The 115,343-nt window shown below is 64.0% G+C and carries 103 protein-coding genes and 1 other RNA gene (1 of these 104 running past the window's edge); 42 read left to right on the forward strand and 62 right to left on the reverse strand.

Translation table 11 applies throughout. From position 1 onward, the window contains the following. Positions 1 to 47: 47 nt before the first annotated feature. From NGM28_RS19060 to secA, 4 genes are all read right to left on the reverse strand, one after another. The gene (locus NGM28_RS19060; protein ID WP_240065912.1) at positions 48 to 992 is read right to left on the reverse strand and encodes a Nudix family hydrolase; all 945 of its coding nucleotides are present in this window, start codon (positions 990 to 992) and stop codon (positions 48 to 50) included. Then, the gene (locus NGM28_RS19065; RefSeq protein ID WP_240065911.1) at positions 989 to 1,621 is read right to left on the reverse strand and encodes a glutathione S-transferase family protein; all 633 of its coding nucleotides are present in this window, start codon (positions 1,619 to 1,621) and stop codon (positions 989 to 991) included. The genes NGM28_RS19060 and NGM28_RS19065 overlap by 4 nt, the downstream gene beginning before the upstream one ends. 139 nt (positions 1,622 to 1,760) lie before the next feature. Next, positions 1,761 to 2,978: a bifunctional glutamate N-acetyltransferase/amino-acid acetyltransferase ArgJ gene (gene argJ, locus NGM28_RS19070; protein ID WP_252091118.1), complete on the reverse strand. Its 1,218-nt coding sequence runs from the start codon at positions 2,976 to 2,978 to the stop codon at positions 1,761 to 1,763. 167 nt (positions 2,979 to 3,145) lie between these two features. Continuing rightward, positions 3,146 to 5,884 (reverse strand): preprotein translocase subunit SecA, encoded by a 2,739-nt coding sequence (gene secA, locus NGM28_RS19075; protein ID WP_252091119.1) that lies wholly within the window; start codon positions 5,882 to 5,884, stop codon positions 3,146 to 3,148. Positions 5,885 to 6,256: 372 nt separating this feature from the next. On the opposite strand from secA, the gene NGM28_RS19080 reads away from it, so the two are divergent. From NGM28_RS19080 to NGM28_RS19120, 9 genes are all read left to right on the forward strand, one after another. After that, positions 6,257 to 6,721: a DUF721 domain-containing protein gene (locus NGM28_RS19080; RefSeq protein ID WP_252091120.1), complete on the forward strand. Its 465-nt coding sequence runs from the start codon at positions 6,257 to 6,259 to the stop codon at positions 6,719 to 6,721. 746 nt (positions 6,722 to 7,467) lie between these two features. Continuing rightward, on the forward strand, positions 7,468 to 8,214 hold the full coding sequence (locus NGM28_RS19085; RefSeq protein WP_240065907.1) for a methyltransferase domain-containing protein: 747 nt from the start codon (positions 7,468 to 7,470) through the stop codon (positions 8,212 to 8,214). 13 nt (positions 8,215 to 8,227) lie between these two features. Continuing rightward, positions 8,228 to 9,145, forward strand: coding sequence for a class I SAM-dependent methyltransferase (locus NGM28_RS19090; protein WP_252091121.1), 918 nt, complete (start codon positions 8,228 to 8,230; stop codon positions 9,143 to 9,145). Continuing rightward, positions 9,142 to 10,281, forward strand: coding sequence for a M50 family metallopeptidase (locus NGM28_RS19095; RefSeq protein ID WP_252091122.1), 1,140 nt, complete (start codon positions 9,142 to 9,144; stop codon positions 10,279 to 10,281). The genes NGM28_RS19090 and NGM28_RS19095 overlap by 4 nt, the downstream gene beginning before the upstream one ends. A 10-nt stretch (positions 10,282 to 10,291) precedes the next feature. Next, on the forward strand, positions 10,292 to 10,447 hold the full coding sequence (tglA, locus tag NGM28_RS19100) for a 3-thiaglutamate biosynthesis pearlin carrier peptide TglA (RefSeq protein ID WP_252091123.1): 156 nt from the start codon (positions 10,292 to 10,294) through the stop codon (positions 10,445 to 10,447). Between the two features lie 58 nt (positions 10,448 to 10,505). Next, positions 10,506 to 11,420 carry a peptidyl (S)-2-mercaptoglycine synthase subunit TglH gene (gene tglH / locus NGM28_RS19105; protein ID WP_252091124.1) on the forward strand — a complete coding sequence of 305 codons (915 nt, stop codon included), beginning with the start codon at positions 10,506 to 10,508 and terminating at the stop codon, positions 11,418 to 11,420. Further along, complete coding sequence (locus NGM28_RS19110; protein ID WP_240065902.1) at positions 11,410 to 12,216, forward strand: hypothetical protein; 807 nt, start codon at positions 11,410 to 11,412, stop codon at positions 12,214 to 12,216. Before tglH ends, NGM28_RS19110 begins: the two co-directional genes overlap by 11 nt. Before the next feature lie 3 nt (positions 12,217 to 12,219). Beyond that, complete coding sequence (locus tag NGM28_RS19115) at positions 12,220 to 14,664, forward strand: lantibiotic dehydratase (protein WP_252091125.1); 2,445 nt, start codon at positions 12,220 to 12,222, stop codon at positions 14,662 to 14,664. After that, positions 14,661 to 15,941, forward strand: coding sequence for an MFS transporter (locus NGM28_RS19120; RefSeq protein ID WP_252091126.1), 1,281 nt, complete (start codon positions 14,661 to 14,663; stop codon positions 15,939 to 15,941). The genes NGM28_RS19115 and NGM28_RS19120 overlap by 4 nt, the downstream gene beginning before the upstream one ends. Positions 15,942 to 16,072: 131 nt before the next feature. Here NGM28_RS19120 and lpxC read toward each other — a convergent pair whose 3' ends face one another. The 18 genes from lpxC to rsmI all read right to left on the reverse strand — a co-directional run bounded on the left by lpxC (position 16,073) and on the right by rsmI (position 35,430). Further along, a complete protein-coding gene (gene lpxC / locus NGM28_RS19125) occupies positions 16,073 to 16,984 on the reverse strand; it encodes a UDP-3-O-acyl-N-acetylglucosamine deacetylase (RefSeq protein WP_011535531.1) in 912 nt (303 codons plus the stop codon). Between the two features lie 112 nt (positions 16,985 to 17,096). Further along, positions 17,097 to 18,293, reverse strand: coding sequence for a cell division protein FtsZ (gene ftsZ / locus NGM28_RS19130; RefSeq protein ID WP_011535532.1), 1,197 nt, complete (start codon positions 18,291 to 18,293; stop codon positions 17,097 to 17,099). Between the two features lie 55 nt (positions 18,294 to 18,348). Continuing rightward, on the reverse strand, positions 18,349 to 19,611 hold the full coding sequence (gene ftsA / locus NGM28_RS19135) for a cell division protein FtsA (protein WP_011535533.1): 1,263 nt from the start codon (positions 19,609 to 19,611) through the stop codon (positions 18,349 to 18,351). Between the two features lie 14 nt (positions 19,612 to 19,625). Then, positions 19,626 to 20,495, reverse strand: a complete 870-nt coding sequence (locus NGM28_RS19140; protein ID WP_011535534.1) for a cell division protein FtsQ/DivIB — start codon at positions 20,493 to 20,495, stop codon at positions 19,626 to 19,628. A gap of 5 nt (positions 20,496 to 20,500) precedes the next feature. Next, positions 20,501 to 21,457, reverse strand: coding sequence for a D-alanine--D-alanine ligase (locus NGM28_RS19145; RefSeq protein ID WP_252091127.1), 957 nt, complete (start codon positions 21,455 to 21,457; stop codon positions 20,501 to 20,503). Continuing rightward, positions 21,454 to 22,902 carry a UDP-N-acetylmuramate--L-alanine ligase gene (gene murC / locus NGM28_RS19150; protein ID WP_011535536.1) on the reverse strand — a complete coding sequence of 483 codons (1,449 nt, stop codon included), beginning with the start codon at positions 22,900 to 22,902 and terminating at the stop codon, positions 21,454 to 21,456. The genes NGM28_RS19145 and murC overlap by 4 nt, the downstream gene beginning before the upstream one ends. Then, entirely contained in the window at positions 22,895 to 23,974 is a 1,080-nt protein-coding gene (murG, locus tag NGM28_RS19155) for an undecaprenyldiphospho-muramoylpentapeptide beta-N-acetylglucosaminyltransferase (protein WP_240065898.1), read from the reverse strand. The genes murC and murG overlap by 8 nt, the downstream gene beginning before the upstream one ends. Beyond that, on the reverse strand, positions 23,964 to 25,178 hold the full coding sequence (gene ftsW, locus NGM28_RS19160) for a putative lipid II flippase FtsW (RefSeq protein ID WP_011535538.1): 1,215 nt from the start codon (positions 25,176 to 25,178) through the stop codon (positions 23,964 to 23,966). The genes murG and ftsW overlap by 11 nt, the downstream gene beginning before the upstream one ends. Then, the gene (murD, locus tag NGM28_RS19165; RefSeq protein WP_252091128.1) at positions 25,175 to 26,521 is read right to left on the reverse strand and encodes a UDP-N-acetylmuramoyl-L-alanine--D-glutamate ligase; all 1,347 of its coding nucleotides are present in this window, start codon (positions 26,519 to 26,521) and stop codon (positions 25,175 to 25,177) included. The genes ftsW and murD overlap by 4 nt, the downstream gene beginning before the upstream one ends. Before the next feature lie 6 nt (positions 26,522 to 26,527). Further along, positions 26,528 to 27,610 carry a phospho-N-acetylmuramoyl-pentapeptide-transferase gene (gene mraY, locus NGM28_RS19170; protein WP_011535540.1) on the reverse strand — a complete coding sequence of 361 codons (1,083 nt, stop codon included), beginning with the start codon at positions 27,608 to 27,610 and terminating at the stop codon, positions 26,528 to 26,530. Beyond that, positions 27,610 to 28,977 (reverse strand): UDP-N-acetylmuramoyl-tripeptide--D-alanyl-D-alanine ligase, encoded by a 1,368-nt coding sequence (locus NGM28_RS19175; RefSeq protein WP_252091129.1) that lies wholly within the window; start codon positions 28,975 to 28,977, stop codon positions 27,610 to 27,612. The genes mraY and NGM28_RS19175 overlap by 1 nt, the downstream gene beginning before the upstream one ends. Beyond that, the gene (locus NGM28_RS19180) at positions 28,970 to 30,433 is read right to left on the reverse strand and encodes a UDP-N-acetylmuramoyl-L-alanyl-D-glutamate--2,6-diaminopimelate ligase (protein WP_252091130.1); all 1,464 of its coding nucleotides are present in this window, start codon (positions 30,431 to 30,433) and stop codon (positions 28,970 to 28,972) included. Before NGM28_RS19180 ends, NGM28_RS19175 begins: the two co-directional genes overlap by 8 nt. Next, positions 30,433 to 32,163 (reverse strand): peptidoglycan D,D-transpeptidase FtsI family protein, encoded by a 1,731-nt coding sequence (locus tag NGM28_RS19185; protein ID WP_240065920.1) that lies wholly within the window; start codon positions 32,161 to 32,163, stop codon positions 30,433 to 30,435. The genes NGM28_RS19180 and NGM28_RS19185 overlap by 1 nt, the downstream gene beginning before the upstream one ends. Beyond that, positions 32,163 to 32,456, reverse strand: a complete 294-nt coding sequence (ftsL, locus tag NGM28_RS19190; RefSeq protein ID WP_213658223.1) for a cell division protein FtsL — start codon at positions 32,454 to 32,456, stop codon at positions 32,163 to 32,165. The genes NGM28_RS19185 and ftsL overlap by 1 nt, the downstream gene beginning before the upstream one ends. Next, a complete protein-coding gene (gene rsmH, locus NGM28_RS19195) occupies positions 32,453 to 33,400 on the reverse strand; it encodes a 16S rRNA (cytosine(1402)-N(4))-methyltransferase RsmH (protein ID WP_430624216.1) in 948 nt (315 codons plus the stop codon). The genes ftsL and rsmH overlap by 4 nt, the downstream gene beginning before the upstream one ends. Further along, positions 33,397 to 33,852: a division/cell wall cluster transcriptional repressor MraZ gene (mraZ, locus tag NGM28_RS19200; protein WP_011535546.1), complete on the reverse strand. Its 456-nt coding sequence runs from the start codon at positions 33,850 to 33,852 to the stop codon at positions 33,397 to 33,399. Before mraZ ends, rsmH begins: the two co-directional genes overlap by 4 nt. Positions 33,853 to 34,160: 308 nt before the next feature. Beyond that, positions 34,161 to 34,520, reverse strand: an RNA gene (rnpB, locus tag NGM28_RS19205) — RNase P RNA component class A. 67 nt (positions 34,521 to 34,587) lie between these two features. Then, positions 34,588 to 35,430, reverse strand: a complete 843-nt coding sequence (gene rsmI, locus NGM28_RS19210; RefSeq protein ID WP_240065918.1) for a 16S rRNA (cytidine(1402)-2'-O)-methyltransferase — start codon at positions 35,428 to 35,430, stop codon at positions 34,588 to 34,590. Between the two features lie 220 nt (positions 35,431 to 35,650). On the opposite strand from rsmI, the gene NGM28_RS19215 reads away from it, so the two are divergent. From NGM28_RS19215 to NGM28_RS19235, 5 genes are all read left to right on the forward strand, one after another. Then, positions 35,651 to 37,468 carry a penicillin-binding protein activator gene (locus tag NGM28_RS19215; protein ID WP_240065894.1) on the forward strand — a complete coding sequence of 606 codons (1,818 nt, stop codon included), beginning with the start codon at positions 35,651 to 35,653 and terminating at the stop codon, positions 37,466 to 37,468. Further along, a complete protein-coding gene (locus NGM28_RS19220) occupies positions 37,468 to 37,839 on the forward strand; it encodes a YraN family protein (protein ID WP_240065893.1) in 372 nt (123 codons plus the stop codon). Before NGM28_RS19215 ends, NGM28_RS19220 begins: the two co-directional genes overlap by 1 nt. Before the next feature lie 87 nt (positions 37,840 to 37,926). Further along, the gene (locus tag NGM28_RS19225; RefSeq protein WP_011535550.1) at positions 37,927 to 38,520 is read left to right on the forward strand and encodes a phosphoheptose isomerase; all 594 of its coding nucleotides are present in this window, start codon (positions 37,927 to 37,929) and stop codon (positions 38,518 to 38,520) included. Then, positions 38,517 to 39,095, forward strand: a complete 579-nt coding sequence (locus NGM28_RS19230; protein WP_240065892.1) for a BON domain-containing protein — start codon at positions 38,517 to 38,519, stop codon at positions 39,093 to 39,095. The genes NGM28_RS19225 and NGM28_RS19230 overlap by 4 nt, the downstream gene beginning before the upstream one ends. An 84-nt stretch (positions 39,096 to 39,179) precedes the next feature. Then, positions 39,180 to 39,398, forward strand: coding sequence for a YgdI/YgdR family lipoprotein (locus tag NGM28_RS19235; RefSeq protein WP_011535552.1), 219 nt, complete (start codon positions 39,180 to 39,182; stop codon positions 39,396 to 39,398). Positions 39,399 to 39,446: 48 nt separating this feature from the next. Here the strand turns inward: NGM28_RS19235 and NGM28_RS19240 are convergent, their stop codons facing one another. The 7 genes from NGM28_RS19240 to rplM form a co-directional block, all read right to left on the reverse strand. After that, complete coding sequence (locus NGM28_RS19240; RefSeq protein ID WP_240065891.1) at positions 39,447 to 39,881, reverse strand: ClpXP protease specificity-enhancing factor; 435 nt, start codon at positions 39,879 to 39,881, stop codon at positions 39,447 to 39,449. A gap of 14 nt (positions 39,882 to 39,895) precedes the next feature. Further along, a complete protein-coding gene (locus NGM28_RS19245) occupies positions 39,896 to 40,519 on the reverse strand; it encodes a glutathione S-transferase N-terminal domain-containing protein (RefSeq protein ID WP_240065890.1) in 624 nt (207 codons plus the stop codon). A 117-nt stretch (positions 40,520 to 40,636) separates the two neighbouring features. After that, on the reverse strand, positions 40,637 to 41,416 hold the full coding sequence (locus tag NGM28_RS19250) for a cytochrome c1 (protein ID WP_011535555.1): 780 nt from the start codon (positions 41,414 to 41,416) through the stop codon (positions 40,637 to 40,639). After that, positions 41,416 to 42,627 (reverse strand): cytochrome b, encoded by a 1,212-nt coding sequence (locus tag NGM28_RS19255; RefSeq protein ID WP_240065889.1) that lies wholly within the window; start codon positions 42,625 to 42,627, stop codon positions 41,416 to 41,418. Before NGM28_RS19255 ends, NGM28_RS19250 begins: the two co-directional genes overlap by 1 nt. After that, a complete protein-coding gene (petA, locus tag NGM28_RS19260; protein ID WP_011535557.1) occupies positions 42,627 to 43,220 on the reverse strand; it encodes a ubiquinol-cytochrome c reductase iron-sulfur subunit in 594 nt (197 codons plus the stop codon). The genes NGM28_RS19255 and petA overlap by 1 nt, the downstream gene beginning before the upstream one ends. Before the next feature lie 262 nt (positions 43,221 to 43,482). Then, entirely contained in the window at positions 43,483 to 43,875 is a 393-nt protein-coding gene (gene rpsI, locus NGM28_RS19265; protein WP_003260797.1) for a 30S ribosomal protein S9, read from the reverse strand. Between the two features lie 14 nt (positions 43,876 to 43,889). Continuing rightward, on the reverse strand, positions 43,890 to 44,318 hold the full coding sequence (gene rplM, locus NGM28_RS19270; RefSeq protein ID WP_003260798.1) for a 50S ribosomal protein L13: 429 nt from the start codon (positions 44,316 to 44,318) through the stop codon (positions 43,890 to 43,892). Between the two features lie 257 nt (positions 44,319 to 44,575). Between rplM and NGM28_RS19275 the strand changes: the two genes are divergently transcribed. Both NGM28_RS19275 and NGM28_RS19280 read left to right on the forward strand, forming a co-directional pair. Next, complete coding sequence (locus NGM28_RS19275; RefSeq protein ID WP_252091131.1) at positions 44,576 to 45,616, forward strand: NADP(H)-dependent aldo-keto reductase; 1,041 nt, start codon at positions 44,576 to 44,578, stop codon at positions 45,614 to 45,616. Positions 45,617 to 45,858: 242 nt separating this feature from the next. Then, positions 45,859 to 46,779: a GlxA family transcriptional regulator gene (locus tag NGM28_RS19280; RefSeq protein WP_213661241.1), complete on the forward strand. Its 921-nt coding sequence runs from the start codon at positions 45,859 to 45,861 to the stop codon at positions 46,777 to 46,779. 131 nt (positions 46,780 to 46,910) lie between these two features. Here NGM28_RS19280 and zapE read toward each other — a convergent pair whose 3' ends face one another. The 3 genes from zapE to NGM28_RS19295 all read right to left on the reverse strand — a co-directional run bounded on the left by zapE (position 46,911) and on the right by NGM28_RS19295 (position 50,238). Then, on the reverse strand, positions 46,911 to 48,005 hold the full coding sequence (gene zapE, locus NGM28_RS19285) for a cell division protein ZapE (protein ID WP_011535560.1): 1,095 nt from the start codon (positions 48,003 to 48,005) through the stop codon (positions 46,911 to 46,913). 222 nt (positions 48,006 to 48,227) lie between these two features. Continuing rightward, positions 48,228 to 49,577: a tryptophan--tRNA ligase gene (locus NGM28_RS19290; protein WP_240065887.1), complete on the reverse strand. Its 1,350-nt coding sequence runs from the start codon at positions 49,575 to 49,577 to the stop codon at positions 48,228 to 48,230. 25 nt (positions 49,578 to 49,602) lie between these two features. Next, complete coding sequence (locus NGM28_RS19295) at positions 49,603 to 50,238, reverse strand: alpha/beta hydrolase (RefSeq protein ID WP_252091132.1); 636 nt, start codon at positions 50,236 to 50,238, stop codon at positions 49,603 to 49,605. Between the two features lie 135 nt (positions 50,239 to 50,373). Between NGM28_RS19295 and NGM28_RS19300 the strand changes: the two genes are divergently transcribed. Beyond that, positions 50,374 to 50,811: a Z-ring associated ZapG family protein gene (locus NGM28_RS19300; RefSeq protein ID WP_011535563.1), complete on the forward strand. Its 438-nt coding sequence runs from the start codon at positions 50,374 to 50,376 to the stop codon at positions 50,809 to 50,811. A 294-nt stretch (positions 50,812 to 51,105) separates the two neighbouring features. Here NGM28_RS19300 and mdeB read toward each other — a convergent pair whose 3' ends face one another. After that, complete coding sequence (mdeB, locus tag NGM28_RS19305) at positions 51,106 to 53,796, reverse strand: alpha-ketoglutarate dehydrogenase (protein ID WP_252091133.1); 2,691 nt, start codon at positions 53,794 to 53,796, stop codon at positions 51,106 to 51,108. Positions 53,797 to 53,820: 24 nt separating this feature from the next. Further along, positions 53,821 to 55,017 (reverse strand): methionine gamma-lyase, encoded by a 1,197-nt coding sequence (locus NGM28_RS19310; RefSeq protein WP_252091134.1) that lies wholly within the window; start codon positions 55,015 to 55,017, stop codon positions 53,821 to 53,823. 127 nt (positions 55,018 to 55,144) lie between these two features. Between NGM28_RS19310 and NGM28_RS19315 the strand changes: the two genes are divergently transcribed. Further along, positions 55,145 to 55,624, forward strand: coding sequence for an Lrp/AsnC family transcriptional regulator (locus tag NGM28_RS19315; RefSeq protein ID WP_213658235.1), 480 nt, complete (start codon positions 55,145 to 55,147; stop codon positions 55,622 to 55,624). Between the two features lie 192 nt (positions 55,625 to 55,816). Here NGM28_RS19315 and cysN read toward each other — a convergent pair whose 3' ends face one another. The 4 genes from cysN to NGM28_RS19335 all read right to left on the reverse strand — a co-directional run bounded on the left by cysN (position 55,817) and on the right by NGM28_RS19335 (position 60,116). Next, positions 55,817 to 57,718, reverse strand: a complete 1,902-nt coding sequence (gene cysN / locus NGM28_RS19320) for a sulfate adenylyltransferase subunit CysN (RefSeq protein ID WP_240065883.1) — start codon at positions 57,716 to 57,718, stop codon at positions 55,817 to 55,819. A 53-nt stretch (positions 57,719 to 57,771) separates the two neighbouring features. Beyond that, complete coding sequence (locus NGM28_RS19325; RefSeq protein WP_252091135.1) at positions 57,772 to 58,113, reverse strand: four helix bundle protein; 342 nt, start codon at positions 58,111 to 58,113, stop codon at positions 57,772 to 57,774. Positions 58,114 to 58,216: 103 nt separating this feature from the next. Beyond that, positions 58,217 to 59,134: a sulfate adenylyltransferase subunit CysD gene (gene cysD / locus NGM28_RS19330; RefSeq protein WP_011535568.1), complete on the reverse strand. Its 918-nt coding sequence runs from the start codon at positions 59,132 to 59,134 to the stop codon at positions 58,217 to 58,219. A 223-nt stretch (positions 59,135 to 59,357) separates the two neighbouring features. Further along, positions 59,358 to 60,116 (reverse strand): Nif3-like dinuclear metal center hexameric protein, encoded by a 759-nt coding sequence (locus tag NGM28_RS19335; RefSeq protein ID WP_011535569.1) that lies wholly within the window; start codon positions 60,114 to 60,116, stop codon positions 59,358 to 59,360. Between the two features lie 232 nt (positions 60,117 to 60,348). On the opposite strand from NGM28_RS19335, the gene algW reads away from it, so the two are divergent. Next, a complete protein-coding gene (gene algW, locus NGM28_RS19340; protein WP_240065882.1) occupies positions 60,349 to 61,509 on the forward strand; it encodes a Do family serine endopeptidase AlgW in 1,161 nt (386 codons plus the stop codon). Positions 61,510 to 61,580: 71 nt separating this feature from the next. Here the strand turns inward: algW and NGM28_RS19345 are convergent, their stop codons facing one another. The 4 genes from NGM28_RS19345 to NGM28_RS19360 form a co-directional block, all read right to left on the reverse strand. Continuing rightward, on the reverse strand, positions 61,581 to 62,345 hold the full coding sequence (locus tag NGM28_RS19345) for an amino acid ABC transporter ATP-binding protein (protein WP_011535571.1): 765 nt from the start codon (positions 62,343 to 62,345) through the stop codon (positions 61,581 to 61,583). Positions 62,346 to 62,355: 10 nt separating this feature from the next. After that, complete coding sequence (locus NGM28_RS19350) at positions 62,356 to 63,453, reverse strand: amino acid ABC transporter permease (RefSeq protein ID WP_252091136.1); 1,098 nt, start codon at positions 63,451 to 63,453, stop codon at positions 62,356 to 62,358. 10 nt (positions 63,454 to 63,463) lie between these two features. Next, positions 63,464 to 64,642, reverse strand: a complete 1,179-nt coding sequence (locus NGM28_RS19355; protein WP_240065880.1) for an amino acid ABC transporter permease — start codon at positions 64,640 to 64,642, stop codon at positions 63,464 to 63,466. Positions 64,643 to 64,709: 67 nt separating this feature from the next. Then, entirely contained in the window at positions 64,710 to 65,738 is a 1,029-nt protein-coding gene (locus tag NGM28_RS19360) for an amino acid ABC transporter substrate-binding protein (protein ID WP_240065879.1), read from the reverse strand. A gap of 337 nt (positions 65,739 to 66,075) precedes the next feature. Between NGM28_RS19360 and NGM28_RS19365 the strand changes: the two genes are divergently transcribed. Together NGM28_RS19365 and rhlB are read left to right on the forward strand one after the other, a co-directional pair. Then, a complete protein-coding gene (locus NGM28_RS19365) occupies positions 66,076 to 66,732 on the forward strand; it encodes an alpha/beta hydrolase (RefSeq protein WP_240065878.1) in 657 nt (218 codons plus the stop codon). 92 nt (positions 66,733 to 66,824) lie between these two features. Further along, the gene (gene rhlB / locus NGM28_RS19370; protein WP_240065877.1) at positions 66,825 to 68,288 is read left to right on the forward strand and encodes an ATP-dependent RNA helicase RhlB; all 1,464 of its coding nucleotides are present in this window, start codon (positions 66,825 to 66,827) and stop codon (positions 68,286 to 68,288) included. A gap of 111 nt (positions 68,289 to 68,399) precedes the next feature. On the opposite strand, the gene moaE is transcribed toward rhlB, so the two are convergent. From moaE to NGM28_RS19395, 5 genes are all read right to left on the reverse strand, one after another. Then, positions 68,400 to 68,846, reverse strand: a complete 447-nt coding sequence (gene moaE, locus NGM28_RS19375; protein ID WP_240065876.1) for a molybdopterin synthase catalytic subunit MoaE — start codon at positions 68,844 to 68,846, stop codon at positions 68,400 to 68,402. Between the two features lie 2 nt (positions 68,847 to 68,848). Then, positions 68,849 to 69,094, reverse strand: coding sequence for a MoaD family protein (locus NGM28_RS19380; RefSeq protein ID WP_213658244.1), 246 nt, complete (start codon positions 69,092 to 69,094; stop codon positions 68,849 to 68,851). Next, positions 69,094 to 69,564 carry a cyclic pyranopterin monophosphate synthase MoaC gene (gene moaC, locus NGM28_RS19385; protein ID WP_213658245.1) on the reverse strand — a complete coding sequence of 157 codons (471 nt, stop codon included), beginning with the start codon at positions 69,562 to 69,564 and terminating at the stop codon, positions 69,094 to 69,096. Before moaC ends, NGM28_RS19380 begins: the two co-directional genes overlap by 1 nt. A gap of 130 nt (positions 69,565 to 69,694) precedes the next feature. Then, entirely contained in the window at positions 69,695 to 71,089 is a 1,395-nt protein-coding gene (locus NGM28_RS19390) for a PhoH family protein (protein ID WP_011535580.1), read from the reverse strand. 491 nt (positions 71,090 to 71,580) lie between these two features. Further along, complete coding sequence (locus NGM28_RS19395; protein ID WP_252091137.1) at positions 71,581 to 72,699, reverse strand: polysaccharide deacetylase family protein; 1,119 nt, start codon at positions 72,697 to 72,699, stop codon at positions 71,581 to 71,583. A 136-nt stretch (positions 72,700 to 72,835) separates the two neighbouring features. Here NGM28_RS19395 and yaaA point away from each other — a divergent pair, with 136 nt between their 5' ends. The 15 genes from yaaA to NGM28_RS19470 all read left to right on the forward strand — a co-directional run bounded on the left by yaaA (position 72,836) and on the right by NGM28_RS19470 (position 92,195). Then, complete coding sequence (gene yaaA / locus NGM28_RS19400; RefSeq protein WP_252091138.1) at positions 72,836 to 73,612, forward strand: peroxide stress protein YaaA; 777 nt, start codon at positions 72,836 to 72,838, stop codon at positions 73,610 to 73,612. 808 nt (positions 73,613 to 74,420) lie between these two features. After that, positions 74,421 to 75,737 (forward strand): nucleotide sugar dehydrogenase, encoded by a 1,317-nt coding sequence (locus NGM28_RS19405; RefSeq protein WP_252091139.1) that lies wholly within the window; start codon positions 74,421 to 74,423, stop codon positions 75,735 to 75,737. Between the two features lie 70 nt (positions 75,738 to 75,807). Next, positions 75,808 to 77,289, forward strand: coding sequence for a glycosyltransferase family 2 protein (locus NGM28_RS19410; RefSeq protein WP_162042931.1), 1,482 nt, complete (start codon positions 75,808 to 75,810; stop codon positions 77,287 to 77,289). A gap of 36 nt (positions 77,290 to 77,325) precedes the next feature. Continuing rightward, entirely contained in the window at positions 77,326 to 78,492 is a 1,167-nt protein-coding gene (locus NGM28_RS19415; RefSeq protein WP_240065872.1) for an alginate biosynthesis protein Alg44, read from the forward strand. 12 nt (positions 78,493 to 78,504) lie between these two features. Continuing rightward, positions 78,505 to 80,076 carry an alginate biosynthesis TPR repeat lipoprotein AlgK gene (gene algK, locus NGM28_RS19420; RefSeq protein WP_252091140.1) on the forward strand — a complete coding sequence of 524 codons (1,572 nt, stop codon included), beginning with the start codon at positions 78,505 to 78,507 and terminating at the stop codon, positions 80,074 to 80,076. Continuing rightward, positions 80,073 to 81,551 (forward strand): alginate export family protein, encoded by a 1,479-nt coding sequence (locus tag NGM28_RS19425; RefSeq protein WP_240065870.1) that lies wholly within the window; start codon positions 80,073 to 80,075, stop codon positions 81,549 to 81,551. The genes algK and NGM28_RS19425 overlap by 4 nt, the downstream gene beginning before the upstream one ends. A gap of 17 nt (positions 81,552 to 81,568) precedes the next feature. Then, positions 81,569 to 83,125, forward strand: a complete 1,557-nt coding sequence (gene algG, locus NGM28_RS19430) for a mannuronan 5-epimerase AlgG (protein WP_240065869.1) — start codon at positions 81,569 to 81,571, stop codon at positions 83,123 to 83,125. Between the two features lie 13 nt (positions 83,126 to 83,138). Then, a complete protein-coding gene (locus NGM28_RS19435; protein WP_252091141.1) occupies positions 83,139 to 84,584 on the forward strand; it encodes an alginate O-acetyltransferase in 1,446 nt (481 codons plus the stop codon). A 7-nt stretch (positions 84,585 to 84,591) separates the two neighbouring features. Next, positions 84,592 to 85,686 carry a mannuronate-specific alginate lyase gene (locus NGM28_RS19440; protein ID WP_252091142.1) on the forward strand — a complete coding sequence of 365 codons (1,095 nt, stop codon included), beginning with the start codon at positions 84,592 to 84,594 and terminating at the stop codon, positions 85,684 to 85,686. Positions 85,687 to 85,878: 192 nt separating this feature from the next. Next, a complete protein-coding gene (locus NGM28_RS19445) occupies positions 85,879 to 87,336 on the forward strand; it encodes an MBOAT family O-acyltransferase (protein ID WP_252091143.1) in 1,458 nt (485 codons plus the stop codon). A 10-nt stretch (positions 87,337 to 87,346) separates the two neighbouring features. After that, entirely contained in the window at positions 87,347 to 88,504 is a 1,158-nt protein-coding gene (locus NGM28_RS19450; RefSeq protein WP_252091144.1) for an alginate O-acetyltransferase, read from the forward strand. A 20-nt stretch (positions 88,505 to 88,524) separates the two neighbouring features. Beyond that, the gene (locus NGM28_RS19455; RefSeq protein ID WP_240065864.1) at positions 88,525 to 89,172 is read left to right on the forward strand and encodes an alginate O-acetyltransferase AlgF; all 648 of its coding nucleotides are present in this window, start codon (positions 88,525 to 88,527) and stop codon (positions 89,170 to 89,172) included. Positions 89,173 to 89,206: 34 nt separating this feature from the next. Next, on the forward strand, positions 89,207 to 90,661 hold the full coding sequence (locus tag NGM28_RS19460) for a mannose-1-phosphate guanylyltransferase/mannose-6-phosphate isomerase (RefSeq protein WP_240065863.1): 1,455 nt from the start codon (positions 89,207 to 89,209) through the stop codon (positions 90,659 to 90,661). A 137-nt stretch (positions 90,662 to 90,798) separates the two neighbouring features. After that, complete coding sequence (locus NGM28_RS19465; RefSeq protein WP_252091145.1) at positions 90,799 to 91,263, forward strand: multidrug transporter; 465 nt, start codon at positions 90,799 to 90,801, stop codon at positions 91,261 to 91,263. 119 nt (positions 91,264 to 91,382) lie between these two features. Next, the gene (locus tag NGM28_RS19470) at positions 91,383 to 92,195 is read left to right on the forward strand and encodes an SDR family oxidoreductase (protein WP_252091146.1); all 813 of its coding nucleotides are present in this window, start codon (positions 91,383 to 91,385) and stop codon (positions 92,193 to 92,195) included. Between the two features lie 133 nt (positions 92,196 to 92,328). Here the strand turns inward: NGM28_RS19470 and NGM28_RS19475 are convergent, their stop codons facing one another. The 4 genes from NGM28_RS19475 to NGM28_RS19490 form a co-directional block, all read right to left on the reverse strand. Further along, on the reverse strand, positions 92,329 to 93,738 hold the full coding sequence (locus NGM28_RS19475; protein WP_252091147.1) for an efflux transporter outer membrane subunit: 1,410 nt from the start codon (positions 93,736 to 93,738) through the stop codon (positions 92,329 to 92,331). Between the two features lie 152 nt (positions 93,739 to 93,890). After that, entirely contained in the window at positions 93,891 to 94,952 is a 1,062-nt protein-coding gene (locus tag NGM28_RS19480; protein WP_252091148.1) for an HlyD family secretion protein, read from the reverse strand. A gap of 28 nt (positions 94,953 to 94,980) precedes the next feature. Further along, positions 94,981 to 96,522 (reverse strand): MFS transporter, encoded by a 1,542-nt coding sequence (locus NGM28_RS19485; protein WP_252091149.1) that lies wholly within the window; start codon positions 96,520 to 96,522, stop codon positions 94,981 to 94,983. Positions 96,523 to 96,786: 264 nt separating this feature from the next. Beyond that, a complete protein-coding gene (locus NGM28_RS19490) occupies positions 96,787 to 97,692 on the reverse strand; it encodes a LysR family transcriptional regulator (RefSeq protein WP_213658262.1) in 906 nt (301 codons plus the stop codon). A 177-nt stretch (positions 97,693 to 97,869) separates the two neighbouring features. Here NGM28_RS19490 and NGM28_RS19495 point away from each other — a divergent pair, with 177 nt between their 5' ends. Beyond that, the gene (locus NGM28_RS19495) at positions 97,870 to 98,340 is read left to right on the forward strand and encodes a universal stress protein (RefSeq protein WP_252091150.1); all 471 of its coding nucleotides are present in this window, start codon (positions 97,870 to 97,872) and stop codon (positions 98,338 to 98,340) included. On the opposite strand, the gene NGM28_RS19500 is transcribed toward NGM28_RS19495, so the two are convergent. From NGM28_RS19500 to NGM28_RS19515, 4 genes are read right to left on the reverse strand one after another with little or no spacing between them, the layout of a single operon-like run. Beyond that, entirely contained in the window at positions 98,321 to 99,181 is an 861-nt protein-coding gene (locus NGM28_RS19500; RefSeq protein ID WP_252091151.1) for an efflux RND transporter periplasmic adaptor subunit, read from the reverse strand. The genes NGM28_RS19495 and NGM28_RS19500 overlap by 20 nt on opposite strands. A 10-nt stretch (positions 99,182 to 99,191) precedes the next feature. Continuing rightward, entirely contained in the window at positions 99,192 to 99,392 is a 201-nt protein-coding gene (locus NGM28_RS19505) for a DUF1656 domain-containing protein (RefSeq protein ID WP_008097766.1), read from the reverse strand. 4 nt (positions 99,393 to 99,396) lie between these two features. After that, entirely contained in the window at positions 99,397 to 101,574 is a 2,178-nt protein-coding gene (locus NGM28_RS19510; RefSeq protein ID WP_252091152.1) for an FUSC family protein, read from the reverse strand. Next, on the reverse strand, positions 101,571 to 103,097 hold the full coding sequence (locus tag NGM28_RS19515; protein WP_213658266.1) for an efflux transporter outer membrane subunit: 1,527 nt from the start codon (positions 103,095 to 103,097) through the stop codon (positions 101,571 to 101,573). The genes NGM28_RS19510 and NGM28_RS19515 overlap by 4 nt, the downstream gene beginning before the upstream one ends. 180 nt (positions 103,098 to 103,277) lie before the next feature. Between NGM28_RS19515 and NGM28_RS19520 the strand changes: the two genes are divergently transcribed. After that, on the forward strand, positions 103,278 to 104,225 hold the full coding sequence (locus NGM28_RS19520; RefSeq protein WP_011535608.1) for a LysR family transcriptional regulator: 948 nt from the start codon (positions 103,278 to 103,280) through the stop codon (positions 104,223 to 104,225). Between the two features lie 222 nt (positions 104,226 to 104,447). Then, complete coding sequence (locus NGM28_RS19525; RefSeq protein ID WP_252091153.1) at positions 104,448 to 105,422, forward strand: 2-hydroxyacid dehydrogenase; 975 nt, start codon at positions 104,448 to 104,450, stop codon at positions 105,420 to 105,422. Positions 105,423 to 105,603: 181 nt separating this feature from the next. Here the strand turns inward: NGM28_RS19525 and NGM28_RS19530 are convergent, their stop codons facing one another. After that, a complete protein-coding gene (locus tag NGM28_RS19530; RefSeq protein ID WP_252091154.1) occupies positions 105,604 to 106,503 on the reverse strand; it encodes a DMT family transporter in 900 nt (299 codons plus the stop codon). Positions 106,504 to 106,732: 229 nt separating this feature from the next. Here NGM28_RS19530 and NGM28_RS19535 point away from each other — a divergent pair, with 229 nt between their 5' ends. Then, positions 106,733 to 107,608 carry a helix-turn-helix domain-containing protein gene (locus NGM28_RS19535; protein WP_252091155.1) on the forward strand — a complete coding sequence of 292 codons (876 nt, stop codon included), beginning with the start codon at positions 106,733 to 106,735 and terminating at the stop codon, positions 107,606 to 107,608. Between the two features lie 114 nt (positions 107,609 to 107,722). Here the strand turns inward: NGM28_RS19535 and NGM28_RS19540 are convergent, their stop codons facing one another. The 6 genes from NGM28_RS19540 to NGM28_RS19565 form a co-directional block, all read right to left on the reverse strand. Further along, positions 107,723 to 110,116: a TonB-dependent siderophore receptor gene (locus tag NGM28_RS19540; RefSeq protein WP_252091156.1), complete on the reverse strand. Its 2,394-nt coding sequence runs from the start codon at positions 110,114 to 110,116 to the stop codon at positions 107,723 to 107,725. A gap of 267 nt (positions 110,117 to 110,383) precedes the next feature. Then, positions 110,384 to 111,355, reverse strand: coding sequence for a FecR family protein (locus NGM28_RS19545; protein ID WP_252091157.1), 972 nt, complete (start codon positions 111,353 to 111,355; stop codon positions 110,384 to 110,386). Further along, positions 111,352 to 111,924, reverse strand: coding sequence for an RNA polymerase sigma factor (locus NGM28_RS19550; RefSeq protein ID WP_252091158.1), 573 nt, complete (start codon positions 111,922 to 111,924; stop codon positions 111,352 to 111,354). The genes NGM28_RS19545 and NGM28_RS19550 overlap by 4 nt, the downstream gene beginning before the upstream one ends. 4 nt (positions 111,925 to 111,928) lie before the next feature. Next, a complete protein-coding gene (locus NGM28_RS19555; RefSeq protein WP_252091159.1) occupies positions 111,929 to 112,255 on the reverse strand; it encodes a DUF3325 domain-containing protein in 327 nt (108 codons plus the stop codon). Further along, positions 112,255 to 113,817, reverse strand: coding sequence for a PepSY-associated TM helix domain-containing protein (locus tag NGM28_RS19560; protein WP_252091160.1), 1,563 nt, complete (start codon positions 113,815 to 113,817; stop codon positions 112,255 to 112,257). Before NGM28_RS19560 ends, NGM28_RS19555 begins: the two co-directional genes overlap by 1 nt. Beyond that, the gene (locus tag NGM28_RS19565) at positions 113,814 to 114,119 is read right to left on the reverse strand and encodes a DUF3649 domain-containing protein (protein ID WP_240067017.1); all 306 of its coding nucleotides are present in this window, start codon (positions 114,117 to 114,119) and stop codon (positions 113,814 to 113,816) included. The genes NGM28_RS19560 and NGM28_RS19565 overlap by 4 nt, the downstream gene beginning before the upstream one ends. A 265-nt stretch (positions 114,120 to 114,384) precedes the next feature. Here NGM28_RS19565 and NGM28_RS19570 point away from each other — a divergent pair, with 265 nt between their 5' ends. Together NGM28_RS19570 and NGM28_RS19575 are read left to right on the forward strand one after the other, a co-directional pair. Further along, entirely contained in the window at positions 114,385 to 114,879 is a 495-nt protein-coding gene (locus NGM28_RS19570; protein ID WP_240067016.1) for a sigma-70 family RNA polymerase sigma factor, read from the forward strand. Further along, positions 114,876 to 115,343 carry the 5' portion of a FecR domain-containing protein gene (locus NGM28_RS19575; RefSeq protein ID WP_252091161.1) on the forward strand. 462 nt of this gene lie beyond the right edge of the window, so 468 of the gene's 930 nt are visible here — the first part of the coding sequence; its start codon is at positions 114,876 to 114,878; its stop codon lies beyond the right edge, outside the window. The genes NGM28_RS19570 and NGM28_RS19575 overlap by 4 nt, the downstream gene beginning before the upstream one ends.

Consider the following 115,343-nt stretch of genomic DNA (forward strand, 5'->3'; position numbering starts at 1 on the left):
GGGATTGCACACGCCCGTAGGAGCCGGCTTGCCGGCGAACAGCCCATTCAAGCCTCGGGCCAGAAAGCCCGGATCCCCGCGACACCTTGCGCCCCGGCTTCCCAGGCCCGCTCGCGCGCCCCTGGCCCGACCCCACCCAGCAAGAACACCGGATGGCTGATCCCGGCAATCAACCGCTGCGCCTCATCCCACCCCAGCGGCGTGGCATCCGGATGGGTCTGGGTCGCCTGCACCGGCGACAGGGTGACGAAATCCACCCCCATCTGCTCGGCCAGCGCCAGCTCCTCGGCGTTGTGGCAGGACGCCGCCAGCCAGCGTTCTTTCGGGAACGGCCGGCCCTTCGCGGCATACTTGCGCAGCTGCGCGGCGGTCAGGTGCCAGCCCGCCGACGGGAAGTCGCCCAGCCACTCCAAAGGCCCCTTGAGCATCAGCTGCGCCTTGCCCGCACACAGCCCGACCGCGTCCACCGCGACATCGCGGTACTTGGGGTCGTACATGTCGGGGGCGCGCAGTTGGATCAGCCTGATCCCGCTGGCCACCGCCTTCTGGATACCCTTGAGCAGCTCCGGCACCTCCAGGCCATCCGGCGTGATCAGGTACTGATCAGGCAGGCGCGCCGCGGCGACGATGGGCTTGTTGGCCTCGGGAAACTCGTACTGGCCCAGATCGCGCGGCGCCACCCAGGCCAACGGCTGGCCCTCGGCGCCGTGAGGCTCTCCGGTGAAGGCGTCGACTTCACGCACGTCCAGCAGCACCTGCTTGTCCGGATAGTCGTGGCTGACCTTGATCAATGGCCGAGAACGCGTGACCTCGATACCCAGCTCTTCGCGCAGCTCGCGGGCCAGCGCTGCCTCGACACCCTCGCCGTCCTCGACCTTGCCACCCGGGAACTCCCACAGGCCGCCCTGATGCTGCGTGTCGGCACGACGGGCGATCAGGATACGGCCGTCAGTACCACGAATGACCGCGGCAACCACATGAATCCGTTTCACCCTTCACGCTCCGCCAGGCCAGCCTTCTGCCAAGCCTGGAATGCAGGCCACTGGTAAATGGTTTCGATGTAGGCGGCCGCCGCGGCCGGCACTGCGACGCGGTAGGTGCGCAGGCGCACGGCCACCGGGGCGAAGAAAGCGTCGGCCAGGGTCGGCCGGCCGAACAGGAACGGGCCGCTGTCCTTGGCCACCAGGCGGCATTCGTTCCACAAGGCGACGATGCGGTCGATATCGACCTGCACGTCCAGTGGCAGCTCATCCGGCGCCTGGTCGCGGGACAGGTCGAAAGGCATTGCCCCGCGCAAGGCGAAGAAGCCGCTGTGCATCTGCGCGCAAGCCGAACGGGCCTGGGCACGGGCGGCAGTGTCCTCGGGCCAGAGCTTGGCCTCGGGGTGTTGCTCATTGAGGTATTCGGCGATGGCCAGGGAGTCGGCGATCACGCCATGCTCGGTCTTGAGCAAAGGCACCTTGCCAGTGGCCGAGAACGCGAGGAGGCGCTGGCGGGTGTCTGGCTGGTTGAGCTTGACCAGGGTTTCTTCGTAGGGGGCGCCGGCCAGTTCGAGGGCCAGGGCGCCGCGTAGCGACCAGGAGGAATACAACTTGTCGCCGATGATCAGGTGATAGCTCACGGTTGGGCTCCAGCGGATTCGGGATGTTGGGGCTGCCTTGCAGCCCTTTCGCGGCACAAGGCCGCTCCTACAGGAGATCGGACGCTCTTGTAGGAGCGGCCTTGTGCCGCGAAAGGGCCGCGAAGCGGCCCCAATTACATCAGGTACGGTACTCGGCGTTGATCTTCACGTACTCGTGGGACAGGTCGGTGGTCCAGATGGTTTCGCTGCACTGGCCACGGCCCAGCTCGATACGAATGGTGATCTCTTCCTGGGCCATTACCGCCGAACCCTGCTCCTCGGTGTAGCTCGGGCTGCGGCCACCCTGGCTGGCGATGCAGACGTTGTCCAGGTACACGTCGATCAGGCTGACATCCAGCGCCGGTACGCCCGCACGGCCCACTGCGGCCAGAATGCGGCCCCAGTTGGGGTCGGAGGCGAACAGCGCGGTCTTGATCAGCGGCGAGTGTGCCACGGCGTAGCCTACGTCCAGGCATTCCTGGTGATTGCCACCGCCGTTGACCTGCACGGTGACGAACTTGGTCGCGCCCTCACCGTCACGGACGATGGCCTGGGCCACTTCCATGCACACCTCGAACACCGCCTTCTTCAGCGCCTCGAACAGCGCGCCGCTGGCCTCGGTGACCTCAGGTACATCGGCCTTGCCGGTGGCGATCAGCATGCAGCAGTCGTTGGTCGAGGTATCGCCATCGATGGTGATGCGGTTGAACGACTTGTTGGCGCCGTCCAGCATCAGGTCTTTCAGCACAGCCGGTGCGACCTTGGCGTCGGTGGCGATGTAGCCCAGCATGGTGGCCATGTTCGGGCGAATCATGCCCGCGCCCTTGCTGATGCCGGTGACGGTGATGGTCTTGCCGCCGAACTGGAACTGACGGCTGGCACCCTTGGGCAGGGTGTCGGTGGTCATGATGCCGGTGGCGGCCTCGGCCCAGTGGTTCTCGGACAGGTTGTCCAGGGCGGCCTGCAGCGCGCCTTCGATCTTCTCGACCGGCAGCGGCTCGCCGATCACACCGGTGGAGAATGGCAGAACGGACTCAGCGGGTACGCCCGCCAGCTCGGCCAGCTTCGCGCAGGTACGCTCGGCCGCGGCCAGGCCTGGTGCGCCGGTGCCGGCGTTGGCGTTGCCGGTATTGGTCAGCAGGTAGCGCACGGTGCCCTGCACGCGCTGCTTGGAGAGGATCACCGGGGCGGCGCAGAAGGCATTCAGGGTGAACACGCCAGCCACGCTGGAGCCTTCGGCACAGCGCATCACCACCACATCCTTGCGCCCGGGGCGCTTGATGCCCGCCGAGGCGATACCGAGTTCGAAACCGGGAACCGGGTGCAGGGTGGGCAGGGGACCAAGACCAACAGCCATTAGAGCGCTCCTAGAAATTTCGCGGGGAATTTATGCGGGCCGCGTGGCGGCCCTTTCGCGGCACAAGGCCGCTCCTACAGAGCCTGGTGCAGAACCTGTAGGAGCGGCCTTGTGCCGCGATGGGCTGCAAAGCAGCCCAGGGATTTCAAGCTAACAGTGCAGTCAGATCATTCGATCTGACCATGGCAATGCTTGAACTTCTTGCCCGAACCGCACCAGCACGGCTCGTTGCGGCCCAGCTTCTGGTCATTGCGCACAGGCGCCGCGGCGACGGCGACTTCGGCGCCCTCCTCGCTGGCCTGCAGGTCGCTCTCCAGGCCAGGAGCGGCAGCGTGCTGGAACTGCATGCGGCTGGCCAGTTCCTCGGCTTCGCGGCGCAGGCGGGCTTCTTCTTCCGCCGGGTCCTCGCGGCGTACCTGGACATGCGACAGCACGCGGATGGTATCGCGCTTGATCGACTCCAGCAGCTCCTGGAACAGGGTGAACGACTCGCGCTTGTACTCCTGCTTCGGGTTCTTCTGCGCATAGCCGCGCAGGTGGATACCGTGGCGCAGGTGGTCCATGGTCGACAGGTGGTCTTTCCACAGGTCGTCCAGCACGCGCAGCAGGATCTGCTTCTCGAAGGTACGCAGCGCGTCCTCGCCAGCCTGGTCTTCCTTCTCGTTGTAGGCGTCGGTGATTTCCTTGATCAGCCGCTCGCGCAGGGTCTCCTCGTAGAGATGATCGTCCTCGTCGAGCCACTGCTGGATCGGCAACTTCATGGCGAAGTCGCTGGCCAGCGAGGCCTCCAGGCCGGCCACGTCCCACTGTTCGGGCAGCGATTGCGGCGGGATGTGCTGGCTGATGGTGGCGTCGAGCACTTCCTGGCGGAATTCGCCGATGGTGTCGCCGATGTTCTCGGCCGCCAGCAGGCTGTTGCGCATGTGGTAGATCACCTTGCGCTGTTCGTTGGCCACGTCATCGTATTCGAGCAGCTGCTTACGAATGTCGAAGTTGCGGCCTTCGACCTTGCGCTGCGCCTTTTCGATGGCGTTGGTCACCATGCGGTGCTCGATCGCCTCGCCGGACTGCATGCCCAGCGCCTTCATGAAGTTCTTCACCCGGTCGGAGGCGAAGATACGCATCAGGCTGTCTTCCAGCGACAGGTAGAAGCGGCTGGAACCGGCATCGCCCTGACGGCCGGCACGGCCACGCAGCTGGTTGTCGATACGGCGGGACTCGTGGCGCTCGGAAGCGATCACGTGCAGGCCACCGGCCTCCAGCACCTGCTGGTGACGCTTCTGCCAGTCGGCCTTGATCTGGGCGATCTGCTCGGGGGTCGGGTTGTCCAGGGCGGCTACTTCAGCTTCCCAGTTACCGCCCAGCAGGATGTCGGTACCACGACCGGCCATGTTGGTGGCGATGGTCAGCGCGCCCGGAGCACCGGCCTGGGCGATGATCTCGGCTTCCTTCTCGTGGTACTTGGCGTTCAGAACCTTGTGGTCGATCCCTTCCTTCTTGAGCAGGTTGGACATGTGCTCGGAAGTTTCGATGGTCGCGGTACCGACCAGCACTGGGCGGCCCAGCGCCATGCTTTCCTTGATGTCGGCGATGATCGCCGCGTACTTCTCGTCGGCGGTCAGGTACACCAGGTCGTTGAAGTCCTTGCGGGCCAACGGCTTGTTCGGTGGAATGACCATCACGTTGAGGTTGTAGATCTGGGCGAACTCGAACGCCTCGGTGTCGGCGGTACCGGTCATGCCCGACAGTTTTGTATAGAGACGGAAGTAGTTCTGGAAGGTGGTCGACGCCAGGGTCTGGCTTTCGGCCTGGATATTCAGGTTTTCCTTCGCCTCGATGGCCTGGTGCAGGCCTTCGGACAGGCGGCGGCCCGGCATGGTGCGGCCGGTGTGCTCGTCGATCAGGAGGATCTGGCCGTCCTGGACGATGTACTCGACGTTGCGGTGGAACAGCTTGTGCGCGCGCAGGCCGGCGTAGACGTGAGTCAGCAGGCCCAGGTTGTGCGCCGAGTACAGGCTCTCGCCTTCGGCCAGCAGGCCCGACTGCGTCAGCATGTCCTCGATGAACTGGTGGCCGGCCTCGTTCAGTTCGACCTGGCGGCTCTTCTCGTCAATGCTGTAGTGACCCTCTTGAGTCACCTGGCCTTCGACTTCCTCAATGTGCTGGGTGAGGCGCGGGATCAAGCGGTTGATCTCGATGTACAGCTTGGAGCTGTCCTCGGCCTGGCCGGAAATGATCAGCGGGGTACGCGCTTCGTCGATGAGGATGGAGTCGACTTCGTCGATCACCGAGAAGTTGAGCTCGCGCTGGAACTTCTCGTCCTGGCTGAACGCCATGTTGTCGCGCAGGTAGTCGAAACCGAATTCGTTGTTGGTGCCGTAGGTGATGTCGGCGGCGTAGGCGGCGCGCTTCTCTTCAGGCGGCTGGAAGGCCGAGACGATGCCCACGGTCAGGCCGAGGAACTCGTAGAGCGGGCGCATCCAGTTGGCGTCGCGGCGGGCCAGGTAGTCGTTCACCGTGACCACGTGCACGCCCTTGCCGGACAGTGCGTTCAGATAAACGGCCAGTGTACCGACCAAGGTCTTGCCTTCACCGGTGCGCATTTCTGCGATCATGCCTTCGTGCAAGGTCATGCCGCCGATCAGCTGGACATCGAAATGGCGCATGCCCATCACGCGCTTGCCGGCCTCACGGGCCACGGCGAAGGCTTCAGGCAACAGCTGGTCGAGGGTTTCGCCTTTGGCCAGGCGCTCCTTGAACTCTGCGGTCTTGCCCCGCAGCTGCTCGTCGGAGAGGGCCACCATCTTCTCTTCGAGAGCATTGACGGCGCTCACCGTCTTGAGCATGCGTTTGATTTCACGCTCGTTCTTGCTTCCAAAAAGTTTTTTTAACAAAGGCGCAAACATATCGGCAGGATCTTCCACACGTAGGGATGGAGGGCGGCCCCATGAGTCGCCCGTGCAGCCCTGAGGCCGCATGCGAACGAGCATTCTACCCGGAAACGATGGTGAGGAAAGTGGTGGATTTCCACGATGCTGGCACAGCGCTTTCTAGGGGGGCCTGACTAACATAGGGGCATTTTTCGCAAGTTCAAGGTACGCGAAGATGAAACGTATCGCGAATGACTTGCATCAAGATCCCGCAACCGATCTCGGGACAAGCCCTCTCCCCGCCCCGACCAGCGCCTGCGTGGGAACGGCGGTTCGCCGCGGCGACTTGCCCTGTAATGAATGCCCACCTGTTAGACTGTCGATCTTGTAACCCGTTGCGTCCTTCCCATGGCCTACAAACCTACCCCTGCCCGCCTCCCCGCCGACCTGCTGCGCAAGGCCCGGCCGCTGCGCCTGCTGCTCAATCAGGCCGAGCGCCTGGAACACCTGCAGCGCCTCCTGGAAAGCCAGTTGCAGCCGGCTGCCCGTGAGCACTGCCACGTGGCGTCATGGAAGGAAGGCACCTTGTTGCTGGTGGTGACCGATGGCCATTGGGCCACCCGTTTGCGCTACCAGCAAAAGCGCCTGCAACGTCAGTTACAGGCCATGGAGGCCTTCGCCAACCTGAGCCGCATCCTGTTCAAGGTGCAGCCACCACTGGTTTCGGCAATACATACGGGCCAAGGCATCGAACTGTCGAGCCGTGCCGCCAGCAACATTCGCGATTCAGCCGAAGGCATCAGCGATCCGAAGTTGCGTGCGGCACTGGAGCGCCTGGCCAGCCACGCGCAAGGCAAAGACCCTCACAGCTGATCGGCAACAGCCACTCAGAAAGCCACACCTGCGTTGCACCGACGCCACGCGCAGGGGACGAACGCCGGCGATCCGCCCCCTTCACCGATGGCTCGCCACGAACGAAACAGGCATGACCGTGCAGGCACCCTATTGAAGGTCGCTCAGCAGATGACGTGTGCTGCACCCGCTTGTTACCCCGACGATCAAAATGGCTGAAAATCGACTGCGATGCTTACCTAAATATCAATAAAATCAACAAGCTAAACTCAAGCCTTCGACTTCCGAGCAAAGAGCCCGCCATAGCGGCTCAGGTTTTGGCGCACGCCTTATTGCAGCCTGCCAACCTTTGACCCTATACTCGAGCGAATGTAAGTTCAGAGCGTTATAAGCGCTCTCGACGAGACCGTACAAATGGATCATTTGATAAGGACTTCACATGAGCACCGTTTTACTACCTTCTGAATCGCGCTCACTCAGCGCAGACACTTCCTACACTCTTTCGAGAAATCATCTTATTTGCGCCAGGGCCTGAATTTATTTTCGCCCTACTTCGGTGCGCCACCGCATATCAAGGCGGCATTCAGCACCCAATGTGCCCACCAAGTGGCAAGCGAAGACTAATTCCCTGGCACCCTTACTGATATTTCTATCATAGCCATCTCGGCGACACATGGCATTTGTGTGTCCTGCGCCGCGCATTGATGTGCCCAAAGTTCACATTGCAATCAAAACGACGCTCTATCATTACGCAAGGACGTGATCATATGCCTAGTTCTACCCAGTCAGCCGTTAACGTGCAGGATACCGTTGGCGATGGTGTGACGGCGGGGAACGCCGCCTGGACGTTTGGCGGTACGACCCCCTTGCATTTCGACTCGCATGTTTCCAAGTCTGTCCCCCGCTACAAGGACGGCCACGAGATCATCTTGTCGCTCAGCGACTTCTTCGTAAAACCGGACAGTGTCTGTTACGAACTGGGCAGCTCGACCGGGGCATTGACCCGGCAACTTGCGCAACGCCATTGCCCTTCAACGCAATGGATAGGCATCGACGTTGAAGATGCGATGACGCGCCAAGCCAAGGCATTGCTAGAGACTTCGCCACAGCAGAATTTGCACTTCGTCACCGACGACATCCTGACTTACGATTACGAAAAAAGTGATCTGATCATCGCTTACTACACGATCCAGTTTGTCCATCCTCGTGTTCGCCAGGCGCTGTTCGACCGCATCTATGAATCCTTGAACTGGGGCGGCGCTTTCATCATGTTCGAGAAAGTGCGCGGCCCGGACGCTCGCTTCCAGGATATTCTCAGCAGCCTGTATGTCGACTACAAACGCGACCAGGGTTATACCGCCGAAGAGATCCTGGCAAAAACCAGAAGCTTGAAAGGCGTGCTCGAGCCGTTCTCCACCGCGGGGAATATCGACATGCTTTCGCGGGCTGGCTTCACCGACATTACCAGCATATTCAAACATATCTGTTTCGAAGGTTTTTTCTGCATCAAGTAAGCTAGAGGCCGTCATGGACGACACTATAAGAATAAACTATCTTCAGCGCCTGAAGATGCCTGAACACTATCGTGCACAATCAATGGACTGCGAACTGTGCGGCGCTCAAGCACAGTGGGAATTGCTCAGCGAAATCCAAGGTCCCTGCGACACCTCGGTGCCCCTGCCGGTACTGGGATGCCAGGCGTGCGGACATATTTATCAGAAATACCGTTTCGAACCCGCGTTCTACCAGGCTTACTACGACAAGTTTTATCGACTGAGCCTGTTCGGCGACTCTGAACCCGAGCGTGCTTTCTTTCTGGACCAGGTGCGTCGTGGCGAACACCTGCGTCGCTATCTGGCAGACCTGCTGCCGGACAAGGGCAAGTTGCTGGATGTCGGCTGCTCGGCAGGCGGGCTGATGCTTCCCTTCGCCAAGCATGGCTGGACCGTGAAAGGTAATGATCCAGACCATGCCTACGTGGAGTATGGCAAGAAAATAGGCTTGCCCATCGACCGGGTCGACGCGGAGAACATGAACACCTCCGGCGACTACGACCTGATCATCATCAACGGGTCGCTCGAACATGTGCACGATGTCAATGTGGTGCTGCAAAAGTGCCGCCAGGCCTGCGCCGAGAACGGGTTGCTACTGATCGAAGGCCGGGCGCTCGGCCATGGTCTGCTTCAAGGTTTCTTGACCCATAACCACCGGCGCTACCTGAGCGCAAGCAGCATCGAGTACTTGATGCGTGCGCATGGCTGGGAACCCATCCGCACCACCGAGCAACCCGTTTGTGGCCCTACCCGCCCAGGCGCGGTGTTCGTATTGGGCCGTGCCTGTGCACCCGCGGATGACGCTTCGCTCGCGCAAACCATGGCGGCAGGTCGAAAGGCGCTGTTGGAGCGTTTCAGGCCAGGCCTTCAAGCGCTGCAGGCAAGCGCATGAGCAGCTCTGTCTACAGTGACGTCGCAACGCAGGTCACGGGCTATTCCCGCTTCAGGGAAGACCTCGTGATTACACGTGCAGACGAAGGAAACTCGACATCGCGTTACTGTGTGCACGACCCCGTCTCCGACATCAGCTTTGAGTTAGGCAAGGCGGAGTACCGCCTGGCCATGCTCTTCGATGGCAAGCGCAGCCTGCACGAAGTCGCCAGTACGGCGCTCGATCAACTGCGGATGAAAGTCAGCGAGGACAAGCTCGCTCAGTTCGAACGCAGGCTGTTGCATCTCAAGCTGCTCAGCCAAGGAGATGGCACGCACAAGAAAGACCTGCAGGATCCCGCCACGGGGATTACTTATGGTCCGCTCAAGACGTATCTGCTGGTCAATCTGATCAAGATGAACCCGCAACCGTTGCTGGACAGCCTGTACCGACTTGCCCCCTGGTGTTGCAGCCGTGGGTTCGTGGCGCCTTTGTTATTACTGGCCCTGTGCAGCTTCGGCTACCTGGGCATGCACATGGATGCGTTCATCGACGATGCCGTGGTGGTCTATGCCCAAAGTTATCGCTGGTTGCTTTGGCACTTCCCGGTCATCTTGACCTCCATCGCCCTGCACGAACTGGGTCATGCCATGGCGTGCCGACACTACCGGGTCAACGTTACCGACTTCGGCATCGGCATCTATCTCTTGCTCGCCACCGGCTGGGTTCGGCCAGAGCAACGCACCTGGACGAAACTCCCGCTTGGGCAGCGTGTGACCACGATCCTGGCCGGCCCATTCGTCAGCTTGCTCTACGCGGGCGTGGGTATTGCCTTATGGGCAGCATGGGGTGGTTCGGGCCCCTTCGGCGCGCTATTTGTCGTCATGATCGTGGCATCGTTCATCTCCCTGGTGCCGACATTGCTCCCCATCTTCAATGGCGACACCTACCTGGCGATTACCGAATGGCTGGGGCAACCCCGCCTACGCCAACGCGCCTTCAATTACGTAAAGGGGCGCCATCGCGCGACCGCACAACCTGTTTCCCCCGCCATGCATCGACTCTACTGGGGCACGGTGCTGCTGACCGGCCTGGGCTGGATCGCAGCCTGGGGCTTCACCGCAAATACACTGATCCACCTGTTCAACCACCCGTGAGGAGACTGTCATGACCCACAATCCCGCCGTACAACCTTTGCCGGAAACTGCGCAAACGCAAACCGATACCCCAACGCAAGCGCTTCCTGAAGTCGATGAAGGTGCACTGTTCGAAGAGTTCGAACTCGACGATATCGAAATCATCGAGAGCAAAGTGTTCGCTTGATCACCCAGTAATACCCCGGCCCAGACCGGGGTTCTCCAACACTCATATGGATAAACGCATGGCCCGGTTCTCCAAGCCTGAGCCTATAGGCGTGGGCATTCAGTACAACCCTGAAATTCTCGACTGGTTTCCTTTCGAGGCTATCGAAGTCGATATTCTGGAAGTGCTCCTGGACAACATCATGGCTCCGATCGACGGACCGCAGATCATCAAGCCTGGGGCCCGTGAGGTGATGGAGCGGCTGTCGAAAAACTTCACCTTGTTGGCCCACTCCAACTACGGTTGCGACTTCGGCTTCAGCCCATTGGAAGAGACCGCTGCCGTGCAGCGCCATGTGCCACTGGCGAAGATGTTGAACAGCCCCTGGGTCGCCAATCATTGTTTCTACGGTGACAACTCCTGGTTGGATATCTGGAGCAGCCCACTTCAGTTCTCCAAGGCCGAAGTGCTCCGCTGCGCGAAACGGGCCAAGTCATTGCAGTCCAGCTACGGCATGCCGCTGGCACACGAAAACGCCGCCTACTACCTGCCATGCCCTGGCGCCGAGATGCGTGAAGCAGAGTTCCTCGCCAGGCTCGTGGACGCGTCCGGAACATTCTTGCATCTGGATCTGCACAATATTTATACCAACCACCTGAACCTCAAGCAGTTCGACCTGCGTGACTACCTCGACACCCTGCCTCTGGAGAAGGTGATCTCGGTACATTTGGCGGGCGGTAGCTGGCATGACGGTCTCTACCACGACTGGCACGATTCTGCCGTACCTGAACCCGTCTGGGATCTCTATCAAGAGCTGCTGTCCCGGGCACGTCCTGCCGCAGTGATACTCGAGTATCAGGGGCAAGCTCACCACGCGATGACCCGGGTGATGAATGCCGATGACGAGCACATGATCGTCAGCGACGTTCGCCGCGCGCAACAGATCTGGAATCATTACATAACGCCGCCACAGGAACGCGCTCATGGACGCTGAACAGGTATGGAAACTATGGCGACGCCTGCTGCGTGATGAGGCATTGCAAGAAAGGCTGTTCCAGGCGCGCGGCGCAAGCGAGTGGTTAGCGGGCTTTGCGGAAAACGAACGGGCGATCCTGCAGGCATATGGGGATCAATTCGAGCGCGTGAAATGGTTTGTCGAAAACTATCAGTTTCGCTTGGTCAATTCGTTCATCAATGCCCTTGAGACGGGTGCGCCACTGACCTTGCGCGCCTTGCTCAACCTGGGGTTTGACCTCCCGGTCTTGTCCAGGACGTTCCTGCGGGAAAAAGAATGGTTCGATTACGGGCCGAAGGTTTATAGCTACTGCGATGCCGCCCTCGAGTTTCTGCTCGGTCGCGCGGAGTTGCAGGAGCACCCATGCTTGCGTGATTTGATCGGCCTGGAACGCGAATGTGTCGCGCTCTACAGGGGCTTGCTTGCCCCGCAAACGACCACGCCGGATCACTATCAACGGACCTGTAGCGCACGTCTCTACACAAGCACCTACGCCCTGTCCACCTGGCTGCGCGACAAAGGCCAGTTGGGATTGAGCCAGCTGGCAGCTCAACCCGAGCATATCCTGGTGTATCTACCCACACCTCAGGCGCGGCATAAGTTCACCTTGATCAGCAAGCGCACTGCGCATCTCTATCAGTTCCTCGAGGAGCCGCTACAGACGCCGGCCCTCGCCCGGCTGTTGAACGCGAACGATGACGACCAACCTTGCGCCGCAGACATGGCCTTGCTGAGCAAACTCAAGCAACTCAACGCGATCAGGATTCCCTGCTAGAGAATGGAAAGCTCACACTATTTTTGGCTACGCTCCACCGGTTTTCCGATCCACCACCTGACGGCCCTGGGAGGGCTTTCGGAGCTCCCAGGCTGCGCAGCCTTTGAACGAACCTATCGTGCGCTTGAAAACATGCGTGTCGTTTTGCTGGCCCACGCCAACGACCACCCCACGCCGCAAGCGTGCCGCAAGTTGGTTCGCAAGCTCAATGAGCGCACCGCGTTGCAACCGGCTGACCTGCCAGAAGACTTGCGCCTCCCACTGGCACAGGCATTGGCGGAACGCAATCGACTATTGACCGAACTGCAAGCGCGGGAGGCGGCGGATGAACAATATGCTGCGTACCTGGAGCGTGCCAGACAGGGACTGATTGACGCGCTCGATGACGACGCGATCGCCGAGGCGCTGTTCATCTCCAATCCTGCGGCACGTGCACGTATCGATGAACTGATCCGTGACCGCCACAGCAGTAACGACAGCCGTAAAAAACAGAAGCTGCGCCTGGGTTGGGCCTACCTGCAGCGATTTTGCGCGAAAAACGATACGGCCAGCTTCTTTGGCCCACTGGCCTGGGGGCAGTTCGATCGGCAACTCGAGGCCAATGTCCACTGCCGGCGAAGCGAAGGACCGTGGCTCAGACAACGCCATACATGCTTCGAAAACTGGGTGGTGCAGCGTCTGGTCGCACAGCTTAACCAGCATTGCCCAAACACCGACGCCCTGCCGTTGAGGCTGAACGAAGGCTGCTATCTGCACGGGCACACCTTGCACCTGCCAATCGACAAGCGTCGCCAGGTGGATGCGCAAACCGCTCGGATCCTGGAGCACATCGCTAGCCAGCAACACGCGTTACCGACGCTTTGCGAACTCCTCCACGCGAGCCCCTTGGACACGCATGGCAACATCAGGGCGCTGCTTGAACACCTTGTTCGCCAACGCGTGGTGCGTCGAGGCTGGCGGGTTTCACCGCGCGAACGCGACCCGATGGCACGGTTGCGAGCCTGCGTAAATTCGCCCGGCATCGATGAAACCTTCAGCCAAGGGTGGCAGGCACGCTTTGATGCCCTGGAAGCCGCAAGGGCGCAATACGCTGACGGCAACCTGCAACAACGGGAACACGCGCTGCTGCACATGAATACGTTATTGGCAGAGGCTGGCATCGACTTGAGTAGAGAGACCGGCGCAATGTACGTCGGCCGCTACCCCGTGTATGAAGACTGCTCCAGAAACCTTGAAATCAGCTTCGGCCAACACCTGTTTACCGAGGTGAAGGCACAATTGGCGCCTTTGCTGAACATTCATCGATGGATGATAAAAGCGATCGGCTATCGCCTTCATGAGGCGTACCTCCAGGCCTGGGAGCAATGCGCACAAGTGGACAGCGATGGCGTACCGCTCCTGGCACTCCTCGATAAGCTGGCGCCATTGCTCCCCACGATAGAGTCGGATATTGCCAGCGACCTCGAACAGCGCTTGGGCGCGGCCTGGGATGGCGTGTTGCAAGGTTTCGTCGGGCAGCACGAAGTGCATCTAGGCAACGACCAGGTTGAAGCATTGCTCGAAACCCTGGATACCGATCTTCGGGTCAATGACTTCCAGGTGTTCGGCAGTGATTTCCACTCTCCGGACTTCATGCTGTCCAGTGCCTCGGTCGAGGCCCTCAATCAAGGCGACTACCAGATCGTCGTTGGAGAAGTGCATCCGGCGGTGCATACGCTCAGTCAGCCGGTCGCGGCCCCGTTCAGCCCATTCAATACGCAGATCAACGAGCAAGTGGCGCAGCTCTTTGAACGCCCACGCCTGATCCTGGCGGACTCACCCGACAGTTATCAGCGCTCGCATATCGATTGGCCTTTGCAACCGCGTTACTTGCAGTTGGTGTTGCCATCCGGCGGCGGCTGCGTACCGCCCCAGCAGCAGTTCGCGGCGGGCCGAGCGCACGTACGACTCGTGAATGGGCGCTTGCAGGTGGTGGATGTGTTCGGGCAGTTCGAAGAGGACTTGCTGTGCGTATTCTCCACCCCCATGCACCGGCTGGGTTTCGCCTTGGCCGGGGCCGCCATCGCCAAGCACGACAACCGTCGTGTCTGGCTAGGCCGCACATTGTACAAAAGGGCCTCATGGTTATTCGCCGTCGACGAACTGCCTCAACCGAAGGGCTCCATCGATGCACTGGACTATCCCATCGCATGGCGTGCCTGGGCCAGCCAACAGGGCCTGCCACGCTATGTCTTCGTGAAGATCGACACGGAGCCCAAACCTCAGTTCATCGACTTCGAAAACCCGTTATCCCTCGATGGCATCATCAACGCGCTGAAAGACGCCAGGCAAGTGAAGTTTTCAGAAATGCGTCCAGACCCCGAACAACTTTGGCTCGAAGAGGCGCGCGGGCGCTTCTGCTGCGAAATTCGCACGACCTTTTCCTGTAATGAGGACACTACCCAATGAGCAGTGAACAACCCACTTCGCTACTCAAGGCCGATCAGGAAGTAAAGCGCTCATTCCTGTATTTGTTCCTGACGATCTTCGTGCCATTCGGCCTCGGACATTTCGTGTCCTATCTGTTCCGCACCGTGAACGCCTTGATCTATGGTGACCTGACTCAAGAGTTGCACTTGCCTGCCAGTAGCCTGGGGCTGCTGACGGGGGTGTATTTCCTGACGTTTGCGGCCGCACAGCTTCCCCTCGGCGTGCTACTCGATCGCTACGGCCCACGCAGCGTACAGGTGCCCATGCTGATCTTTGCCGTAGTGGGCTCGTTGATCTTCAGCTCGGCACACTCCCAATGGGGGCTGATCATTGGACGTGGCCTGATTGGCCTCGGCGTTGCAGGCTCGTTGATGAGTGCGATCAAGGCCTGCTCGATCTGGCTCCCCCCCGAACGCCTGCCATTGAGTACCGCCTGCCTGTTATCGGTTGGAGGCTTGGGCGCCATGGCATCAACCACGCCATTGCATGAATTGCTCAAGTGGATCAGCTGGCGGGAAGCCTTCTTGATTTTGGCGGTTCTCACACTGTGTGTCTGCACCATTATTCACCTCAGCGTGCCCCGTGCTTATACAGCCAAGAACACCACGCTCGCGCAGATGGCCACAGCGGTCGCGACCCTCTACCGCTCCTGGACGTTCTGGCGCCTGGTGCTGTACTCCGTGTTTGCCCATGCGATCTACATGTCGGTGCTGTCGCTCTGGATGGGGCCATGGTTAAGGGACGTGGCGCAACTGAGCGAAGCGAGCATGGCCAATACGCTGCTATGGGGAACGGTGGCGATGGTGGCGGGTTCGCTGACATTTGGCTCGATTACCGATTACCTGCGACGCTTTGGCGTCCAGCCCATCATGGTGTGCGGGACGGGAGTCGCGGTGTTCATCGGTTTCCAGGTGCTGATGATCAGTGGGCTTGCGATCCCACCGCTGCTCATCGCCATGGGTTTCAGCTTCTTCGGCACCGCGACCACCATGAACTATGCCATCGTCGCCCAATCCGTACCGGTAGAACTCGCCGGACGAGTGAGTTCGTCATTCAACCTGGTGGTGTTCGTACTGGCCTTCATTCTGCAATGGCTTATGGGAGCACTGCTGAATCTGTGGCCTGCCACATCCTCAGGGCATCCCATGATTGCCTACCAGTGGTCGCTGGGGACGATGATTGCGCTGCAGATACCAGGCATATTGCTCTGGCTGACGTTCCGCCCCTGGAAGCGTGAGCGCCCAGCCTCCTGCTGAGTGGGCCTTGTTGCCGACGCGCCAGAACCTGGACGTCGGCCACTGCTGGCCGCAGGGGCGCCACTGCTTGCAATGCGCCATAAAAAAGGCCACCCGAAGGTGGCCTCAATCACTAGAGAGAGTGTTCGAACTTACACGGCCGCAACAGGGCGCATGTACGAGATCGGTGCCGTGCTGGCATCTTCGAAAAACACCACTTCCCAGGCATCTGTTTCTGCGATCAACTTGCGCAGCAACTGGTTGTTCAACGAGTGGCCGGACTTGTAGCCCTTGAACTCGCCGATCAGGCTGTTGCCCAGCAGGTAGAGGTCACCAATGGCATCGAGGATCTTGTGCTTGACGAATTCGTCTTCGGAGCGAAGGCCGTCTTCGTTGAGCACGCCAGTCTCATCGACAACAATGGCGTTCTCGACGCTGCCGCCGAGCGCAAGGTTGTGCTTGCGCAGGTACTCGATGTCACGCATGAACCCGAAGGTCCGCGCGCGGCTGACTTCTTTCACGAACGAGGTGCTGGAGAAGTCTACAGACGCGCTCTGGGTCTGGCCCTTGAGGACCGGGTGATCGAAGTCGATCTCGAAGCTCACCTTGAACCCGTCGAACGGCAGGAAAGTGGCGCGCTTGTCGCCGTCTTCCACTGTCACTTCGCGCAGGATGCGGATGAACTTCTTCGGTGCGTCCTGTTCTTCCAGGCCGGCCGATTGGATCAGGAATACGAAGGGTCCGGCGCTGCCATCCATGATCGGCACTTCCGAGGCGGAGAGCTCGACGTAGGCGTTATCGATGCCCAGGCCCGCCATGGCGGAGAGCAGGTGCTCGACCGTATCGACCTTGACGTCACCGTTGACCAGCGTGGTGGACATGGTGGTCTCACCGACGTTGGCCGCGCGCGCCGGGATCTCCACGACGGGAGAAAGGTCGGCGCGACGGAAGACGATGCCGGTGTCGACAGGCGCAGGCTTGAGGGTCAGGTAGACCTTCTCCCCGGAGTGCAGGCCGACGCCCGTGGCACGGATGGTATTCTTCAGGGTGCGTTGTCTAATCATGGCATTGGCCGCTTCAGCGCAAATTGCGAACAGGTATCAACAAAGGCTGGGGATGATAACAGACCCGGCCTTTGCTGAACACCAATCACCCTAATACCCCTGATAAATTCCATCAATCGGCCTGACGACGCAGGAACGCCGGGATATCCAGGTAGTCCAGATCATCCTGAGGGTTGAGTTTAGCTGCCGCTGCGGCACCTGCGTGCGCCTGGTTGCGCATCACGGTCGGACGCTCCAGGTCACGGTAGTTCACCGCCGACTGCTCCTGGCGAACCGGGGCCGGGTTGGAAGCCTCGTACACCTGCTGAGCGGTCTGCAGGGTGTTGTCGACGACTTTGACCGGCTTCTCGATGCGCGCGCCCAGGCCAGTGGCCACAACGGTCACGTGCAGCTCGTCGCGCATGTCCGGATCGATCACGGTGCCGACCTTGACCATCGCGTGGTCGGAGGCGAAGGCCTCGATGATGCTACCCACGTCGGAGTACTCACCCAGCGACAGGTCCGGGCCTGCGGTGATGTTCACCAGGATGCCGCGGGCGCCCTGCAGGTTGACATCTTCGAGCAGCGGGTTGCGGATCGCCGCCTCGGTGGCCTCGCGGGCACGGTTCGGACCGCTGGCGCAGCCGGTACCCATCATCGCCATGCCCATCTCGCCCATCACGGTGCGCACGTCGGCGAAGTCGACGTTGATCATGCCCGGGCGCTTGATGATGTCGGAGATGCCGCGCACGGCACCGGCCAGTACATCGTCAGCCTTGGCGAAGGCGGACAGCAGGCTTGCATCCTTGCCCAGGATGGTCAGCAGCTTCTCGTTGGGGATGGTGATCAGCGAGTCGACGCTCTCGGCCAGCATGCGGATGCCTTCGTCGGCGATCTGCATGCGCTTGCGGCCCTCGAACGGGAACGGACGGGTCACCACCGCAACGGTGAGGATGCCCATTTCCTTCGCCACTTCGGCGATGATCGGCGCCGCACCGGTACCGGTACCGCCACCCATGCCGGTGGTGATGAACACCATGTTGGTGCCCTGCAGCACTTCGGCGATGCGCTCACGGTCTTCCAGCGCGGCCTGGCGGCCGACTTCCGGATTGGCGCCAGCGCCCAGGCCCTTGGTCACACCGGTACCCAGTTGCAGGATGGTGCGCGCACCAATGTTTTTCAGCGCCTGGGCATCAGTGTTGGCGCAGATGAACTCCACACCTTCAATGTTGCTCTTGACCATGTGGTTGACTGCGTTGCCGCCGCCACCACCGACGCCGATCACCTTGATGACCGGACTTTGCGGGACGTTGTCTACGAGCTCGAACATTTTCCCTCTCCTTACAGTTCTCTAGTTGTTGCGCCTACCACTACTGCTTTGAAACTTAGAAGTTGCCCTGGACCCAACGCTTGAGTCGTTCAAGCACCGGGGCCTTCGGTTCATCGCCATAGCTGTTGTTGCTGCTGTTGCTGATACCGGTCAGGGACGGGTCCTCGGACTGCTTCTGCAGGCCGTAGGTGAGCAGGCCCACACCGGTGGAATAGATCGGGTTGCGCACCACGTCGCTCAGCCCCCGAACGCTGTGCGGCACGCCCAGGCGTACCGGCATGTGGAAGATCTCTTCGGCCAGTTCCACGGCACCTTCCATCTTCGCGGTGCCACCGGTGAGGACGATGCCGGCCGGCACCAGGTCCTCGAAGCCGCTGCGACGCAGCTCGGCCTGGATCAGGGTGAACAGCTCGTCGTAACGCGGCTCCACCACTTCGGCCAGAGCCTGGCGCGACAGCTCGCGCGGCGGACGGTCGCCGACGCTCGGTACCTTGATCGTTTCGCCGGCGCCGGCCAGCTTGGCCAGGGCGCAGGCGTAGCGGATCTTGATTTCCTCGGCGTACTGCGTGGGGGTGCGCAGGGCCATGGCGATGTCGTTGGTGACCTGGTCGCCGGCGATCGGAATCACCGCGGTGTGGCGGATCGCGCCTTCGGTGAAGATGGCGATGTCGGTGGTGCCGCCACCGATGTCCACCAGGCACACGCCCAGCTCTTTTTCGTCGTCGGTCAGCACCGAGTAGGCCGAGGCCAGCTGCTCGAGGATGATGTCGTCGATTTCCAGGCCGCAGCGGCGCACGCACTTCTCGATGTTCTGCGCGGCGTTGACCGCGCAGGTGACCACATGGACCTTGGCTTCCAGGCGCACGCCCGACATGCCCAGTGGCTCGCGCACGCCTTCCTGGTTGTCGATCACGTAATCCTGCGGCAGGGTGTGCAGCACCCGCTGGTCGGCCGGAATGGCCACGGCCTGGGCGGCGTCGAGCACGCGCTCGAGGTCGGCGGTGCTGACTTCGCGGTCGCGGATGGCGACGATGCCATGGGAGTTCAGGCTGCGGATGTGGTTGCCGGCAACGCCCACGAACGCCGAGTGGATACGGCAGCCGGCCATCAGCTGGGCCTCTTCCACGGCGCGCTGGATCGACTGCACGGTCGACTCGATGTTCACCACCACGCCCTTCTTCAGGCCGCGCGATGGGTGGGTGCCGATGCCCACGATCTCCAGGGTGCCGTCCTCGCCGACCTCACCCACCAGCGCCACCACCTTGGAGGTGCCGATGTCCAGCCCGACGATCATTTTGCCGCTATGCGCGTTTGCCATGGTCCTGCCTCTCTCTAATTCTTCGCAACGGCGGGTTGGGCCGTCGTCGGTGCATTCGGTTCCCGCCAGCCAACGGCAAGTCCATTGGCGTAACGCAGATCGATGCGGGCGATATTGGTGATCTGGTCTTTAAGCGTTTTGTCGTAAATGGCAATGAAACGGCGCATCTTCTCCACCAGATGGTCGCGCCCCAGCAGCAGCTCGATGCCCGGCCCGGCACTGCCCGCGCCGGTGGTCAGGAACCAGCTGCCTCGCTCGCGCAGCTCCAGGCGAGCGATGGAAAAGCCCATGGGGCGCAGCATCTGGCTCAATACCTGATACTGCTGCATGACTTGTTGCTGAGCGCGCTGCGGCCCGAACAGCTGCGGCAGGTGCTCGTAGTTGGCCAGCTCGCGCGGGGTGAAGGCCTGGCCCTGGTTATTGAGCAAGGCCTCGTCGCCCCAACGTGCCACCGGCAACTGTTCCTCCAGACGAATCACCACCTCGTCCGGCCAGACCCGACGCACTTCGGCGTGGGCGATCCATGGCATCTGTTCCAGCTCCACACGCATCGCCGCCAGGTCGACGGTGAAGAAGCTTGCCGCCACGTAGGGCGCGATCCGTTGCTGCACCGCCTGCTGGCTGATGTAGCTGAGGTCGCCCTGCACGGCGATCTTGGTGATCGGGCGATCGGCGTAAGGCATCAGGCGAATGGCGCCTTCATAGGCGCCAAAGCCCGCCGCCACCAGCAGCACCGGCCACAGCAGGCGCTTGAAGCCACCAAAACTCGGGCGAGGCAGGCGCGCCGATACGGGCTCGTCGGCCACCAGTCGGCTGGCGCCACGCGGCACCGGCTTGCTACGGCCGGTAACGGGTTGCTGCTGACGTACCATCGCGCCTTGCATGGTGGTTAACCTCGCGTCGCTACGCTGTCGGCGAGGATCGCCAGCACCAACTGCTGGAAGTCCAGGCCGGCCGCGCGGGCCGCCATGGGCACCAGGCTATGGTCGGTCATGCCGGGTGCGGTGTTGACTTCGAGCAGCCAGAACCGGCCCTGCTCGTCCTGCATCACGTCCAGCCGGCCCCAACCCTCGATGCCGATGGCATCGCAGGCGCGCGCGGTCAGGTCGATCAGCTCTTGCTCCTTGACGCTGTCCAGGCCGCACGGGATGCGGTACTGGGTGTCATTGGCGATGTATTTGGCGTCGTAGTCGTAGAACACGTGCGGGGTGCCCAGCGCGATCGGCGGCAGCACCTGGCCACGCAGCACGGCGATGGTGAACTCCGGGCCGTGGATCCACTGCTCGACCAGTACCTGCGAGTCGTACTTCGCGGCGTCTTTCCAGGCGGCGACCAGCTCTTGCTCGCTGTTCACCTTGGCCATGCCGATGCTCGAACCTTCATGGGCAGGTTTGACGATCAACGGGAAGCCCAGTTCCGCGCTGGCGGCAACGCAGTCCTGCTCGCTGGCCAACACCGCGTGGCGTGGCGTGGGGATACCCAGGCTCTGCCACACCTGCTTGGTGCGCAGCTTGTCCATGGCCAGTGCCGAGGCGAGGATGCCGCTGCCGGTGTAGGGGATCCCCAGGCACTCGAGCAGGCCCTGCATGCTGCCGTCCTCACCGCCACGACCATGGAGGATGATGAAGGCGCGGTCGATTTTCTCGTGCTGCAGGCGCGCCAGCAGGTCGTCGCCCACATCGATGGCGACCACGTCGACACCGGCGTTGGTCAGCGCTTCGATCACCGCCGCGCCGGATTTCAGCGAGACCTCACGCTCGGCGCTCTTGCCGCCGTAGAGCACGGCAACGCGGCCGAAGGCCTTGACGTCGAGGGTGGAGTGCAGCTTGTCGTAGGCGCTGGTCATTTCGACTTCTCCTGCTTGGCGCCTGCGAACAGCGGGCTTTTCATCAATTGCGGAGCCAGGCCGCCGACATCACCGGCACCCTGGCAGATCAGGATGTCGCCGGCGCGCAGCAGCGGCTTGACCAACGGCGCGAGTTCGGCGCCACGTTCGATGTAGATCGGGTCGAGCTTGCCGCGCTGGCGGATGCTGTGGCACAGCTGACGGCTGTCGGCACCGGGGATCGGCTCTTCGCCGGCCGGGTAGACTTCCATCAGCAACAGCACGTTGGCATCGCCCAGCACCTGCACGAAGTCGTCGTACAGGTCGCGGGTGCGGCTGTAGCGGTGCGGCTGATAGACGATCACCAGACGGCGGCTCGGCCAGCCGCCACGCACGGCCTTGATCACGGCGGCGACCTCGGTCGGGTGGTGGCCGTAGTCGTCGACCAGCATCACGCTGCCGCCTTCGACCGGCAGCTCGCCATACACCTGGAAGCGTCGGCCAACGCCCTGGAAGCCGGACAGCCCTTGTACGATGGCCTCGTCGCTGATGCCTTCGTCAGTGGCGATGGCGATGGTGGCCAGTGCATTGAGCACGTTGTGGTTGCCTGGCATGTTCACCGACACCTCGAGCGGCTCGCAGTCGCGACGCAACACGGTGAAGTGGGTCTGCATGCCCTGCTGGCGCACGTTGATGGCGCGGATGTCGGCCTCTTCGCTGAAGCCGTAGGTGACAGTCGGGCGCTTGACCTGTGGCAGGATCTCACGCACCACCGGGTCGTCCAGGCACATCACCGCCAGCCCATAGAACGGCAGGTTGTGCAGGAACTCGACGAAGGTTTTCTTCAGTTTGTTGAAGTCGCCTTCGTAGGTGGCCATGTGGTCGGCGTCGATATTGGTGACCACGGCGACCATCGGCTGAAGATGCAGGAAGCTGGCGTCGCTTTCATCGGCTTCAGCGATCAGGTAGCGGCTGGTGCCCAGCTGGGCGTTAGTGCCCGCCGCAGTCAGGCGCCCGCCGATGACGAAGGTTGGGTCGAGGCCGCCAGCAGCGAACACCGACGCCAGCAGGCTGGTGGTGGTGGTCTTGCCGTGGGTACCGGCAACGGCCACGCCATGACGATAGCGCATCAGTTCGGCGAGCATTTCGGCACGCGGCACCACCGGAATACGGCGTTCCAGCGCGGTGGCGACTTCCGGGTTGGCCGGGTTGATCGCGCTGGACACCACCAGCACGTCGGCGCTGGCGGCGTTCTCGGCACGGTGGCCGACGAAGATCTCGGCGCCGAACGACTCCAGGCGCTCGGTGACCGGCGATGCCTTGAGGTCGGAACCGGACACTTCATAGCCCAGGTTCAGCAGCACCTCGGCGATGCCGCACATGCCCACGCCGCCGATACCGACGAAGTGAATGCGACGGATACGGCCCATCTTCGGTTGCGGCATGGCTTTCTGGCTCTCAACCATGGGCCACCTCCAGGCAGATATCGACCACGGTGCTGGTTGCGGCAGGTTTGGCCAGGCGACGCGCGGTGCCGGCCATGGTGTTGAGTTTCTCGGGTTGCATCAGCACCTCGTTCAGGCGTTCAGCGAGTTGCGCTGCGCCAGTTGTCGCTTGCGGCATCAGGAAGGCGGCGCCTTCACGAGCCAGATATTGGGCGTTGTGGGTCTGGTGGTCGTCGATCGCGTGGGGCAAGGGCACCAGCATCGAGGGCAGGCCCGCCGCCGCGAGTTCGCTGACAGTCAGGGCGCCGGCCCGGCACACCACCATATCGGCCCAGCCATAGGCATGGGCCATGTCCTTGATGAACGGCTCTACCTGAGCCTCGACACCCGCCTCGTGATAGCGCTCGGCGGTGGTCGGCGCGTGGTTTTTGCCGGCCTGGTGGAACACCTCTGGCCGCAGGTTCGCGGGCACCTCGGACAGGGCCTTAGGCAACAATTTGTTCAATGGTTCCGCACCCAGGCTGCCGCCCATGACCAACAGGCGCGCACGGCGCTCGGCCAGGGGCGCGCGCTGCGCATCCATGAACAGCTCCGGGCGCACCGGGTTGCCGGTGGTACGCAGCTTGTCGTTGGCCTCGAAAGTGCCTGGGAACGCTTCGCAGACGCGGGCCGCCAGTGGCACCAGCAGGCGATTGGCGGTGCCGGCGCGGGCGTTCTGCTCGTGAATGACCAGTGGCACGCCGCACAGCTTCGCGGCGACGCCGCCGGGGCCAGTCACATAACCACCGAAGCCGATCACGCAGACCGGCTTGAGTTCACGTACGATCCGCCGTGCCTGCAGCACCGCCTTGACCAGGGTGAACGGCGCCTTGAGCAGCGACAGCTTGCCCTTGCCACGCAGGCCGGTAACCTGAATCAGGTGCAGCGGCAACCCCGCTTGGGGCACCAGTTCGTTTTCGATACCACGCGGTGTGCCCAGCCAGTGCACGCTGTAGCCACGGGCCTGGAACTCGCGCGCACAGGCCAGGGCCGGGAACACATGCCCCCCGGTGCCGCCAGCCATGATCAACACGTTCTTGCCGTCAGCGGCCATGGCTGGTCTCCTCGGCAAAATCGCTCTCCTTGAATTCATGTTCTTCGCTGCCCAGGTGCGTGCGGCTTTCCCACTCGATCCGTAGCAACAGCCCCACGCAGGCGCAGCAGATCACCAGCGAGCTGCCCCCATAGCTGAGGAATGGCAGGGTCAGGCCCTTGGTGGGCAGCAGGCCGACGTTAACGCCGATGTTGATCAGGAACTGGCCAATCCACAGGAACGACAGGCCAAAGGCCATGTAGGCAGCAAAGAACTGCTTGGCCTTCTCCGCCCACAGGCCAATGTACAGGGCACGAACCGTGACGAAGACGAACAGTGCGATGGTCAGCAGCGAACCGACCACCCCCAGCTCCTCGGCCAGCACCGAGAACACGAAGTCGGTATGCGCCTCGGGCAGGTAGAACTGCTTCTGCACGCTGTTACCCAGGCCCACGCCCAGCCACTCGCCGCGGCCGAAGGCGATCAGCGCCTGGGTCAGCTGGTAGCCGGAACCGAACTGGTCGGACCAGGGGTCGGTAAACGTGATCAGGCGCGCCATCCGGTAAGGCTGGGCCTGGACCAGGACCACCACCGAAATGACCGCCAACACCACCATCAGCGAGAAGCGGAACAGCCCTACCCCACCGAGGAACAGCATGGCCGCCGCAGCGCCCATCATCACCACCGTGGCGCCGAAGTCCGGCTCCATCAGCAGCAGGCCAGCCATCGGCAACAACACGATGAACGGCTTGAAGAAGCCCATCCAGCTCTCGCGCACCTCGGTCTGCCGACGCACCAGGTAGCCGGCCAGGTAGATGACCACGAAGACCTTGGCAATCTCGGAGGGCTGGACGTTGAAGAAGCTGAAGCCGATCCAGCGCATCGAACCGTTCACCTCACGGCCGATGCCCGGCACCAGTACCAGTACGAGCAGGCCGAAGGCGCCGATCAGCATGAGGAAACCCATGCGCTGCCAGGTAGCGATCGGCACCATCATGGTCATCACCCCGGCGCCCAGGCCGAGGGTGACGTACACCAGGTGGCGAATCATGTGGTACAGCGGGTTGCCCGACTGCACCGCAGCCACTTCCGAGGAGGCCGAGGTGATCATCACCAGGCCCAGGCCGAGCAACGCCAGGCAACCGGCCAGCAGCGGGAAGTCCAGGTCGATGCCACGGCCGCTGATCAGCGGCGACGGGTAGGGTTTGAGGATGCCGAAGATCATGCCAGCCCCTCCGCTGCCTGGGCGAACAGGCGCCCGCGCTCTTCGAAATTCTTGAACATGTCGAGGCTGGCGCAGGCAGGTGACAGCAGCACCGCGTCGCCCGGCTGGGCCAACTCGGCACAGCGTTGCACGGCTTCGTCGAGGGTCTTGACCCGCACTTGTGGCACGGCATCACCCAAGGTCTCGGCCAGGCGCTCGGCGTCACGGCCAAGCAGCACCACGGCGCGGCAATGTTCGGCCACCGGCTCACGCAAGGCAGCGAAGTCTGCACCCTTGCCGTCGCCACCGGCGATCAGCACCAGCTTGCCCTCGATATCGGCGCCCAAGCCTTCGATGGCGGCCAAGGCGGCACCGACGTTGGTAGCCTTGGAATCGTCGTACCAGTTCACGCCATTGCGTTCACGGACCCACTGGCAGCGATGGGCCAGGCCCTTGAACTCGCGCAGCGCCTCGAGCATGGGCTCGAATGGCAGGCCGGCGGCATGGCCGAGGGCCAGCGCGGCCAGGGCATTGCTCTGGTTGTGGGCGCCACGGACCTTCAATTCGCGCACCGGCATAAGCGCCTGGAATTCGAAGGCCAGGTGCTTTTCGCCATCGACTTCCCGTAGACCGAAGGACTTGAAGTCCGGCGCATTCAGACCAAAGCTCCAGCTCGGGCGACCTTCGACCGGCAGCGGACGGCTCAGGGCATCCTGGCGATTCACCACCACCTGGCGGGCACCGCGGAAGATCCGGTGCTTGGCCAGGTGATAGGCCGGCAGGCCGCTGTAGCGGTCCATGTGGTCCTCGCTGATATTCAGCACGGTGGCCACTTCGGCGTTGAGCTGATCGGTGGTCTCCAGCTGGAAGCTCGAAAGCTCCAGCACGTACAGTTCCACGCTGTCGTCGAGCAGGTCCAGCGCCGGCGTGCCCAGGTTGCCGCCCACTGCCACACGTTTGCCTGCCTTGGCGGCCATCTCGCCGACCAGGGTGGTCACGGTGCTCTTGGCGTTGGAGCCACTGATCGCGATGATCGGCGCTTTTGCATGGCGGGCGAACAGCTCGATGTCGCCGGACAACGTCACGCCGCGCGCCGCCGCCTGCTGCAGGGCCGGGGTGGCTAGGGCCAGCCCGGGGCTCACGTACAGCTCGTTGGCGCGGCACAGGAAGTCCACGTCCAGCTCGCCACAGCGCACTTCCACCTGCGGGTAATCATGGCGCAGGGTTTCCAGTTCCGGCGGTTGCTCGCGGGTGTCGGCGACCGCAAAGGCAATGCCCCGGCTCGCCAGGAAGCGAACCAGGGACATGCCGCTCTTGCCGAGGCCGACAACGATGCGGAATTGGTCGGAAGCGATCAGTGACACGCTCGTTTACCTCAGTTTCAGGGTGGCAAGGCCAATCAGCACCAGAATCACGGTGATGATCCAGAAGCGGACGATCACGCGCGGCTCGGGCCAGCCCTTGAGTTCAAAGTGGTGATGGATCGGCGCCATGCGGAACACACGCTTGCCGGTGAGCTTGAAGGACGCCACCTGGATGACCACCGACAGGGTTTCCATCACGAACACGCCGCCCATGATGAACAGGACGACTTCCTGGCGGACGATCACGGCGATGGTGCCCAGCGCCGCGCCCAGCGCCAGGGCGCCGACGTCGCCCATGAATACCTGGGCCGGGTAAGTGTTGAACCACAGGAAGCCCAGGCCCGCGCCGATCAGCGCGCCGCAGAACACGATCAGCTCGCCCGCGCCCGGCACATAGGGGATCAGCAGATACTCGGCGAATTTCACGTTACCCGACAGGTAGCAGAAGATGCCCAGGGCGCCGCCGACCATCACCGTCGGCATGATCGCCAGGCCATCGAGGCCATCGGTCAGGTTGACCGCGTTGCTGGAACCGACGATGACGAAATAGGTGAGCACGATGAACCCGGCCCCCAGCGGGATGGCCAGGTCCTTGAGCATCGGGATGATCAGCGTGGTCTCGACGCTGGTAGGTGCGGTCTTGTACAGGAAGATCGCCGCGGCCAGGCCGAACACCGACTGCCAGAAGTACTTCCAGCGGCTCGGAAGGCCGCGGGAATTCTTTTCGATCACCTTGCGGTAGTCGTCGACCCAGCCGATGGCACCGAACGCCAGGGTCACGATCAGCACCACCCACACGTAGCGGTTGGTCAGGTCGGCCCACAGCAGGGTGCTGATGGCGATGGCGGACAGGATCAGCGCGCCACCCATGGTGGGGGTGCCGGATTTCGACAGGTGCGATTGCGGGCCGTCGTTACGCACGGCCTGACCGATCTGGCGGATCTGCAGGGTACGGATCATCCATGGGCCCAACCACAGGGCCAGGGACAACGCGGTCAGCACACCCAGGATCCCGCGCAGCGTGAGGTACTGAAAGACCGCGAAGCCCTTGTGGAACTGTTGCAGATACTCAGCCAACAGCAGCAGCATTAATGTTTCTCCCCGCTGGCACCGCACAATGCGGCCACGACGTTTTCCATCGCAGCGCTGCGCGAGCCCTTGATCAAGATAGTGGTGTCGCTGGCTGCTTCCGTGCGAACGGCATCGATCAGCTCAGCTTGAGTAGCGAAATGGCGCCCTTTTTCGCCGAACGCCTTGACCGCATGGGCCATGTTGGTGCCCACCGCGTATAGCGCGTCGACCTTGCCACGCGCGTAGTCACCCACCTGACGGTGGCCTTCCTCCGCCCATTGCCCCAGTTCGCCGATATCCCCGAGCACCAGGACGGTGCGTCCGGAAAAGCCGGCGAGTATATCAATGGCGGCGCACATGGAGGTGGGATTTGCGTTGTAGCTGTCGTCGATCACCCGCACGCCGTTGGGCGCGATCTGCGCTACGGTGCGGCCCTTGACCGGTTGCACGGCATTGAGGCCGGCGGCGATGCCACTCAGGCTCAGACCAACGGCATGAGCGGCGGCGGCGGCGGCCAGGGCGTTACTGACGTTGTGCTCGCCCAGCACATTAAGCTGCACATCCACCGATTCACCCGCGCCATGCAGCGTGAACGAGGGGCAGCCACGCGCGTCGCGACCGATGCCCGTGGCATAGAAGTCGGCACGAACATCATTGCGGGCGAAAGCGACGACCTTGTGCGCACCGGCACGGGCCTTCCAAATGGCAAAGGCTTTGTCGTCCAGGTTGAGAATGGCAATGCCGCCGTCACCCAGCCCTTCGAGAATCTCGCCCTTGGCTTCGACAATCTTCTCCGGGCCGCCGAACTCACCGACATGGGCGGTCCCGGCATTATTGATGATGACCACCTGTGGCTTGGTCAGGCCGACGGTGTAGCGGATCTCGCCAATGCGCGACGCGCCCAGCTCGATGATAGCGGCGCTGTGCTCCGGAGCGATTTCCAGCAGCGTCAGTGGCGCACCGAGGTCGTTGTTCAGATTGCCGCGGGTAGCGTGCACAGGGCCACGGGTGCGCAGGATCGCCGCAAGCATTTCCTTCACCGTGGTCTTGCCACTGGAACCGGTGATGGCGACGACCGGTTTGTCGAAGGCAGCGCGGTTCAACGCCCCCAGCTGGCCCAGGGCCAGACGACTGTCGGCGACCACCAGTTGCGGCAGGTCGATATTGGCGATCTCGCGCTCGACCAGTGCGGCGACCGCACCCTTGGCCTTCACATCGGCCAGGTAGTCATGGCCATCGAAACGCGGGCCAGCCAGGGCGACGAACAACTGCCCTGTGCCAACGCTGCGACTGTCGATGCTGACGCCGGTGAAACTGGCATCGGCCCCGACGTGACGGGCACCCAGTGCCGTGGTCAGCTGGCTGAGTGTCATGGGCTTAAGCATGTGGAGCCTCCCAGGCTAAAAGGGCCTTCTCGGCTTCGACCAGATCGGAGAAGTCATGACGTTCGCCATTTATCTCCTGGTAATCCTCATGCCCCTTGCCCGCCAGAACGATCACATCGTCAGCGGCGGCAGTGGCGATCAGGTGGGCGATGGCCTCGCCTCGGCCGGCGACGAACTCGACGTCGGCAGGCTTGGCGAAACCAGGGCGAATGTCTTCGAAGATGCGCAGCGGGTCTTCGGTACGCGGGTTGTCGTCGGTGACCAGCACGCGATCGGCCAGGCGCTCGGCTACCTCAGCCATCAGCGGACGCTTGCCGCTGTCACGGTCGCCACCGCAGCCGAACAGGCACAGCAGCTTGCCGTGGGCGTGTGGACGCAGGGCCTCCAGCACTTTCTCCAGGGCATCCGGGGTATGGGCGTAGTCGACCACCACCAACGGTTTGTCACCACCGCCCAGTCGTTGCATGCGGCCGATCGGCCCTTGCAACTGCGGGGTCACCTTGAGAATCTCGTCCAGTGGATAGTCCAGTGCGAGCAAAGTGGCCACGGCCGCGAGCATGTTGCTCAGGTTGAAACGGCCCAGCAGCCGACTGCGCAAAGCGTGCTCGCCCTGCGGGGTCACGATCACGGCGCGCACGCCATCGTCGTTGAAGATGGCCTGCTTGCAGAACAGCGTCGCTGCCGGGTCCTGCAGGCTGTAGCTGATCAGGCGCGATTGGCCATGGGCCTCGGCCAGGCGACGGCCGAAGTCGTCGTCCAGGTTGACCACACGTGCACGCAGGTTCGGCCAGGCGAACAGCTTAGCTTTGGCGGCCTCGTAGGCCTCCATGCTGCCGTGGTAATCAAGGTGGTCGCGGGACAGGTTGGTCATTACCGCGATGTCGAAGTCCAGCGCAGCGACCCGGCCCTGCTCGAGGGCGTGGGAGGAAACCTCCATGGCCACGGCCTTGGCGCCGCCCTTTTTCAGATCGTTGAGCGTCGCCTGCACGGCGATCGGGTCCGGCGTGGTCAGGCGGCCGCTCTGCAGTTCGCCATAGAAGCCAGTACCCAGTGTGCCGATCAAGCCGCAACGCTGCCCGAGGGCGTCGAGCGCCTGGGCCAGCAGTTGAGTGACGCTGGTCTTGCCGTTCGTTCCAGTGACACCCACCAGCTCAAGCTGACGGCTCGGCTCCCCATAGAAGCGTCCGGCGATCTGCGACAACTGGCCAATCAGACCCTTGACCGGGATCAGAGGCACCTCGGTGATCGGCAACACACTGGCGCCCTGCTCCTCATAGGCCACTGCGGCGGCGCCACGGGCCAGGGCGTCGGCGATATGGGCGCGGCCGTCAACCTTGGCGCCAGGCACAGCCAGGAACAGATCGCCCGGGCGCACGGCGCGGCTGTCCAGGGTCAGCTCGCGGATCAACGGATCGCGGCTGGCATGGGCGAACAGTTTGCTCAATGGCATCGTCATCAACCTCGCCCTCCCTTGGCGGGCACTGCGCTGGCTTGCTGCGTCGAAGACGGCGGCAGGTTGTCCGGCGGTACATTCATCAGGCGCAGGGTGCCCGACATCACTTTGCTGAAAACGGGGGCCGAGACCAGGCCGCCGAAGTAACCGCCCTTGCCGGGCTCGTCGATGACCACGACGATGGCGTAGCGCGGGTCGCTCATCGGGCCGAAGCCGGCGAACAGGGAACGGTAGGCGTTCTCGGTGTAGCCCTTGGAACCGACGGTGGCTTTACGCGCCGTACCGGACTTGCCGGCCACGTGATAGAACGGCACCTGGGCGCGGAACACACCGCGTGGCGCTTCGATCACCTGCTGCAGCATGCCCTGCACGGTTTCGGCGGTTTCTTTCGGGATGGCCTGCACCGCTTCCGGCGCCTTGTCGACCTTGAGAATCGACAACGGCACCATCTTGCCGTCGTTGGCCAGGGCGGCATAGGCATGCACCAGTTGCAACGCGGTCACCGAGACGCCATAGCCGTACGACAGGGTCGCGGTCTCGGCCTTGCGCCATTCGCGGTGGTTGGGCAGGTTGCCGACGCGCTCGCCAGGGAAACCCAACCCGGTGTACTGCCCGAGGCCAACCTGCGACATTACCCGGTAGATGGCCTCGCCACCGATATCGAAGGCGATCTTGCTCATGCCGACGTTACTGGAGTTGATCAGGATGCCGGTCAGGTCGAGGATCGGGCCCTCGCTCTTGGAGACGTCCTTGATGGTGTAGCGGCCGATCTGCAGGCTGCCCGGATACACCTCGACCTTGTCGGTAGGCTTCCAGCGGCCGCTCTGCAGCGCGGCGCTCATGGAAATCGGCTTGACCGTGGAGCCTGGTTCGAAGACGTCGATGATCGCCCGGTTGCGCATCGCCGCCGGGAACATGCTGCGGCGGTTGTTGGGGTTGTAGGTTGGCTGGTTGACCATGGCCAGGACCTCACCGGTCTTGACGTCCATGATCACCAGGCTGCCGGCCTTGGCGTCCTGCTCGGCGATGGCGTTGCGCAGTTCGCGGGTGGCCAGGTACTGCAGGCGCAGGTCGATCGACAACGCCAAGGTCTTGCCGGCCTTGGCGTTCTTGGTTACCTGGATGTCCTTGATCAGCCGGCCGCGCCGGTCCTTGATCACCTGCCGCTTGCCGGGCACGCCGGCCAGCCATTCGTCGTAGGCCAGCTCGACCCCTTCGCGACCGTGGTCGTCCAGGTCGGTGAAGCCGACCATGTGCGCGGTGACATCACCGGCCGGATAGAAGCGACGGAACTCTTCCAATCCATACACGCCGGGCACTTTCAGGTCGAGCACCTGCTGCCCCTGTTCCGGGGTCAGGCCACGGACCAGGTAGATGAATTCCTTGCTGGCCTGCTGGGTCAGGCGCTCGATCAATTGCTGCGGGTTCTGCCCAAGGGCGGCGGCCAGTTGCGGCCAACGGTCCTTGGCCACCTGCATTTCCTTGGGGTTGGCCCAAAGGGTGGTGACCGGCGTGCTCACGGCCAGCGGCTCACCGTTGCGGTCGGTGATCAAGCCACGGTGCGCGGGGATCGGGATGTGCCGCAGGCTGCGGGCATCGCCCTGCCCCTTGAGGAAGTCGCGATCGACCACCTGCAGGTCGATGATGCGCCAGCAGATGGCGCCGACCATCAGCGCCAACAGGCCGACGACCACGCGGAAACGCCAGGGGTAGAGTGCGCCTTCGAGCTTCATCATGGCGCCACCATCCGGACTTCGTCAGCGGCCGGCACGCGCATTTTCAGCTGTTCGCTGGCCAACGTCTCGATCCGGCTATGGGCAGTCCAGGTGCTTTGTTCAAGAATGAGGCGGCCCCATTCGGCCTGCGCCTTGTCACGCTCGCTCAATTCACCGTAGAGGGTGTTGAGCAACTGGCGGTTCCAGTGGGCGCTGTAAGACACGGCAATAGCCGAAACCAGAACGCCGACAAACAGCAGAAGCATCAGGAAGCTTCCGCCTGGCAAAGGTTTGGCGAACAGCCGGCTCACCGCAGCTTCTCCGCCACCCGCATCACGGCGCTGCGCGACCGCGGGTTGGCCTTGAGCTCTGCCTCGGAGGCGAATTGCGCCTTGCCGATGAGCTTGATCTTCGGCTCGAACGCCTTGTGCTGCACCGGCAGGTTGCGCGGCAGGTTGTCCGCCTCGCCCTTGACCAGCTTGCGCATGAACAGCTTGACGATGCGGTCTTCAAGGGAGTGGAAGCTGATCACAGCCAGACGCCCGCCGACCTCCAGCGCATCGAGCGCCGCTTCAAGACCGGTCTCAAGATCGCCCAGCTCGTTGTTGACATGGATGCGAAGGCCCTGGAAAGCGCGGGTCGCTGGGTTCTTGCCCTTTTCCCAGGCCGGGTTGGCGACCTTGAGCACCTCAGCCAGGTCAGCAGTGCGGGTGAACGGTTGTTTTTCACGACGCTCCACCACCGCACGGGCCATACGCCCGGCAAAACGCTCTTCGCCATATTCCTTGAACACCCGGGCAATTTCTTCCACAGGCGCGGTGGCGATGAACTCGGCGGCGCTGATGCCCTGGTTCGGATTCATGCGCATGTCGAGCGGGCCGTCATTGAGGAAGCTGAAGCCACGCTCCGGGTCATCCAACTGTGGCGACGACACCCCGAGGTCGAGCAGGATACCGCTGACCTTGCCGGCCAGATCACGCCCCGCGACCTCAGAACCCAGCTCGGCAAAGCTGCGTTGCACAATGACAAAGCGGCCGTCTTCGGCCGCCAGCGCTTGCCCTGTGGCAATCGCCTGTGGATCCTTGTCGAACCCCAGCAGCCGCCCTTGCGGCCCAAGTTTGCTGAGGATAAGACGGCTGTGGCCGCCACGCCCGAAGGTGCCGTCCAGATAGCAACCGTCGGCGCGCAGGGCCAATGCCTCGACGGCTTCGTCGAGGAGGACGGTGATGTGGTTGAAGCCGCTATCTATGGTCACAGGATCAGGTCACGCAAATCATCGGGCATGGCGCCCGGTTGTTGGATAGCTGCAAGGTCGGCTGCCGAAACCGCGTTCCAGGCATCCTCGTCCCACAGCTGGAATTTGTTCAGCTGCCCCACCAGCATCGCCTTCTTGTCGAGCTTGGCGTACTCGCGCAGGCGGGGCGGTACCAGGAAACGCCCACTGCCGTCGAGCTCCAGGTCAACCGCATTACCGATCAGCAAACGCTGCAGGCGACGGTTTTCCTCACGCAACGACGGCAAGGCGCGCAACTTGGCTTCAATCTGTTCCCACTCGTCGAGGGGATAAACACACAAGCAGGGGTCAACGGCGTCGATGGTCACGATCAACTGACCATTGCAACGCGAATCGAGCTCGTCACGGTACCGGCTCGGCATGGCGAGACGGCCCTTGGCATCGAGGCTGACGGCGTTGGCTCCGCGGAACACGGCTGCGATTCCCCACAATGTTAGCTTTTTTGTGCCAGAAAACCCACTTCATCCCACTTTCTGCCACTTGCGCACACTATAGGAATCCGCCCGCCACACCGTCAAGGCACGTTCATAAGGAAAACCCTTACAGGACGGCGATTTAGCGCAACATTGGAAGGTGAAAGGAGTGTGAAAGAGAAAAACTGACGAGAAAAATCAAACCCACTCAAGCGGATAGAGCGCAGAGTTAAAGTGATTTATTAAGAGTAAGATTTTTTCGGTATTACCAAGACGTTTCTGCTATCGAATCAAGCAGGGAGGGAGGGGTGGAGAGTCGATCTGTAAGCCGGGTTTTGTCGAGGACAGTCATTCCTCTACGACGGCCATCACTGGACGCCTCTAGCAACCTACCCGGTTCCGACGCGGGCCACGCCGTATGGAACCCTATTTGGTCTTGCTCCGAGTGGGGTTTACCTAGCCACGAACTGTTGCCAGTCGTGCGGTGCGCTCTTACCGCACCTTTTCACCCTTACCGGCGCCGAAGCGCTTAGGCGGTTGTTTTCTGTGGCACTTTCCGTAGGCTCGCGCCTCCCAGGCGTTACCTGGCACTCTGCCCTATGGAGCCCGGACTTTCCTCCCCCGCCTCTTGTGGAACAAAAGACGGCAGCGACTGTCCGATCGACTCTCCGCCGACAAGATTACCGGCAGGCGCGCTCAAGAACAAGCGATGTAACAAACAATATCAATAGGCCATCACTGAGATTTCTGCCTCTCGAGCGCCAGTTGATAGAGCAGGTTCTTGCGCACACCCGTAATTTCTGCCGCCAGGGCTGCCGCCCGCTTCAGCGGCAATTCCGCCAGCAACAGGTCCAGCACACGCTGTGCCTCAGTGCTGACCGCCTGGTCGTCCTCGGGCGCGCTCCAACCGGCCACCAGCACCACGCACTCACCACGCTGCTGGTTACTGTCGCCCTGCACGAACGCGCGCAGCTCGGCCAGCGGCAAGCCCTTCAGCGTCTCGAAAGTCTTGGTGATCTCGCGCGCCAATACCGCCGAACGCTCACCACCGAACACCGCCTCCATATCCTCCAGGCATTCGAGGATACGATGGGGCGCCTCATAGAAGATCAGGGTCCGGGGCTCTTCCTTCACTTGCTCCAGGCGTGCCCGACGCCCTGCTGTCTTGGCCGGCAGGAAGCCCTCGAAGATGAACCGATCCGACGGCAGCCCCGCCGCCGACAGCGCCGCGATCAGCGCACACGCGCCCGGCACCGGCACCACCCGCACCCCCGCCGCCCGCGCCTGGCGCACCAGGTGAAAGCCCGGATCGGAAATCAGCGGCGTGCCGGCATCGGACACCAGCGCCACATCGTCACCGGCCAGCAACCGGGTGATGAAGCGACCGCCTTCGTCGCGCTCGTTGTGCTCATGGCAGGCCGCCAAGGGTGTGTCGATACCGAAATGCTGGAGCAGACGCACCGAGTGACGCGTGTCCTCTGCGGCGATCAGACTGACATCGGCCAGCACCTTCAGCGCCCTGGCGCTCATGTCGTCGAGGTTGCCGATGGGCGTGGCAACCACATACAGCGTTCCCATGGTGGATTTCGAAGCCCCTGCAACATCAGTCACTGCGCACACCTGCATTTCGGATCAAAGGCGCCATTGTAGCCCGAGCGCCGGTAACAGGGCGCAACGAACTTCACCTCCCACCCGGCTTCCGCCACCTATAGTGAAGGTTCCGCATCGGCAAGATCGCGCCCAGACCGCCGCTTGGGTACAATTGTCGGCCAACTTGATCGAGTAACAGGACCTTTACATGATCGCTTGCCTGCGGCTGTTCACAGCCCTCTGCCTCGCCGCCCTGCTGGCAGCCTGCGCCAGCTCGCCCTCATCCAGCCTGGGCGAACTGCCACGCACCCCGGACGCCAGCATCGAGCAACTGCTCGACAAGGCAGCCACCAGCAAGTCAGCCGAAGACGCCGCACTGCTGCGCCTGAGCGCCGCCGACCTGGCCTACAAGCAAAAGGACTTCCCCCGCGCCGCCCGCATTCTCGAGCAGGTGCCGCTGGACTCGCTCAAGCCCGCGCAGCAAGTGTTCGCCTCCACGCTGGCCGCCGAACTGGCCATGAGCCGCAACCAGCCCAAGGCCGCCCTCGCCGCCCTCGCCCACCCGAGCCTGCAACGCGCCGGCGAACTGCCGGAGGAACAGCAGGCACGCACCTACAGCGTGCATGCCGCCGCACTGGAAGCCGACGGCCAGGCCCTGGCAGCCGCCCAGCAGCGCGTACTGCTCACCCCGTTGCTCAGCGGCCAGGCAGCCGCGACCAACAATGACACCATCTGGGCCCTGGTCGCCTCGCTGCCCGCCGAACAACTGCAGCAGCCCTCCAGCGACGCGACACTCGCCGGCTGGACCAGCCTGGCACTCGCAGTCAAGAGCGCTGGCACCCTGGAGCAGCAGCAAGCGGCCATCGACGCCTGGCGCAAGCAACACCCCGACCACCCAGCTTCGAAACAACTGCCGGTGGCCCTGACCAAGCTCAAGGAACTGGCCAGCCAGCCACTGACCAAGATCGCCCTGCTGCTGCCTCAGGAAGGCCAGCTGGCAGGCGTTGCCCGCGCTCTGCGCGACGGTTTCATGGCCGCCCACTTCCAGGCCCAGCAAGGTGGCCAGCCAGCACCTGCCGTCCAGGTGTTCGACAGCTCGCGCATCACCTCGCTCGATGACTTCTACCGCCAGGCCCAGGCCGCAGGCGTGCAACTGGTCGTCGGCCCGCTGGAAAAACCCCTGGTGAAGAAGCTCGCCGCCTATCCACAACTGCCCATCACCACCCTGGCGCTGAACTACGCCGACGCCGGCCAGAAAGCACCGCCACAATTGTTCCAGTTCGGTCTCGCCGCCGAGGACGAAGCCCGCGAAGTTGCCCGCCGCGCCCGTGCCGACGGCATGGCCCGCGCCGTTGCGCTGGTCCCGAGCGGTGAATGGGGTGATCGCGTGCTCGCCGCCTTCCGCAAGGATTGGGAAGCCAATGGCGGCACCCTGCTCGCCGCCGAACGCATCGCCCAGCCAGTCGCCCTGGCCCAGCAGATCGCCGAGCTGTTCCAGCTGCGCCAGAGCGAAGGCCGCGCCAAGAGCCTGCAAAGCACCGTAGGCGGCAACATTGCCGCACAACCGTCGCGCCGGCAGGACATCGACTTCATCTTCCTGGCCGCCACCCCGCAGCAAGCCCAGCAGATCAAGCCGACGCTCAATTTCCAGTACGCCGGCGATGTACCGGTCTACGCCACCTCGAACCTCTACAGCGCCAGCGGTGACGTCAACCAGTACAACGACATGAACGGCATCCGCTTCTGCGAAACCCCGTGGCTGCTCGACAGCACCAACAGCCTGCGCCAGCAGGTGGTGCAGCAGTGGCCCCAGGCCGCGGGCAGCCTCGGCCGCCTGTACGCCATGGGCGTCGATGCCTACAGCCTGGCCCCTCGCCTGGACCAGCTCAAGGCACTGCCAGGCAACCGCATCGAAGGCCAATCCGGCAGCCTGAGCATGAACGTCAATCAGCGTGTCGAGCGCCAATTACCCTGGGCCGAGTTTTCCGGCGGCCAGGTCAAGCGCCTGCCGGATACGCCTCGCTGATGCACGATGCATCGCCTGCCTGCGCCGGCCAGGCCGCCGAAGACCACGCCCTCGAGCTTCTCCGAGGGCAGGGTCTGCAGCTGCTCGCCCGCAACTGGCGATGCAAGGGTGGCGAGCTCGATCTGGTCATGCTCGATGCCGATACAGTAGTATTCGTCGAAGTCCGCTATCGGTTGCACGCGGGCTTTGGTGGCGCGCTCGGCAGTATCGATGGGCGCAAGCAGAAGCGACTGACGCTTGCCGCCAACCTTTTCCTGCAGAGCGAACCCCGCTGGGCCAAACAACCCTGCCGCTTCGATGTTGTCGCCCTGCAGGGCCAGGGGCACGCGGGGCAACCGCTTCAATGGCTGAAAAACGCCTTCGAATGCTGAACCCTATCCGAATTCCAAGCTCTATGTTTCGCGGGCTGGTCCCTGTCGCGCGTCGCGCCAGCCACCGCCCTACTTAAGGTCACCCAGATGGACATGCAATCCCGAATTCGCCGGCTATTCCAGGCCAGCATCGACACCAAGCAACAGGCAATGGACATCCTGGCACCCCACATCGAGCAGGCCAGCCTGGTCATGGTCAACGCCCTGCTCAGCGACGGCAAGATGCTCGCCTGCGGCAATGGCGGCTCGGCCGGCGACGCCCAGCACTTTTCCTCGGAGCTGCTCAACCGCTTCGAGCGCGAGCGCCCGAGCCTGCCAGCCATCGCCCTGACCACCGACAGCTCCACACTCACCTCGATCGCCAACGACTACAGCTACAACGAAGTCTTTTCGAAGCAGATTCGCGCCCTGGGCCAACCCGGCGACGTCCTGCTGGCGATCTCCACCAGCGGTAATTCGGCCAACGTGATCCAGGCGATCCAGGCCGCCCATGACCGCGAAATGATTGTCGTCGCCCTGACCGGCCGCGACGGCGGCGGCATGGCGTCGTTGCTGCTGCCCGAGGACGTGGAGATCCGCGTCCCCTCGACGGTCACCGCACGCATCCAGGAAGTCCACCTGCTGGCGATCCATTGCTTGTGCGACCTGATCGACAGCCAACTGTTCGGGAGTGAAGAATGATCCCCAAGCGTCTCGGCCTGATGGCCCTCACCCTGTGCCTGAGCCTCTCCGGCTGCAGCTCGGTATTGACCTCGACCCGCAACTCGCCCATCGAGGATGACCGTGGTACCCGCACCATCGGTAGCAAGATCGACGATTCGCTGATCGAAACCAAGGTCTCGGTCAACATCGCCAAGGCCAACCCTGAGCTGGACAAGGGCTCGCATGTTGTCGTCAGCAGCTACAACGGTGTTGTACTGCTCGCCGGCCAGACCCCACGCGCCGACCTCAAGTCCCTGGCCGAGCAGACCGCCAGCCAGGTCCAGCGGGTCAAGAAGGTGCACAACGAACTGCAGGTCATCCAACCCTCGTCCATCCTCGCGCGCAACAACGACGCCTGGCTGACCACCAAGATCAAGACCCAGATGCTGGCCGACGAGAGTGTCCCCAGCTCACGCATCAAGGTGATCACCGAAAACGGCATCGTCTACCTGCTCGGCCTGGTCAGGCAGCAAGAGGCCAACGCCGCCACCAATGTGGTACAGGGCGTCTCGGGCGTGCAGAAGATCGTCAAGCTGTTCGAATACATCGACTGACCCCTTCTCCGGCGAGGCGGCTCCTGCAGACCTGCGCAGGAGCCGCCTTGCCGGCGAACAACCCTTGAGAACCAGGAAACACTCATGAAGAAGCTTCTGCTGCCCGCCCTGCTCATCGGCGCTTTCGCCACCCTGGCCGGCTGCTCCACCCCGAGCGTGATCACCCTCAACGATGGCCGCGAACTGCAGACCACCGACACGCCGGAATTCGACCGCGCCTCGGGCTTCTACGAGTTCAAGCAGCTGGACGGCAAGCCGACCCGCATCAACAAGGACCAGGTACAGAGCATCAAGGACCTGTGATCCGACAGCTGTAACAAAAAAGGCGATCCATCCGGATCGCCTTTTTTGTTACTTGACCACCTTGAGGCTGGGTCGACCGCTCGGACGTGGCGGTTGGCCACCACCCTCCGGCGGACCATCGTCATTTGGTTCGACACCCTCATCAGCCGTCAAATCATCTTCATCATCGAGCGGCGGCTCGAGCTCGAAGACCATGCCCTGGCCATTCTCCCGGGCATAGATACCCAGGATGGCGCCGACCGGCACGTACAGCGTGTGAGCCACGCCACCGAAGCGCCCCTCGAAGCTCACCGCTTCATTGTCCATGTGCAGGCTGCGCACGGCGCTGGGGGAGATGTTCAGCACGATCTGGCCATCACTGGCGAAACCTTGGGGCACCTGGACGGCCGGATACTCGGCATTGACCAGCATGTGAGGGGTGCAATCGTTGTCGACGATCCACTCGTACAGCGCTCGAACCAGATAAGGGCGACTGGAGTTCATCAACGGCTCCTTTTTTAAACCTTGCGCATTTCACGTTCGGTAGCGGACAGGCTCGCCTGGAAAGGCTCCCTGGCGAACTGTCGCTCCATGTAATCCAGCAGCGGCTTGGCCTGCCGCGGCAATTCGATACCCATCACCGGCAAACGCCAGAGGATGGGCAGTAGACAGCAATCGACCAGGCTTTGCTCCTCGCTCATGAAGCAGGCCATCTCGCCAAACAGCGGCGCCACACCCGTAAGGCTCTCACGCAGCTCCTTGCGCGCCTGGGCGCGCACCGCGTCGCTGTTGCGCGCATCGAGCACCGTGTCGACCAATGCGCACCAGTCGCGCTGGATGCGATGCATCAGCAGGCGGCTGTTGCCACGGGCCACCGGATAGACCGGCATCAGCGCTGGGTGCGGGTAGCGCTCCTCGAGATACTCCATCACCACCGATGACTCGTACAACGCCAGGTCTCGATCGACCAGGGTCGGCAGGCTGCCGTAGGGGTTCACTTCAACCAGCTTGGGCGGTAGACGCTTGGGGTCGACATCGATGATCTGCACCGTGACGCCTTTCTCCGCGAGCACGAGGCGTACCCGATGAGAATAATGATCAGCGGGGTCGGAATAGCAGGCTAACCTGTTGGTTGCGCCCATGTAGCGCCTCCTCGCACGGGATGCTTGTAAAACTCTAAATGAAAACGCGCCCGGGGCACCCCGGCATATCTGCCAAGGCGCCCCGGGCGCGTTCAACTACCAGAAACTACTGCGTGATCAGTGCACGTCCTTCCAGTATTCGCGCTTGAGCAAGTAGGCGAACACGAAGAAGAAAGCCAGGTACAGCAGGACATAGGTGCCTATGCGCTGGCTTTCCAGTTTGACCGGGTTGGCCGAATAGGCCAGGAAGGTCACCAGGTTCTTGACCTTCTCGTCGAACTGCTCGGTGGTCAGGGTACCGGATTTCTCTTCTACGGTCAGCTGGTCGCACGCTTCATGGGTCAACGGGCTACCGGTCAGCGGGTCGAATTGCTTCTTGCCGTCGATCACGGTCTGCACCTGCTTGCAACCGATCACCTGGTTGCCTTGCAGCCCGACCAACACGTTGGGCATGCCTACATTAGGGAATACCTTGTTGTTCACCCGGTAGGGGCGCGCCGGATCTTCGTAGAAGCTGCGCAGGTAGGTGTACAGCCAGTCGTTGCCGCGCACCCGGGCGACCAGGGTGAGGTCGGGTGGCGCCGCGCCGAACCAGGTCTTGGCATCGTTCGGCTGCATGCCGATCTTCATGTGGTCGCCAATCTTGGCACCCGTGAACACCAGGTTCTCGAGCATCAGCTCGTGGGGTATCCCCAGATCGTCGGCTACCCGCTCGTAGCGCTGGAACTTGGCGCTGTGGCAACCCATGCAATAGTTGGCGAAGGTACGCGCGCCGTCCTGCAGGGCGGCCTTGTCGGTCAGGTCGACATCGACCTTGTCCAGCTCCAGGCTGTGTTCGGCAGCGAAGGACAGGCCAGGCATCAGTGCCAGCAAAAATACTGCAATCAACTTTTTCATCAGCCAGTCACCCTTTCCGGAACCGGTTTGGTCTTCTCAAGCCTTGTGTAGAACGGCATCAGCAGGAAGTAGGCGAAGTACAGCACCGTACACACCTGCGACAGCAAGGTCCGGCCCGGCGTTGGCGCCAGCACGCCCAGCACACCGAGGATGACGAAGGCCACGCAGAACACCAGCAGGAAGATCTTGCTCAGCCAGCCCTTGTAGCGCATGGAGCGCACGGGGCTGCGGTCGAGCCAGGGCAGCACGAACAGCACGGCAATGGCAGCGCCCATGGCGATCACGCCGAGCAGCTTGTCAGGGACCGCGCGCAGGATCGCGTAGAACGGCGTGAAGTACCAGACCGGTGCGATGTGCTCAGGCGTCTTGAAGGCGTTGGCCTGCTCGAAGTTCGGTTTTTCCAGGAAGTAGCCACCCATTTCCGGGAAGAAGAACACCACGGCGCAGAACACGAAGAGGAACACCACCACACCGACGATATCCTTGACGGTGTAGTACGGGTGGAACGGAATGCCGTCCAGCGGAATGCCGTTCTCGTCCTTTTTCTTCTTGATATCCACACCATCCGGGTTGTTCGAACCCACTTCGTGCAGCGCCAGGATGTGCAGCACCACCAGGCCGAGAATGACGATCGGCAGGGCCACCACATGCAGGGCGAAGAAGCGGTTCAGGGTGATACCGGAGATCAGGTAGTCACCACGGATCCACTGAGTTAGGTCGCCGCCGATCACCGGGATCGCACCGAACAGCGAGATGATCACCTGGGCACCCCAGTAGGACATCTGGCCCCACGGCAGCAGGTAGCCCATGAAGGCCTCGGCCATCAGCGCCAGGTAGATGAGCATGCCGAACAGCCAGACCAGCTCGCGAGGCTTCTGGTAGGAGCCGTAGAGCAGGCCGCGGAACATGTGCAGGTAGACCACGATGAAGAATGCCGAGGCGCCGGTGGAGTGCAGGTAGCGCAGGATCCAGCCGTACTCGACGTCGCGCATGATGTACTCGACCGAAGCAAAGGCCTCTTCCGCCGAGGGGGTGAAGCTCATGGTCAGCCACACGCCGGTGACGATCTGGTTGACCAGTACCAGCAGTGCCAGGGAGCCGAAGAAATACAGGAAATTGAAGTTCTTGGGCGCGTAATACTTGCTCAGATGGTCTTCCCACATTTTCGTCGCGGGGAAGCGCGCATCGATCCACTCCATGAACTTGCTCATCATGCTTTCTCCTGATCGATGCCGATGACGATGAGATCGTCCGACTCGTACGAGTGCGGTGGCACTGGCAGGTTCAGCGGCGCCGGCTGGGACTTGTAGACACGGCCTGCCAGGTCGTAGTGCGAACCGTGGCACGGGCAGAAGTAGCCACCGACCCATTTCGGGCCGAGGTCGGCCGGGGCGACTTCAGGACGGAACGTCGGCGAGCAACCCAGATGAGTGCAAAGGCCGACCAGGACGAGGATCTCGGGCTTGATCGAACGATTCTGCGGGTCGACGTAGGTGGGCTGCACCGACGCCTTGGATTCGGGGTCGGAGAGTTCACCAGCGATCTTTTTCAGATTACCGAGGATCTCCTCCGTTCGCCGCACGATGAATACAGGTTGCCCACGCCACTCAGCCACCATCTGCTGCCCGGGCTCGACCTTGGCAATATTGACCTTCACCGGTGCACCCGCGGCTTTCGCCTTGGCACTGGGAAACCATGACCCTACGAACGGTACCGCAGCCCCCACTGCCCCCGCTGCCCCGACCACGGATGTCGCGGCTACGAGGAAGCGGCGCCGGCCTGCGTTGACGCCGTCATTGCTCATTCAGTCCTCTCCCATCAGCTTGCTTGGCCTGCTCTAACAGGCATCTACTTAGGTATGTCTGTGGCACTAAAAATTGGCCGCAATGGTAAGGAACAAATCCACACACTGACAAGGTGATTACCCGCTAGTTGGGGTGCAACCCTCGCTTTGCTTGATCTGTGTCTATGCGGCAAACAACCACGGACTAGCTGACAGGTTAGTTCAAGACATAAAAAAAGCCCGGTTCCAAGGAACCGGGCTTTTTTCGACTGCCGAAGCGGTATTAACGCTTGGAGTACTGAGGACGCTTACGCGCTTTACGCAGACCCACTTTCTTACGCTCGACTTCACGGGCGTCGCGGGTGACGTAGCCAGCACGACGCAGGGCGCCACGCAGGGTTTCGTCGTATTCCATCAGGGCGCGGGTGATGCCGTGGCGGATTGCACCGGCCTGACCGCTGACACCACCACCAGAAACGGTGACGTAGATGTCGAATTTCTCAACGGTTTCGGTCAGTTCCAGCGGCTGGCGAACAACCATGCGAGCGGTTTCGCGGCCGAAGAACACGTCCAGAGAACGGTTGTTGATGGAGATGTTGCCAGTACCCGGACGCAGGAAAACGCGTGCGGTTGCGGTCTTGCGACGGCCAGTGCCGTAGTTTTGAGTCGCCGACATAATGAACTATCCCGTTAGATCTTCAGTTCTTGAGGCTGCTGAGCAGTGTGTGGGTGAGCAGCACCCGCGTACACTTTCAGCTTACGGTACATGTCGCGACCCAGCGGGTTCTTCGGCAGCATGCCTTTGACCGCGGTTTCGATAACACGCTCAGGGGCCTTGGCGATCAACTTCTCGAAGTTGATTTCCTTGATACCGCCCGGGAAGCCGGAGTGGGAGTAGTACATCTTGTCGGAAGACTTGGCACCAGTCACACGAACCTGCTCGGCGTTGATGACGACGATGTAGTCGCCGGTGTCAACGTGAGGGGTGTATTCTGGCTTGTGCTTGCCACGCAGGCGGCTAGCGATTTCGGTAGCCAGACGACCCAGGGTCTGACCAGCGGCGTCGACTACGAACCACTCGCGCTTTACTGTTTCCGGTTTAGCAGTAAAAGTTTTCATTCTCTAAAGCCTCAGAGGCCGCCCAGCGAAAAATAGACGGCGAATCTTACTGGATAGTGCACAACTTGCCAAGGGCAAGCGCGCAGCCGAACGCTGACGCTTTTGGGGGCTCGGGTCGGGCACGCCAATGTTCGACGGGGTTCATCCTGCGTGGTGGTGCATCACTTCCGCCACACGGAGAGGGGCAGAATTATCCAGATTGCGCAAAAAATTTCAACCTGCTTTTATGGCTATCTTTGCCCAGGAGCCGCTCCCCGATGGAATACCGCAAGCTCGGTCGTACCGACCTCAACGTCAGCGCCCTGTGCCTGGGCACCATGACCTGGGGCGAGCAGAACACCCAGGAGCAGGCCTTCGCCCAGATCGCACTGGCCAAGCAAGCCGGCATCAACTTCATCGACACCGCCGAGATGTACCCGGTGCCACCGCGCCCGGAAACCTATGCCGCCACCGAACGCATCATCGGCAACTGGTTCGCGAAATATGGCGACCGTGACGACTGGCTGCTGGCCAGCAAGGTCGCCGGCCCCGGCAACGGCATCAGCCACATCCGCGACGGCCAGCTCAAGCACAACCGCCAGCACATCGTCGCCGCGCTGGACGCGAGCCTGGAACGCCTGCAGACCGACCGCATCGACCTGTATCAGTTGCACTGGCCCGAGCGCAGTACCAACTTCTTCGGCAAGCTGGGCTACCAGCACCTGCCCCAGGACATCTTCACGCCACTGGAAGAAACCCTGGAAGTGCTCGACGAGCAGGTGCGCGCCGGCAAGATCCGCCATGTCGGCCTGTCCAACGAAACCCCGTGGGGCACGATGAAATTCCTGCACCTGGCCGAAAGCCGCGGCTGGCCGCGCGCGGTGTCGATACAAAACCCCTACAACCTGCTCAACCGCAGCTTCGAGGTGGGCCTGGCGGAAGTGGCGATCCGCGAGCAGTGCGGGTTGCTGGCTTACTCGCCGCTGGCCTTTGGCATGCTGTCGGGCAAGTACGAAAATGGCGCCCGCCCGGCCGATGGTCGCCTGACCCTGTTCAGCCGCTTCGCCCGCTACTCCAACCCACAGACGGTGGCGGCCTGCAGCCGTTATGTGCAACTGGCCCGTGAACATGGCCTGGACCCGGCGCAGATGGCCCTGGCGTTCGTGACGCGCCAGCCGTTCGTGACCAGCAACATCATCGGTGCGACGACGGAAGAGCAATTGCAGAGCAATATCGACAGCCTGGCGCTGAACCTGGGCGACGAATTGCTGGCGGCGATCGAGGCAATTCACCAGGAGCAGCCCAACCCGGCGCCTTGAACCAAATCGCGGCTGAAGCCGCGCCTACAGGGTTCAGCGCCCATCCTGCAGGAGCGGCTTCAGCCGCGAAGAAGGCACTGCCGTGCATCGGGGTAGACACAATCGCCAAAAAATAAGACGATCCAGCCGGTGATTGACCACTCTACCCTATAAGAACAATGACAATGATGTTTACCCAACCCTCCGCGTCGCTGCGGCGCGTCAGCATCCTGGCCATTGATAAAGTGTTCGCTTCGACACTGATGCAGGCCAAGGATTTCTTCCACCTCGCCAGCCTGCGCTACAGCAAGCAGCTGGGCCTGGGCCTGCAGCCGATGTTCGAAATCGGCCTGGTAAGCCCCGACGGCCTGCCCGTGGACAGCTTCAGCAATGTGCAGTTGCCGGTCGACAGCGGCCTGAACGACGCCGATGTGATCATCCTCCCGGCCTTCTGGGACGACTTCGACAACCTGCTGCAACGCTACCCCCAGGTACTGCCCTGGTTGCGCGCCCAGCACGCCCGTGGCGCGGTGCTGTGCGCCGAGGCCAGCGGGGTGTTCTGGCTGGCCGAATCAGGCCTGCTCGACGGCAAGGAGGCGACCACCTACTGGCGCTTCTTCAGCAACTTCGCCGAGCGCTACCCGAAGATCCGCCTGAACCAGGACAAGCACCTCACCGACGCCGACAACCTCTACTGCGCCGGCGGCACCACCTCAGCCTGCGACCTGTACATCTACCTGATCGAGCGCTTCTGCGGCGCCAACGTGGCCCGCGCCGTGGCCCGCGACATCCTCTACGAGGTACAGCGCAGCTACACGCCGGGGCGCATGGGCTTTGGTGGGCAGAAGCTGCACCAGGACCTCATCATCCTGCAGATCCAGCACTGGCTCGAAGAGCACTTCGCCGACAAGTTCCGTTTCGAGGACGTGGCCCGCAACCACGGCATGAGCATCCGCAACTTCATGCGCCGTTTCCAGGGCGCCACCGGCGACAAGCCCCTGCACTATCTGCAGCGCCTGCGTATCGAGACGGCCAAGGGCCTGCTGTCGAGCACGCGCAAGAGCATCAAGACCATCAGCTATGAAGTGGGCTATGACGACGCGAGTTTCTTCGCCCGGTTGTTCCGCCAGCATACCGAGCTGTCGCCGAACCAGTATCGGCAGCAGTTCATGCAGGAAGCCTGAGATGCGTCACCGCACAAACCAGTAGGAGCCAGCCTTGCTGGCGAACCAGGCGCCGCGGTGCATGGCACCGGCTGCGCCGGTGTTCGCCGGCAAAGCCGGCTCCTACGACGATCGCGTCAACGTTCGAATGTTTACGGCTTGTGCGCCCGCGACAGGAACTCGTGGGACTGCATCTCCAGCAGGCGGCTGAGCGTGCGCTGGAACTCGAAGCTCAGGCGCCCACCGGTGTACAGGTCCTTCAGTTCCACTTCCGCCGAGATGATCAGCTTCACGTTACGGTCGTAGAACTCGTCGACCATGTTGATGAAGCGACGGGCGATGTCGTCGGTGGTCACGCCCATCTGCTCGACGTTGCTCAGCAGCACGGCGTGGAAGATCTTGCCCAGTTCGATGTAGTCGTTCTGGCTGCGCGGGCCGTCGCACAGGGCGCGGAAGTCGAACCAGGCCACGTCGTCGCAGGTGCGCAGGGCGTGGATTTCACGGTTTTCGATCATCAGCACGTCGTTCTCGACGGCCTGGGTGCACTCGGGAGTCAGCGCCTTGAAGCTGGCGCGCAGGCTTTCGTGAGCGGCGGCGTCGAGCGGGAAGTGGAACAGTTCGGCCTGTTCCAGGTGGCGCAGGCGGTAGTCGACACCGCTGTCGACGTTCACCACGTCGGTGTACTGCTTGATCATGGCAATGGCCGGCAGGAAGCGCGCACGTTGCAAGCCGTCCTTGTACAGGCCGTCCGGCACGATGTTGGAGGTGGCCACCAGCGACACGCCGTTCTTGAACAGCTCTTCCATCAGGGTACCGAGGATCATCGCATCGGTGATGTCGGACACGAAGAACTCGTCGAAGCAGATCACCTTGGCTTCTTCGCTGAAACGCTTGGCGATGATGGTCAGCGGGTTCTTCTCGCCCTTGAGGGTCTTCATCTCTTCGTGCACACGCTTCATGAAGCGGTGGAAGTGCGTGCGCATCTTCTGCTTGAACGGCAGCGCTTCATAGAAGGTGTCGACCAGGTAGGTCTTGCCTCGCCCTACCCCACCCCAGAAGTACAGGCCCTTGACCGGTGTCTGCTCCTTCTTGCCGAACAGCTTGCCGAACACGCCCGGCTTGTTGTTCTGCGCGTGCACCAGGTCGTCGTACAGGCGCTGCAGGTGACGCACCGCAGTTTCCTGCGCCGCGTCATGGAAGAAGTCGGGACGTTTCAGATCTGCTTGATAGCGTTCTAGGGGAGTCATGATTTCGTTAGCGAGGCAACAAAAAACGGGCCGTCACTGTAGCGACCGGCCCGCTTAATGGCAATGCGACTTGCGTCAATATGCCTCAATGAAGACAGCGAGGCGCCGTGTGGCACTGGCTTCGCCAGTGATCGCGGGTAAACCCGCTCCTACAGAGGCACCACCCATGTAGGAGCCGGCTTTGCCGGCGAACACCGGCAAAGCCGGTGCCATGCACCACCCTCAATCCTGCTGTGGTGCCAGGGCCTCACGCAGGGTGGCAATAGCCCCATCACGGGCTTCGGCATTGTCGAACTGCGGCCCCTCGGCAACCTGCTCGCCTTCCAGCCAAAGGCTGAAGCCCAGGCCTTCGACGCGTACATCGGCCTCGCCCCCCTGTTGCAGTTGCTTGCTCACGGCACCGGCGCTCTTGCCATCGGCGAAGCTGCGCGACAGCAGCAGTTGCTCGCCGTCGGCGGCCAGCAGGCGGAAGCGGAAGCTGCCGTCCTCGTCGCGGAAGCTGACGAAGCGGGCACTCTTGGCGGCCTTCTTCTTCACTTCGGTGGTGGCTTGCACGGTGGTACGGAACGAACGCAGGCCAACCGCCTCACGCAGCTGCTCGAGGAACGGCGTGGCGGTCTTGCGGGCCTTGGCGGCGCCGGCCAGGAGGATGTCCTCCAGATCCGACGGGCGCGAAATCAGCTGGTGGTAGTGCTCGCGCTTCTCGGCCAACTGGCCGTCGAGCAGTTGGAACAGGCGCTGCTTGGCCTCGCCCCAACCCAGGCCCTGCAGCAGCTCTTCACGGAACTCGGCGCACTGCGCGGTAGTCGAGAAAGCCTGGAACAGGGTGAACAGGTGTGCGTTGTCCGGGTCCTTCGCCTCGCCCGGCGCCTTGGAGTCGGTGACGATGCGCGAGATGGCATCCTTCATGTCCTTGGCGCTGGTGAACAGCGGGATGGTGTTGTCGTAGCTCTTGGACATCTTGCGCCCGTCCAGCCCCGGCAGGGTGGCCACGCTTTCTTCGATCACCGCTTCCGGCAGGGCGAAGAAGTCCTTGCCCTGGCCGAACAGGTGGTTGAAGCGCTGGCCGATGTCGCGGGCCATTTCCACGTGCTGGATCTGGTCACGGCCGACCGGCACCTTGTTGGCGTTGAACATCAGGATGTCGGCGGCCATCAGCACCGGGTAGCTGAACAGGCCCATGGTCACGCCGGCGTCCGGGTCTTCACCGGCCTCGACGTTCTTGTCCACCGAGGCCTTGTAGGCGTGGGCGCGGTTGAGCAGGCCCTTGGCGGCGACACAGGTCAGCAACCAGGTCAGCTCGGGAATCTCGGGGATGTCCGACTGGCGGTAGAAGGTGACCTTGTCCGGGTCCAGGCCGCCGGCCAGCCAGGTGGCGGCGATCTCCAGGCGCGAGCGCTGGATGCGCAGCGGGTCGTCGCACTTGATCAGGGCGTGGTAGTCGGCGAGGAAGTAGAACGAGTCGGCACCAGGCTGCTGGCTGGCGAGAATGGCCGGGCGGATGGCGCCGGCATAGTTGCCCAGGTGCGGGGTGCCGGTGGTGGTGATACCGGTGAGGATGCGCGTGGTCATGGGTGTTCGCTTATTCAGGCTTGGCTCAGTTCGAAAGGCGCGGCAGCAGCAGATCCTTCAGATCGGTCAGCTTGCCATGGAAGAAGTGTCCGCATTCTGCCACTTTCAGCAGCTCATGGGGGCGCGACAGGGCGTAGGACCAGTCGTACACCAGCTGCGGATCGACGACTTCGTCGGTATCCGGTTGCACGATGGTCAGGGGAACACGCTCGGGCAGCGGGAACTGCTCCGTCAGGCGCATCACCGCCGGGGCGATCATGAACAGGTGCTGCAGCGCAACGCCCTCAGCCTCCAGGCGACCGGCCAGGCTGGTGGCGACGAAGCCTCCGAAGGAGAAGCCCATCAGCACCAGCGGCAGTTCGGGATGCTGTTCACGCAGCCAGGCGGCAACCGCCTCGGCGTCAGCTACCTCGCCCGCGCCCATGTCGTGGCTGCCGGCGCTCTGGCCGACACCGCGGTAATTGAAACGCAAGGTCACATAACCCGCATCGCGGGCCGTGCGCTGCAGGGTCGAGACCACCTTGTTGAGCATGGTGCCGCCCTGGACCGGGTTGGGGTGGCAGATCAGCACAGCGCCACGGGCATCGGCCACGTCCAGGTACAAGGCTTCCAGCGGGCCGCAGGGGCCATCGATGAACAAGGGTGTTTCGCGGATAAGCAAGGCACTACTCCGTGACCTCGAGGAGGGTCGACTCGTCTAGCTGAGGAATTCTGTTCTGATTTGCGATCGCTCGCGGTATACAGCGCAGGTCTGAGCCGTTAACGTAAAGCAAAGCCGTTTATAGAGGAAGGACTCGTGGAACACTCGCTCCTTGTTTGGTTGCTGCCGACCCTGGCCCTGGCTGTCGGCGTCGTCGTCGGTTTCGCGCTGGCCCGCCTGCTGCCCAATGCGGCACCGAGCAACACCCAACGCCAGCTGGACGATATCCAGCAGCGCTTCGACAATTACCAGAACGAGGTGGTCACCCACTTCAACAGCACCGCATCGCTGGTACAGCGACTCACGCAGAGCTACCAGGATGTGCAGGATCACCTGGCTGACGGTGCCAACCGCCTGGCACTCGACGAACTGACCCGCCAGCGCCTGCTGGCTGCGCTGCATTCGGAAGCGGCGCAAGCGCCGCGTGATCGCCTGACGCCGCCGAAGGATACCGCCGAAGTGCCGCGTGACTATGCACCGAAGGCACCGAACTCGCCGGGCATGCTCGATGAGAGCTACGGCCTCAAGCGCTGATTCGACGACATGAACAAGGCCTCGCAAGAGGCCTTTTTTGTGTCTCGCGGTTTGGACTGTAGGAGCCAGCCTTGCTGGCGAAGCATGCAACGCGATACTGACAGGCAAGGCTGCGCCTTGCGTTCGCCGGCAAGCCGGCTCCTACAGGTATTGCATGATCCGCGATATCAGGATGCCGTATCTACATACCGCCTGTAGGAGCCAGCCTTGCTGGCGAAGCATGCAACGCGGTGCTGACAGGCAAGGCTGCGCCTTGCGTTCGCCGGCAAGCCGGCTCCTACAGGTATCGCGTCATCATCGATACCAGGGTGGCGCGTCATCTCTGATCGAATAGCGCGTCCTGGCCTGGGCCACCACCTGCTCGGGCAACTGCCCCTGACGAACCAGGCTGTACAACGCTGCCATCACCACTGCATAACGGTCCACTTCGAAGAAACGCCGCAACTGCTGCCGCGTATCGCTGCGCCCGAAGCCATCGGTGCCCAGGGAGATATAGGGGGCCTCGACATACTCGGCAATCAATTGCGGCCAGGCACGCACATAGTCGCTGGCGGCGATCACCGGGGCATCCCCTGCCAGGCAGCGCCGCAAATGACTGTCCTCTTCTCCACCAGCCATCGCATGCCTGCGCGCATCCCGTGCCTCACGGGCCAGTTCGCTGAAGCTGGTGACACTGAACACTTCACTGTCGACCTGCCATTCGGTCGCCAGCAACTCGCTGGCAGCGATCACTTCACGCAGGATCGCGCCCGACCCCAGCAAGCAAACCTGCCCACGGGGTTTGAGGGCCTGCTGTACGACATAACGGTACATACCTAGCAGCACATCGCCATGCATCGCCTCCGGCAGCGAGGGTTGTGGATAGTTTTCATTCATCACCGCCACGTAATGGAACTCGTCACGTTGCTCCACCAGCATCCGCCGCGCCGCATGGTCGAGGATCACCGCCAGCTCTCCGGCGAAACACGGATCCCAGGCCCGGCAATTGGGCACCATGGCGGCCATGACCAGGCTGGAGCCGTCCTGGTGCTGCAACCCTTCCCCGCCGAGCGTGGTACGCCCGGCAGTGGCGCCTAGCAACAGGCCGCGGGCGCGCTGGTCGGCGGCGGCCCAGATCAGGTCGCCGACCCGCTGGAAACCGAACATCGAGTAATAGATGTACACCGGTAGCATCGGCTCGCCGTGTACTGCGTAGGACGTCGCCGCCGCGACCCAGGACGAGATCGCCCCCGCCTCGGTGATGCCCTCCTCCAGCAACTGGCCGTCGCGCGCCTCCTTGTAGGCCAGCAACGAGCCGGCATCCTCGGGCTCGTAACATTGGCCTGCCGGCGAGTAGATACCGATCTGGCGGAACAGGCTGGCCATGCCGAACGTACGTGCTTCGTCGGCGACGATCGGCACCACTCGCGGCCCCAGCCCCGGCGCCTTTAGCCAGTGGCCCAGCAAGCGCACGGCAGCCATGGTGGTGGACATTTCCTTGCCATCTGCATGCAGGGCAAAGCCGGCGAACGCCTCAAGGTCCGGCACCGGCAAGCTGGCGCAATTGCTGTGCCTGACCGGTAACGGCCCGCCCAGCGCGGCACGGCGCTGGCGCAGATAGACCATTTCCGCGCTGTCCTCGGCAGGGCGATAGAACTGCAACTGTTCGACCGCCTCGTCGGACAAAGGCAGGTGGAAACGATCACGGAATGCCCGCAGCGCCTGCACATCCAGCTTCTTGGCCTGGTGCGCGGTCATCCGCGACTCGCCCGCGCTGCTCATGCCGTAGCCTTTCTTGGTCTTGGCCAGGATCACCGTCGGGCGGCCCTTGCAGGCCTTGGCCGCAGCATAGGCCGCATGCAGCTTGCGAAAATCGTGACCGCCGCGCTTGAGGGCGTTGATCTCCTCGGTGCTCATGTGCGCGACCAGCCGCTGTAGCGCAGGGTCCTGATTGAAGAAGTGTTCCAGGTTGTAGCTGCCATCCTTGGCGCCGAGGGTCTGGAACTGCCCGTCGGGTGTCGCCGCCAGCTGGCGCAACAGCGCGTGTTCGTGGTCGCGGGCGAACAGCGCATCCCACTCCGAGCCCCACAGCACCTTGATCACGTTCCAGCCGGCGCCGCTGAACAGCGCTTCGAGCTCCTGGATGATCTGGCCGTTGCCGCGTACCGGGCCATCCAGGCGTTGCAAGTTGCAGTTGACGATGAAGGTGAGGTTGTCCAGGCCTTCGCGAGCCGCCAGGGTGAGCCCTGCGGTCGACTCCGGCTCATCCATTTCGCCATCGCCGAACACGCCCCACACATGTCGATCCGACGTGTCGAGCAGACCTCGATGCTGCAGGTAGCGCATGAAGCGTGCCTGGTAGATCGCATTGAGCGGGCCGATCCCCATGGAACCGGTTGGGAACTGCCAGAACTCAGGCATCAACCAAGGGTGCGGGTAGGAGCACAGGCCATTGCCTGCGACTTCCTGGCGGTAGTTGCCCAGTTGCTGCTCAGTGAGCCGCCCTTCGAGGAAGGCGCGGGCGTAAATGCCCGGCGCCGAATGCGGCTGGAAGAACACCAGGTCGCCCGTGCGCCGCTCGCCGCCGCTTTCGCCGCGAAAGAAGTGCTGGAAGCCCACCTCGAAGATTTCCGCCGCAGAAGCGTAGCTGGCAATATGCCCGCCCAGATCGCCATAGGCATGGTTGGCCCGGACCACCATGGCCAAGGCATTCCAGCGCAGGATGCCGGTGATGCGCTCGTCCAGCTCAAGATCACCGGGGTAGGCGCCCTGCTGCTCCACCGGCAAGGTGTTGCGGTAGGCGGAAAATGCCTGGGCCTCACGCTCCAGCCCCAGTTCCAGGGCATGGGCCTGCAGTCGCTGCAATAAATAGCGCGCCCGCGCCGGGCCGCAATGGGCCAGGGTGGACTCCAAGGCTTGGCACCACTCGGCGGTTTCCACCGGGTCGCTGTCCAGGTTCACATCATGAGCGGTCAACGGCTCGTTCGGGTTCATCATCGCAACCATTGCGCAGGCCTCGTCCTTGGCGGTTCAGACACAAGCCTTCAGGGCCTGGTCGATATCGGCCAGCAGGTCGTCGACGTCTTCGAGGCCCACCGACAACCGCACCAACCCTTCCGAAATGCCATGGTGCGCCCGCTCCTGCGGCGTATAGCTGGAGTGGGTCATGCTCGCCGGATGCTGGGCCAGTGACTCGGCGTCGCCCAGGCTCACCGCCCGGCTGAACAGTTGCAGGGCATTCATGAAGCGCCGCCCCGCCTCGATGCCACCCTTGAGCTCGAAGGCGATCATCCCGCCCGGCAAGCGCATCTGCCGCTGGGCCAGGGCGTACTGGGCGAAGGATGGCAGCCCCGGATAGTTGATCAGTTCCACCTGCGGTTGCCGCGCCAGGTGCTCGGCCACCTGCTGCGCATTGGCGCAATGGCGGTCCATGCGCAGGGCCAGGGTCTTGATGCCACGCATCAGCAGCGACGCGTCGTGGGGCGAGAGCACCGCGCCCGTCATGTCCTTGAGACCTTCCAGGCGAATCCGGTCGATCAAGGCCTTGCGCCCGACCACCAGCCCGGCAGTGATGTCGCCATGCCCGGAGAGGTACTTGGTGGCCGAGTGCACGACCAGGTCGGCACCCAGCTCCAGCGGCCTTTGCAGGTAAGGCGTGCAGTAAGTATTGTCGACCACGATGCTCAGGTCATGGCCACGCGTCGCGTCGGCCACGGCGGCGATGTCCACCAGTTGCATGTTGGGGTTGGCCGGGGTCTCGAAATAGATCATCCGGGTTTTCGGGGTGATCGCGGCTTTCAGCGCCTGCAGGTCGTTGAGGTCGACATGGCGGATCTTCACCCCGAACTCGCCGATGCCATGGTGCAGGTAGGCGAAAGTGCAGCCATACAGGGTGCGGCCGACGATCAGTTCGTCGCCTGGGCGTAGCAGGGTCCATAGCGTGGAGGTGATGGCGCCCATGCCCGAGGCCAGGGCCAGCCCGGCCTCGCCCCCTTCGAGCGAAGCCATGCGCTGCTCGAGCAAGGCCAGCGTGGGGTTGGAGATGCGGCTGTAAAAGTGCCCGCCTTCTTCACCGGCAAAGCAGGCGGCACCGTACTCGACGGTGGGGAATGCATAGGTGGCGGTCTGGTAGACGGGGGGCACCAGGGCGCCGCCATGGGACAGCGGGTCATAGCCATGGTGGATGGCCCGCGTGGAAAAACCGGTGTTGTTATTGGAGTCGCGCATGGCAACAGCCTCTTGTGGTTTGTTATAAGCTTATGCCACTGGGCTGGCGCAATTTTTCCAAAGTAGCCCACTGTTACCTGTGGTTTTTGAAAGAAAAACAATAAAAATCGAACCAGGAGGGCAAACCATGCCTTCGACCCTAGACCGTACCGACCGCGCCCTGCTGGCCGCCCTGCAGGACAACGCCCGCCTCACCGTTTCCGAACTCGCCGACCAGGTCGCCCTGACCACCTCGCCCTGCTGGCGACGGGTCAAGCTGCTGGAGGACAACGGTTACATCACCGGTTACCAGGCCATCCTCTCGCCCAAGTCGCTGGGCTTTGGAGTGACCGCTTTCGTCAGCATCATGATGGACTCGCACACCAAGGAGATGGCCCTGGCGTTCGAGCGCCGGTTGATGGAGATCCCTGAGATCGTCGCTTGCCACAATGTGTCCGGGCGCTATGACTTCCTGCTGGAAATCCTGGCGCGGGACCTGGAGTCGTTTGGGGAGTTCACCCGGGAGGTGCTGCAGCGGTTGCCTGGGGTGAAGGAGATCTACTCGAGTTTTTCGTACAAGGCGGTGAAGGAGCGGCGGGTGATTCCGGTGTCCGAGAAACATATCTAGCATTTTTGGGGCGCTCTGCGCCCCTTTCGCGGCACAAGGCCGCTCCTACAGGAACAGCACGATCCCTGTAGGAGCGGCCTTGTGCCGCGAAAGGGCTGCAAAGCAGCCCCGGATCTCGCAAACAACACATGTCCTGGCCAAGGCCAAATAAAAAACCCCGCCGAGGCGGGGTTTTTCACATCAGGCTATCGGTCAGATCGCACCGCGCTGGCGCAGCACATCCAGCACCAACTTCACGCCCTCATCAACACTCAGCGACTGGGTGTCGATCACCAGGTCGGCATCCAGCGGCACATCGAACGGGAAGCTTTCGCCCGGGATGTTGTCGCCACCGGCTGCATACAAGCCCTGTGGATCGCGCTCGCGGCAGGCCAGCGGCGATGCCTGGACGTACACGGTGATCAGACGGTCCTTGCCGATCAGCGCCTTGGCCTGTTCGCGGCCTTCAGCATCCGGGGCGACGAAGGCGGCCAGGGTGAGCAGGCCGGCCTCGTTGAACTGACGCGCCACATGGGCGGCGCGGCGCCAGTTCTCGGTGCGCCCGGCACGGTCCTGCGGCAGGCCCTTGTTCAGGTCGTGGCGCAGGTTCTGGCCATCGAGCACATAGACCGCGCGGCCCATGTCGAACAGCTTGCGCTCCACGGCATAGGCCAGGGTGCTCTTGCCGGCGCCGGACAGGCCGCTGAACAGCACCGTGGCCGGCTGCTGGCCGAAGCGCAAGGCGCGCTCCTCGGTGGCGACGTGGGCCAACTTGCCATGCTGGCCGGTGCTGCCGTGCGGCAGTACCGGCGGCGCGATGATCATGCCGGCACCCACGGTGCCGTTGGTCAGGCGGTCGATGACGATGAACGCGCCAGTGGTGCGGTTGCTGTCGTAACCGTCCAGGGCAATGGCGCTGTCCAGCGCGACCTTGACCCGGCCGATCTCGTTGAGCTGCAGCGCGCTGGCGGCGCCCTGCTCCAGGGTGTTCACATCCACCTTGTGGGTGATGCTGGCGATCGAGCCCGGCACGTAGCTGGTGGCGCGCTTGATGTCGTACTTCTTGCCCGGGAGCATCGGCTCCTCGGCCATCCACACCAGCATGGCGTCGAACTGGTCGGTCACCGCCGGGACGTTGTCGGCGTGCACAAGCAGGTCGCCACGGGAGATGTCGATCTCGTCTTCCATGGTCAGCGTGATCGCCTGGCCAGGGCCGGCGCTCTCCAGCTCACCTTCGTAGGTGACGATGGATTTGACCCGGCTGCTCTTGCCCGACGGCAGCACGACGATCTCGTCACCCTTGTGCACCACGCCACCGGCGATGGTGCCGGCGAAGCCGCGGAAGTTCAGGTTCGGACGGTTGACGTACTGTACTGGGAAACGCAGGTCAGTGACGTTGCGGTCGGCGGCGATCTCGACGGTTTCGAGGATTTCCATCAGCGCTGGGCCCGTGTACCACGGCGAACGCTCGCTGCGGTTGACCACGTTGTCGCCCTTGAGCGCCGACATGGGCACGAAGTGCAGGCTCGATGGCTTGAGGTTGATGCCCTCGGCGAACTTCAGGTAGTCGGCCTTGATCGACTCGAAGACCTGCTCGTCGAAGCCCTTGAGGTCCATCTTGTTGACAGCAACAACGATGTGCTTGATGCCCAGCAGCGAGGCAATGTAGCTGTGCCGACGGGTTTGCGTCTGCACACCATAGCGGGCGTCGACCAGGATGATCGCCAGGTCGCAGGTCGAGGCGCCGGTGGCCATGTTGCGGGTGTACTGCTCGTGGCCCGGGGTGTCGGCGATGATGAACTTGCGCTTGGCGGTGGAGAAATAGCGGTAGGCGACATCGATGGTGATGCCCTGCTCGCGCTCGGCCTGCAGGCCGTCGACCAGCAGCGCCAGGTCGACCTCTTCGCCGGTGGTACCGGACTTCTTCGAATCGCGGGTGATGGCCTCGAGGTGGTCCTCGTAGATCATCTTCGAGTCGTGCAGCAGGCGCCCGATCAAGGTGCTCTTGCCGTCGTCCACGTTGCCGCAGGTGAGGAAACGCAGCAGCTCCTTACGCTCGTGCTGGGCCAGGTACGCGAGGATGTCCTCGCTGATCAGTTCGGATTGGTGACTCATTGCATTCAAGCTCCAAGCTGTAAGCTTCAAGCGGCAAGCTTGTCGGCGTACAACTAGTTAGAAATTTTGTTGATCAAACCTGTAAGCATTCTGGAGAGCTCACGGGTTTCAGTAATCCAGTCGTTAGCTAATTCAGTAGGCAAATAACCGATTTCACCGGCGATGATCAGTTGAGTCCGCAACTCTGCGCAGGATGCTTTCGCCACGCTCAGGAACCATGCCTTCTCTCGCACCCCTCTGCGCTCCATCCCCTCAGCTATGTTGGAAGGAACCGAAACCGCCGCACGGGTAATTTGAGACCTGAATCCAAAATCCCGGCAGTCAGCAAATGCTTGATACATCTCAACGGCCAAATTTTTGCTTCTCTGCCAAACCAGCAACTTCTCAAAATCCACTGCAGGTGCTCCCTGTGCGCCCGCAGTGCAGGCGGCAGTCCACAAAAATCAGAAGCTACTCGCTCCGCTTCTGTCTTGCAGCTTGCCGCTTGTAACTTGAAGCTTAGAAATAGCCTTGGCGTTTTTTGTCTTCCATCGAGCCTGCGCCATCGTGGTCGATGACGCGGCCCTGGCGCTCGGACGTACGGGTCAGGAGCATTTCCTGGATGATGTCCGTCAGGGTCTCGGCTTCGGATTCGACCGCACCCGTCAACGGGTAGCAGCCAAGGGTGCGGAAGCGCACTTTCTTCTTGACGATGCGCGCCTTCTCCTCGTCGCTGAGGTGCTCGAGGATGCGCTCGTCGTCGATCATGATCAGGGTGCCGTTCTTCTCGATCACTTCACGCTCGGCGGCGAAGTACAGCGGCACGATCGGGATGCCTTCGAGGTAGATGTACTGCCAGATATCCAGCTCGGTCCAGTTCGACAGCGGGAACACGCGGATCGACTCGCCCTTGTTGACCTTGCCGTTATAGATGTTCCACAGCTCCGGGCGCTGGTTCTTCGGGTCCCAGCGGTGCTTGCTGTCACGGAACGAGTAGACGCGCTCTTTCGCCCGCGACTTCTCTTCGTCGCGGCGCGCGCCCCCGAAGGCGGCGTCGAAGCCATGCTTGTCCAGCGCCTGCTTGAGGCCCTGGGTCTTCATGATGTCGGTGTGCTTGGAGCTGCCATGGGTGAACGGGTTGATGCCCTGCGCCACCCCTTCGGGGTTGACGTGGGTGATCAGTTCCAGGCCCATCTCTTCGACCATCTTGTCGCGGAAGCGGTACATCTCCTGGAACTTCCACTGGGTATCGACGTGCATCACCGGGAACGGCAGCTTGCCCGGGAAGAACGCCTTGCGCGCCAGGTGCAGCATGACCGCGGAATCCTTGCCGATCGAGTACAGCATCACCGGGTTGTCGAACTCGGCGGCCACCTCGCGGATGATGTGGATGCTCTCCGCCTCCAGCTGTTTCAAGTGCGTCAGATTGTCGACCATGGCTACTCACGAAAAACGATCTTATGGACGGCCTGCGGGCCGTGTTCGAGTGAGCCACTTTATCACAGCGCCTGATTCTATTTAGGAGGCTGCCTAGATCGAAAAGGTCTAATGATATGACTGGGGGTTTGGGGCTTTGCGGCCGGTTCGCCGGCAAGCCGGCTCCTACGGGTTCGGCGCAAATCCCGTAGGAGCCGGCTTGCCGGCGAACCGCTCGATACCGTCAAATCGGGTTCGGGCAATCGATGAACAGGTGCTCGACCGCGAACCGCCGCGCCAGGTAATCGCCCAGCGCCTGCACGCCATAGCGCTCGGTGGCGTGGTGCCCGGCGGCGATGAAGCTGATGCCGTTCTCGCGGGCGCTGTGGAAGGTCTGCTCGGACGCCTCGCCACTGATGAACAGGTCTACACCCGCGGCAATCGCGGTGTCGATGTAGCCCTGCCCGCCCCCGGTGCACCAACCCACCCGACGAATCATCCGCTCGCCCTCGACCACCAGCGGCTCACGCCCGAGGGCCTCCTGCACGCGACGGGCGAAATCCCGCGCCGACAGCGGTTCGGCCAGCGAGCCGACCAGGCCCACGACCTTGGGGTTGTTCGGGTCCAGCGGCCCCTCGACGGTGATGTCCAGCTGGCGTGCCAGCTGCACGTTGTTGCCCACCTCCGGGTGCACGTCCAGCGGCAGGTGGTAGGCCAGCAGGCTGATGTCGTGCTTGAGCAGGGTCTTCAGGCGGCGCTGCTTGATACCGGTGATGCACGGGTTCTCGCCTTTCCAGAAGTAACCGTGGTGCACCAGCACCAGGTCGGCGTCGGCCTCCACTGCGGCGTCCAGCAACGCCTGGCTGGCGGTGACACCACTGACGATGCGGCTGACCTGTGGCCGGCCCTCGACTTGCAGGCCATTGGGGCAGTAGTCCTGGATCTTCGCGCTGGCCAGGTAGCGCTCGGCTTCCTCGACCAGGGTATTGAGGGCGACGGCCATGAAAAATCTCCTCGGATTCGGCGTTGCGGCTGGGCGCGAGGCCCTATAATGGCCGCCATTATGGGCCGTCGCCGGCTTCGGGGAAACCGGCGGCAGTTGCCTGGGGCAAGCCTGCCGCGAAGCAGACACCGCGATTCAAGCCGTCGCCGATCGACATTTTCACGTGTATGATCGCGCGCGCTCGCCCCCGGGCCTACTGACCTGGCCCCCGCCCTACTCCCAGGATTCATTCATGCTCAAGGCTCTGCGTTACTTCGGCTGGCCCCTGCTCACCGGTGTGCTGATCGCGATGCTGATCATCCAGCGCTTCCCGCAATGGGTCGGCCTGCCCAGCCAGGACGTCAACCTGCAGCAGGCGCCGCAGACCTCGCGGATCATGCAGGGCCCGGTCTCCTATGCCGACGCCGTGACCCTCGCCGCCCCGGCAGTGGTCAACCTGTACACCACCAAGGTGGTGAACAAGAGCGCCCACCCGCTGTTCGAGGACCCGCAGTTCCGTCGTTTCTTCGGCGACAACCTGCCCAAGCAGCGGCGCTGGGAGTCGAGCCTGGGCTCGGCGGTGATCATGAGCCCGGAAGGCTACCTGCTGACCAACAATCACGTCACCAGCGGCGCCGACCAGATCGTCGTGGCGCTCAAGGACGGCCGCGAGACGTTGGCGCGGGTGATCGGCAGCGACCCGGAAACCGACCTGGCGGTGCTGAAGATCGACCTGAAAAACCTGCCGGCGATCACCATCGGTCGCTCCGACAGCATCCATATCGGCGATGTCTGCCTGGCCATCGGCAACCCCTTCGGTGTCGGCCAGACCGTGACCATGGGCATCATCAGCGCCACCGGCCGCAACCAACTGGGCCTGAACAACTACGAGGACTTCATCCAGACCGACGCGGCGATCAACCCGGGCAACTCCGGTGGCGCGCTGGTGGACGCCAACGGCAACCTGGTGGGTATCAACACGGCGATCTTCTCCAAGTCCGGCGGCTCCCAGGGCATCGGCTTCGCCATCCCGATCAAGTTGGCGCTGGAGGTGATGAAGTCGATCGTCGAGCACGGCCAGGTGATTCGTGGCTGGCTGGGCATCGAGGTGCAGCCGCTGAGCCAGGAACTGGCCGAGTCGTTCGGCATGCAGGGCCACCCGGGCATCGTCGTGGCTGGGATCTTCCGCGACGGGCCGGCGGCACGCGCAGGGCTGCAACTGGGTGACGTGATCCTGAGCATCAATGGCGAACCGGCCGGCGACGGGCGCAAGTCGATGAACCAGGTGGCGCGGATCAAGCCCAACGAGAAGATCACCATCGAGGTGGTGCGTAACGGGCAGCAGCTGAAGCTGGTCGCCGAGGTGGGGCTGCGGCCGCCACCGGCGCCGGTGACAACCAAAGAAGACAATTGAAACCTGGGTTCGCCGGCAAGCCGGCTCCTACAATCCCGTAGGAGCCGGCTTGCCGGCGAACCTCAATCACATCAATGCAGGATCTGGCTCAGGAACAGTTTGGTCCGATCACTGCGCGGCCGGTCGAAGAAGTCATCCGGCGCGGCCTGCTCGACGATCTCGCCCTTGTCCATGAAGATCACACGGTTCGCCACGGTCCGGGCAAAGCCCATTTCGTGGGTCACGCAGAGCATGGTCATGCCGTCCTCGGCCAGGCTGACCATGGTGTCGAGCACCTCTTTCACCATTTCCGGGTCCAGCGCCGACGTCGGTTCGTCGAACAGCATGATCTTCGGCTTCATGCACAGCGCCCGGGCAATCGCCACGCGCTGCTGCTGACCGCCGGACAACTGCCCCGGGTACTTGTGCGCCTGCTCCGGAATGCGCACGCGCTCAAGAAAGTGCATGGCGATTTCCTCGGCCTTGCGCCGCGGCATCTTGCGCACCCACATGGGCGCCAGGGTGCAGTTCTCGAGGATGGAGAGGTGCGGGAACAGGTTGAAGTGCTGGAACACCATGCCCACCTCGCGGCGGATGGCCTCGATCTGCTTGAGGTCGTTGGTCAGCTCCACGCCGTCGACAACGATGCGCCCCTGCTGGTGCTCTTCCAGGCGGTTGAGGCAACGGATGGTGGTCGACTTGCCCGAGCCGGAAGGCCCGCACAGCACGATACGCTCGCCCTGACGCACGTTCAGGTTGATGTCCTTGAGCACATGGAACTGGCCATACCACTTGTTCACCCCCTGCATCTGGATGATGCCTTCGGGGCCGGCAGGCTGCTTGATCGCTTCACTCATTTCGAAACTCCTAACGCTTGTGGCCAGTGTCCAGCTTGCGCTCCAGGTGCATGGAGTAGCGGGACATACCGAAACAGAAAATCCAGAACACCAGGGCGGCGAACACATAGCCCTCGGTCGCCATGCCCAGCCAGGTCGGGTCGGCCGCAGCCTGCTTGACGCTGTTGAGCAGGTCGAACAGGCCGATGATGATCACCAGGCTGGTGTCCTTGAACAGGGCGATGAAGGTGTTGACGATGCCGGGGATCACCAGCTTGAGCGCCTGGGGCAGGATCACCAGGCCCATCGCCCGCCAGTAGCCCAGGCCCATGGCCGCGGCGGCTTCGTACTGGCCCTTGGGGATGGCCTGCAGGCCGCCACGCACCACTTCGGCGATGTACGCCGACTGGAACAGGATCACGCCGATCATCGCCCGCAGCAGCTTGTCGAAGCTCATGCCCTCGGGCAGGAACAGCGGCAACATCACCGACGACATGAACAGCACGGTGATCAACGGCACGCCGCGCCAGAACTCGATGAAGGTGACGCAGACCACCTTCACCGCCGGCATGTTCGAACGCCGCCCCAGTGCCAGCAGGATGCCCAGCGGCAGCGCACCGACAATACCGACGGTGGCAATCACCAACGTGAGCATCAGGCCGCCCCACTGGCTGGTCTGCACCGTGTCCAGGCCCAGGTAGCCGCCGTGCAGCAGGGTGTAGGCGAGCACCGGGTACAGGACCAGGAAGCCCAGGCCATACACGGCCTTGCGCGGGAAGCGCTTGATGAACAACGGCGCGGCGCCGAGCACGGCCAGCCACACGGTCAGGTCGACGCGCCAGCGCAGTTCCGCCGGGTAGTAGCCGTACATGAACTGGCCGAAGCGCTGCTGGATGAACACCCAGCAGGCGCCATCCTTGGTGCAGTCGGCGCGGGTGGTGCCGACCCAGTTGGCGTCGATGAACGCCCATTGCACCAGCGGCGGCACGATCAGCCACACCAGGTACAGGGCGAACAACGTCAGCAGCGTGTTGAGCCAGCTGGAAAACAGGTTGGCCCGCATCCAGGCGAGCACGCCAACGGTCTTCACCGGTGGCGGCATGTCGGGTTTGAAAACATGGGCTGTCACGGAAGTACCCTCACCGCTCGATCAGCGCGATGCGCTTGTTGTACCAGTTCATCAGCAGCGAAATGCTGATGCTGATGGCGAGATAGACGCTCATGGTGATGGCGATCACCTCGATGGCCTGGCCGGTCTGGTTGAGCACGGTACCGGCGAACAGCGAGACCATTTCCGGGTAGCCGATACCGGCCGCCAGCGACGAGTTCTTCGCCAGGTTCAGGTACTGGCTGGTCAGCGGCGGAATGATCACCCGCAGCGCCTGGGGAATGATCACCTTGCGCAGCGTCGGGCCTTCGCGCAGGCCGAGCGAACGGGCCGCCTCGGTCTGGCCGTGGCTGACCGAGCGGATGCCGGAGCGCACGATCTCGGCGATGAACGCCGCGGTGTAGATGGTCAGCGCCAAAGTGAGCGCCAGCAGCTCGGGGATCAGCACCCAGCCACCGACGAAGTTGAAGCCCTTGAGCTGCGGCACTTCCCAGTGCACCGGGCTGCCGAACAGCAGCGCGCATACGCCGGGAATACCGATGAACAGCAACAGGCCGACCCAGAACTTGTGGAACGGCTCGCCTGTTTCATCGAAACGCTTGTTGGCGTGACGCACCATCAGCACGATGGCGACGATCGCCAGCACCAGCGCCACGACAAACGGCCAGAAGCCTTCGGCGAGCGAGGCGCCAGGCATGTTCAGGCCGCGATTGCTGATGAAGAAGGTGTCCTGGATGTTGATGCTGCCCCTCGGGCCCGGCAGGGTGAGGAACACGGCGAAATACCAGAACAGGATTTGCAGCAGGGGCGGAATGTTGCGGAAGGTCTCCACATACACGGTCGCCAGCTTGCTGATCATCCAGTTCGGCGACAACCGCGCCACGCCAATGATGAAGCCCAGCAGCGTCGCCAGGATGATGCCGATGAAGGTCACCAGCAGCGTGTTGAGCAGGCCGATGACGAACACCCGCGCATAGCTGTCCGACTCCACGTAGGGGATCAGGTGCTGGGCGATGCCGAACCCGGCGCTGCGCTCGAGGAAGTCGAAGCCCGAGGTGATGCCCCGGTGCTGGAGGTTGGTTTGGGTGTTGTGGAACAGGTACCAGCCCAGGCCCGCCACGAAGACCACCGTGAGGATCTGGAACAGCCACGCGCGCACACGTGGATCACTAAGGGAAAACCCTTTCCGTGCGCCGATTTGATTTTGCATGAAGTGCCCCGAAAAGAAGGGATTCGAACAACCCGCGGCGGCAGGATGCCGCCGCGGGGTGCAACCATCAGCGCACCGGTGGCGCGTACTGGATGCCACCGTTGTTCCACAGGGCGTTCATGCCACGGTCGATCTTCAGGTCGGTGCTCTGGCCCAGGTTCTTCTCGAACACTTCGCCATAGTTGCCGACTTGCTTGACGATCTGCACTACCCAGTCCTTGGGCAGCTTGAGGTCCTTGCCGTACTCGCCATCGGCGCCCAGCAGGCGGGCGACGTCAGGGTTCTTGGTGGCCTTGGCCTCAGCCTCGACGTTCTTCGAGGTGATGCCGGCTTCTTCAGCATTGAGCATGGCGAACAGGGTCCACTTGACGATGCTGAACCACTCTTCGTCGCCTTTGCGCACCACTGGACCCAGCGGTTCCTTGGAGATGGTCTCCGGCAACACCACGTATTCGGTCGGTGCGGCCAGCTTGGAGCGCTGGGCGAACAGCTGCGACTTGTCGGAGGTCAGTACGTCGCAACGACCGGACTCCAGCGACTTGGCGCTTTCATCGGAGGTGTCGAAGGTGATCGGGGTGTACTTCAGCCCATTGGCGCGGAAGTAGTCGGAAACGTTCAGCTCGGTGGTGGTGCCGGCCTGGATGCAGATGGTCGCGCCGTCGAGCTCCTTGGCGCTGGAAACGCCGAGCTTCTTGTTGGCGAGGAAACCGACGCCGTCGTAGTAGGTGACACCGGCGAACACCAGGCCCATGCCGGCATCGCGCGAGCTGGTCCAGGTGGTGTTGCGCGACAGCACGTCGACTTCGCCGGACTGCAGTGCGGTGAAGCGCTCCTTGGCGTTGAGTTGGCTGAACTTGACCTTGGTCGCGTCGCCGAACACGGCGGCGGCTACGGCACGGCACACATCGGCGTCGATACCGACGATCTTGCCTTGCGCGTCCGGCACGGAGAAGCCTGGAAGACCATCGCTCACGCCACACTGGACGAAGCCCTTCTTCTTCACCGCGTCGAGGGTGGCGCCGGCCTGGGCGAAGCTGGTGGCGCCCAGCGCGGCGGCGGCGGTCAGGACTGCCAGGGTGGTTTTCAACATCTTCATCAACAACCTCCAAATCGCTCTTGTTGTATGAGCCGGAATTGCACCGCACCCTTATGAGGCGCATCCGACCCCTTGTTGGCTTGTTTTTGGGTCAATTGGCGCAATGGGCTGTTCTGTGACAGCCTTCAATCCACGCGGGGGGTGTTACCGTTACCGGCCTATCTCCTCGCATCGGCATAGACATAGCAAAGCGCGTACCACAGTCGTGGGCTTAAGCGTTTAAGCGGTCGTCAAGTAGTAAAAGTTGTAGAGTTGCGACATCTTTTTCTGGCATTAACCAGCACTGCCTTCTTTTTACGCACTCAAAATGCACGCACGCACAGATTCGGAGCAGTCCATGACCCACCCGCTGATCCTCGAACCCCAGAAGACCGCAGACGCCTGTGTGATCTGGTTGCACGGCCTGGGCGCCGACCGTTACGACTTCCTACCGGTGGCCGAGTTTCTCCAGGAGCGCCTGACCAGTACCCGTTTCGTAATGCCCCAGGCCCCGACCCGCCCGGTGACAATCAACGGCGGCTATGAAATGCCCAGCTGGTACGACATCAAGGCCATGACCCCGGCGCGGGCCATCGACGAGGCGCAGCTGGAGGCGTCCGCCGAGCAGGTCATCGCCCTGATCGAGGCCGAGCGGGCCAAGGGCATCGACCTGTCGCGCATCGTTCTCGCCGGCTTCTCCCAAGGCGGTGCCGTGGTGCTGCACACTGCCTATATAAAGTGGCAGGAAGCCCTGGGCGGGGTGATCGCCCTGTCGACCTACGCCCCGACCTTCACCGACGGCGTGCAACTGAGCGCCTGCCAGCAACGCACTCCGGCCCTCTGCCTGCACGGTGTGCACGACCCGGTGGTGATCCCGTCGATGGGGCGCACAGCGTTCGAATACCTCAACACCTGGGGCGTGGCCGCGCGCTGGTACGAGTACCCGATGGAACACGAAGTGGTGGTCGAAGAGCTGAACGATATCCACGACTGGCTGAGCCGCCAGCTGCAGTGAGCCTGTAGCCCACCGAGCATTCCACTACGCCGCGCCCGGTTCTTGCATTACACTGCCCGGCGTACATTCCTTAACCAGTTGACGAGACGACCGTGCTCAAGGCACTCAAGAAAATATTCGCCAAGGGAGACGCCGCGCCGCAGGCCGCCGAGCCCGTCGCCGTGTCCCCGCCTGCCCCGGCCGCGCAGCCGCCCGCTGTCGCCCCGGCCCCCAAGAGCCCCCGCCCCAAACCTGCGCCCAAGCCGCAGGCCGAGGCCCAGCCAGACCACCAGCCGCGCGCCGAACAGCCCGTCAAGGACAAGCCACGCCGCGAACGCAAGCCAAAGCCCCAGGCCAGCCTGTGGAAGCCCGAGGACTTCGTGGTCGAACCGCAAGAGGGCAAGACCCGTTTCCACGACTTCAAGCTCTCCAACGAGGTGATGCACGCCATCCATGACCTCGGTTTCCCCTACTGCACCCCGATCCAGGCCCAGGTCCTCGGCCATACGCTGCGCGGCCAGGACGCCATCGGCCGGGCCCAGACCGGCACCGGCAAGACCGCCGCGTTCCTGATCTCGATCATCTCCCAGCTGCAGCAGGTGCCACCGCCCAAGGAACGCTACATGGGCGAACCACGGGCGCTGATCATCGCCCCGACCCGCGAGCTGGTGGTGCAGATCGCCAAGGACGCCATGGCGCTGACCAAGTACAGCGGCCTGAACGTGATGAGCTTCGTCGGCGGCATGGACTTCGACAAGCAGCTCAAGTCACTGGAAGCGCGCCACTGCGACATCCTGGTGGCCACCCCCGGCCGCCTGCTGGACTTCAACCAGCGCGGCGAAGTGCACCTGGACATGGTCGAGGTGCTGGTGCTGGACGAGGCCGATCGCATGCTCGACATGGGCTTCATCCCCCAGGTCCGCCAGATCATCCGCCAGACGCCACCGAAGAGCGAGCGCCAGACCCTGCTGTTCTCCGCCACCTTCACCGACGACGTGATGAACCTGGCCAAGCAGTGGACCACCAACCCGGCCATCGTCGAGATCGAGCCGGAGAACGTCGCCAGCGAGACCGTCGAGCAACACGTCTACGCCGTGGCCGGCAGCGACAAGTACAAGCTGCTGTACAACCTGGTCACGCAGAACAAGTGGGAACGGGTGATGGTGTTCGCCAACCGCAAGGACGAAGTGCGGCGCATCGAGGAAAAACTCGTGCGTGATGGCATCAACGCCGCCCAGTTGTCGGGCGACGTGCCACAGCACAAGCGCATTCGCACCCTGGAGAACTTCCGCGAGGGGCGCATCAGCGTGCTGGTGGCCACCGACGTGGCCGGGCGCGGCATCCACATCGACGGCATCAGCCATGTGATCAACTTCACCCTGCCGGAAGATCCGGACGACTACGTGCACCGTATCGGCCGTACCGGGCGGGCGGGGAGCAGTGGCGTATCGATCAGCTTTGCCGGTGAGGACGATTCGTACCAGCTGCCGGCGATCGAGGAACTGCTGGGGCGCAAGATCAAGTGCGAGATGCCGCCGGACGAGCTGTTGAAGCCCGTGCCGCGCAAGCATCACTGATGCTCCACGGCCCCCTGTAGGAGCGGCTTTAGCCGCGATCACCCGCAAAGCGGGTGCCAGGCACCGCGATGCCCGCATCGCGGCTAAAGCCGCTCCTACAGGCGAACCGCTCTACCAGCGCTCTGCTGCATCCTGGTCGCTCTGTTTCCCCTCGACCCAGCGCGGCCCATCCTGGGTGTTCTCCTTCTTCCAGAACGGCGCCCGGGTCTTCAGGTAATCCATGATGAAGTTGCAGGCATCGAACGCCGCCTGCCGATGCGCGCTGGCCACCCCGACGAAGACGATCGGCTCGCCCGGTTCCAGCGCACCAATGCGGTGTAGCACCTCGACCTTGAGCAACGGCCAGCGCTGTTCGGCCTCGACCACGATCTTGGCCAGGGCCTTTTCGGTCATGCCCGGGTAGTGCTCGAGGAACATCCCGGCGACATCCAGCCCGTCATTGAAATCCCGCACATAGCCGACGAAACCGACCACAGCCCCCACACCGACATTGGCGGCGTGCATGGCGTTGACCTCGAATCCTGGGTCGAACGCGCCCTCCTGTACCCGAACACTCATGCTCAGCCTCCCGTCACCGGCGGGAAGAACGCCACTTCATCGCCGTCTTCCAGCGCCTCGCCGAGCTTGCACAGCTCTTCGTTACGCGCACACATCAGGTTCTGCTCGGCCAGCACCTCATACTTGCCGCCCTTGGCCACCAGCGCCTGGCGCACGTCGTCCAGCACCTTGAAGTCGCCCTCCAGACGCTCGGCATCAACACCCAGCAGTTCTCGGTAACGGGCGAAATACATGACCTTGACCTTCATCACGCCTCCACCTTGTAGTGGCCGCTCTTGCCGCCGGTCTTCTCCAGCAGGCGCACCTGTTCGATGACCATGCCCTTGTCCACGGCCTTGCACATGTCATAGATCGTCAAGGCGGCGACGCTGGCGGCGGTCAGGGCTTCCATTTCGACGCCGGTCTGCCCGGCCAGCTTGCAGCGGGCGACGATGTGCACGACATCCTCGCCTTCGGCGGCCAGCTCGACCTTGACGCCGGTAAGCATCAGCGGGTGACACAGCGGAATCAGGTCGCTGGTCTTCTTCGCCGCCTGGATGCCGGCGATGCGTGCCACGGCGAACACGTCACCCTTGGGGTGCTGGCCATCGACGATCATGCGCAGCGTGTCGGGCAGCATGCGCACGCGCGCTTCGGCGGTCGCCTCGCGCGCGGTCACGGCCTTTTCGGTGACGTCGACCATGTTGGCGCGCCCCTGGGAATCAAGATGAGTCAGCACTGCTCTGCTCCTGGGAAGGGAGTGCAGAGTGTAAACCCGCCGGTCAGCTTTGAGCAGAGGGTGTTTCGACGCAGCGGCCGGTTCGCCGGCCCCTACAATGTAGGAGCCGGCTTGCCGGCGAACTGGCGGTTTACAGATGAGACTCGGCGTACTCGGCCAGCACCGAGCGTGGCACGCCCTGCAGGGTGATGTGAACGCCGTGGGGGAAGTCCTTGAAGCGTTCGGTCAGGTAGGTCAGCCCGGAACTGGTGGCCGACAGGTAGGGGGTATCGATCTGCGCCAGGTTGCCCAGGCAGACCACCTTCGAGCCGTTGCCGGCACGGGTGATGATGGTCTTGATCTGGTGCGGCGTGAGGTTCTGGCACTCGTCGATGAGGATCAGGCTCTGCTGGAAGCTGCGGCCACGGATGTAGTTCAGCGACTTGAACTGCAACGGCACCCGCTCGAGGATGTACTCGACGCTGCCGTGGGTGCTCTCGTCATCCATGTGCAAGGCTTCGAGGTTGTCGGTGATGGCCCCCAGCCAGGGTTCCATCTTCTCCGCCTCGGTGCCCGGCAGGAAGCCGATCTCCTGGTCCAGCCCCTGCACGCTGCGGGTGGCGATGATACGGCGGTAACGCTTGCTGACCATCGTTTGCTCGATGGCCGCGGCCAGCGCCAGGATGGTCTTGCCGGAGCCGGCGGCGCCGGTCAGGTTGACCAGGTGGATATCCGGGTCGAGCAGGGCGAACAGCGCCAGGCTCTGGTGGATGTCCCGCGGCTTGAGGCCCCAGGCTTCCTGGTGCAGCAAGGGTTCCTGGTGCAGGTCGAGCAGCAGCAGTTCGTCGTTGCGGATGCCCTTGATCCAGCCGACGAAGCCTTGTTCATCGATGATGAACTCGTTGATGTGCACCGCCGGCAGGTTGTCGATCAGTTGCACCCGGTGCCAGGTACGGCCGCGTTCCTGGCGGGTGTCGACCTTGCTCACGCGGTCCCAGAACGAGCCAGTGACCGAGTGGTAGCCCTTCGACAGCAAGGATACGTCGTCGACCAGCTGGTCGGTGCTGTAGTCCTCGGCGGCGATCCCGCAGGCCCGCGCCTTCAGGCGCATGTTGATGTCTTTGGTGACCAGCACCACGTCCAGGTCCTTGCGTTTGGCGCGCAGGTCCAGGAGCTGGTTGATGATGATGTTGTCGGCGAGGTTTTCCGGGAGCAGGCGGTTGGGTTCGTTGCGCGTGCTCATGAGGATGGACAGGAAGCCCTTGGGCCCGCTCTTGCCACGCTGGATCGGCACGCCCTGCTCGACATCGCTGGGGGAGGCATCACCTAACGTCTGGTCGATCAGGCGGATGGCCTGGCGACATTCGGCGGCGATGGTGTGCTTGCCGGTCTTGAGCTTGTCGAGTTCCTCCAGCACCGTCATCGGTATGGCGACGTGGTGCTCCTCGAAGTTGAGCAGGGCGTTGGGGTCGTGAATCAGGACGTTGGTATCGAGCACATACAGGATTGGCTGGTTGGAGGAAGGGTTGCGTCCTTGGTCATCCATACTCGGTCACCTTATGTGAAAGCCACACGGCGCGAACGGCTGCGCCGCAGAGTGACTGCCGTTTTCCCCGTATCCGCGTCGTTACGGGCGGGGAGTTCACCTGGCGAGGGGGCGTGGATGACGCCACCTGTGCTGCAGGGTTCGGCTGTCTGACTCCTTGATACCGCAAAAACCATGACCGAAAAAAGACTTTTTACGCTTGGGTGAAGTTTATTTTTCGGATTGACGAACAGGGCTTGGCGTGGGGGGCGCAGGGGACTACGCTCAGGGATCAAGTGGCTGTGGTTCGGGCTCGTTTCCTGGTGATGGCCGCAAGGTCCTGCCGAAACAGCTGCAGCGCCCGTGAGATCGAGCGCCGCCCGCGGCGCATCGCGGATGAATCCGCTCCTACAGGCCGTGGTTATCCGCCTCTCTAGTCTGGAGGAGCGGATTCATCCGCGATGCACCGCGCAAGCGGTGCTCGGCGTCAAAATCACCAACGCGTCACCGCCCTACTCCCGCCCCCCATAAGCCCGACAATCCTCCCACCCGATCCCGCTCTGCGCCGTATGCTGCAACACCCACTCCACCGCCGGCTGCGCCTTGGGCTGGTTGTCATGGAACTGGATCACGCCCTTGCGCCACAGCAGCATCAAGGTCAGCACCCGCTGCGCCGACGCCTCGGCGGTCAACGGCCCATCATCCTGCGCATCGATATCCCACAACGAAACCTGCAACTGTTGGCTGGCCATGAACCCCTCGCCATCGCCGCGCCGCTGCCCATAAGGCGGGCGGAACAACGGCACGTACTGCTCCGGCAGGTCGGCCTGAACCCGCGCCTGGCTGCGCCGCAGCGAGTCCTGCCAGCCCTGCCACTGGGCATGGGATCGGTATTCCCAGCCCTGGATCCCCACGCACTGCCCCGCGTACAACTCAGCCACCGGGCCTGCGTCACGGCGTTGCTGCAGGCGGTTGCCAAGCACGAAGAAGATGCCGTCGAGCTTCTGTCGGCGCAGGTAATCCGTCATCGCATCGGTACTGCCGCCCTCGGATCCAGGGCCGCCCGCGAAGGTCAGGAGGAACATCCGGTCGTTAAGCTCTTCGCCATTGCGTTCACGGCTGGAGAGCTTTTCAACCTCGCTGGAGGTCTGTGGAGACAACGCAGCCTTGCGCAGTTGCTCGTCCAGGTAGCGGGTGTGGAACTGGCGACTGGGCTCGATCCAACCGGTGTAGAACGTGCCGACATCCCCCGCGAATGTGACGGCTTGCATACGCAGATCGGCCATCGACTCCACCGGGTAGCAGAATGACGCATCCTGCTCGCAGCTCTGCTGCGCCTGCTGGTAGCCCTGCCACAGCCGCTGCCACATGCGCGCCCTCACGGCACGGATGGTCGGCAGATTGATCTGACGCAGCCCCAGGCGCGTCGCCAGGGCATGCTCATCAAGCATCTCGCTCTCGTGCAGCACCCGGGCGAAGGACAGGATCTCGGCGCGCGACGCCACATCGAACAGCACCGGGCTGTCCAGCTGCTCCGGCCACAGGCCACGATCGAAACTGACGAAGTCCGCAGGGGCAGCCTGCGCGCCCAGGCTCAACAGGCCGGCGAACAGGGCGAAAGCGATACGCACGATGAACGTTCTCCACGAATGCATGGCGCGCACTATAGCGCGGTGCCCGCCGATGTTCCGTGACTATCGTCGCCATAGTTTGGCGTTGCGCCACCAGCCCCGTAGAATTCGCCCGACGATTCCAGGAGCCGACCCGATGCTGACGGTGATTTCCCCCGCCAAGACCCTCGACTACGACACCCCGCCGGTCACCCAACGCCACACCCTGCCCCAGTACCTGGACGATTCCCAGGCACTGATCCTGCAACTGCGCGACCTGTCGCCGGCGCAGATCAGCGAACTGATGCACCTGTCCGACAAGCTCGCCGGCCTCAACGCCGCGCGCTTTGGCAGCTGGACCCCGGACTTCACCCCGGCCAACGCCAAGCAGGCGCTGCTGGCCTTCAAGGGTGACGTGTACACCGGGCTCGACGCCGAAAGCCTGGGCGAGGACGACTTCACCTATGCCCAGGACCACCTGCGCATGCTGTCGGGCCTGTATGGCCTGCTGCGCCCGCTCGACCTGATGCAGCCCTACCGCCTGGAAATGGGCACCAAACTGGCCAACGCCCGCGGCAAGGACCTCTATGCGTTCTGGGGCACGCGCATCAGCGAGTGGCTGAACCAGGCCCTGGCCGACCAGGGCGACGACGTGCTGCTCAACCTGGCCAGCAACGAGTATTTCAGCGCAGTGAAAAAGAGCGCCCTGAAGGCACGGGTGATCGATGTCGACTTCAAGGACCTGAAGAACGGCCAGTACAAGATCATCAGCTTCTACGCCAAGAAAGCCCGCGGGATGATGAGCCGCTTCGTGATCCAGGAGCGGATCAACGATCCCGAGCAGCTCAAGCGCTTCGACGTGCAGGGCTACTACTACAGCCCCGAACAGTCGAAGCCGGACCACCTGGTGTTCCTGCGCGATCACGCCGAGTAATCCCCTCCCCTCTCCCCCTCCCTTGTAGGAGCCAGCTTGCTGGCGAACAGCTGCGACGCGGTAGTGGCTGGTTCGCCAGCAAGCTGGCTCCTACAATGTAAAAACGCCAATACTTGGGCGCCATAAATCCAGCACATCTATTCTTATCGCAAAACGCCATAAGACCGTTCGTAGTTTTTTGACGATTTTTGAAAAATATTTTCGCATGCTGGCCTAAGACCATCCCACCTCGACTTCCCCCTTTATATACGGGGGCAAAACTGTCCCGTGCTATCAATTTGAAAGTATTTCCCCCTGAAGAAATATTTAGAAATCTTTCATCTCGGCGGAACTCACCCCGGAACTTCTGCTGCGCTTCATCGCTCATAGCACCCGTAACGAGTTTCAAGCGCCAAGCGTAAGAGATGACTTACAGATGACAGATGCTCGGTATTACACCGAACTTCTAAAACTTCAGAGGTGGCAATGGACATGCCGTACAGCGAACGCCAGGAAGGCCGAACGCACCCCTTAATGACCGTCCTAGTGGTTGATTTCAAAGGATTTATCCACTTGAAAAAACAAGCACAGCAGCGCGACAAATAGCGCACTGCAATAAAGACGGCTGCATTTCAGGGCACGTCACTTAAATACTGGCCTTTGACTGCCAACTTCGAGCGCACAACTTTCTGCGCTCCGGATTTATTCATGCCTGCGTTCGGTGAAGTGTCATTTCGCCATGAATCCGTTCGCCCAGTAATTGTTGGTCAATCAACCCGATCGGCTCTTCCCCGAAGGGCTGGCGTGATAAACACACGAGGTGATTACGATGCGTATCAGCATCTTTGGTTTGGGTTATGTGGGTGCGGTGTGTGCGGGCTGCCTGTCGGCACGCGGCCATGACGTGATCGGTGTGGACGTGTCCAGCACCAAGATCGACCTGATCAACCAGGGCAAGTCACCCATCGTCGAACCGGGCCTCGAAGCGCTGCTGCAACAGGGCATCGCCAATGGCCGCCTGCGTGGCACCACCGACTTCGCCGAAGCCATCCGCGCCAGCGACGTGTCGATGATCTGCGTGGGTACGCCAAGCAAGAAGAACGGCGACCTGGGCCTGGAGTACATCGAGTCGGTCTGCCGCGAGATTGGCTTCGTGCTGCGTGACAGCACCCGCCGCCACACCATCGTCGTGCGCAGCACCGTGCTGCCGGGCACCGTCAAGAACGTGGTGATCCCCATCCTCGAGGACTGCTCGGGCAAGAAGGCCGGCGTCGACTTTGGTGTGGCGGTCAACCCCGAGTTCCTGCGCGAAAGCACCGCGATCAAGGACTACGACCAGCCACCGATGACGGTCATCGGCGAGTTGGACAGCGCCAGCGGCGACGTCCTGCAGGCCCTGTACCAGGAGCTGGACGCGCCGATCATTCGCAAGCCGATCGAAGTGGCCGAGATGATCAAGTACACCTGCAACGTCTGGCACGCCACCAAGGTTACCTTCGCCAACGAGATCGGCAACATCGCCAAGGCGGTGGGCGTCGACGGTCGCGAGGTGATGGACGTGGTCTGCCAGGACAAGGCGCTGAACCTGTCCCAGTACTACATGCGCCCAGGCTTCGCCTTCGGCGGCTCGTGCCTGCCCAAGGACGTGCGCGCCCTCACTTACCGCGCCGCCAGCCTCGACGTGAAGGCGCCGCTGCTCGACTCGCTGATGCGCAGCAACGAGTCCCAGGTGCAGAACGCTTTCGACATCATCGAAAGCCACGACAAGCGCAAGGTCGCCCTGCTCGGCCTGAGTTTCAAGGCCGGTACCGACGACCTGCGCGAAAGCCCGCTGGTGGAGCTGGCCGAGCGCCTGATCGGCAAGGGCTACGAGCTGAACATCTACGACCAGAACGTCCAGTACGCCCGCGTCCACGGCGCCAACAAGGACTACATCGAGTCGAAGATTCCCCACGTCTCATCCTTGCTCAACGCCGACTTCGACCAGGTGGTGAGCAACGCCGAGATCATCGTGCTGGGCAACCGTGACGAGCAGTTCCGCGCCCTGGCCCAGCAGGCGCCGGAAGGCAAGCAGGTGATCGACCTGGTCGGCTTCATGAGCAAGCCGACCTGCGCCACCAGCCGCACCGAAGGTATCTGCTGGTAAACCCGGCAGGGCGGCGCGTCCCTCCCCAGCGCGCCGCCCTCGCCCCCTGAATTCTCGACGGATGCCGAACATGCAAAGGCTTCAGACCCTGCTGCTGCAATGCGCCGGCTGGCTGCTCTACATGAGCCTGCTGATGCTGATCGCCCTGGCGCTGCCCAGCGACATCTTCGACTCGCAATCGAAGCATTTCATCTTCCTGGTCGGCGCCGTCGGCATCTGGCGCTACTCCATGGGCGCCACCCATTTCATCCGCGGCATGCTGTTCCTGTACATCGTCTACCCGTATCTGCGGCGCAAAGTGCAGAAGCTGGGCAAGGCCGCCGACCCGTCGCACGTGTACCTGATGGTCACCAGCTTTCGCATCGAAGCCCTGACCACCGCCCAGGTCTACAGCTCGGTGATCCGCGAGGCGATCGACTGCGGCTACCCCACCACCGTGGTCTGCTCGTTGGTAGAGAAGTCCGACGAGTTGCTGGTGAAAAGCCTGTGGGCCAAGTACAACCCGCCCGCCCACGTCACCCTGGACATCGTGCGCATCGCCGGTACCGGCAAGCGCGACGGCCTGGCCTATGGTTTCCGCGCCATCTCGCGGATGCTGCCGGACGAGAACGCCGTGGTGGCGGTGATCGACGGCGACACCGTGCTGGCCGAGGGCGTGGTACGCAAGACCGTGCCGTGGTTCCGCCTGTACCCCAACGTCGGTGGCCTGACCACCAACGAATTCTGCGAAGTGCGCGGCGGCTACATCATGAGCGAGTGGCACAAGCTGCGCTTCGCCCAGCGCCACATCAACATGTGCTCGATGGCCCTGAGCAAGCGCGTGCTGACCATGACCGGGCGTATGTCGATGTTCCGCGCCAGCGTAGTGACCAACCCCGAGTTCATCGCCGACGTCGAGAGCGACTCGCTGATGCACTGGCGCCTGGGCCGCTTCAAGTTCCTCACCGGCGACGACAAGTCCAGCTGGTTCAGCCTGATGCGCCTGGGCTACGACACCTTCTACGTGCCGGACGCCGCCATCAACACGGTCGAGCACCCGCCGGAGAAGAGCTTCGTCAAGGCCAGCCGCAAGCTGATGTACCGCTGGTACGGCAACAACCTGCGGCAGAACTCCCGCGCCTTGGGCCTGGGCCTCAAGCGCCTGGGGCTGTTCACCAGCATCGTGCTGCTCGACCAGCGCGTGTCGATGTGGACCAGCCTGCTGGGGTTGACCGTGGCGGTGATCGCCAGCTTCAAGTTCGGCCTGCAGTTCCTGCTGGTGTACCTGCTGTGGATCGGTATCACCCGCCTGATCCTCACCGTGATGCTGCTGTGCTCGGGCCACAACGTCGGCCCGGCCTACCCGCTGATTCTCTATTACAACCAGATCGTCGGCGCGGTGATGAAGATCTACGTGTTCTTCCGCCTCGACAAGCAGTCCTGGACCCGCCAGCCCACTGCCCTGAAGCGCGACCTGGCCAGCTTTCAACAATGGTTCAACACCTGGTCCTCGCGGACCATGACCTTCTCGGCCGCGAGCATCTTCGTCGCCGTGCTGTTCATGGTCGTGTGAGCCACCCCGGATCGGATAACAGGAACGAATATCGCCATGAATACCGCCGTGAACGTCAATGTCGTGCATGAGTCCGAAGCGCAGCGCCAGCACGCCCGGGTCCGCATCCCCGCCAAGCTGCGCTACCTGGACGGCAACCGCGAGCCGCACGAAGTGAAGGTTGACGACCTGTCCGCCGGGGGCCTGTCCTTCCACGCCAAGAAAGCCCTGCCAGTGAACGAGGTGCTGCGTGGCCGCCTGCAATTCGTGGTCGACAACCTTGGGCTGTCGATGGATGTCGAGATCCTGGTGCGCACCAGCAACACCGAGACCGGCCGCACCGGCGCCGAATTCCAGAACCTCGAACCACGTGACATTGCCACCCTGCGCCACATCATCACCAGCCACCTGTCGGGCGAGCTGATCAGCGTCGGTGATGTGCTCAGTACCTTGCAACGCGACAACTTCACCAAGGCGCGCAAGCAGAAGGACTCGGGCTCGGGCCTGTCGGCGTTCGGCCGCCTGCGCGCGGTCACCGTCACCGCCGGGGTGTTCGTGGTCGGCCTGGTGGCCTTCGGTTTCGTCGCCAAGTCGCTGTACGGCCTGTACTTCGTCAGCCACGCCGAGGCCGGCGTGGTCGCGGTGCCCACCACCAACGTCACCATGCCCCGCGACGGCAGCCTGCAAAGCCTGGTGGAAAGTGGTGCAACGGTGAGCAAGGGCGCGCCGCTGGCGACCTTCAACACCAGCATGCTCGACCTGCTCAAGGGCCACCTGGACGACTCGCAACTGGAGCCTGCCAAGGTCGAGGAACTGTTCGGCAAGCAGCTCTCCGGCACCCTCACCAGCCCCTGCGACTGCGTGGTATCGCGCCAGCTGGTGGACGACGGCCAGTACGCCAGCAAGGGCCAGCCCGTGTTCGCGCTGATCCCGCGCACCACCATCCCGACCGTGGAGGCGCGCTTCAGCTATCGCCAGTTCGACGAGGTGAAGCCGGGTACCCGGGTCAACTTCCAGGTGGCCGGTGAGGATGAAGTGCGTACCGGCCGGATTGTCGGCAGCAGCAGCCTGGATACCGACAACCTGGCTTCCGACATCCGCGTGCAGATCAAGCCCGATGAAAGCCTGCCGGCCGAGCTCGCCGGCCGCCCGGCCGCGGTCAACAGCGACCGTGGGCCGTCGCTCAACTGGCTGATCGACAAGGCCGTGGCCCGCGGGCTGTAAGAGGAACGGACGATGAAACCTTTCAACCGTGATTCTGCCGTGGGGTCGGTGCCGCCTGTATTGCGAGGGCTGCGCCCTCGATCGCGGCTGAAGGCCGCTCCTACAGAGTCCGCGCCAGCCCTGATCGACTCGATCCCCGTAGGAGCGGCCTTCAGCCGCGATCAGGTGCGCAGCACCCGCCCGCTGGCCTGGTGCGCCCTGGCCGCCGCCATCACCCTGGCCGGCTGCACCGGCCTGCCCGACCAGCGCCTGGCCAACGAAGCGCTCAAGCGCGGCGACACCGCCACTGCAGAACGTAACTACAAGGCCCTGGCCGACCTCGGCTACAGCGACGCGCAAGTCGGCCTGGCCGACCTCAACGTCGCCACCCGCGACCCGGCCAAGCTCAAGGAGGCCGAGGCCACCTACCGCGCCGCGGCTGCCACCTCGCCCCGCGCCCAGGCCCGCCTCGGCCGCCTGCTGGTGGCCAAGCCCGACAGCACCCAGGCCGAACGCGAAGAAGCCGAGACCCTGCTCAAGCGCGCGGCGCAACAAGGCGAGGGCAATACCCTGATCCCGCTGGCGATGCTCTACCTGCAATACCCGCAGAGCTTCCCCACCATCAACGCCCAGCAACAGATCGACCAGTGGCGCGCCGCCGGCAACCCCGAGGCGGGCCTGGCCCAGGTGCTGCTCTACCGCACCCAGGGCACCTACGACCAGCACCTGGATGACGTGGAAAAGATCTGCAAGGCGGCCCTGACCACCACCGACATCTGCTACGTCGAGCTGGCCACCGTCTACCAGAAACGCGCCCAGCCCGAGCAGCAGGCCGCATTGCTGGAGCAGCTCAAGGCCGCCCATGCCCGTGGCGCGGTGCCGGCCAGCCGGGTCGACAGCGTCGCCCGCGTGCTGGCCGATCGCAGCCTGGGGCAGACCGACGAAAAGACCGCCAAAGACCTGCTGGAGCACATCGCCCCGGCCAATCCGGCCTCCTGGGTCAGCCTGGCCCAGCTGCTCTACGACTTCCCCGAGCTGGGCGACACCGACCAACTCATGGCCTACATCGACAAGGGCCGCGAGGCCGAGCAGCCCCGCGCCGAGCTGCTGCTGGGCCGCCTCTACTACGAAGGCAAGACCGTGCCGGCCGACGCGCAGAAAGCCGAGCAACACCTGCAGGCCGCCGCCGATGCCGGCGAGATCAGCGCCGACTACTACCTCGGCCAGCTCTACCGCCGAGGCTACCTGGGCAATGTCGAACCGCAGAAAGCCGTCGACCACCTGCTCAACGCCGCCCGTGGCGGCCAGCTCAGCGCCGACTACGCCCTGGCCCAGCTGTTCAGTGAAGGCCACGGCATCCGCACCGAGCCCGCCAACGCCTGGGTGTTCGCCCAGCTGGCCCAGGCCAACCCGTCCGAGCAGTCCAGCGCGCTGCTGCAACAGCTCGACCAGCAACTGACGCCCGCCCAGCGCAGCCAGGCGCAAAACCTGCTGGCCCAGGAAAAGCAGGCCCGCGCCGGCATGCTCCAGCGGGCCAGCACCCCCCTGGCCATCGAAGCACTGCAAGACGACAACGACGACGTAGACGCCGAGGATTCGCTATGACGCTCAACCCCTTCGTGAAAGCCGGCATCGGCCTGGGCTTCGCCCTGCTGTGGTCGATGCCGACCCTCGCCCAGGAAACCGCGCAGAAGAACTTCGGCCTGGACGTGAAGATCACCGGCCAGTCCGAGGACGACCGCGACCTGGGCACCCGCTCCGGCGGCGACGTCAACGGCCTGGGCCTGGACCTGCGCCCGTGGGTGTACGGCGAGCGCGGCAACTGGAGCGCCTACGCCATGGGCCAGGCGGTGGCCGCCACCGACATCATCGAGACCGACACCCTGCGCGCCTCCGACACCGGCGCCGCCATCGACACCGGCGACGACAGCCGCAAGCCGGACAAGAGCTACCTGGCCATGCGCGAGTTCTGGGTCGGCTACAGCGGCTTCACGCCCTACCCCGGCGAGCAGTTGCGCCTCGGCCGCCAGCGCCTGCGCAGCGACGACGGCATGTGGCGCGACACCAACATCGAGGCGCTGAACTGGACCTTCGACACCACCCTGCTCAAGGCCGACCTGGGCGTGGCCCAGCGCTTCAGCGAATACCGCACCGACCTCACCGAACTGGCCCCGGAAGACAAGGACCGCACCCATGTCTACGGCAACATCGCCACGCAATGGACCCCCGGCCACTGGGTCGGCCTGCGCGCCCACCACAGCCACGACGGCGGCAGCCTGAAGAGCCCCGGCGAAACCGTCGACGCCCTCGACAAGACCCGCACCGGCGACCTCACCTGGCTGGGCCTGGAAGCCAACAGCGACGCCTACAACTGGCGCAACGACCATACCGTCAACTACTGGGGCAGCGTCACCTGGCTGACCGGTGACCGCGATACCCTGAGCAGCCAGGCCATCGGCAACGAGCAGGTCGCCACCGGCAAGCAGAGCGGCGACGTCAACGCCTGGGGCACCGACCTGGGCGTCCGCCTGCGCCTGGACCCGCAATGGCAGGTTGGCGCGGCCTATGCCCGGGGCAGCGGCGGCGGTGGCAGCGATGGCTCGAACAACTTCGAGCAGACGGGCCTGGAGAGCAACCGCTCCAACTTCACCGGCACCCGCTCGCGCGTGCACCGCTTCGGCGAAGCTTTCCGCGGCGAGCTGGGCAACCTGCAGGCGGCCACCCTGTTCGCCTCCTGGCAGCTGCGCGACGACTACGACGCCAGCTTCATCTACCACAAGTTCTGGCGTGTCGACGGCAAGCAGAACATCGGCTCCAGCGGCATCAACGCGGTGGTCGACGACGGTGGCATCAACCGCCCGCTGGTGCAGGGCGAGAAAGACCTCGGCCAGGAGATGGACGTGGTGGTGACCAAGTACTTCAAGCAGGGCCTACTGCCCGCCTCGCTGAGCCAGTCGATCGACGAACCGTCGGCCCTGGTGCGCCTGCGCGCCGGCGTGTTCAAGCCAGGCGACGCCTACGGCAAAGAGGCCGACGCGTACATGCACCGCGCCTTCGTCGACGTGATCTGGCGCTACTGAGGCCGGGAGAGGAAGCCATGAACCTGCACCCGAACCTTCGCCACAGCCTGCTCGCCAGCGCCCTGCTGCTGGCCGCCGGCCTCGCCCAGGGCGCCGAGCCCGAGATGGCCAAAGGGCTGCAACAGGCCAAGACCTACACCGTCGCCAGCGCGCCGATAGAGCCGTTGCTGATGGACCCACCCAAGCTGCCCGACCTGTCCGGCTACACCGCCCAGGCCGTGCAGCAGAAGATCGACCGCGCCCACAAGGGCAAGGTCAGCGTGCGCCGCATGCTCCAGGAAGACACCCTCAAAGAGTTCGTCGGCGGCGACAACAAGGGCGCCGAATGGGTGCGCCGCCAGCATGGGATTCCCCAGGCGATCTTCATCGACGACGGGCATGTCGACCTGGTCGAACTCAGCAAGAAAGTGCCCGGCCAGTACCTGCGCGAAACCGCGCCGGGCGTCTACCTCGCCCGCCTGCCGATCGTGGTCGGGCACAAGGGCGTGCTGGAGATCGACGGCAAGGTCAAGGAGCTGCGCCTGTCCGAGGAAGGCGGCGCGTTCATCGTCAACGACGGCAAGCTGTTCGTCACCGACACCAAGGTGACCGGTTGGCGCGAGCGAGCCAATGGCCCGGCCACCTTCCAGAAGCCCGACGCGTTCCGCCCGTTCCTGCTCAGCTGGGGCGGTACCGAGACCTACATCGTCAACAGCAAGATGGCCAGCTTCGGTTACTCGAAGTCCAAGTCCTACGGCGTGAGCATTTCGCAGTACACACCGAACATGGCCAAGCAGATGGGCCGCGCCGAACCCACCGGCTGGATCATCGGCTCCGAGTTCAGTGACATGTGGTACGGCTTCTACTGCTACGAGACCCAGGACTTCGTGGTCAAGGACTCGGTGTACCGCGACAACATCGTCTACGGCATCGACCCCCACGACCGCTCGCACCGCCTGATCATCGCCGGCAACACCGTGTACGGCACCAGGAAAAAGCACGGGATCATCGTCTCGCGCGAGGTCAACGACAGCTGGATCATCAACAACAAGAGCTACGACAACAAGCTCTCCGGCGTGGTGATCGACCGCAACAGCGTCAACAACCTGATCGCCTACAACGAGATCTACCGCAACCACACCGACGGCATCACCTTGTACGAGAGCGGCGACAACCTGATCTGGGGCAACAAGCTGATCAACAACCGCCGCCACGGCATCCGCGTGCGCAACAGCGTGAACATCCGCCTGTACGAGAACGTCGCCATGGCCAACGGCCTGGTGGGGGTGTACGGGCACATCAAGGACCTCTCCGACACCGACCGCGACATCGCCCTCGACCCGTTCGACACCAAGGTGTCGCTGATCGTGGTCGGTGGCGAGCTGGCGGCCAACGGCTCCGGCCCGCTGTCGATCGACTCGCCGCTGTCGGTGGAACTGTACAAGGTGTCGATGCTGATGCCGCGCAAGGCCAACGGCATCAGCTTCAACGGCGTGCTCGGCGAGCGCCAGGACGAAATCCTCGACCTGCTGGTGCGCCAGCAGAAAGCCGTGCTGATCGACCCGGTCGAGCGCCAGACCGAAATGATCGACTAAGGAAGCCCAGACCATGACTCCACACCTGATGAAACTGCTGGGCCTGTCCGCCGCCCTCCTGGCCATCAGCCAGGGCGTGCGCGCCGAGGACGCCAAGCCGCCGACCTTCACCGCCGAGCCCTGCTGCCAGCTGTGCCCCGAAGCCCACGACGCCAACCGCTACACCACGCGTTACCAGCAGAACTTCACCACCCTGGTGCAGGCCCAGGGCGACTGGCTGTTCCGTACCCGTGAAGACCTGCGCACCGAGTTCGACACCACCCCGGGCGGCTACAAGCGCCTGCAGCAGGTGCATGACGCGTTCAAGAAGCGCGGCGTCGAGCTGGTGGTGGTGTACCAGCCGACCCGGGGCCTGGTGAACCGCAATATGCTCAAGCCTGAAGAAAAGGCCGCCTTCGACTACCAGAAGGCCCTGGGCAACTACCAGGCCATGCTCCAGCGCTTCGCCAGGATGGGCTACAACGTGCCTGACCTGTCGCCGCTGACCAACGAGCAACTGGCCGCGGCCGACCAGGGCAAGGACTTCTACTTCCGCGGCGACCAGCACTGGACGCCCTACGGCGCCGAGCGTGCGGCGAAGATCGTCGCCGACACCGTGCACAGGATGCCGGCCTTCGAAGGCATCCCGCGTAAAGCGTTCGAGACCAAGAAGTCCGGGCGCATGGGCAAGACCGGCACCCTGCACAACGTCGCCGGCCAGCTGTGCGGCACCAGCTACGCGGTGCAGTACATGGACCAGTTCGCCACCGAGCCCAAGGGCGGAGCCAGCGGCGGCGACGACCTGTTCGGCGACTCGGGCAATGCGCAGATCACCCTGGTCGGCACCAGCCACAGCGGCAAGAACTACAACTTCTCCGGTTTCCTGGAGCAGTACATCGGCGCCGACGTGCTCAACGTCGCCTTCCCCGGCGGCGGCCTGGAAGGCTCGATGATCCAGTACCTGGGCAGCGAGGAATTCCAGAACAACCCACCGAAGATCCTGATCTGGGAGTTCTCCCCGCTCTACCGCCTGGACCAGGAAACCATCTGGCGGCAGATCCTGGGCTTGCTCGACGACGGCTGCGACGACCGCCCCGCGCAGATGAGCGCCAGCGCCACCCTCAAGCCCGGCAAGAACGAGCTGATGGTCAACGGCAAGGGCGGTGTGATCAAGGACCTGGTCAACCGCAACCATCAATTCGACATCCGCTTCGAGGACACCTCGGTGAAGGTGCTGCAGGCCACCCTCTGGTACCTCAACGGCCGCCACGAGGACATCAAGATCGAGAAGCCCGAGACCTCCGACACCGACGGCCGCTTCGTCTTCCAGATGCGCGAGGACGAGGACTGGGCCGGGCAGAACCTGCTCGCCCTGGAGGTCCAGGGGCCGGAAAGCGGCACCCAGAAAGTCGAAGCGAAACTGTGCAAACGCAACAACTTCGCCGGCAATGCGCAGCACACCGCGCACGCTGGCCAGTGAGGCGACCATGACCATCATCAACAGCAAGACCGCACCCGCCCTGCTCGCCCTCGCCCTGTTCGGCGGCGCGGCGCAGGCCGCGCTGGTGCCGCCCCAGGGTTACTACGAGGGCATCGAGAAGCTCAAGCACAGCGACGGCGACTTCCGCTGCGAAGCCGCGCCCCGGCCCTACACCGGTTCGTTGCGCTTTCGCAGCAAGTACGAAGGCTCGGACAAGGCCCGGGCGACGCTCAACGTTGCCTCGGAAAAAGCCTTCCGCGCCTCCACCAAGGACATCACCACCCTCGAGAAGGGCGTCAGCAAGATGGTCGGCCAGTACATGCGCGACGGCCGCCCGGCGCAGCTCGACTGCGCGCTGACCTGGCTGGGTACCTGGGCGCGCGCCGATGCGCTGATGTCCAGCGACTACAACCACACCGGCAAGTCCATGCGCAAATGGGCGCTGGGCAGCATGAGCGGGTCGTGGCTGCGCTTGAAGTTCTCCAACTCGCAGCCGCTGGCCGCGCACCAGGCCGAGGCCGAGCAGATCGAGAAATGGTTCGCCCGCCTAGCCCAGCAGACCGTGCGTGACTGGAGCGGCCTGCCCCTGGAGAAGATCAACAACCACAGCTACTGGGCGGCCTGGTCGGTGATGGCCACCGCCGTCGCGACGGACCGGCGCGACCTGTTCGACTGGGCGGTGAAGGAATACAAGGTCGGCGCCAACCAGGTCGACGAGCAGGGTTTTTTGCCCAACGAGCTCAAGCGCCGCCAGCGCGCCCTGGCCTACCACAACTACGCCCTGCCGCCGCTGGCGATGATCGCCAGCTTCGCCCAGGCCAATGGCGTGGACCTGCGCAAGGAAAACAACTTCGCCCTGCAACGCCTGGGTGAAGGCGTGCTGGCCGGGGCGCGCGACCCGAGCCAGTTCACCGCCCACGCCGGCGTGAAACAGGACCTGCACGACCTGAAGATCGACAGCAAGTACGCCTGGCTCGAGCCCTGGTGCGCGCTGTACCACTGCGTCGGCGACACCCTGGAACGCAAGCACGACATGCAGCCGTTCGACAGTTTCAGGCTGGGCGGGGATGTGACCCGGGTCTACGACCCGTCCCGAAAATAACGCAAATCCCTGTAGGAGCCGGCTTGCCGGCGATGCAAGGCGAAGCCTTGCCCTGCGATGGTCGGGGCCGCCATGCGGCCCATCGCCGGCAAGCCGGCTCCTACAGGGGAACTAGGTGGCCTTCCGGTTTTTGGCTGGGGGGTTTGGGGGGCGCTTTTGCCCTGGATGCTGTGAACAACAAGGAGAACCGGGATGGTCTTCTCGTCCAATGTGTTCCTGTTCCTGTTCCTGCCGGTTTTCCTCGGCTTGTACTACTTGAGCGGGCAACGCTATCGCAACCTGCTGCTTTTGGTGGCCAGCTACATTTTCTACGCCTGGTGGCGGGTGGACTTCCTCGCCCTGTTCGCCGGGGTCACCCTGTGGAACTACTGGATCGGCCTGAAAGTCGGCGCCGCCGGCGTGCGCACCAAGCCCGCCCAGCGCTGGCTGCTGCTCGGGGTGGCGGTCGACCTGTCGATCCTCGGCTACTTCAAGTACGCCAACTTTGGTGTCGACAGCCTCAACGCCATCATCACCTCGTTCGGGCTGGAGCCGTTCATCCTCACCCACGTGCTGCTGCCGATCGGTATCTCGTTCTATATCTTCGAGTCGATCAGCTACATCATCGACGTGTACCGCGGCGACACCCCGGCCACCCGCAACCTGATCGACTTTGCCGCGTTCGTGGCGATCTTCCCGCACCTGATCGCCGGCCCCGTGCTGCGCTTCAAGGACCTGGTCGACCAGTTCAACAACCGCACCCACACCCTCGACAAGTTCTCCGAAGGCTGCACGCGCTTCATGCAGGGCTTCATCAAGAAGGTGTTCATCGCCGACACCCTGGCGGTGGTCGCCGACCACTGCTTCGCCCTGCAAAACCCGACCACGGGCGATGCCTGGCTCGGCGCCCTGGCCTACACCGCGCAGCTGTACTTCGACTTCTCTGGCTACAGCGACATGGCCATCGGCCTGGGGCTGATGATGGGCTTCCGTTTCATGGAGAACTTCAAGCAGCCATACATCAGCCAGTCGATCACCGAGTTCTGGCGGCGCTGGCACATCAGCCTGTCGACCTGGCTGCGCGACTACCTGTACATCACCCTGGGCGGGAATCGCAAAGGCACCTTCAACACCTACCGCAACCTGTTCCTGACCATGCTGCTGGGCGGGCTGTGGCACGGCGCCAACTTCACCTACATCCTCTGGGGCGCCTGGCACGGCATGTGGCTGGCCATCGAGCGGGCGCTGGGCCTGGACACCAACCCGCAGCGCTTCAACCCGGTGAAGTGGGCCTTCACCTTCCTGCTGGTGGTGGTCGGCTGGGTGATCTTCCGCGCCGAGAACCTGCACGTGGCCGCACGCATGTACGGCGCCATGTTCAGCTTCGGCGACTGGCAGCTGTCGGAGCTCAACCGCGCCAACCTCACCGGCCTGCAAGTGGCCACGCTGGTGGTCGCCTACCTGACCCTGGCGTTCTTCGGCCTGCGCGATTTCTACAGCAATGCCAAACCAACCCCCAAGGCCACCCCGGTGCAGGTCAATGCCGACGGCTCGGTGGGCCTGGACTGGACGCGGATCATGACCCGCGCCCTGGTGCTGCTGCTGTTCGTCGCCTCGGTGCTCAAGCTCTCGGCGCAGAGCTACTCGCCGTTCCTCTACTTCCAGTTCTGAGGCCCTGATCATGAACCGGACACTTCGTATCACGTACTCGCTGTCGTTCATGGGCCTGCTGGTCGGGCTTGGCGCCTGGTCGGTCGGCGGGTTGGACAGCTTCACCCGCACCGGGCAGATGACCCTGCTCGACGGCAAGCTGGCCAAGGCCGCCGAAACCCACTACGACGAGCAGTTCCCGATCAAGCGCATCGGCACCAACCTGTGGGCCGCGCTGGACTTCAAGCTGTTCAACGAAGGCCGCCCCGGCGTGGTGCTGGGCCGCGACCAGTGGCTGTTCAGCGACGAGGAGTTCAAGCCCACCGCCGGCGCCGAGCAACAGATGCAGGACAACCTGGCGCTGGTGCGCGGCATTCGCGATGCCCTGCAGCGCCAAGGCACCGAGCTGGTGCTGGCGATCGTACCGGCCAAGGCGCGCCTTTATTCCGAGTACATCGGCAAGGAAACACCGGCCAGCCTGCACGACGAGCTGTTCAACCAGTTCCATGCCCAGGCGCGCCAGGCCAATGTGTTCGCCCCCGACCTGCTGGCACCGCTGGAGCAGGCCAAGGCCCGCGGCCAGGTGTTCCTGCGCACCGACACCCACTGGACGCCGATGGGCGCCGAGGTGGTGGCGCAGGCTATCGCCGAAGCGGTCAACCGCCAGCAACTGCTCAGCGGCGAGCCCCAGGCCTTCATCACCGAAGCCGGCGCCACGGCGCCTTACAAAGGCGACCTGACCAACTTCCTGCCACTCGACCCGCTGTTCAGCAACCTGTTGCCGAGCCCGGACAACCTGCAGCAGCGCAAGACCCACCCGGTGCAGGCCGAAGGCGAAGGCGGCGACGCCCTGTTCGCCGACAGCCGGATCCCGGTGGCGCTGGTGGGCACCAGCTACAGCGCCAACCCGCACTGGAACTTCCTCGGCGCCCTGCAGCAGGCCCTGCGCAGCGACGTCGCCAACTACGCCGAGGACGGCCACGGCCCGCTGCTGCCAATGCTCAAGTACCTGCAAAGCGATGCCTTCAAGCACACCCCGCCACAAGTCGTGGTGTGGGAATTCCCCGAACGTTATCTGCCAATGAAGAGCGATCTCGGCGCCTTCGATCCGCAGTGGATCGCGCAGCTGAAGAACGCCAGCAAGTCCGAAGCCAACCTGGCCCTGTCGTCCAACCGGACCGACCACTGAAGATAGAGAGGAACACGCACATGACTACCAAGACTCACATTGCCAAAGCCCTCACCCTCGCGGCGGGCCTGTCCCTGGCCTCGCTGCAGGCCTTCGCCGGCGCCGACGCCGCCCTCTACGGCCCGAGCGCACCGAAGGGCTCGACCTTCGTGCGCCTGTACAACGCCGCCAGCGCCCCCGCTGCTGCCTCCGTGGGCAACACCCAGATCAAGCAGGTCGGCGCCCAGGCCAGCAGCGACTTCAGCTTCCTGCCCGGTGGCGACTACACCGCCCAGGTGGGTGGCAAGAGCGTCCCGGTGAAACTGGCCGCCGACAAGTACTACACCCTGGTCAACAGCAGCGGCGGCAACCCGCAACTGATCGAGGAGCCACCGTTCAAGAACAAGCAGAAGGCCCTGGTGCGCGTGCAGAACCTCAGCGACCAGCCACTGACCCTGAAGACCGCCGACGGCAAGACCGAAGTGGTCAGCCCGGTGGCGGCCAAGGGCCGTGGCGAGCGCGAGATCAACCCGGTCAAGGTCAACCTGGCCCTGTACCAAGGCGACAAGAAAGTCGGCGACGTCAAGCCCGTCGCCCTGGCGCGCGGCGAAGCCGCCGTGCTGTACGTCACCGGCTCCGGCAGCAGCCTGTCGCCGGTGTGGGTCACCCGTCCCGTAGCCACTAACTGATCCCTGCCTTTCACAACCTTATTGGAGAAACGACATGATCCCGGTAATTCTTTCTGGTGGTAGCGGTTCCCGTCTGTGGCCTCTGTCGCGCAAGCAGTTCCCCAAGCAGTTCCTGGCCCTGACCGGCGAGCACACGCTGTTCCAGCAGACCATCGAGCGCCTGGTGTTCGAAGGCATGGACACCCCCATCGTGGTCTGCAACAAGGACCACAAGTTCATCGTCCAGGAGCAGCTGAACGCGTTGAAGCTGGAAACCCAGGCGATCCTCATGGAGCCGTTCGGTCGCAATACCGCGCCGGCGGTGGCCATGACCGCGATGAAACTGGTCAACGAAGGCCGTGACGAACTGATGCTGGTGCTGCCGGCCGACCATGTGATCGAGGACCAGAAGGCCCTGCAACGCGCCCTGGCCCTGGCCACCGTGGCCGCCGAGCGCGGCGAGATGGTGCTGTTCGGCGTGCCGGCGACCAAGCCCGAGACCGGCTATGGCTACATCCGCTCCAGCCAGGACGCACTGCTGCCCGAGGGCGTGGCGCGGGTCGCGCAGTTCGTCGAGAAGCCTGACGAGAAACGCGCCAACGAGTTCGTCCACGCCGGTGGCTACTTCTGGAACAGCGGCATGTTCCTGTTCCGTGCCAGCCGTTTCCTCGAAGAGCTGAAGAAGCACGACCCGGACATCTACGACACCTGCCTGCTGGCCCTGGAGCGCAGCGACGAGGCCGGCGATGTGCTGAGCATCGACGAAGCCACCTTCGCCTGCTGCCCGGACAACTCCATCGACTACGCGGTGATGGAGAAGACCCAGCGTGCCTGCGTGGTACCGCTTTCGGCCGGCTGGAGCGACGTCGGCTGCTGGTCGTCGCTGTGGGATGTGCATGAGAAGGATGACAACGGCAACGTCACCAAGGGCGACGTGGTGGTGCAGGACAGCCGCAACTGCATGATCCACGGCAATGGCAAGCTGGTGTCGGTGATTGGTTTGGAGAACATCGTGGTGGTCGAGACCAAGGACGCCATGATGATCGCCCACAAGGACAAGGTTCAGGGGGTCAAGCAGTTGGTCAGCACCCTCGATGCCCAGGGCCGCACGGAAACCCAGAACCACCTGGAGGTGTACCGCCCTTGGGGCTCGTACGACTCGGTGGACATGGGCGGGCGCTTCCAGGTCAAGCACATCACCGTCAAGCCGGGCGCCAGCCTGTCGCTGCAGATGCACCACCACCGTGCCGAGCACTGGATCGTGGTGAGCGGCACCGCCGAGGTGACCTGTGACGAGAACGTGTTCCTGCTCACCGAGAACCAGTCCACCTACATCCCCATCGCCTCGGTGCACCGCCTGCGCAACCCGGGCAAGATCCCGCTGGAGATCATCGAGGTGCAGTCCGGAAGCTACCTGGGCGAGGATGATATCGAGCGGTTCGAGGATGTGTACGGGCGCACTTCGACGCCGGTGGAGCGTGGGGTATCGGTGAAGACCATCGCTCAGTAAGCGCGGCCGGTTCGCCGGCAAGCCGGCTCCTACAGGTCCGCGCGACCCTTGTAGGAGCCGGCTTGCCGGCGAATTTTGAGACATCCCCCATTTCCCGCTAGGATGAGCAAATCATCGCCACCAAGGCCTGCACCACCATGATCATCGGCGCCCTGCTCGTCCTCACCTGGCTGGTCCTGCTGTTGCGCTACCCGTCCAAAGCCCTGCCCATTTCCCTGGCGGCCGTGTGCGGCCTGGGCCTGGTGGCCCTCGGGGTGGCCTGGCAGGACACCCGCGAGGCCTCGCAGTTGGCCCGCCTGGACCTGCGCCTGACCTACGCTCCCGACCAGTGCCCCGCCGACCGCGCCCTGCAAGTGCACATGAAGAACGGCAACCAGGCCCCGCTCACCGAACTGCGCTGGCGCGTCGGCGCCTACGCGCCGGGCGACACCGTGAACCTCGCCGAGAACGCCTACAGCGCTCCACGCTATCGCGGCCCAGGCGACCTGCAACCAGGCAGCGAGTGGCGCGACTGCCTGCCACTGCCACCGCTGCGTTCGGGTTATCGGCCGCAGAACCTGGAGTTTCGCGCCGAGCACCTGCAAGGTACATTCGCCAATTGATCGATTGTCTTTACCGGCCCTTTCGCCGGCAAGCCGACTCCTACATTCCGCTGTAGGAGCCGGCTTGCCGGCGAAAGGGCCGGCAAGCCACCCCACTTTTCTGCCGACAGGTCCCCTGCATGCCCACCGTCCTGATCACCGGTTGTTCGAGCGGCATCGGCCGCGCCCTGGCCGACGCCTTCCGCGATGCCGGCCATGAAGTCTGGGCCACCGCCCGCAAGGCACAGGATGTCGAGCAACTGGCCGCCGCCGGCTTCAATGCCCGGCAACTGGACGTCAACGACGCTGTTGCCCTCGCCCAGCTGGCCGAAGAGCTGCAAAGCCTCGACATCCTGATCAACAACGCCGGCTACGGCGCCATGGGCCCGCTGTTGGACGGCGGCGTCGAAGCCATGCGCCAACAGTTCGAGACCAACGTCTTCGCCCTGGTCGGCGTGACCCGCGCGCTGTTCCCGCTGCTGCGCCGCGCCCGTGGGCTGGTGGTGAACATCGGCAGTGTCTCCGGCGTGCTGGTGACGCCGTTCGCCGGTGCCTACTGCGCCTCGAAAGCCGCCGTGCACGGGCTGAGCGATGCCCTGCGCCTGGAGCTGTCGCCGTTTGGCATCCGGGTGATGGAAGTGCAGCCTGGCGCGATCGCCTCGCAGTTCGCCAGCAATGCGCAACAGCAGGCCGAGCAGGTGCTGGCGGCCGACTCGCCGTGGTGGCCGTTGCGTGAACAGGTGCAGGCGCGGGCTCGGGCGTCGCAGGATCACCCGACGCCTGCGGCGGTGTTTGCCCAGGGGTTGCTGGCCGCGACGCGCAAGTCGCCGACGCCGGCTTTGGTGCGGTTGGGGAATGGCAGCACGGCCTTGCCGTTGATGGCCCGGCTGTTGCCGCAGCGCCTGCTGGACTGGGTGTTGCGCAAGCGCTTTGGATTGTTGCGGCCGTTGTGAATGGGGCAACGATTGATCTGTAGGAGCGGCTTTAGCCGCGATGAGGGCAGCACGGTGCCTGGCACCCGCTTCGCGGGTGATCGCGGCTGAAGCCGCTCCTACAGAGGTCGTATCAGGTGATGAGCGGCCCCGCTCAAGCCCGGTCGAACGCCTGCCAGCCGCCACCCAGCGCCTTGTACAACCCCACCAGCGCCTGCGACACCGCCGCCGAGCTGTCGATCCATTGCTCCTCGCTGGCCAGCAATGCCGACTGCACCGTCAGCACATTGAGAAAGTCCACCGCCCCTTCCACGTACTGGCGCTGCGCGGTCTCCAGCGCAATGCGGTTCTGCCGCACCGCCTCGGCCAGGTGATCGCGACGCAACTGGCTGGCGTTGTACAGCCGCAACACATCGTCGATCTCATGCCAGGCACCGAGCACCACCTTGCGGTAGTTCAGCGCCGCCTCCTGCTGCTGCGCCTCGCGCAGCTCCAGCGTGCCCTTGAGCCGTCCGCCTTCGAAGATCGGCAGCGACAGCTGCGGCCCGAAGGCAAACCTTCGCGAATCCCAGGCGCCGAAATCAGACAACTGCATGGCCTGGAAACCGACGCTGCCGGACAGGCGGATGCTCGGATAGAAATCGGCCTTGGCCACCCCGATGCTGGCCGTGGCCGCATGCAACCGCGCCTCGGCCTGGCGGATATCCGGCCGGCGTTCGGCCAGTTCCGAAGGCACGCCAATGGCGAACCGCTGCTGCGGCGCAGGCAAGTCACCTGTCTGCAACAACTCACCCTGCAAGCTGCGCGGCGGTTCGGCGGCCAGCAGGCTCAACGCGTTGATCAGGTCATCGCGGCGAGCTTCGAGCGTCGGCAGGCGCGACTCGATCGAGGCCACCTGGGCGCTGGCCTGGGCCACATCCAAGCGCGTGGCAACGCCTTCGGCCTGGCGATCCTCGGACAGTTTCAGGCTGTGCCGGGCGACCTTGAGGTTGTCCTGGGTCACTTCCAGCGTGTGCTGCACGGCACGCAGTTGGATGTAGTTGCCCGCCGTCTCCGACAGCAACGCCAGCAGCACACCACGACGGTCGTTCTCGGCGACCTCGACCGTGGCGTCAGCTGCTTCGACCTGACGGCGCACGCGCCCCCACAGGTCCAGCTCCCAGCCGGCCACCAGGTCGCCCTGCCACAGGTTGTACGCTGACTTGCCCGCCTTGCCGGACGGGTCGTTCAACCCTTCGGCGCTGTTGCGCGCACGGCTGTAGCCGGCGTTCACATCCACCGACGGCGCCTCGTCGGCGGCCACGGTGCTGCGCAGGGCACGGCTCTGCAGCAGGCGCGCGCTGGCCATGCGCAGGTCGAGGTTGCGCTCGGTGACCTTCTGGATCAGCGCGCTCAACCGAGGGTCGTGAAAACTGTCCCACCAGCGCAGCTCCAGGGGCTCGGTCGAGGGTTGGCTGGCCGCCGCCTCGCCTTGCAGCGCGGCCCAGGCCTTCGGCGCCTCGCTGTCCGGGCGCTGGAAGTCCGGCCCGAGGGTGCAGCCGGCCAGCAACACGGCCAACAACATGGGGCTCAGGTGTAAGGCCGGGGCCGCTGCGCGCCCCTTTCGCGGCACAAGGCCGCTCCTACAGGCGACCGCGATCCTCTGTAGGAGCGGCCTTGTGCCGCGAAAAGGCTGCGCAGCAGCCCCGGCGCTCTCAATTTTTTCAACCACATTGCTCATCGCGCGGTCACCTCTTTACCCGCAAACTTGTCGCCCCGGGTATCGATGACCGCCTCCACCGACATGCCCACGCGCAGGCGTTCGAGCAACGGCTGACCGTCATCGAAGACGATCTTCACCGGAATGCGCTGCACCACCTTGGTGAAGTTACCGGTGGCGTTGTCCGGTTTCACCGCGGCAAAGGTCACGCCGGTGGCCGGGGCGATGCTCTCGACATGGCCCTGGAGTTTCTCGCCGGAGAAAGTATCGACCGTGATGCTCACCGGCTGGCCCGGCTGCACATGGGTCAGCTGGGTTTCCTGGAAGTTGCCGACGATATAGGCATGGGCCAGCGGCACCACCGACAGCAGGCGCGCCCCCGGATTGACGTAGGCCCCGACGCGCAAGGCGCGCTCACCGACCATGCCGTCCACCGGCGCGGTGATGCGGGTGTAGGACAGGTCCAGCTGTGCCTTTTCCAGCCCCGCCTCGGCCCGCTTCAATTGCCCGTCGGCACTGGCCACCTGGGCCTGAAGGATGTCCACTTGCTTGCGCGTGGCCACCAGCGCCGCCTGGGTGTTGGCCAGCTGGGCGCGGGCCTGGTCGACCCGGCTGCGCGCCTGCTGGGCGTTCTGCACGGTGCCGGCGCCCTGCTCGGCCAGGCGGCCGTAGCGGGTCACTTCGTGGTCGGCGAAGGCCGCCTCGGCCTGGGCCGCCTTCACCGCGGCCTCGGCCTGGGCGATCAGCGCGGCCTGGCGCTCGAGGGTGGCGCGGGCATCCAGGCTCTGGGCCTTGGCCACCAGCAACTGGGCCTGGGCGGCGTCGAGGGCGGCCTGGTAGTCACGCGCATCGATGGTTGCCAGCAACTGGCCGGCCTTCACCTGCTGGTTGTCTTCCACCAGCACCTCCTTGACGAAGCCGGCGACTTTGGGTGCGACCACGGTGTAGTCGGCGGTCACGTAGGCGTCATTGGTGCGTTGCCGATGATCACTGCCGACCAGCCAGGGCCCGAGGGTGGCGGCCAGCACGGCGACGGCGAGCACCGAGCCGATGAGGAGTGTCTTGCGCTTGTTGGTCATTTTCGGTTTCTCGAATTCAGCCACGGGCTCAGGCCACCGCACGCGGTGGGTAGATCCGGGTAGGCACGAAGGGGATCAGGCAGATCAGGGCGATGGCGAAGCACGCCATCACCAGGTACAGGTCGGCCGAGGTCAGCACCAGGGCCTGTTCATGGATGCGCCTGGCCAGGCCAGCGGCGCTGTCGTCGACCAGGGGCGCGTTGCCCAGGCTGTCGACCAGGTGGTTGGAATGGAAATGCCGGCGCACGGTGCCCAAGACATCGAGCAGGCCGCCGGCGATCACCGCCGACAAACCCTTGACCGTGTTGAACCAGGCGGAGGCGAACGGCCCTTCCTGCGGGGTCATGCCGTTGGTGGAGAGCATCAGCAGCGGCAGCACCGCCATCGGCTGGCCGAACACCTGCAGCAGGTAGAACGGGTAGAAATCGCCACGGATCCACTGCGAGGTCAGCAGGCTGCTGCCCACGCACGAGGCCGCCAGCATCGCCAGGCCGGTGGCCAGCACCCAGCGGCAGTCCACCGCGCGGATGTTGCACAGTGCCGCGGTCAACGGCAAAGCGATCAGTTGCGGCATGGCCACCAGCATCATCAGCGGGCTGGTCTGCGCCGGGCGGTAGCCCTGGATCTGCGCCAGGTACGCCGATGGGATGCTGCCCACGCCCGACAGCACGATCAGCACGCCGGCCAGGGTCAACAGGGCGAAGCTCAGGTTGCGCCGGGTCAGCATGCGCAGCTGGAAGAACGGCAGTGGCTCGGACCACTCGTTGTACAGGAACAGCACCAGCAACAGCAGGCCACCGCCGAGCAGCCAGCAGATCAATGGTGAATCGAACCAGCCCCAGCGGTCGCCCAGCGACAGCCCGAGGACGATGCCGCTGATCGCCGGCAGGCCGAGCAGCACGCCGCGCCAGTCGAACTGCTTGAAACGCTCCAGGCGCAACGGGTCCTGGGGCAGGCCCCAGCCGACGCAGAAGATCGCCAGCAGCGACGGCAGGATGATCTGCCAGAACGCCCACTGCCAACCGACGTACTCGGTCCATAGGCCCGCCAGCGGCGTGCCGAGGTTGGGCCCGAAGGTGGCGGTCAGGGCATAGCAGGCCAGGCCGTAGACCTTGATGCCCGGCGGCAGGAAGCGCAGCGCCACGCTCATCAGCATCGGTGGCAAGGCGCCCGAGGCGAAACCTTGCAGCACGCGCAGCAGCATCAGGCTGTGCAGGTCGGGGGCGAAGGGCTGGATCAGGCCCAGCACGGCGAACAGGCCGACAGCGCTCATGGTGAAGCGGCGCAACGAGAAGGTGGTGGCCAGCCAGGGCGCGAAGGCCATGGCCGAGACCGAGGCGGCGCTGTACACCGCCAGCAGCCAGGCCCCCTCGTCGGCGCCGATGCCCATGGCGCCGCGGATGTCGCCCAGGGAAATCTTGGTCACCGCCTCGTTGAGCCCGGCGCACAGCACCGCCAGCAACACGCCGAACAGCCCCACCACCACCCGCAGGCCGAATGCCGTCTGCGCAGGGGCGGCCGGCGCGGGGGCGGCGGCCAGCGCGGCGGAAGGCGCGGTCAGGGAACTCATGGATAGACATCTCCAGCAACAAATTCAGGGCTGGGAGAAGTCTAAGAAGGTCGAATGCTGACGAAAACTGACTTGTTGGCAGGTTTATGTTGCGCCAGACGCAATCGGCAGGGCTCGATCTCTGTAGGAGCGGCCTTGTGCCGCGAAAGGGCCGCAAAGCGGCCCCGGCATGTTATGCGTCACCGTTGAAATCTTGGGGCCGCTGCGCAGCCCTTTCGCGGCTCAAGGCCGCTCCTACAGGGCCCTGCAAGTCTCAAGTGATACTCAAGGCTCACTCGCGCAGCAGGCGCGCATGGTCTGGCGCAACCAGCGGTGCGCCGGGTCGTTGTCGAAGCGTGGGTGCCAGGCCTGCATCACCCGTACTTTCTCCAACGGCACCGGAATTTCGAACGACCGCAGCGGCAGGCCGAACTTCTTCACGCTGCCCAGGATGTTCGCCGGCATCGGCAGGATCAAATCCGATTCGGGCAGCGAGAACATCGCCGAATGGAAACTCGGCGTGATCAACGCCACCCGCCGCTGCACGCCATGGCTGCCCAGTTCCACGTCGATCGGCCCGTTGGCCCGCCCGCGCCGCGACACGCTGATCTGCGGGTACAGGGCAAAACGCTCCGGGGTGATCGCAGCGTCGAAGATCGGGTGGTCCGCCCGCGCCAGCCCGACGAACCAGGTGTCGAACAGGCTCTGCACCTTGATCTCCGGCCCCAGCTCGATGCTCGAGCTGACCACCAGGTCGATCTGCCCATGGCGCAGTACCAGGTCGTCGTCGCCCTGGTGCTCGGGGACGAAGCGCAGCACGGTATTCGGCGCCTGAGCGAGCATCATGTGCAGCAGGCGAGCGCCATAGAGGGCGATGAACAGGTCGTTGGTGCGAATGTTGAAAGCACGGTCGAGGTTCGGCAGGTCGACCTCGTCGCCGCTGCGGAACACCAGCCCGGCCTGTTCCACCAGCGCCCGCACCTGGTCGCGCAGGGCCAGCGCCCGGGGCGTCGGCACCAGGCCACGGCCGGCGCGCACCAGGATCGGGTCGCCCATGGCCTCGCGGATGCGCCCGAGGGTGCGGCTCATGGCTGCCGGGCTCAAGTTCATGCGCTGGGCGGCACCGACCACGCTGCCCTCATCGAGCAGGGCATCGAGGGCGACGAGCAGGTTCATGTCCGGGAGTTGCATGGCCGTTTTCCGTGACAGCTGTGGGAAACGCGATGGTATCAGGTTGCTGGATTGCGTCAGGCGCAATGGCACCGTGCGTGGGGGGCCATTTATTCGAGCGTGGAATGCATCAAGAATGGCGTGGCCCTCTTCGCGGGCACAGCCAGCACACCCGCCAGCCCTGTTCAAGGAATCCCCATGCCCCGCCCGGTTCTGATCGCCATCGACGCCTCCCCCGCCAGCCACACCCTGCTCGACCTCGCCCGCCGCTACTGCCGCCCGGGCGAACACACCCTGCACGTGCTGCTGGCCATCGACGCGACCTTCGCCGTGCACGGCCACCCCAGCGCCTATACCGAAGAAGAGCAGGAAGAGTACCCCGCCGCCTGCGATGAACAGCAACTGGCCGAACGCGCTGTGGCAAGCGCCGTGCACACCCTGCGCGAAGCCGGGTTCGACAGCCTGGGCTGCCTGGTTGCCGATCAGCCGGTGGAGGCCATCATCGCCAAGGCTGGGGAACTGGAGTGCGAGCTGGTCATCATGGGCCACCGCCACCTGTCGCGGCTGGGGCGGCTGCTGGATCCGTCGATCAGTGCCAAGGTGATCGACCGGATCGATGTGCCGGTATTGGTAGGTGCCGCGGTCAGCATCAGCCCTCGCTTGGTTTGACCACCACCGTGCACGTGGTCCCGGCCGCCAGCAGGAACCCCTCCGGCACCTCGTCGATGTGAATCCGCACCGGCACCCGCTGCGCCAGCCGCACCCAGTTGAAGGTCGGGTTCACATCGGCGATCAGCTCGCGGCTTTGCGGGTTGTCGCGGTCGTAGATACCCCGGGCGATGCTCTCCACATGCCCTTTGATGCGCTCGCCGCTCATCATCTGCAACTCGGCCACATCACCCACTTTCACATGGGGCAGCTTGGTCTCCTCGAAGAAGCCATACACCCAGAACGACTGCTCATCCACCACCGCCATCACCGCCTCGCCGGTGCGGGCGTAGTCACCCTTGTGGATATTCAGGTTGGTCACGTAGCCATCGACGGTGGCGACGATCTGCGTGCGTTTGAGGTTCAGCTCGGCGGCGGCCAGCTGGGCCTGGGCGTGATGGTAGTCGGCCAGCGCCGAGTCGGCGATGTTGCTGGCGTCGTCGCGGTTCTCCTTCGAGATCACCAGGTTGTCCATATCGGCACGGCGCTTGGCGTTGACCTTGCGCATCTCCCAGGTGGCCTTGCGCGAAGCCACCAGTGCCTTGGCCTGGTCCACCGCCAGTTGGTAGTGCTCGGGGTCGATGCGGATCAGCACATCGCCCTTCTTCACCCGCTGGTTATCCTTGACCGGCACATCCACCACATAGCCCGGCACGTCGGCGGCGACGTTGATGATATCGGCGCGCACCCGGCCGTCGCGGGTCCACGGCGTGGTCATGTAGTGCAGCCACAACTGGCGGCCAATCACCACGGCAGCGCTCAGCACCAGCAGGGTGGCGATCAGGCTGAAGAACTTTTTCATCGAAGGATTCTCACCAGTAGAGCGACAGCGCCAGGGCGCCGAACAGGCAGACGAACAGGCTCAGGCGCAGCAGCGCCGGGTGCCAGAAGAAGCGATAACCATCATGGCTGGCGATGAACCGGTCCAGGCCCCAGGCCAGGCCCAGGGCGAACAGGAACATCAAGGTCATGGTGGGCATGTACACGCCATGGAAGGCGATCTCACGGGGCATGGTTTCACGGAACATCGTGCAATCCTTTCGCCGGTACCAAAGGCGACTGTGGGTCAAGCAGGGAGGAACGGATGAAGTGCAAATAGCTCTGCGCCCGGCGCAGCACCGAGGTGTCGAAGTGCCGGGCGAAGGGTTCGTCGGTGGCCTGCACGCGGCTGATGGCGTGGTCCACCGCCACCAGGGCGCGCTCGTGGTTGCTGGCGCTGGGCTGCAGGAACAGCCGCGCCAGGGCCCGGCCCATCACGCGGATGGCCTGGCGCCAGGGCTGCGACTCGGCGTAGGCCGGGTGCACCGGCGCGCGGGCCTGCTCCTTGCGCAGCTCGATGATCGCGTGGCCGATCTCCAGCACGGTGAACATCCAGCCCATCAGTTCGCTCTGCACCTGCGGCTTGCCGGCCGCCAGGCCGTAGGCCTGGTGCAGCAGGTCGCGGGTGCGGCTCTCGAACGCCGAGCCCAACCCGCGCAGACGCCCGCCGATGGCGAACAGCACCTGCTCGCGCAGTTCCTGTTCCAGGCGGCTCCACAGCCAACGGCTGTTGGGCGGCAGGATGATCGCCCCGGCCGCGGCGCAGACGAACATGCCGATGACCATGCCGATGTAGTCGTTGATGAAGGTGTAGGGGTCGTAGACCGTCAGGTTGTTCGGCACCGAACCGATGGCGAAGAACACCAGCAGGCCCAGGCCGTAACCGGCATAGGCAGGGCGCGAGGCGAGGAACGCACCCAGCACGAACACCGGCGCCAGCACCATGCACAGCAGCGGGAAACCGTCGATCCAGGGGAACACGAAGAAGGTCTCGAAGAACCCGATGAACGCGCCGATCGCCGTGCCGCAGGCCATCTGGAACGACATGCGCTTGGGGTTCGGCGAGGCTGCCGACAGGCCTACAGTTACCGTGGCGATCAGGGTCATCATGGCGCCGCTGGGCCAGTCGCTGAGCAGCCAGTAGCTGCCCAGCAGCAACAGCACCGCCGAGGCGCGCACACCGGCGGCCAGCGACACCAGCCAGCTGGTCTGGGCCACGTAGGGCTCGTCCCATTGTTCGCGCTCGTGCTTGTGCACGGCCAGCGAGGCATGGGTCTCGGCGTAGCTGTACATCTCGTCGACGAAGCGATAGAGCAGCTCGAAGGCGGTGTGGAAATCGAGCAGGTCGGACTCGCTGGGGTTGGTCTCCAGGTACTCGGCGCGCAGGCTGCGGACCTGGGCCTGCAGGCCTTCCTTGTAGGTGCCCAGCTCCAACGCCAGGCGCAAGGCGTCGGCATCGGTCAACGCCCGGCCCACGTAAGGCTGCAGCAACTGCGCCAGGGTTTCCAGGCCAGGCTCGATGGCACCGACGATCTGCAACGGCCCACGGGCACGTAGGCGCTCCAGCAACCGGTGCAGGGCGTTGAAGCGCGTGGTGATGGCCATGAACTCGCTGTTCATGCGCACCAGCCGGCCCGAGCGCCGGCGCATGTGCGGGTCTTCGAAGGCGGTGACATTGCGCAGGCTCTCCAGGCCCACCGCCTCGGCGACGAAGCGCACGTTGCTGGTTTCGAAGCGGTCGCGCTGGCTGTCGCCGTGCAGGGCCTCGACCACCACCCCGGCGAACACGCCGAAGCGCTGGTACAGTGCGTTGCGCATGGCGGCACTGGCCGACTGCGGCAGGATCGCGGCGCTGACGAAGGTCGAGACGAGGATCCCCAAGGCGATCTCCAGCACCCGCCACACCGCCGCCATGAACGCCTGGTCGGGGTGCTGCAGCACCGGCAGGCCGATCATCGCCGCCGTATAGCCGGCCAGCACGAAGCCATAGGCGCGGAAGGTGCGGTAGCGCATGGCCCCCGCCGAGCACAGGCCGACCCACAGCGCCAGGCTGGGCAGGAACAGCTCGGTGTTCTGCGGGAAGATGGCGATCAGCGCGATCATCATCGCCGAACCGGCCAGCGTCCCCAGCACCCGGTAGAAGCTCTTGGCGAACACATGGCCGCTCTGCGGCTGCATGACGATGAACACGGTGATCATCGCCGTGCGCGGCTGCGGCAGTTCCAGGCGCATGGCCAGCCACAGGGTGATGAACGCGGCTGCCAGCACCTTGAAGATATAGACCCAGGTGACCCCGTCGGTGCGCGCCCAGGCGAAGAAGCCCCGGCGCCATTCCAGGCTCTGCAGCCAGCGCAGGGGCAAGCTCAGTGTGCTCATTCGGCGTGGTCCGGCTGGTCGAAGATGGCCAGGGTGGCCGGCGTTTTCGGTACGGCCTGACGCTCTTCGGCCGGCACATCCTTGCCCGCCTCCAGGCCACCGCCCAGGGCGGTGACCAGTTCGGCGTGGGCGGTCAGGCGTGCGGCCTGCACCTGTTGCTGCACTTGCTGTTGGCGGAACAGCAGGGTCTGGGCATTGAGCACGTTGAGGTAGTCGGTCAGGCCACGCTGGAAGGCGACGGTAGCGATGTCGTAAGTCTTCTGCGCGGCGGCCACGCTTTCAGCGGCGAAGTGCGCCTGCTCCTTCATCGACTCGCGGCGGATCAACTGGTCGGAGATGTTCTTCAGCGCGCCGATCACCGTCTGGTTGTAGCGCGCCACGGCCACGTCATAGCCCGCCGAGGCCATGCCCAGCTGCGAGCGCAGGCGACCGCCGTCGAAGATCGGCAGGCTGATGGCAGGCCCCACGTTGTAGTTGAACTTGCGCCCGGTGAGGAACTCCAGCGGACCGCCACCGGTGGCCATGAAGCCGAGGCTGCCGACCAGGTCAACGTTGGGGAAGAAGCCGGCATGGGCCACATCGATACCCCGGGCCTGAGCCGCCACCTGCCAGCGGCTGGCGACCACGTCGGGGCGCTGGCCGACCAGTTCGGCGGGCAGGTTCGACGGCAGTTTCAGCGGCGCGCCAAGGGTCAGGGTCGGGCGTTGCAGCTTCGCGCCCTCCCCCGGCCCCTTGCCGGCCAGCGCCGCCAGTTGGTTACGGGCCAGGGCGATCTCTTCGTTGAGGCTGTCGATCTGCCGGTGGGTTTCCGGCAGTGGCGCCTCGGCCTGGCTGACCTCGAAATGAGTGCCGATGCCGCCCTCGAGGCGACGCTTGGCCAGGGCGACGATCTGCTCCTGCTGCGCAAGCTCGGCCTGGACGATATCGCGCCGGGCGTAATGCAGGCTGAGCTGGATGTAGGCGCGCACCACGTTGTTCTCAAGCTCCAGCTGGGCCTGGCGCGCCTCGGCGACGCTCATGTGCGCCTGGTCCACGGCCTGCTCGCTGGCATTGCGCTCGCGGCCCCACAGGTCCAGCGCGTAGCTGAAGCCGATGGCGGCGTTGTTGTCCCAGGTGTTGGCGCCGGACAGCGCGCCGGGGCCGTAGAACTGATCCTCCGGCCAGTTGTGGCGCTTGAGCGTGGCATTGCCATTGGCTTGCAGCTTTTCCGCCGACTCGACCACGCCGGCCATCGCCTTGGCTTCCCGCACCCGCGCGGCGGCCATGGCCATGCTCGGGCTGCCGGCCAGCGCCTGGGCGACCCAGGCGTCGAGCTGCGGGTCGCCATAGGCGCGCCACCACTGCTGGGCCGGCCAGTGGGCGTCGCGCGCGGCCTCGCGGATCGCGTCGTCGGTGGTCAATTGGTTGGCTTGGAGTGTCTTGCTTTGCGGGGCGATGCCCCAGGTTCCGATACAGCCGCTCAAGGTGAGACAAAGGGCACAGGCACTGAACGCATGGAGCGCTCTGATGTGGCGACGCGGCACAGCTGCGATTTCCCGAGGAAGAGGTGGAGGGGCCTGGCAATTCTAGGGGCCGCCCGCACTGGCGATAAGCGCATAATCCTGCGAATCTTTGTTACCAAAACAGCGATAATCCGGCTTTAGTCGGAGGCGAAACTCCGTTACTTCATGTCACAATTTTGTCCTCTAAACCGAGAGTGACCCATGGACACCCTGCAAAACATGCGTGCTTTCAGTTGCGTGGCCCAGCTCGGCAGCTTCACCGCTGCCGCAGCGCAACTGGACACCACCACCGCGAACGTGTCGCGGGCGGTCTCCAACCTGGAAGCCCATCTGCAAACCCGCCTGCTCAACCGCACCACCCGGCGCATCGCGCTGACCGAAGCCGGCAAGCGCTACCTGATGCGCTGCGAACAGATTCTTACCTACGTGGAAGAAGCCGAGGCCGAGGCCAGCGACGCCCACGCCCGCCCCGCCGGGCAACTGAAGGTGCATTCGATGACCGGCGTCGGCCAGCACTTCGTGGTCGACGCCATCGCCCGCTACCGCGAGTCGCACCCGGATGTCACCTTCGACCTGACCATGGCCAACCGCGTGCCCGACCTGCTGGACGAGGGCTACGACGTGTCCATCGTGCTGGCCAGCGAGCTGCCCGACTCGGGCTTCGTCTCCCAGCGCCTGGGCATCACCTACAGCATCGTCTGCGCCTCGCCCGAGTACGTGGCCCGCCACGGCACCGCGCACAAGCCGGCCGACCTGCTCAAGCACGCCTGCCTGCGCATGGTCAGCCCGGTGATCCCGCTGGAGAAGTGGCTGTTCGACGGGCCGGAAGGACAGGAGATGGTCAACATCACCAGCTCGCCGTTCCAGGTGAACTCGGCGGATGCGATGAAAACCGCGATCCGCAGCAGCATGGGGGTGGGCGTGCTGCCGATCTACTCGGCCATCGACGGCCTGCGTGATGGCAGCCTGGTGCGGATCATGCCGGAGTACCGCCTGCAAGAGCTGAACCTGTACGCGATCTACCCGTCGCGCCAGTACCTGGATGCCAAGATCAAGACCTGGGTCGAGTACCTGCGCAACTCGCTGCCGGAGATTCTTGCCGCCCACGAGGCTGACTTGAAGACCCACCAGGTACTGATCGCCAACTGAAAAAAGCGGCTGCATTGGGGGTGGGGACAATGGTAGGTTGCTAACCATTGATTCCAGCGTCTGGCAGACAGGGGCATGGGAGGGCTTTGCCCTCCATCGCGGATAAATCCGCTCCTACAAGGTTCGTGCGCTTCCTGTAGGAGCGGATTTATCCGCGATGGGCCGCAACGCGGCCCCCTCTGCGCCCGGCTCCGTCCTCCCGCCTTGCAGAGAAGCAGCCCGATGAAAAAGACCGTCCTGGCCTTCAGCCGCATTACCCAGGCCTCAGCCGAACGCCTGCAGCAAGACTTCAACGTGATCGTGCCGAACCCCAAGCTCGGCGACATCAACGCCCAGTTCAACGAAGCCCTGCCCGAGGCCCACGGCCTGATCGGCGTGGGCCGCAAGCTCGGCCGCGCGCAGCTCGAAGGCGCGGGCAAGCTGGAGGTGGTGTCCAGCGTCTCGGTGGGCTACGACAACTACGACCTGGACTACTTCAACGAACGCGGCATCGCCCTGACCAACACCCCCGACGTGCTCACCGAAAGCACCGCCGACCTGGGTTTCGCCCTGATCATGGGCTGCGCCCGGCGCACCGCCGAGCTGGACGCCTGGACCAAGGCCGGCCAGTGGCAGGCCACCGTGGGCCCGGCGCACTTCGGTAGCGACGTGCACGGCAAGACCCTGGGCATCGTCGGCCTGGGCAACATCGGCGCGGCCATCGCCCGCCGTGGCCGTTTCGGTTTCAACATGCAGGTGCTGTACACCGGCAACAGCCGCAAGGCCGCGCTGGAGCAGGAACTGGGCGCGCAGTTCCGCAGCCTGGACGAGCTGCTGGGCGAAGCTGATTTCGTCTGCCTGGTAGTGCCGCTGTCCGACGCCACCCGCAAGCTGATCGGCGCCCGTGAACTGAAGCTGATGAAGCCCAGTGCGTTCCTGGTCAACGTCGCCCGTGGGCCGGTGGTGGACGAGGCGGCGCTGGTCGAGGCGCTACAGAATGGCACGATTCGCGGTGCCGGGCTGGATGTGTACGAGAAGGAGCCGCTGAGCGATTCGCCGCTGTTCAAGCTGCCCAACGCCCTGACCCTGCCGCACATCGGCTCGGCCACCGCCGAGACCCGCGAGGCCATGGCCAACCGGGCGCTGGACAACCTGCGCGCGGCGCTGCTGGGCGAGCGGCCACGGGACCTGGTGAACCCGCAGGTGTGGAAGCACTGAAGCGCGTTACCTTGTAGGAGCCAGCCTTGCTGGCGAACCAGGGCCAATACAGGCCTTGGCGCCGTGCGCGGAGCTGTTCGCCAGCAAAGCTGGCTCCTACAGGGGTATCGCGGTTGACTGGAAGATAGCGATCACCTTGGTAGATCCGCCCGATGTACTCCCCCAGGGTGCCATCCGTCATTCAACGTGCCAACGCCACGACCTCAGTCCTGACCTTGGGCTTGCGAAACACCAGCACATTCCCCGCCATCACCGCCACCAGCCCCAGCAACGCCGGCGCCGTCCACTGGTACCCCTCGGCCACCGCCGACACATTCAGCGCCACCAACGGGAACAGCACTGTGCAATAGGCCGCCCGCTCGGGCCCCATGCGCCCGACCAGGGTCAGGTAGGCAGTAAAGGCGATCACCGAGCCCGGGATCACCAGGTACAGCAACGAGCCGATGTAGCGGGCGTTCCACTCCATGTCGAACGGAATGCCCTTGGCCAGGCAGTACACCGCCAGCATCGAGGCGCCGTACAGCATGCCCCAGGCATTGGTGGTCATGGGCCTGAGCCCGGCCTTTTGCTGCACGCTGGACAGCATGTTGCCCGCCGAGAAGCACAACGTGCCGAGCAGCCCCAGCCCCAGGCCGTACAAGGTCTCGCGGCTGGCGGCGTGGTGCGACAGCTCCGGCCAGAACAGCAAGCCCAGCCCAAGCAGGCCCAAGGCCCCGCCGGCCACTACATTGGCGGCGATGCGCTGGCCGAAGAAGATCCGCGCGTTGATCGCGTTCCACAAGGTGGCGGTGGAGAACACCACGGCGATCAGGCCGGTGGCGACCCACTGGCTGGCGGTGAGGAAGCACATGAAGTTGACGCAGAACAGGCAGAACCCCTGGGCCAGGCATACTAGGTGGCCGCGGCGGTTCATCGGTTGCAAACGCCGGGTGAGCAGCAGGAAGGCGAACAGGATCAGCCCGGCCAGGGCGAAGCGGTAGACGATCGACACCGGGATGGCGACCTCGCCCAACTGCAGTTTCAGGGCGATCCAGGTGGTGCCCCAGATCAGGACGGTGAGCAGGTAGAGCGACAGGTTCATGGAGGTTCTCCGGGTGTTGAGCCAAGGGCCGCGTTGCGGCCTTCGCCGGCAAGCCGGCTCCTACGGGACGCTGTAGGAGCCGGCTTGCCGGCGAACACCCGAGACGACATGCCCAATGTCAGTCTCCAACGCCCTGCTTGTTCCGGCTTGCACAAACTTGCGCTTTTCCACCCCAGGTAGCTGCCAGCCCGCCCCGCGCGCAGTACGATGGGCGCCAGAGGAGTCGCCCATGCCCCCACTCGATCACCTGCAGGTCTTCAACGCCCTGAACGCCTCGCCCCACGCCAAGCTGGAGCTGAGCGCGCACCTGGGCGACGGGCTGGCAGCGGCGTTGTGGAGCAACCGCCACGACGCCCGCGACTACCAGGCCCCCAGCCACCATACCCTTTCCTGCTACATCGCCGAGGGCACCGGCACCTTCCGCCGCCAGCGCCCGGCCGACAAAGGCGCGCCGGACAAACTGTGCGTCATGCCCGCCGGCCACGAGTCGAACTGGGTGATCAACGGCTCGATCCGCCTGGCCCACCTGTACATCAGCGAAGAACAGTTCGCCCTCGGCTGCGCCCGCCTGCTCGACCGCGAACCCCGGGAGATGCAGCTGCGCGAAGAAACCTTCCTCGACGACCCGCAGCAGGCCCGGCGCTTCCACCAGCTGATCCACCTGGACTGGGCCGAGCCCGGCGAACGCCTGCTGGCCAGCAGCCTGGCCCATGCCATCATCGACCACGCCGTGCTGCACCAGGCCGGGTTGCGCCAGGGGTTGAAGCTCAAGGGCGGGCTGGCGCCGCATCTGCGCCGGCAGTTGGTGGAGTACATCGAAACCCACCTCGACCAGCCGTTGACCCTCGGCGAGCTGGCGTTGCGCTGCAACCTGTCCGAATACCACTTTGCCCGGATGTTCCGCGCCAGTTTCGGCCTGCCGCCGCATCAGTACCTGTTGGCCCGGCGCCTGCACCGGGCCTGCGAGCTGCTGCGCCTGGGCGACCTGCCGCTGGGGCAGGTGGCGTTGCTGTGCGGGTTCGCCAGTGCCAGCCATTTCAGCAACCGGTTCAGGCAGGCGCTGGGGGCGACGCCGGGAGAATACCGGGCAGCGTTTGCCGGTTGATCCGGGGGCCGCGTTGCGGCCCTTTCGCGGCACAAGGCCGCTCCTACAGAGGTACGCGGCCTCCTGTAGGAGCGGCCTTGTGCCGCGAAAGGACCGCAACGCGGTCCCTGCGATCTAGAACTCGAAGGTACTCGACAGGCTCACCTGCCGCGCATCGCCGATCGCCACGAAATACCGGTTCACCGCCGAGCTGTAGTACACCTTGTCGAACAGGTTCTTCACGTTCAGTTGCAGGCGCACCTTGTGCTCGTCGAGCTTGGTCTCGTAGCTGGCAAAGGCGTCGGCGACGGTATAGGCCGGCAGGTCGAAGTCATTGGTCGGGTTGCCGGCACGCTCCCCCACGTAGCGGGCACCGGCCCCCAGGCGCAGGCGATCGCCACCGAACAGGCTGCCGTAGTCGTACACCGCCGACAGCGAACCGCTGTGGCGGGCGACGTTCTGCAAGCGGTTGCCCTTCAGGTCCGGGTCCTTGGTCACCTCGGCATCGGTGAACGCATAGGCGCCAATCAGGCTCCAACGCTCGCTGAGCTGGCCGGCCAGGTCCAGCTCCACGCCACGGGAGCTCACTTCACCCGCGTTGCTGTACAACGTTTCGCCGGTGTTGGTATCGAAGTTGGACACCAGCACATTGCGCTTGGTGATATCGAACAGCGCCAGGGTGCCGGAGAGCCGCCCAGGCATGTCGAGCTTGGCCCCCAGCTCCCAGGACTTGCCCTCCTCCGGGGCGACCGACGAATCCAGCACCAGCCCACCGGTCAATGGCGCGATGCTGGAGTTGGGCTTGAACGATTCGCTGTAGCTGCCATAGAACGACAGCTGCTCGTCTACCTTGTACACCACGCCCGCATGGGGCACCCAGGCGCGGTCGCGGGTATCGGTGTTGGCGCTGAACGGGCGGCCACGGCCGGCGTACTGGTCGTACTGCTGCAGGCGCGCGCCCGCCACCAGGATCCAGTGCTCGTTCAGGTGCAGGGCATCCTGGAAGAACAACGCGTCGGTGTGCAGCTTGTCGGTCTGGTCGCTGTCGCTGGCGCGCACGGTACTGCCTTCGACTTCGCGGCCGTACACCGGGTCGAGGTAGCTGAAGGTCGAGCGGCTGGCCTGGCGGATCAGGTCGGCGCGGTAGACCTTGCGGTCCTCATGGTCAACCCCCACCAGTAAGTCGTGCTGCATCCCCGCCAGTTGCACACTGCCGTTGAGGCTGAAAGTGGCGAACTGGTCGCGGCTCATGGCGCCATGGGTGCCGTCGATGCTGCGGGTGAGCGTGCCACGCGCGTCGTTGACGCCGGTCACACGCACCTGGCTGGCGTCGTAGGTTTCACGGTTGAAGCTGTAGCCGACGTGCAGTTTCCAGTCATCGGCGAGCTGGTGATCGACCTCCAGGCGGTACAGGTCGGAGCGCCCTTCCATGTCGTTGAACGGCTCGTCCAGGCGACGCGTGGCGGGGATATCCAGCGGGTGGTTGGTGCGGTTGCTGATGGCCGTGCCACGGTCGAACGGCGAGAGGAATTCGCGGTGTTCGTAGGCCAGCACCACCTGCGTGTCCTCGCCGTACCAGGCCAGCGACGGCGCCACCAGCGACTCGCGGTGCACGCCGTAGTTGCGCCAGTAGTCTTCGTCCTCATGGTCGACGACCAGGCGGTAGGCGAACGGGCTGTCGCCCAGCGCGCCGGTGCTGTCGAAGCCACCTCCGCTGCCGTTCTTGCCGCTGCCGTAGGTCGAACCGCGCAGCGTGACGGCGTTGTACTGCTGCAATTGCGGGCGCTTGCTGACCACGTTGATCACCCCGCCCGGGTCCTGGATGCCATACAGCAGCGACGCCGGCCCCTTGAGCACCTCCACCCGTTCGGTGCTGGCATTGAGCGCGCGGCCCTGCACCACCGGCATGCCGTCGCGCATGATCGAGCCGTCGCGGTTGTCACCGAAGCCACGTTTCATCACGGTGTCGGCGGTGCCGCCGAAGTTGTTGCCCTGGGTGATACCGCTGACGTTGTACAGCGCGTCATCGAGGTTGCGTGGCGCCTGGTCGCGGATCACCTGGGCGGGCACCACGTTGATCGCCTGGGGGATGTCCAGGGTCGAACCTTGGCCGCGCATGATCGAGGCGCTGGCCGGGGGTTGGTAGCTGTAGTCGTCCATCTGCGAGTTGATGGTGGTGGCTTGCAAGTTCAGCGCGCCGGGCGTGTCGACAGGTTCCAGGGTCAGGGTGCGGGCGTCCAGGCGGCGCCAGGCCAGGCCGGCGTTGCCCAGCAACTGCTGCAGGGCCTGCTCGGCGCTGAACGAGCCATTGAGCGCGGGTGCCTGTTGCTGCGGCAGCTCCAGGGTGTAGACCACGCTTTGCCCGGTGACCCGGCTGAAGGCATTGAGCGCCTGGGCCAGCGGCAGGCTTGGTTGGGCGAAGGCATAGGCCTGGCGCTGCTGCTCGGCCAGGGCCTGGGGGGCCAGGGCCAGGGCGGGCAAGGTGCAGAGGCCGAACCAGAGAGGGACGCAACGCGGGGTGAACTTCATGGACGCTGACCTGTGAGAGGGATAAACGTTTGCGAATGAATCGCACTTCCACTCACTACACGGATGCCGTGAGGGGATACCTCATCACTTTCTCGATTTTTTCTTCACCGGCCTCTTCGCCGGCAAGCCGGCTCCTACAGGTACGCAGCTGCCTTCTGGATTTTTGGATACCATTCCAACCTTTGGGGGGCAATCCACCTTTGTAGGAGCCGGCTTGCCGGCGAAGAGGCCAGAACGATCAACACAAGGCTGTCGCTCCGACAAATTTCAACGCAGCACCGTCACCCGCCCCAGCACCGTCCGACGCTCGAAGCCCAGCACCTTGCCCAGCGAATCCAGCGCCGCCAGCGGCTGCGCCACCGGGAAACTGCCACTGACCTTGCGCTGCGCCAACTCGCCATCGAGCAACAGGATCCGCCCCGGGTAGTAACGCCCCAGGTCCTCGACCACCTGCCCCAGCGGCACCTGGTAGTAATTCAACCAGCCCTGGCGCCAAGCCAGCCGGCCCTCGCTATCCACCGCCTCGACATCACCCGCCACGCCCTCGGCGTAGGCCAGTTGCTGGTTGGCGGTCAGCTCCCGGGCCTGCTGCCCTTCGGCCGCCGTCACCGCCACCCGCCCGCTGCGCACGGTCACCTGGGCCCCGGCGCCCTGCTCGCGGACTTCGAACTGCGTCCCCAGCACACGCACCTCGCCACCGGCGGCCTCGACCAGGAACGGCTGCCCGGTATGGGTCACTTCGAAGAACGCCGCGCCCCGTAATAGCCGCACCCGCCGCTCACCATGGTCGAAGTCCACGGCCACCGCACTGCCGGCATCCAGGGTCAGCTGCGAGCGATCCGCCAAGGTCAGCTGACGCACCTGTTCGCCGCTGCTGTAGTCGGCGCGCAGGTCCTGCAACCAGGCCTGCGGATACCAACCCGCCACACTGCCCACCCCAAGCACCAGGCAGGCGGCTACGGCGAAACGACGCCAATGGGCAGTACGCCGCGGCCGGCGCATCGCCTCCAGGTACTGGCGCAGGCTGGCCTGCTCTTCGGCGGCCAGGCGTGCGGCCGGGGCTTCGCTCAGGCGCCACAGGGCCTCGGCTTCGGCGTAAGCGCGGCGATGGGCAGGGTCCTCCAGCAACCAGCGCTTGAACGCCGCGCCATGCGCCTGCTCGGCCTGCTGGTTGATCCGCCCCAGCCAACGCAAAGCCGCCCGGGACTGTTCGGCGGTGATCGGCTGTTCAACATTCATCGACGGGCGCTCCCTGGCCGGCGCGGTGGGGGTGCGGCTTCGGCGACACTCGCCTTGCACGCTTCGAGGGCGCGCATCATATGCTTTTCCACGGTGCTCTGGGACAACTGCATGGCCTTGGCGATCTCGCCGTAGGTGCAGCCGTGGATGCGGTTGAGCAGGAAGATCTGGCGGGTACGCTCAGGCAAGGCGCGCAGGGCCGACTCGATGCGCTGCAGGTCGTGGACAGCTTCCAACGCCTGCTCGGGCGCCTGGGTACCCGGCTCGTCGTCGTTGACATGCAGGCCTTCGGCGGCGCGATCACGCGAGCCTTCGCTGCGCAGGTAGTCGATGGCCAGGTTGCCGGCGCTGCGCAGCAGGTAGGTGTCGAGGGCCTCGACCTTGACCTCCGGGCGGCGCCAGAAACGCAGGAACAGGTCCTGGACCAGGTCGGAGGCGGTGGCGCGGCAGCCGATGCGCCGGCTCACCAGCGCCTCCATGCGCGCCCGCTGGGCCAGGAACACCTGGACGAAGCGCGCCCGGCCGGCGCCGTCAGCCTCGGCGTCGATCACCTCCCCCGGCTCGCTCAAGCCCTCACACCGCCAGCACGGCCAGCACCGGCCCGAGCACCAGGCTCGCCGCCGCCAGCCCCAGCAACAGGCGAGGTTGATACGGCAGGCCAAACACCCAGACGGTGACCCCGGCCATCAGCACGGCGATCCACTCCACCAGCCCCAGCGCCCAGCCACGCCCGTGTACGGCCAGTACCAGCGACAGCAGCAGCAAGGCCCAGCCACCGAAGCGCAAAGCGCGTAGCTGGGCAGCCGTGGGCTTGCGCCCGAGCAGCTCGTTGAAATGCTTTTCCATGGCCAGGCACAGCCCGGCAAAACCGGCGAAACCGATCAGCGCGACACTCAGCATCAACTCGCCTCCACCGTTTTCGCGGCACGCGGCGCACGCTTGGCCACCAGTTTGGGCGCGCGCAGCATCTTGCCGGCGGCCCAGGCCAGGAACAGCCCGGTACCCAGGGCGGTCAGGTCGAAACCGGCCATGGCCCAGTCGCCCACGGCGATGGAGTGGTTCAGCCCCTGGCCGGTGGTCAGCGCGTTGAGCAAGGGCAACAGGGCGAAAGCCAGCGCACCCAGCGCCAGCTGTTCACCCCAGGCGCGGCGCCCGGGGCGCAACATCGCGTGCAGCAACGACAGCCCCCAGGCCAGGAAGAACCCATTGATCTCCCAGTCGGCACGCCCTTCCTGCGTCGCCGGTACCAGGCGGTTGACCCAGAAAAACGCCGCCACGCCCAGCAGCAGCCCGCTCATGCTGGCGATATTGAGCACCTCGACCAGGCGCAGCTCGCCCGGCATGCGTTCACTCTTGGCATGCTTGAGCTGGCGCTTGCCCAGCCACATCACCAGGCCCGTGCCGATCACCGCAGTGCCGGCCACACCAAAGACGAAGTACAGCCAGCGCAACCAGGGCCCGGCGAAGTTGCCCATGTGCAGGCCGACGAAGGTGAACGAGGTCAACATCGCCGCGCTTTCCGGCGCGCCCTGGGTGAGCAGCGCGCCGCTGGCGCCGTCGAAGGTCCAGTTGGCGCTGCGCCGGTAGGCCACGCTGTCGGACGAAGCGCGGTTGAAGGTGACGCGGGCGTTCAGGTCGCCAGGGTTCTGCACCTGGATGAAGCCCAGGCGCGCGCCCGGCGCCTGGGCCTGCAGCTTGCCGTACAGTTCGCCCAACGGCACCAGCGGCGCGGCCTGGGCCGCCGCCTTGGGCACCTCGTCGCGGCCGAACACATCATTGAAGTAGCGGTTGCTGTCGCCATAGCTGGCCATGATGCTGGCCGGCATCACCATGTACATGAAGATCACCAGGCTGCTGTAGCTGATCATCAGGTGGAACGGCAGCACCAGCACGCCGATGGCGTTGTGCCCGTCGAGCCAGGAACGCTGGCCCTTGCCCGGGCGGAAGGTGAAGAACTCCTTGAAGATCTTCTTGTGGGTGATGATCCCGGTGACCAACCCGAGCAGCATGATGAACGCGCAGAAGGTCGACAGCCAACGGCCCCAGGGGTGCGGCATCTGCAGTTGGAAGTGGAAGCGATAGAAGAAATCGCCGCCCCGGCTGTCGCGGGCCTCAACTTCCTGGCCGCTGCTAGCATCCAACGTTTTGCTGACAAAGCCCCGTCGACCTCCGGCCTCGGGGTCGCGCCAGCCGACGCTCAACGCAGCCTCGCGCTCGCTGGGCAGGCGGATGAACCAGCCGCTGGCATGCCCGGCGTTGGCCTCCAGGTAGCGTTGCGCCGCCGTCAGGCTGGCCGCGGGATCGAGCACGTGGCTGCGGATTTCCGGTTGGGTCCAGTGGCTGATCTCGTCCTTGAAGTACGACAGCGTGCCGGTCAGGAAGATCGCGAACAGCAGCCAGCCGAAGATCAGGCCGGTCCAGGTGTGCAGCCAGGCCATCGCCTGGCGGAAGCCCTCTTTCATGGCTGATTCATCCAGTAGGCCAGGCCGTTGATCGCCCCCAGCAACACGCTCGGCAGCAACACCCCCAGCCAGGCGCGCCAGGCGCTGCGGCAGGCGAAGCACCAGAGGAAGGCCAGCAGGTAGAACACGAACGACAGCATCATGCCGGTCATGGTCGCGTCCACCTGGCTCATGGGTGCCAGCAGGGTGATGCAGACACTGGCCATGGACGCCAGCAGGTAGCCGCCCAGCAGCGCGGCCAGGCTGCGTGAGGTCACGGCCAGGCGGTAGCTCAGGGGAAGGCCGGCGGCTTTGCGGTTCATGGCGGAGGTCCGGGGAATGGGGGTGCAATAGTAATGATTTCAATTCTCATAAGCAAAACCCCTTCGGACCTGTAGGAGCGGCTTCAGCCGCGATCACCCGCAAAGCGGGTGCCCTGCACCGTGTTGGCTTCATCGCGGCTGAAGCCGCTCCTACAAGGGTCCCAACCCTCCTTACGTCGCCAGCAATTGCCGAACCCTTGCCGCATGAATACAATGCGAACAATTCTTACTTCCAGTTGCGCTAGCCAGCGCCGGAGTCGCATCGGTGCCCAGCGCCCTCTCTTCCACCGTTGAAGGCCTCTATGTCGCCCACCACAGCTGGTTGACCGGCTGGCTGCGCCGGCGCCTGGGCTGCCCGCAGAGCGCCGCCGACCTGGCCCAGGACACCTACGTGCGCCTGCTCCAGGCCCGCGAGACGCCACAACTGATCGAGCCCCGCGCCTTCCTCACCACCGTGGCCAAGCGCGTGCTGTGCAACCACTTCCGCCGCCAGGAACTGGAGCGCGCCTACCTCGAGGCCCTGGCCCAGGTGCCCGAGCACGTGGCGCCGAGCGAAGAAGACAAGGCGATCATCTTCGCCACCCTGCTCGAACTCGACCGCCTGCTCGACGGCCTGGCGCCGCTGGTCAAGCGCGCCTTCCTGCTGGCCCAGGTCGATGGCCTGGGCCAGGGCGAGATCGCCCGCGAACTGGGCATCTCGCTGGCCACCGTCAAGCGCTACCTGAACAAGGCAGCCCTGCGCTGCTACTTCGCCCTGTGAACACCAACTTCTCGCCACAGATCGCCGAACAAGCAGTGCACTGGCTGATCGAGTCCCAAGGCGACGCCTTCGACCAGCAGCAACGCCAGGCCCTGGAGCGCTGGTTGCAGGCCGACAGCGAGCACCAGCGCGCCTGGGCGCATATCCAGCAGGTCAACCAGCGCCTGCGTGGCGTGGCCTCGCCAGTGGTCCACGCCACCCTGCAGGCACCGCCCTCCGCGGCCCGGCGCCGGGCGCTCAAGGCCCTGTTGCTGGTGGGCGTGGCCAGTGCCACCGGGCTGGGCCTGCAACAGCACAATCCGCTGCCCGGGCTGATGGCCGACTACCGCAGCCCGGTGGGCCAGCGCCGCCGCCTGAGCCTCGACGACGGCAGCCAGTTGCACCTGAACACCTGCAGCGCCGCCGATGTGCGCTTCGACAGCCAGCAGCGCCTGGTGCGCCTGCGCGAAGGCGAATTGCTGCTC

The organism is Pseudomonas sp. MWU13-3659 (assembly GCF_023757525.1).
GTDB classification, from domain to species: domain Bacteria; phylum Pseudomonadota; class Gammaproteobacteria; order Pseudomonadales; family Pseudomonadaceae; genus Aquipseudomonas; species Aquipseudomonas entomophila_E.

Coding starts and splice junctions, on each gene's coding strand:
- argJ (WP_252091118.1), bottom strand. CDS start 2,978: ATGGCTGTTGGTCTTGGTCCCCTGCCCACCCTGCACCCGGTTCCCGGT.
- secA (WP_252091119.1), bottom strand. CDS start 5,884: ATGTTTGCGCCTTTGTTAAAAAAACTTTTTGGAAGCAAGAACGAGCGT.
- NGM28_RS19080 (WP_252091120.1), top strand. CDS start 6,257: ATGGCCTACAAACCTACCCCTGCCCGCCTCCCCGCCGACCTGCTGCGC.
- NGM28_RS19085 (WP_240065907.1), top strand. CDS start 7,468: ATGCCTAGTTCTACCCAGTCAGCCGTTAACGTGCAGGATACCGTTGGC.
- NGM28_RS19090 (WP_252091121.1), top strand. CDS start 8,228: ATGGACGACACTATAAGAATAAACTATCTTCAGCGCCTGAAGATGCCT.
- NGM28_RS19095 (WP_252091122.1), top strand. CDS start 9,142: ATGAGCAGCTCTGTCTACAGTGACGTCGCAACGCAGGTCACGGGCTAT.
- tglA (WP_252091123.1), top strand. CDS start 10,292: ATGACCCACAATCCCGCCGTACAACCTTTGCCGGAAACTGCGCAAACG.
- tglH (WP_252091124.1), top strand. CDS start 10,506: ATGGCCCGGTTCTCCAAGCCTGAGCCTATAGGCGTGGGCATTCAGTAC.
- NGM28_RS19110 (WP_240065902.1), top strand. CDS start 11,410: ATGGACGCTGAACAGGTATGGAAACTATGGCGACGCCTGCTGCGTGAT.
- NGM28_RS19115 (WP_252091125.1), top strand. CDS start 12,220: ATGGAAAGCTCACACTATTTTTGGCTACGCTCCACCGGTTTTCCGATC.
- NGM28_RS19120 (WP_252091126.1), top strand. CDS start 14,661: ATGAGCAGTGAACAACCCACTTCGCTACTCAAGGCCGATCAGGAAGTA.
- lpxC (WP_011535531.1), bottom strand. CDS start 16,984: ATGATTAGACAACGCACCCTGAAGAATACCATCCGTGCCACGGGCGTC.
- ftsZ (WP_011535532.1), bottom strand. CDS start 18,293: ATGTTCGAGCTCGTAGACAACGTCCCGCAAAGTCCGGTCATCAAGGTG.
- ftsA (WP_011535533.1), bottom strand. CDS start 19,611: ATGGCAAACGCGCATAGCGGCAAAATGATCGTCGGGCTGGACATCGGC.
- NGM28_RS19140 (WP_011535534.1), bottom strand. CDS start 20,495: ATGCAAGGCGCGATGGTACGTCAGCAGCAACCCGTTACCGGCCGTAGC.
- NGM28_RS19145 (WP_252091127.1), bottom strand. CDS start 21,457: ATGACCAGCGCCTACGACAAGCTGCACTCCACCCTCGACGTCAAGGCC.
- murC (WP_011535536.1), bottom strand. CDS start 22,902: ATGGTTGAGAGCCAGAAAGCCATGCCGCAACCGAAGATGGGCCGTATC.
- murG (WP_240065898.1), bottom strand. CDS start 23,974: ATGGCCGCTGACGGCAAGAACGTGTTGATCATGGCTGGCGGCACCGGG.
- ftsW (WP_011535538.1), bottom strand. CDS start 25,178: ATGATCTTCGGCATCCTCAAACCCTACCCGTCGCCGCTGATCAGCGGC.
- mraY (WP_011535540.1), bottom strand. CDS start 27,610: ATGCTGCTGCTGTTGGCTGAGTATCTGCAACAGTTCCACAAGGGCTTC.
- NGM28_RS19175 (WP_252091129.1), bottom strand. CDS start 28,977: ATGCTTAAGCCCATGACACTCAGCCAGCTGACCACGGCACTGGGTGCC.
- NGM28_RS19180 (WP_252091130.1), bottom strand. CDS start 30,433: ATGACGATGCCATTGAGCAAACTGTTCGCCCATGCCAGCCGCGATCCG.
- NGM28_RS19185 (WP_240065920.1), bottom strand. CDS start 32,163: ATGAAGCTCGAAGGCGCACTCTACCCCTGGCGTTTCCGCGTGGTCGTC.
- rsmI (WP_240065918.1), bottom strand. CDS start 35,430: ATGGGAACGCTGTATGTGGTTGCCACGCCCATCGGCAACCTCGACGAC.
- NGM28_RS19215 (WP_240065894.1), top strand. CDS start 35,651: ATGATCGCTTGCCTGCGGCTGTTCACAGCCCTCTGCCTCGCCGCCCTG.
- NGM28_RS19220 (WP_240065893.1), top strand. CDS start 37,468: ATGCACGATGCATCGCCTGCCTGCGCCGGCCAGGCCGCCGAAGACCAC.
- NGM28_RS19225 (WP_011535550.1), top strand. CDS start 37,927: ATGGACATGCAATCCCGAATTCGCCGGCTATTCCAGGCCAGCATCGAC.
- NGM28_RS19230 (WP_240065892.1), top strand. CDS start 38,517: ATGATCCCCAAGCGTCTCGGCCTGATGGCCCTCACCCTGTGCCTGAGC.
- NGM28_RS19235 (WP_011535552.1), top strand. CDS start 39,180: ATGAAGAAGCTTCTGCTGCCCGCCCTGCTCATCGGCGCTTTCGCCACC.
- NGM28_RS19240 (WP_240065891.1), bottom strand. CDS start 39,881: ATGAACTCCAGTCGCCCTTATCTGGTTCGAGCGCTGTACGAGTGGATC.
- NGM28_RS19245 (WP_240065890.1), bottom strand. CDS start 40,519: ATGGGCGCAACCAACAGGTTAGCCTGCTATTCCGACCCCGCTGATCAT.
- NGM28_RS19250 (WP_011535555.1), bottom strand. CDS start 41,416: ATGAAAAAGTTGATTGCAGTATTTTTGCTGGCACTGATGCCTGGCCTG.
- NGM28_RS19255 (WP_240065889.1), bottom strand. CDS start 42,627: ATGAGCAAGTTCATGGAGTGGATCGATGCGCGCTTCCCCGCGACGAAA.
- petA (WP_011535557.1), bottom strand. CDS start 43,220: ATGAGCAATGACGGCGTCAACGCAGGCCGGCGCCGCTTCCTCGTAGCC.
- rpsI (WP_003260797.1), bottom strand. CDS start 43,875: ATGTCGGCGACTCAAAACTACGGCACTGGCCGTCGCAAGACCGCAACC.
- rplM (WP_003260798.1), bottom strand. CDS start 44,318: ATGAAAACTTTTACTGCTAAACCGGAAACAGTAAAGCGCGAGTGGTTC.
- NGM28_RS19275 (WP_252091131.1), top strand. CDS start 44,576: ATGGAATACCGCAAGCTCGGTCGTACCGACCTCAACGTCAGCGCCCTG.
- NGM28_RS19280 (WP_213661241.1), top strand. CDS start 45,859: ATGCAGGCCAAGGATTTCTTCCACCTCGCCAGCCTGCGCTACAGCAAG.
- zapE (WP_011535560.1), bottom strand. CDS start 48,005: ATGACTCCCCTAGAACGCTATCAAGCAGATCTGAAACGTCCCGACTTC.
- NGM28_RS19290 (WP_240065887.1), bottom strand. CDS start 49,577: ATGACCACGCGCATCCTCACCGGTATCACCACCACCGGCACCCCGCAC.
- mdeB (WP_252091133.1), bottom strand. CDS start 53,796: ATGGTTGCGATGATGAACCCGAACGAGCCGTTGACCGCTCATGATGTG.
- NGM28_RS19310 (WP_252091134.1), bottom strand. CDS start 55,017: ATGCGCGACTCCAATAACAACACCGGTTTTTCCACGCGGGCCATCCAC.
- NGM28_RS19315 (WP_213658235.1), top strand. CDS start 55,145: ATGCCTTCGACCCTAGACCGTACCGACCGCGCCCTGCTGGCCGCCCTG.
- cysN (WP_240065883.1), bottom strand. CDS start 57,718: ATGAGTCACCAATCCGAACTGATCAGCGAGGACATCCTCGCGTACCTG.
- cysD (WP_011535568.1), bottom strand. CDS start 59,134: ATGGTCGACAATCTGACGCACTTGAAACAGCTGGAGGCGGAGAGCATC.
- NGM28_RS19335 (WP_011535569.1), bottom strand. CDS start 60,116: ATGGCCGTCGCCCTCAATACCCTGGTCGAGGAAGCCGAGCGCTACCTG.
- algW (WP_240065882.1), top strand. CDS start 60,349: ATGCTCAAGGCTCTGCGTTACTTCGGCTGGCCCCTGCTCACCGGTGTG.
- NGM28_RS19345 (WP_011535571.1), bottom strand. CDS start 62,345: ATGAGTGAAGCGATCAAGCAGCCTGCCGGCCCCGAAGGCATCATCCAG.
- NGM28_RS19355 (WP_240065880.1), bottom strand. CDS start 64,642: ATGCAAAATCAAATCGGCGCACGGAAAGGGTTTTCCCTTAGTGATCCA.
- NGM28_RS19360 (WP_240065879.1), bottom strand. CDS start 65,738: ATGAAGATGTTGAAAACCACCCTGGCAGTCCTGACCGCCGCCGCCGCG.
- NGM28_RS19365 (WP_240065878.1), top strand. CDS start 66,076: ATGACCCACCCGCTGATCCTCGAACCCCAGAAGACCGCAGACGCCTGT.
- moaE (WP_240065876.1), bottom strand. CDS start 68,846: ATGAGTGTTCGGGTACAGGAGGGCGCGTTCGACCCAGGATTCGAGGTC.
- NGM28_RS19380 (WP_213658244.1), bottom strand. CDS start 69,094: ATGAAGGTCAAGGTCATGTATTTCGCCCGTTACCGAGAACTGCTGGGT.
- NGM28_RS19390 (WP_011535580.1), bottom strand. CDS start 71,089: ATGGATGACCAAGGACGCAACCCTTCCTCCAACCAGCCAATCCTGTAT.
- yaaA (WP_252091138.1), top strand. CDS start 72,836: ATGCTGACGGTGATTTCCCCCGCCAAGACCCTCGACTACGACACCCCG.
- NGM28_RS19405 (WP_252091139.1), top strand. CDS start 74,421: ATGCGTATCAGCATCTTTGGTTTGGGTTATGTGGGTGCGGTGTGTGCG.
- NGM28_RS19410 (WP_162042931.1), top strand. CDS start 75,808: ATGCAAAGGCTTCAGACCCTGCTGCTGCAATGCGCCGGCTGGCTGCTC.
- NGM28_RS19415 (WP_240065872.1), top strand. CDS start 77,326: ATGAATACCGCCGTGAACGTCAATGTCGTGCATGAGTCCGAAGCGCAG.
- algK (WP_252091140.1), top strand. CDS start 78,505: ATGAAACCTTTCAACCGTGATTCTGCCGTGGGGTCGGTGCCGCCTGTA.
- NGM28_RS19425 (WP_240065870.1), top strand. CDS start 80,073: ATGACGCTCAACCCCTTCGTGAAAGCCGGCATCGGCCTGGGCTTCGCC.
- algG (WP_240065869.1), top strand. CDS start 81,569: ATGAACCTGCACCCGAACCTTCGCCACAGCCTGCTCGCCAGCGCCCTG.
- NGM28_RS19435 (WP_252091141.1), top strand. CDS start 83,139: ATGACTCCACACCTGATGAAACTGCTGGGCCTGTCCGCCGCCCTCCTG.
- NGM28_RS19440 (WP_252091142.1), top strand. CDS start 84,592: ATGACCATCATCAACAGCAAGACCGCACCCGCCCTGCTCGCCCTCGCC.
- NGM28_RS19445 (WP_252091143.1), top strand. CDS start 85,879: ATGGTCTTCTCGTCCAATGTGTTCCTGTTCCTGTTCCTGCCGGTTTTC.
- NGM28_RS19450 (WP_252091144.1), top strand. CDS start 87,347: ATGAACCGGACACTTCGTATCACGTACTCGCTGTCGTTCATGGGCCTG.
- NGM28_RS19455 (WP_240065864.1), top strand. CDS start 88,525: ATGACTACCAAGACTCACATTGCCAAAGCCCTCACCCTCGCGGCGGGC.
- NGM28_RS19460 (WP_240065863.1), top strand. CDS start 89,207: ATGATCCCGGTAATTCTTTCTGGTGGTAGCGGTTCCCGTCTGTGGCCT.
- NGM28_RS19465 (WP_252091145.1), top strand. CDS start 90,799: ATGATCATCGGCGCCCTGCTCGTCCTCACCTGGCTGGTCCTGCTGTTG.
- NGM28_RS19470 (WP_252091146.1), top strand. CDS start 91,383: ATGCCCACCGTCCTGATCACCGGTTGTTCGAGCGGCATCGGCCGCGCC.
- NGM28_RS19475 (WP_252091147.1), bottom strand. CDS start 93,738: ATGTTGTTGGCCGTGTTGCTGGCCGGCTGCACCCTCGGGCCGGACTTC.
- NGM28_RS19480 (WP_252091148.1), bottom strand. CDS start 94,952: ATGACCAACAAGCGCAAGACACTCCTCATCGGCTCGGTGCTCGCCGTC.
- NGM28_RS19485 (WP_252091149.1), bottom strand. CDS start 96,522: ATGAGTTCCCTGACCGCGCCTTCCGCCGCGCTGGCCGCCGCCCCCGCG.
- NGM28_RS19490 (WP_213658262.1), bottom strand. CDS start 97,692: ATGCAACTCCCGGACATGAACCTGCTCGTCGCCCTCGATGCCCTGCTC.
- NGM28_RS19495 (WP_252091150.1), top strand. CDS start 97,870: ATGCCCCGCCCGGTTCTGATCGCCATCGACGCCTCCCCCGCCAGCCAC.
- NGM28_RS19500 (WP_252091151.1), bottom strand. CDS start 99,181: ATGAAAAAGTTCTTCAGCCTGATCGCCACCCTGCTGGTGCTGAGCGCT.
- NGM28_RS19505 (WP_008097766.1), bottom strand. CDS start 99,392: ATGCCCCGTGAGATCGCCTTCCATGGCGTGTACATGCCCACCATGACC.
- NGM28_RS19510 (WP_252091152.1), bottom strand. CDS start 101,574: ATGAGCACACTGAGCTTGCCCCTGCGCTGGCTGCAGAGCCTGGAATGG.
- NGM28_RS19520 (WP_011535608.1), top strand. CDS start 103,278: ATGGACACCCTGCAAAACATGCGTGCTTTCAGTTGCGTGGCCCAGCTC.
- NGM28_RS19525 (WP_252091153.1), top strand. CDS start 104,448: ATGAAAAAGACCGTCCTGGCCTTCAGCCGCATTACCCAGGCCTCAGCC.
- NGM28_RS19530 (WP_252091154.1), bottom strand. CDS start 106,503: ATGAACCTGTCGCTCTACCTGCTCACCGTCCTGATCTGGGGCACCACC.
- NGM28_RS19535 (WP_252091155.1), top strand. CDS start 106,733: ATGCCCCCACTCGATCACCTGCAGGTCTTCAACGCCCTGAACGCCTCG.
- NGM28_RS19540 (WP_252091156.1), bottom strand. CDS start 110,116: ATGAAGTTCACCCCGCGTTGCGTCCCTCTCTGGTTCGGCCTCTGCACC.
- NGM28_RS19545 (WP_252091157.1), bottom strand. CDS start 111,355: ATGAATGTTGAACAGCCGATCACCGCCGAACAGTCCCGGGCGGCTTTG.
- NGM28_RS19555 (WP_252091159.1), bottom strand. CDS start 112,255: ATGCTGAGTGTCGCGCTGATCGGTTTCGCCGGTTTTGCCGGGCTGTGC.
- NGM28_RS19560 (WP_252091160.1), bottom strand. CDS start 113,817: ATGAAAGAGGGCTTCCGCCAGGCGATGGCCTGGCTGCACACCTGGACC.
- NGM28_RS19565 (WP_240067017.1), bottom strand. CDS start 114,119: ATGAACCGCAAAGCCGCCGGCCTTCCCCTGAGCTACCGCCTGGCCGTG.